The organism is Thauera sp. 28, from assembly GCF_000310145.2.
GTDB classification, from domain to species: domain Bacteria; phylum Pseudomonadota; class Gammaproteobacteria; order Burkholderiales; family Rhodocyclaceae; genus Thauera; species Thauera mechernichensis.
Window position 1 is genome coordinate 168,359 of the sequence record NZ_AMXA01000002.1, and the last position, 114,327, is coordinate 282,685.

Below are 114,327 nucleotides of genomic sequence, written 5' to 3' on the forward strand. Positions count from 1 at the left end.
TCGCCAGCCCCTACTTCGTACCTGACGAATCGGTGCTCAACGCGCTCAAGCTCGCCGCGCTGCGCGGGGTGGACGTTCGCATCCTCATCCCTGAGCGTCCGGATAACATCCTCACCTGGCTCGCGGCCTACGCTTTCGTCGGGCCGCTGCTTGAGGCCGGCGTGCACATCCATCGCTACCAGGCGGGCTTCCTGCATGGCAAGACCATGCTCATCGACGACGGCGCCGCGGCAGTGGGCACGGTCAACCTCGACAACCGCTCCTTCCGCCTCAACTTCGAGATCACCGCCTGGGTGCTGGACGAGGGCTTCGGCCGCGACGTGGCGGCCATGTTCGAGGCGGACTTCGCGCGCTCGCGCGAGATGACGCTGGCCGAGGTGCTCGACCAGCCGTGGTGGTTCCGCGCCGCCTCGCGCGCTGCCCATCTCACCGCACCGGTGCTGTGAGCATGCGCCGGATCTCGGGCACACAGGACCCACAAGACGTGCCGCAGCCCAACTTCGCCTGCAAGGCATCGAGATCGGCGCCGGCGCCGATGGCGGCGGCGATCTCGTTCTCGGACACGTTCAGGCAGTTGCACACGATCCGACCCCGTCCGGCTGCCGCCGTGGGCGGCACCGACAGCGGCGCCAGCAGCCAGCGCCGCAGCTCGGCGGTGGACTGCGCCTCCACCATCAGTTCTCGCAGCCAGGCGCCCGCCACCGTGTCTCCAGCCAGGCGCACGCCGACCAGGCATTCGTTGTCGATCCGCGCGCGCTTGCTGATGCCCCGCCGCCGATCCTCGAAGCTCAGCACGCAGTCGTCGTCCAACCCGAGCAGGGCATCGAGCTCGGCCAGCCAGGCCGGCGGGATCGGCTGGTCATGCGCGACCCGCATCACGACTGCAGCGGTATCGCGACCGGCAAGCGCGAGCGAGGCATAGGCGAAACGTTCGAGCCACGGCACCAGGGACTCGGCTTGCTCGATGGCTGCGCATTCGTCACGCTCGACACGCATCAGCAGCATCTGCCAGGGCAGCTCGGCGCGCTCGATGGCAATCGCGCTGTGCTTGAGCTCGGGTTGTCTGGAGAATGGGTCCACGTCGCCACCGACCAGTACGTTGATCCCGCCCGAGTCGAGTACGTTGCGCCCCCAGTGCATGGCCACGAAGGCCTGGCCGCGCCCGACCTCCTCCGACGCATGCGCACGCAGCACCAGCTCGCCGCGCCGGCTCGACACCCGCAGCAGCTCGCCACTGCGCACGCCATACGTCTGCAGGTCGGCGGGGTTGAGATCGATGCGGGCCTCGTCCACATGGCTGTACAGGCGTGCAACCTTGCCGGTGCGGCTCATGCCGTGCCACTGATCGCGCAGGCGGCCGGTGGTGAGGTGCAACGGATAGCAGGCATCGACCTGCTCCGCCGTGCTCGCCTGCACAGGCACCACGAAACGTGCGCGGCCGCTCGGGGTCGGGAAATGCCCGTCGGCATACAGACGCCCCCTGCCCGCCTCCCCTGCCGCGCGCATCGCGGCCGTGAGCGGCCATTGCTGCGGCCCCGCGCTGTCGAGCAGGGCATAGTCGAGGCCGGTGATGTCGAGATCACGTCCGGCGGTGCTCGCCACGTGCTCGGCAAAGATCGCTTCCACGCCGTCATAGGCGAACATGCGCCCGGCCTGCGGCTTGCCGATCAACGGTCCGAGTGCACGTGCGAAGTCGCACACGATGCGCCAGTCGGGCCGCGCCTCGGCGGGCGGCGGCAAGGCCCGCTTCACATGCGTGATGCGGCGCTCGGAATTGGTCACCGTGCCCTCCTTCTCGCCCCAGGTCGCCGCCGGCAGCATGAGATCGGCAAAGGCTGCGGTCTCGGTACTGCGAAACGCCTCCTGCAGCACGACGAAGTCGCAGCGCTGCAAGGCCTCTCGCACCCGCTCGAGTTCGGGCATCGACTGCGCCGGATTGGTGCACGCGATCCACAGCGCCTTGATGCGGCCTTCGCGCACGGCCTGGAACAGCTCCACCGCGGTCAGTCCCGGCGTGGCGGGCACGCTATCGACGCCCCACAGACGGGCGATTTCTTCGCGATGGGCCGGGTTGGCCAGGTCGCGATGGGCGGACAGCAGGTTGGCCAGCCCGCCCACCTCGCGCCCGCCCATCGCGTTGGGCTGGCCGGTGAGCGAGAACGGTCCGCAGCCCGGCTTGCCGATCTTGCCGGTGGCGAGCGATAGCGCGATCAGCGCCGCGCCGTTGTGGGTACCGTGGGTGGACTGGTTGAGGCCCTGGCACCACAGCGACAGCGCCGCCGGCGACTGCCCCCACCAGCGCGCAGCGGTGACGATGTCGGCCTCGGCGACGCCGCACACGCCGGCCGCCACAGCCGGCGTGATCGTGTCCACATGCGTGCGCAGCGCATCGAAGCCCTCGGTATGGGCGGCGATGAAAGCGGCGTCGACCAGGCCCTCGCGCAGCAGCACATGCAGCATCGCGTTGTACAGCCAGATGTCGGTGCCAGGCAGGATGGCCAGGTGCAGGTCGGCACTGGCGGCGGTGTCGGTGCGGCGCGGATCGACCACGATCAGCTTCATGTGCGGGCGCGCCTTCCTCGCATCCTCGATGCGACGGAAGGCGACCGGATGGGCATAGGCAGGATTGGCACCGGCGATCAGGATGCAGTCGGCGTGGTCGAAGTCCTCGTAGGCGCAAGGCGGCGCATCCGCACCCAGGGTCTGCTTGTAGGCAGCGACCGCACTCGACATGCACAGCCGCGAGTTGGTATCGACGTTGTTGCTGCCGATCAGGCCCTTCATCGCCTTGTTGAAGACATAGTAGTCCTCGGTCAGCAACTGGCCGGAGATGTAGAAGGCCACTGCGTCCGGGCCATGGGTGTTGATGACCTCGGCGAAACGGTTCGCCGCGGTGGCGATGGCCTCATCCCAGCCCACGCGCTGGCGTGGCTCGCCACGCGTGCGCCGCAGCTCCGGGTGCAGCAGCCGTGTCTGCGGCCGTGCAGTGAGGTGCAGGGTCGAACCCTTGGTGCACAGGCGGCCGAAGTTGGCCGGATGCGCGGGGTCCCCGCGCACGCCGGTGATGCGTTCGCCGTCGTGCTCGATCAGCACACCGCAGCCGACGCCACAATAGGGACAGGTCGCGCGGGTCTGCATCGGAGATGGGGATGGCGACGGGGCTGTGGTCTTCGCTGGCAGATCGGAAGTCATCATGGAGCCTTTGGTTCTAGTGGCGGCTGAGCAGGTACAGCAGCACGACGTTGAGTGCGAGCGATAGCGCGGCGACGATCTTCAGCGCCAGGCGCGGGTTGCGCTCGAGCAAGGGCACGCGGCGGCGGGTGGCAAGCGGACGGCTCGCACCGCGTTCGAGTGCGAGCAGGAACTCCTCGGCGGTCTCGAAGCGATCCTGCATCTCGCGCGCGCAGGCCTTCAGCAAGACGCTCTCGAGCCACTCGGGGGTGTCGGGGCGGTAACGCGTCGGCGGTACCGGGGCGGCAAAGCGCGGGTGCTGGAAAGGCTCCACCTCGCCATAGGGGTACTTTCGCGTCAGCAGCTCGTAGAGCGTGACACCGCAGGCGTAGAGATCGGAAGACTCGCTTGCCTGAGCGCCGGCAAACAGTTCGGGCGCCATGTAGGACGGAGTGCCCGGGTTGTTGATCTCGGCGAGGTCCTCGGCGTCGGTCGCGGCCACACCGAGGTCGAGCAGGCGCAACTCGCCACTGCGGTCGATATGGACATTGTCGGGCTTGATATCGCGGTGCACGATGCCGAGTCGGTGCAGCACCGCCACCCTGCGCAGCAAGGCACGGCCGATGCCGACCAGTTCATGCGCCTCATAGCGGTGCCCACGGGCAAGGCTGGCCTTCAGCGTTTCGCCCTCATGCCAGCTCATCAGGTAGTACAGGTGCGCACGCGCATGGTCGCACACGCGCGGAAAGCCCTTGCCCGGGACACGGCGGGCCAGCCACTCCTCGCGCACCAGCGCGCTCACCGCCTCGTCGTCGTCCGCCTCCGGGCGCAGCGTCTTCAGTACCAGGGCCTCACCGCTGCTCAAGCGCGTGACCCGGTAGAGCAGCGTCACGCGCGATTCGTGCAGCACCTCTTCCACACGCAGGCCGTCGATCGCCTGCCCTGGCTTGAGCCGCGGCGGCAAGGGCAGGCGGTGACTGTCGGCGAGGCGGTCGCGCAGGTTGTCGGCAGGCAGCGCGTCGACATTGGCCACCAGCGCAGTGGCGTTGTCGGTGGCACCGCGGCGCAGCGCACCCTGGGCAAGCGCATCGGCAGCCCGTTGGGCATCCGGCTGCGCCTGCAGTACGGCGGCGATGCCGGCATCGCCGAGCGTGGTCCATACGCCATCTGTCGCCAGCACGAAGCGGTCGCCGGCAGCCAGCTCGCCATCGTCGTGGTCGACCAGCAGGCGTGCCTCCAGACCGATCGCACGGCGCAGCACGTTGTCGAACTCGGGGTGCGCCCAGGTGTGGTCCTCGGTCAGGCGCAGCAGTTCGCCCGCCCGCCAGCGGTAGGCGCGCGAGTCGCCCACGTGGGCGACGTGATAGCGCCGACCGCGCAGCACCACGGCCGTCAGCGTGGTCGCCATGCCGGCATACTCGCGCGCCTTCGCCGACTGGCCGAGCAGCCAGCGATTGACCGCAGCGAGCACGGTATCGACCGACTTGTCGACGCTCCAGGTCTGCGGCGTCGAAAAGTAGTCGGCGAGCAGGCTACGCACCGTCTGCTCGGCGGCCTCGCGGCCGTGGGCATGACCGCCCACACCGTCGGCCACGGCCAGCAGCATGCCCTTGGCCTCGAGCTCCTCGCCTTCGGGCGTGGCAGCGCCGACGAAATCCTCGTTGCGCGGGCGCGGCCCCTGCGCGCTGGCGTGGCCCAGGCTGACCCGCAGGGCGGACGCAGCACGTGCCGGCGGCGACACGCTGCCCGCCACGGCGGGTTGTGTGATTGCATTGAGCGTACGCACGATGCCTCCGTTACGGATCTGGCGGACGGGCCGGGCTCAGATCTTTGCCGAGGTCAGGTGCGCTGCACCCCAGGTGGTGCGCCAGCGCGTCTTCACTGCGGTCAGGCCGATCAGTGCGAACACGGCAAGCGCGGCGAACACCAGGAAACCGATCTGGTAGCTGCCGGTGACCTGCTTCGAGTAGCCGAGGGATGACGCCAGGTAGAAACCGCCGACACCGCCCGCCATTCCGACCAGGCCGGTCATGACGCCGATCTCGCGCCGGAAGCGCTGCGGCACGAGCTGGAACACCGCACCGTTGCCCATGCCCAGCGCCAGCATCGCACACACGAACACCACCAGCGCCATCCATGCCTCGGGCAGGCCGAAGCTGACGATGGCAAGGAAGATCGCCGCAAACACGTACATCACGCTGAGCGACTTGACCCCGCCGATGCGGTCCGCCACGTTGCCGCCAATCGGTCGCACCAGCGAACCGGCAAACACGCAGCCGGCGGTGAAGAAGCCCGCCATCTTCGGGTCCAGCCCGTACTGGGTATTGAAGTAGATCACCAGCGAGGACGCGAGGCCGACGAAACCACCGAAAGTGACGGCATAGAAGAACATGAACCACCACGCATCCTTGTCCTTGAGCACCTTCAGGTACTCGGCGAAGGTCTTGGGCGGCGGCGCGTCCGGCGCGTCCTTGGCCATGAAGCAGAAGGCGACAAGCACGATCACCAGCGGGATCAGCGCGATGCCGAAGACGTTGTGCCAGCCGAAGGCCATCGCCAGGCCGGGGGCGAACAGCGCAGCAAAGGCGGTGCCGGAGTTGCCCGCCCCGGCGATGCCCATCGCCGTGCCCTGGTGCTCCGGCGGATACCAGCGCGAAGCCAGCGGCAGCGCGGCGGCAAACGATGCACCGGCGACGCCGAGGAACACGCCCAGCACCAGCACCTCGGCAAAGGAATGAACGCCTGCAACCCAGGCATAGGCAAGCGCGGCGATGACGATGATCTGGCCGATGATCGCCGCCTTCTTCGGCGACAGGCGATCAACCGCCACGCCCATGACGATGCGCAGCAGCGCCCCGGCCAGCACCGGCGTCGCCACCATCAGGCCCTTCTCGGAATGGGACAAGCCAAGGTCAGCCGAGATGCCCACCGCCAGCGGGCCAAGCAACACCCACACCATGAAGGCGAGGTCGAAGTACAGGAATGCGGCAATGAGGGTCGGCGTATGGCCGGCCTGCAGGAAGGACTTCTTATCCATTTCGGGCTCCAGAGTTCTTGATCACGCGCCGCTTTGGCGCAATAAACCCCAGCGCATGACTCCGTTGCCCGAAGGCCCGCCCTCGATGGCGGGCCAGACGCTGTTTCAAAAACACAAAGCAAGCATCGTGCCAAACATAAAACAGATGCTTTTCAATAGCTTGACGGTTTCATTGACCACGGCTTGCGCACGACTTCGGGGCATCGCCAAGCGTCATCGCGCACAACAACGGTGCATTCGCCGCGGTCCGGGCTACGCCATAGCAGCGGCAACAGGACGTCCGAACAGCAGATGATCGCGGAACGCACTGACGTCCTCACCATCCTTCATGAGCTGGAAGTGCCAGGCGCCATCCGCCGTATCGCCATACAGCACCGAACCGACAATACGGTCGTTGCGAAGCACGACTCGCTTGTAGACACCCCCCTGGCGATCGCGCAGCACGATCTCCTCGGTCCCTTCGCCGCCGCTGAAGTCGCCCGCGGAGAACACATCGATACCGGTCACCTTGAGCTTGGTGGAGGTCACCGAGCCGGTGTAACGGCCGACACCCACATTGGCGAGATGGCTGGCACACACCCGAGCCTGCTCGAACAGCGGCGCAACCAGGCCATAGGCCACGCCACGATGGGCGACACACTCGCCCACCGCGTAGATGCGCGGATCGGTGACGGTCTGCAAGGTGTCCGACACGTGGATACCGCGCACTGGACCGCTGCCGCAGTACAGGCCCGCAGCTTCGGCGAGCGCAACATTGGGGCGGATGCCGGCTGCGATCACGACCAGGTCGGCAGGGATCTCCGCCCCGTCGGCAAGGCGTAGCGCGCCGACACGCCCCCCCTCGCCGCCATCCTGGGCGGCAGGCAACAGCGCCTCGGTCTGGCATGCGAGCAGGAACTTCATGCCGCGGGCCTCGAGCTCGGCCTGGAGCATGTCGGCAGCGGCCTTGTCGAGTTGGCGCTCCATGATCCAGTCGCCCTTGTGCACGACGGTCACCGCCATGCCGCGCCGCATCAGGCCGTTGGCGGCCTCAAGGCCAAGCACGCCGGCACCGATCACCACCGCATGGCGGTAGCGGCCGGCCGCCGCGATCATCGCCTCGGTGTCGGCGATGTCGCGGTAGCCGAGCACCCCCGGCAGCGCGCTGCCCGGAATCGGCGGAATGAAGGGCGTCGAGCCGGTGGCCAGCAGCAGGCGGTCGTAGCGCGCCTCGGTGCCGTCCTCGGCGACCACCTTGCGCCCGACGCGGTCGATCTTCACCACCCGCTTGCCCGCATGCAGCGTCACGCCCCGGTCGCGGTACCAGTCGAGGTCGTTGAGCATGATCTCGGGCAGGTCCATCTCACCTGCAAGCACCGGTGACAACAGGATGCGGTTGTAATTGCCTTGCGGCTCGGCACCAAACACCGTGATGTCATAGAGCTCGGGGGCGAGCTTGAGCAACTCCTCGAGCGTGCGCACCCCGGCCATGCCGTTTCCCACCAGGACGAGCTTGATCTTCTCCATGGCCTTGCTCCGCTCAGGCCCGCAGGGCCGCCGCCTCGCGGGTGCTCGCCGCCCCGCGCGCACGGGCGTTGGCGATGGACTCGACCTTGCGCTGCTTCTCGTAGAGGAAGCTCAGCACCTCGTGGCGGTAGTGGGTGTAGCGTGGATCGTCGGCAAGCGCCAGGCGGTCGCGCGGGCGCGGCAGGTCGATGTCGAGCACCTGGCCGATGGTGGCCGAGGGGCCGTTGGTCATCATCACGATACGGTCGGACAGCAGCACCGCCTCGTCCACATCGTGGGTGATCATCATCACCGTGTTCTGCAGCTCGGACTGAATGCGCATGACTTCGTCCTGGAGGTGGGCGCGGGTAAGGGCATCGAGCGCGCCGAAAGGTTCGTCCAGCAGCAGCACCTTGGGCTCCATCGCCAGCGCACGGGCAATGCCCACGCGCTGCTTCATGCCGCCGGAGATCTCCGCTGGCAGGCGGTCGAGCGCGTGGCTCATGCTCACCATGTCGAGGTTGTGCAGGATCCAGTCGCGCTGCTCGGCCGCACTGCGCTTGCCCTTGAAGATCTTCTGCACCGCGATCTCGACGTTCTGATACACCGTCAGCCAGGGCAGCAGCGAGTGGTTCTGGAACACCAGGGCGCGGTCCGGCCCCGGCGAGTTGACCTCGCGGCCATCGACGATGACGCCGCCCGAGGTGGCGCGCAGCAGGCCGGCGACGATGTTGAGCACGGTCGATTTGCCGCAGCCGGAATGGCCGATCAGCGAAATGTACTCGCCGCGCTGGACGTCGAGATTGACGTCCCGGAGGACCGGGTTGGTGACGCCGCCACGGCTGAAGTCCATGTCGACGCGGGAGATGCTGAGATAGGGCTGGCTCATGATCATATGCTCCTTAAGCGGGACTGGTGCCACGGGTGACGCGCTTGCCGACCCAGGCGACCATGCGGTCGAGCAGGAAGCCGACGATGCCGACATAGACGAGGGCGAGGATGATGTCGCTGACCAGCGACGAGTTCCACGCATCCCAGATGAAGAAGCCGATGCCCACGCCGCCGATCAGCATCTCGGCAGCGATGATCGCCAGCCAGGACAGGCCGACCCCGATGCGCAGCCCGGAAAAGATGTATGGCGCGGCCGCCGGCAGCATGATCTTCCAGAAGTACTCGACGCCATTGAGGCGGATGACGCGGGCGACGTTGCGGTAGTCCTCGGGGATGTTCCTGATGCCCACCGAGGTGTTGATGATGATCGGCCAGATCGCGGTGATGAAGATCACGAAGATGGCCGACGGGTTGCTGTCCTGGAAACCGGCCAGCGAGATCGGCAGCCAGGCCAGCGGCGGCACCGTGCGCAGCACCTGGAACAGGGGATCGAGCCCGCGCAGCGCCCAGGTCGATTGCCCCACCAGCACGCCCAGGCTCACCCCGGCTACTACCGCGAGCAGGTAACCGTAGGCCACGCGCTCGAGGCTGGCGAGGATCTGCCAGGCCAGGCCGACGTCATTGCCGCCGTTGTCGAAGAAGGGCTGGGTGATGAGCTCCCAGGTCTCGCTGACCACCTGGCTGGGCGCGGGCAGCGCCGCGCCGGGGCGCGAGCACAGCAGCTCCCACACCGCGCACAGCAGGCCGATGACGACCAGCGGCGGCAGGACGTGGTTCATGAAGTGGCTGTAGGCCGCACCGGCGCGCACGCGCAGCATGGAGGGCGGCGCGCTGGCCGGCGCCGGGGCGGCGATGGAATGGGTGTTGTCCATGACGGGCTCCTGTGGATGTCAGGCCTGTGTCCAGGCCCGGTCGGTTCGGTCTCAGCTGCGCACGGTCTTGATGGCGAGGCTGTCGAGGTAGGCCATCGGGTTCTCGGGATCGAACACCTTGCCGTCGAAGAAGGTCTCCAGCCCGCGCGAGGTCGATGCCGGAATGTCGCTCGCCGCCACGCCCAGCTCCTGCGCGGCCTGGCGCCACAGGTCCTCGCGGTTCACCTTGCCCACCCAGGCCTTCATGTCGAAGTCGCGCGGCAGGTAGCCCCAGCGGATGTTCTCGGTGAGGAACCACAGGTCGTGGCTCTGGAAGGGGTAGGAGGCCTGGTCCTTCCAGTAGCGCATCTGCTGCGGGCTGTTCTCGACCACGCGGCCGGTGCCGTAATCGAAGTCACCGCGCATGCGATCGACGATGTCCTCGAAGGGGGCGTTGATCCAGCGCCGCTTGGCACAGATGCGCGCCACTTCCTCGCGGTTGGCCGGGTCTTCGCAGAACATCTGCGCCTCCATCACCGCCTTGATCAGTGCCTTGGTCGAGTTCGGATGTGCGTCGACATAATCGGCGCGCATGGCGAAGGCCTTCTCGGGGTGGTTGTGCCACAACTCGCCGGTGGTGTTGGCGGTGTAGCCGATGCCCTGGTTGATGAGCTGGCGGTTCCACGGCTCGCACACGCAGAAGGTGTCCATGCTGCCGACCTTCATGTTGGCCACCATCTGCGCCGGCGGCACGACGATGGTCGAGATGTCGCGCGTGGGGTCGATGCCGCCTGCGGCCAGCCAGTAGCGGATCCACATGTCGTGGGTGCCGCCGGGGAAGGTCATCGCCGCATTGACCGCCTTGCCGCTGGCGCGCTTGGCGGCAAGCGCGTCCTTGAACGCGGTGGTGTCGGTGCCGACCTTGAGATCCTTGTACTCGTTGCCCACCGAGATGCACTGCCCGGCCAGGTTCAGGCGGGCGAGGATGTACATCGGCACCTGCACGTTGTTGGCCGTCATCGCCCCGCTGCTGATCAGGTAGGGCATGGGGGTGAGGATGTGGGCGCCGTCGATGCCGTTGCGCTGCGAGCCCAGCACCAGGTTGTCGCGCGTGGTGCCCCAGGACGACTGCTTGAGCACCTCGACCTCGGTCATGCCGTGCTTGGCGAAGAAGCCCTTCTCGTCGGCGACGAAGAGCGGCGCGGCGTCGGTGAGCGCGATGAAGCCGAGCTTGGCCTTCTTTGTCTCGAGCGCGCCCCCCGCAGCCCGCGCCGTACCTGTCCACAGTCCGCCCATCATCGCTGCGCCGCCGAGCGCCATGGCACCGCGGATGAAGTGACGACGACTGACCGCTGCCTGCTTGATTGTCTTGCTGCCCATGATCGACTCCTGACTATGAACCACTGAAAGCAACAAGGCGCCCATCCCTGCCCAATTGGTATTGGCAATGGATGGACGCCTTTGTCCGGGATGCGACAGCCGCCGGGCTGCGCCTTGAGTCTCGAACCGCCTTTGGTTTCGCCTCGATCAAGCTATTGCAGGACTCGTGCCAGCTCTTGAATAAGGCCCCTATCTTTTTTAAATCATGGACTTGAAGCAATACTACTGGAGTGCCGAGTCATACATCCACGCACTGCTGCAGTGCAACAGATGGACATGGCGCACAGCCGCAGTGCGTTGCGCACCACGAGTACCCCTGCAGGCCGGACGCCTTACGCAACACGCAGGTTCAGCTGCGCGGCGGAAGCAGGTCGGACATCGCCAGCACGGCCTGGGCCACATCTACCAGGCGCCGCCCCTGGTTCATCGCGGTCCGGCGCAGCAGGCGATAGGCCTCATCCTCGGCCAGGCCCTGGTGCCGCATCAGCTCCCCCTTGGCGCGCTCGATGAGCTTGCGCTCGTCGAGCGCAGTACGCACCGCAGCCAGCTCGTCGTTCATCGCTTGCAGACGCTGCGCCTGCGCATGCAAGGCATCTACAATCGAACGCCGCAGGCGCGGCCCGAGGGCCTCCACCCCATCCTCCGTGGGCAGCACACCGCTCGGCGACACCGGCTCGGGCTGCGCTGCGAGTGCGCGCAACAGGCTTTGCGGATCGTCCGGATCGGCCTGCAAGGCGGCGATGCGCTGCAGGCAGGCGGCGCGCAAGCCCTGCGCAAGCGCCGCCTCGGTGTCACGAATCAGCTCCAGGCGCTGCGAGCAGCAGGCGAACCAGGCCTGTGCCTGCGCGGGATCGAGCACCGCGCCCTGGGCGGCAGCCAGCAACCTGCGCCGCATGCGTTCGAGTTCGCCCATCGGCATCGCGGCCTTGGCCTGGGCCCAGGTGCCGAGCAGTTCAGTCGGACAGAAGGCCTCGAAGCGCTCGAAGCAGGCCTCCTGGGCATCGATCAGGTGGAGCAGGTCCTGGCCGCCAGCGGCCGCCGTGCTCGCAGCCGCCGCACCAGCCGCGAACGCCGCGGCGCCGGCTGCACGCTCCTGACCAGCATGCTCCTTGCCTTGCATGAGGTTGAACAGCGCCACCAGCAAGCGTGACACTGCCGGATCGGCCGCGACATCGGCCGCCTCGAACACGAGCGCCAGCAAGGCTGCAACCATGCGGTTGAAACGCAGCGTGGCATCTGCGGCCTTGCAGCGCCGGGCAGCGACCTCCGCGCGCAGTTCGGCCAAGCCGTCGAGCGCATGCAGCGCCACCGCAATCCGCGTGAACAGCCTTGCACCACCGGGCACCGCCACGATGGGCGCATCCTGACCGCCCTCGACCTGAGCGAGCCAGCTGCGCAGTGCAGCCTCTGCTTGTGCGCTGAGGGCAACGCAGGCTTCGCGCTGGGAGACGAACACCTCGCCACCGGAAGCCAGGAACAGGTTGGAAGCACCACGCTCGCCCTGCAGCCGATGCACGAGTTCGCTCACGGCCTGGACGAGGTCGCAACTGCGGGCAAGGTGTTCGAGGTCGTGGATCTCGCACTGTCGGGCAGCGGCGAGGAAGGCAAGCGTCGAGTTCATGAGCGGTTCCAGCAAAGGGCTGTTGGCAGGCCAGAAGGCGGAGAGACTACAAGCAACAACCGTGCAATGCACGCGTCACGCCCGGCCATACCCGCACGCGACAGCCGCCGCCGACCTCAACCTTGCGCGCAAGCCCCCGTACAGGCGCCCTGCCGACGCCCCCGCCGCACACCCAGCCCGGCGATGCCCAGGCTCAGGGACAGCGCCCGTCGCGGCGCAGCGATCAGGGCGCGATGCACCTGCACCAGGTCGGCTCCCGCAGCCAGACGCGCAGCCGCCTCGCGCACCGAGCCGACACCCCCCACGCTGATCAGGGCCGTGCGCTCGCCCACTTCCGCAGCGACCCTGGCGATGCGAAGCGCCGCTGGCATCGAATCCCCTTCAGCCGACAGCAGAAGGCCATCCGCACCCGCGTCGATCATATGGTGTGCCCAGCGCACGCCCCCCGCAGCAGCCAGCCAGGGCGCAGGCAGCTTGGCCACGAGGGCGAGGCGGATGGGACGCGCCAGGCGGTCGCGTACCTTGGCCAGTGCGGCCAGCAACTCGATGCACTGGGCTGGGGTGGCGCCACTGCGCCCCGGGTTCAGCACGACATAGTCGGCCGTGGCATGGCAGGCTGCAAAAAGGGCTTGCAGCCGTTCCAGCGCGTGCCCTCCGCGCCTGGTGTCGCCCTTCCCTTCAAGACGCGGTACGAGCAGACTCAGACCATGCAGGCAGACACCCATCCGGCCGCCGCCCGCTGCCACATGCCGGCGCGCCGCAGCCACCCGCACACGGGGTGACGGACAGGCTGACGATGTCCGCAGGCTCCCCGTCTCGACGGCGCCCAGACCGAGTCGCGACGCATTCTCCAGCAGCACGCCATGGCGGTCGAAGCCGGCCGCGAGCAGCAGCGGCGAACCGAACCGCAACCCCATCACCTCGACCACGGACGCAGTCATGCCTCGGCCATGCACGACGCCGTCGGCGCGCGCAACCCACTCGGCCGGCTCAACCCCATGACGCGCCAGCCGCAGTAGCGACCAGCGTGTGCGCAAAGCGCGTGGACTCAGGGCGGGAAGCGTCATCCACGCGCTACTCAAGGTGCCTGGTGGCACCGGCCAGCCTCGCTGCAGGCGAAGCCGCTCAGCAGGCCTGCGAGCGCCGCCACCGCGTCGTCGGCGAGTCCGTTATAGAGGCTCAGGCGTACACCGCCGCGTTCGGGATGGCCTCCCAGGTCGTGCAAATCCGTCGCGTCCGCAGCCGCGAAGAAGCGCCGGGCGGTCTCCTCGTCGGGCAGCTGGAAGCAGGGATTGACCTGCGAGCGCCAGGCGCTGGGCGCGCTCCAGCGATAGAGACCGACATCCTCACCCGCGGCCATGGCCGCGGTCACCAAGGCATGGCGGTGCGCGAGCCGGACCGCCATGGCCGCCACGCCGCCGGCCGCCTCGATCCAGTGCAACATGCGGTGGGCAACGAAGACCGGCAGCACCGGCGGCGTACACAGGCGGGACTCCGCCTCGGCCTGGGCGCCGTAGTCCATGACCCGCGGCGTACCTGCTCGGGCATGTCCGAGCAGGGAGCGGCGGATGATCACCAGGGTGAGCCCCGGTGTGCCGATCGTCTTCTGCGTTCCTGCATAGCCGACGTCGAGCCGCTGCCAGTCGATCGCGCGGGTGAGCAGTTCGGACGTGAGATCGGCCACCAGCGGCGCCTGCGTAACCGGGAGCCGGGCGAACTGCAGCCCGTCGGCAGTCTCGTTGGGCGTGACATGGACGTAGGCGGGGCGGTAGCCAACCGCGTCCTCCAGAACGGACATGCCGACACGCGTCTGCGCAGCTGCAGTCTCAGGCACGCCACCGCACCCCCACGCCGCCGTCAGCGCCGCCAACGCGCACACATGCACCGGGCAGTGGCGCCGCGCCTCGGCAATGGCCCGCCGCGACCAGTGCCCACTGTCGATATAAACAGCCCGCGTTCCAGTGTCTGCGCCGTACAGGTTCATGGGCACCAGGGCAAACTGCGTGCTCGCACCGCCCGCCATGAACAGGACCACGAACTCGTCCGGGATCGCCAGCAGCCGGCGCAGGCATGCTTCGGTCTCGGCCTGCAGGTTGCGATAGGCCGATGTAGTGAAGGGCAGGCTCAGGATCGATCCCGGCCCCGGCCGGCAGGCCTCAGCCACCTCGTCCGCAACCACCGTGGGCAGCGGTCCCGCCGCCGCGGAAAAGCTGAACCCGGGCCGCGTACGCCAGGCCGCAAGGCCGGTGGGGACGCGCCCGGACGCTGATGTCGACAGCTGCGGGTCAGGAGAAGAGCGCGATCCCATGCGTTCCAGCCCCCATCAGAAAGACCACCGGGATCGACAGCATGGTGTTGACCCGTGCCGACAGGAAGGTGACGCGGGAGCAGCGCAAGCGCTCGTCCAGCGGCGCGGGGACGAAGCCGAGTACGCGCTTCTGGTGCGGCCACAAGACGAACCACAGGTTGCACACCATGATCACCCCCAGCCAGACGCCCAGCCCGAGCGGCGCCAGGCTGCCCTGCAGGCTGAGTGCATCGAGCAACCAGCCGCGCTCCCACAGGATCGCCAGGCCGGTTCCCAGCACCACCAGCGAGCCATGGCGGAAGGTGCCGTGCTCGCGCTGCATGAGCGCACGCTGGCGCGGGCTGTCCGGGTCGGACAGGTCGGCGGCGGTGAGCGGGACGTAGCGCGCGCGCGTGACCGCGGTGGCGTAGTTGTGTCCGACCCACACCAGTGCGCCAAGCACATGCAGCCAGCGCGCCACGGTCTCGAACAGGATCTCCATCGTCATCTCGCCTAGCCCGACACGCGCAGCAGCAGCGTCAGCACTGCAGTGAGCACGACGCCATACGCCACCGTCACCACCGAGGAGTCGAACGCACGCAGCAGCAGGTCAGACATCGGACGGCTCCACGACGGCAACGGCAAGGTCCGCGCGCCCGGCAGCCCCACAACCTCCGCCCGTGCCGCTGCCTTCGCCGAGCAGGCGCGAATTGCGATCGTTGCGCAGCACGAGCGGCTGGATCCTGCGCCCGGGTGCGTGCGCCTTGGCGATCGCCTCGGCAATCAGGTGGTGGTGCGGCGAGCGCGAACAGGCGGGGTCGGTGTTTGCTGCGTCGCCGGTGAGCAGGAAGGCCTGGCAGCGGCAGCCGCCGAAGTCCTTCTCCTTCTCGTCGCAGCTGCGGCAGGTCGGGCTCATCCACTCGTCGCCGCGAAATTTCTGGAAGGTCGGCGACTCGTTCCACAGCCACGCCAGGCTATTGTCGCGGATGCTGGGAAATTCCAGCCCCTCGATGACGCGCGCCTCCTGGCAGGGCATGGCAACACCGTCGGGTGCAATGGTGAGGTGGATCGAGCCCCAGCCGTTCATGCACGCCTTGGGGCGGCCCTCGTAATAGTCGGGGATGACGAAGTAGATCGTCATGCGGTCGCCAAGACGTTCGCGCGCGGCCTGGACCGCACGTTCGGCGGCCTGCAGCTGCTCGCGCGTCGGCAGCAGTTCGTCGCGATTGACCATCGCCCAGTTGTAGTACTGGATGTTGGCGAACTCGAGGTAATCGACGCCGATTTCCTCGGCCAGGCGCAGGATGTCCTCGACCTGGCCGATGTTCTGGCGGAACACCGGCACATTGAGCACCATCGGGAAGCCATGCGCCTTGATCATGTGCGCGACCTTCACCTTGAGGTCGTGCGCCCGCGCACCAACCAGGGTGTCGGTGAGTTCGCGCTCGCTCGACTGCAGCGAAAGCTGGATCTGGTTGAGGCCGGCGGCCTTGAGCGCGCTGAGGCGCGCCTCGCTCAGGCCGACACCCGAGGTGATCAGGTTGGTGTAGTAGCCCAGTGCGCGCGCATCGGCGACCAGTTCCTCGAGGTCGTCGCGCAGCAGGGGCTCGCCACCGGTAAAACCGAGCTGCAGCGCGCCCAGTTCGCGGCCTTCGCGCAGCACGCGCTTCCACTCGGCAGTGGACAGCTCGGCGGTCTCGTCGCGGGCGTAATCGACCGGATTGCTGCACCACGGACACTTCAGCGGACAGCGGTAGGTGAGCTCGAGCACCAGCCACAGGGGCTTGCCCTGCCCATCAAGCCTGACGACGGATCCATCCTTTGGCACGGAACACCTCCAGGAATGTGTAGACGCCCTCGGCCACGCGTTCCTCGTCGCCCGGGTAGCGCTGCTGCAACTCGGCGACGAGTTCGGCGACGGTGCGTTTGCCGTCGCAGCGCTCGATGATGTCGCCGGCGGTCTGGTTGAGCTTGACGATGCCTTCCGGGTAGAGCAGGACATGGGCGTCCTGAGTGGGCTCCCAGCGGAAGAGATACATCGGGTTGAGCGCGTAGCGCTCGCCCGCGGCAGGCGGGCTGACGGCTGAGTCGTTCATGCGGGCATCCGCTCCGGGCAAGCGCCGGCCGGCCGCCCGCAGGCAGGCCGGGCGGCCGGACTTTCAGCGTACGTAGACGTAGGCGGTGACTTCGAAGCCGAGACGGATGTCGCAATAAGCGGGGTCGGTCCACTGCATGATGTGTCTCCTCTTGAATGATGGTGGCTGAACCGGCTTGTTTGCCGGCTCAGGGGCCATCATCCCGGTGACAGCAGCCGGCGGGATCCGCAGGATCGCGACCCCGCCATCGACGCGATCACCAGCGCGAACTGGCGAATATCATGATTCTTCCGCCACTGGTGCCGGTTTTGATGCAGATCAACGCAGAACCGGCACGACCTGGTCAATCGCCTCGACCAAGCGCTCACCCGCGGCATCTGCCCTGCCCTGCCAGCCATCGAAATGCAGCAGTTCGGGCAAGGGCACGCGCCTGAGCCAACCGGCCGCCTCCAGTTCGGGGCGGGCATGGAAGTCGCGGACGTAGCCGATGCACAGGTAGGCGATGGGCACGATCTCGGGCGGAATGCCGAGTGCCTCACGCAGCGCCGGCGGGTGCAGGATGCTCACCCAGCCTACGCCGAGGTTCTCGGCCCGTGCCGCGAGCCACAGGTTCTGCACTGCACACACGGCGCTGTAGACGTCCATGGCGCCGATGTGGGTGCGGCCGATCACCACCGGGCCGTGACGGCTGCGATCGCAGGTGATGCAGATATTGACCGGCGACTCGAGGATGCCTTCGAGCTTGAGATTGCGGTAGGTGGCGCGCTTGCCCTCCTCGAACATCTGCTCGGCCTCGGCATGGGCGGCGAGGAAATCGGCATGGATCTTCTCGCGCACCGCGCGCGCGCGCACGACGATGAAATCCCACGGCTGCATGAAGCCGACCGAGGGCGCGTGATGGGCGGCCGTGAGCACGCGCGCCAGCACGTCATCCGGGATCGGGTCGGGGAGGAACTCGCCGCGTACGTCACGGCGGGTGTGGATGGCGCGATACACCGCGTCGCGCTCGGCGCTGCTGAACCGAGGGTTGGTCTGGAAACGGGTGTCCTGCGGCGGTGCGCAATGCACCTGGGTCTGGCTGCTCATGAAGTAGTCCCCTTGTCGACGAGCAGTGGGCAGCCGCCGACCAGACGGCTGCAGGAAACACTTCGAGGCCGGTCTTCCGGCTGCGGATCATCTCGTCCGGACGCCTTCCCGATCCTGACGACCAGTGGCTGGGCGAGCCTTGCCCGGACAATCCCCTTCACGGCGCTGGGCGCGCGGCGGATTGGCACCGCCTTCCCGATTCTCCCGCGCAAAGCGCGGGCACCTCGAAGTCGAGAGGGCCAGATTCTAGCCACATGCCCTCCATCTCGCGACACCTGTGCGCTGGCTCGTGCCGCGGTATTACACCTGCCCCCCTCCCCTTCCCCCCCTTCACTCCTCCCTTCCCCCCCTTCGCCGCCCGGCACGGTGCACCAGCTTGGTGACAAGCGCACCAACACAGTGCGCCCGGTGCATCTGCCATCGCGGCAGATCCAGTCAATCCGGGGCTTTCAAGGCGTTGAAGTGCATGGCACGGTCCGTGCTTATTGCAAACCAGCCCAGCACGCAAGGATGCGAACAGGGCTTGCCTCCGCCAACGCAGGTGGGGGCCGGCGGATACGAATACGTATGTCGCCGGCCATTTCCATCCGATGTCGAACCGCGTCCCGCGGAGGCCGTCATGCTTGAGCCGGGCTCACCCCGTGCCCAGGTATCGCCAGGTCCAACGCGGGGCCGAATGAGTGATACCAGCATGAAGATCGTTCTCGTTGGCCATGGCATGGTCGGCCACAAGTTCCTCGAGGAACTCCGGCAACTGCAGATCCCCGGTGCGGAAGTCACCGTACTGTGCGAGGAACCGCGGGTCGCCTACGACCGTGTGCACCTCTCCGAATTCTTCGCCGGCAAGACGGCGGAAGACCTCTCGCTGGTCGCCCCCGGCTTCTTCGCCGAGGCAGGCTTCACGCTTCGGCTGGGCAGCCGCGCGGCGGCGATCGACCGCCGCGCACGCACGGTGACGACGCAGGACGGCGTCACCCTGCCCTACGACAAGCTGGTGCTGGCCACGGGGTCCTATCCCTTCGTGCCGCCGGTCAAGGGCAGCGAGCGCGACCAGTGCTTCGTCTATCGCACCATCGAGGACCTCGAGGCGATGAAGGCGGCCGGCGCGATCTCGCGCAAGGGCGTCGTGGTGGGCGGCGGCCTGCTCGGCCTGGAGTGCGCCAAGGCGCTGCGCGACCTCGGCCTCGAGACCCACGTCGTCGAATTCGCGCCCCGCCTGATGGCGGTGCAGGTGGACGACGAAGGCGGCCGCATCCTGCGCAGCAAGATCGAGGCCCTGGGCGTGCAGGTACACACCGAGCGCAACACGGTCGAGATCACCGACGGCCGCAGCGCCCGCCACCGCATGGTGTTTGCCGACGGTACCCACCTGGAGACCGACATGATCGTGTTCTCCGCCGGCATCCGTCCGCGCGACGAGCTCGCGCGCCAGAACGCACTGGCCGTCGGCGCCCGTGGCGGCATCGCGATCGACGACCACTGCCGCACCAGCGATGCGGCCATCCTCGCCATCGGCGAGTGCGCGGCCTGGCGCGACCAGACCTTCGGCCTGGTGGCCCCGGGCTACGAGATGGCCCGCATCGCCGCCCGCCAGCTGGCAGGTGACGCCCAGGCCGCCTTCGGCGGTGCGGACATGAGCACCAAGCTCAAGCTGATGGGCGTGGATGTGGCCAGCATCGGCGACGCCCACGGCAGGACGCCGGGCTGCCGCAGCTTCCGTTACGCCGACGAATGCAAGCAGGTCTACAAGAAGATCGTCGTCAGCGCCGACGGCAAGCACCTGCTCGGCGCGGTGCTGGTCGGCAACGCCGACGAGTACGGCACCTTGCTGCAGATGGCACTCAACAGCATCGCGCTGCCGGCCGACCCCGAGTTTCTGATCCTGCCCGCCAGCGACGGCAAGGCCAAACCCGGTCTCGGCGCCGACGCCCTGCCCGACAGCGCGCAGATCTGCTCCTGCAACAACGTGAGCAAGGGCCAGATCTGCGCGGCGGTCGGCGAAGGCGCAACCACCATCGGCGAGATCAAGGCCTGCACCAAGGCCGGCGCCACCTGTGGCGGCTGCGTGCCGCTGGTCACCCAGGTCATGAAGGCCGAGATGGCCCGCCTCGGCCTGTCGGTGAACAACCACCTGTGCGAGCACTTCCCCTACTCGCGCCAGGAGCTCTACCACCTGATCCGCGTCGGCGAAATCAGGAGTTTCGAGGACCTGCTCGCGCGCCACGGCCAGGGCCTGGGCTGCGACATCTGCAAACCGACGGCGGCGTCGATCTTCGCCTCGTGCTGGAACGACTTCGTGCTCAAGGGCGAGCTTGCCAGCCTGCAGGACAGCAACGACTACTTCCTCGGCAACATCCAGAAGGACGGTACCTATTCGGTGGTGCCGCGCATGCCCGGTGGCGAGGTCACGCCGGAGGGGCTGATCGCAGTCGGCCAGGTGGCGAAGAAGTACGGCCTGTACACCAAGATCACCGGTGGCCAGCGGGTGGACCTGTTCGGCGCCCGCGTCGAGCAGTTGCCAGCGATCTGGGAAGAACTGATCGCCGCCGGCTTCGAGTCCGGCCATGCCTACGGCAAGTCGCTGCGCACGGTGAAAAGCTGCGTCGGCAGCACCTGGTGCCGCTACGGCGTGGATGACTCCGTGGGGCTGGCGATCGAACTGGAGAACCGCTACAAGGGGCTGCGCGCGCCGCACAAGATCAAGTTCGGCGTCTCGGGCTGCACGCGCGAATGCGCCGAGGCCCAGGGCAAGGACGTCGGCATCATCGCCACCGAGCGCGGCTGGAACCTCTACGTGTGCGGCAACGGCGGCATGAAGCCGCGCCATGCCGAGCTGATCGCCTCCGACCTCGACAAGGCCGCCCTGGTGCGCCTGATCGACCGCTTCCTGATGTTCTACGTGCGCACGGCCGACCGCCTGCAGCGCACCAGTACCTGGCGCGACAACCTGGAGGGTGGCCTCGACTACCTGAAGGCCGTACTGATCGACGACTCGCTGGGCATCGGCGACGAGCTCGAGCGCCAGATGCAGCACGTGGTCGACACCTACCAGTGCGAATGGAAGACGGCGATCACCGACCCGGCTGTGCGCAAGCGCTTCCGCACCTTCGTCAACGATCCGCGTGCCGATCAGCGCATCGTCTTCGTCGAGGAGCGCGGACAGATCCGCCCGGCGCGCGCCGAGGAACGCCCCGCAATCGAGAACGCCGAGGTGGAAGCATGAGCCCCGCGAGGACAGCCCCCATGAGCAGCGAAGAACTGAACTGGACCGCCGTGTGCAAGCTCGGCGACATCCTGCCCGGCACCGGCGTGTGCGCGCTCGTCGATGAGCGCCACGTCGCCGTTTTCCGCATCGGCGACGCCGGCGTCCATGCCATCGACAACATCGACCCACGCTCGGGCGCGAGCGTGCTGTCGCGCGGCCTGGTCGGCAACCTCGGCGAACACATCGTCGTCGCCTCGCCGCTGTACAAGAACCACTTCGACCTGCGCACCGGCGAATGCCTGGAGGCACCCGAGCACTCGGTGCGCGCGCACCACGTCAGGGTGTGCGGCGACGAGGTGTGGGTCGCGCTCGCCTGACGCGGCCTCAGCCGCGCTGGCGGCGAGCCTCGAACAGACAGATGCCGCTCGCCACCGAGACGTTCAGGCTCTCGACGCTGCCATGCATCGGGATGCGCGCAAGCTCGTCGCAGGTGTCGCGGGTGAGCCGGCGCAGGCCGTCGCCTTCGGCGCCGAGCACCCAGGCGACCGGCACCTTCTGGTCGATGTCGTAGAGCGTCTTGTCGGCCTCGCCGGCGGCACCGACCACCCACACGCCGGCCTCCTGCATCTCGCGCAGGGCACGCGCGAGGTTGGTGACGGTGATATAGGGAACGGTGTCGGCCGCACCGCTGGCGACCTTGACCGCGGTGGCGTTCAGCCCCACCGCGCGATCCTTGGGCGCCACCACCGCATGCGCCCCGGCAGCATCGGCCACGCGCAGGCAGGCGCCGAGGTTATGCGGGTCCTGCACACCGTCGAGCACCAGGATGAGCGCGTTCTCGTCCAGGCTGTCGAGCACGTCGGCGAGCTTGATGTCGCGCCGGGTGGCGTCCACCTTGGCCACCACGCCCTGGTGGCGGCGGGTGCCTACCAGGCCGTCGAGCTTGTCGCCCTCGGCCTGGCTGATGCGCACGCCGGCGGCCTCGGCCTGGACAAGGAACTTGCGCACACGCGCATCCTTGCGGTCGGCCGACAGATAGACCTCGAGCACCGCATCGGGCGCGTGGCGCAGCTTGGCGGAGACGGCATGGAAGCCGTAGATCAGCTTGGTGGGGGTGTTCTCAGGTGCTTTAGCCACGGTCGGTGCCCTTGGTGGTGGTCTTGCGGGCGGCACGTCGCGCCGGGGCCGCAGTCGGGGGCGCGGATTCTAACGCTTCGGCTGCAGGTGCGGCAGCGGGTTCGGCGACCGCCTTCTTCGCGCGCGTCTTGCGCGGCTTCGGTGCGACGGGCTCCGGGCTTGCAGGCGCGGCCACGGGGGCGGCGGCCGGCTCGGCGGCGGCCTTACTTGCCCGTGACTTGCGGGGCGCGGGCGCGACGACCGCCACCACAGTGACGGGCGCTTCGACAACCGGAGTGACGGCCGTCTTCTTCGCACGCGCGCTGCGGGGCTTGGGTTCGGCGGCCGGAGGCACGGCTGCGGCCTCGGGCACCTGCTCGGGCTCCGGGCGGGGAGCCACCTTCTTTGCGCGCGTGGTACGCGACTTTGGCGCAGCCGGATCGGTCACCGCCGGTTGCGCTTCGCCGACCTGCACGGGCGCGGCCTCGACAACTGGTTCGGTGGCGGGTTTCTTGGCACGCTTGCTGCGGACCTTGGGTTCGACGGTCTCCGCAGCCACGACCGACATCTCGATGGCAGGCGCAGACGCCGCCTCGCCCTTCTTCGCGCGCGGCTTGCGCACCCTCTTTCCTGCCTCGCCGCCGACCGCAACGGGCACGACATCGGCGGGCGTGACAGGCGTCTTCACCTCGACCGGCAGCGGGCCTTCGATGAGGCGGAAGTCGATCTTGTTGGTCGCCATGTCGACCCGCACGAGCTGCACCTTGACCCGGTCCGAGAGGCGGAACTGCTTGCCGGAGCGCTCACCCATCAGGGCGTGGCGCATCTCGTCGTAGTGGAAGTAGTCGCTGCCCAGGTCGGAGATGTGCAGCAGGCCCTCGATGAAGATGTCGTCGAGGGCGACGAAGAGGCCAAAGGGCACGACTGCCGACACACTGCCGGTGAACTCTTCGCCGACGCGATCCTGCATGAAGTAGCACTTGAGGAAGGCGACGACATCGCGGGTGGCATCGTCGGCGCGACGCTCGGTCATCGAGCAGTGCAGGCCGATCTGTTCCCAGTCTCCGGGGCGGTATTGCTCGCCCGCCAGCGCGGCCTTGATGCCGCGGTGGATCAGCAGGTCGGGATAACGCCGGATCGGCGAGGTGAAGTGGGTGTAGGACTCATAGGCGAGACCGAAGTGGCCGACGTTGTCGGGGCTGTACATCGCCTGCTTGAGCGAGCGCAGCATCACGGTCTGCAGCAACTGGGCGTCGGGACGGTCCTTGACCTGCTCGAGCAGCTTGGCGAAGTCGCTCGCGCGCGGCTCGTCGCCGCCGCCCAGGCCGAGGCCGAACTCCTTGAGGAACTCGCGCAGCTTGGCAAGCTTGTCCTCGGAGGGCGAGTCGTGCACCCGGTACAGCGCCGGGTGCTCGCGGCTGGCGAGGAAGTCGGACGCACACACGTTGGCAGCGAGCATGCACTCCTCGATCAGGCGGTGGGCATCGTTGCGCACCTCGGGCACGATCTGGGCGATCTTGCCGTTGTCGTCGAAGATCATCCGCGTCTCGGTGGTCTCGAAGTCGATCGCGCCGCGCTTGGCGCGCGCCTTGAGCAGCACACGGAAGAGCGTGTCGAGGTTCTCGAGATGGGGCAGCAGCGCGGCCAGCTCGGCGCGCACCGCCGGGTCCTTGTCGTACAGGGCGGCGGCGACCTTGTTGTAGGTCAGGCGCGCGTGCGACCAGATCACCGCGCGATAGAAGCGGTAGTTCTTGATTTCGCCAGTGGCCGAGATGTTCATGTCGGCCACCATGGCCAGGCGCTCGACCTGCGGGTTGAGCGAGCACAGGCCGTTGGAGAGCTTTTCCGGCAGCATCGGGATGACGCGACGCGGGAAGTACACCGAATTGCCGCGGTCGAAGGCATCCTTGTCGAGTGCGCTGGCGGCGTCGACGTAGTGCGAGACGTCGGCAATGGCGACGATCAGGCGATAGCCCTTGCCTTGGCGCTCGCAGTAAACCGCGTCGTCAAAGTCCTTGGCGGTCTCGCCGTCGATGGTGACCAGCGGCAGCTTGGTGAGGTCCTCGCGCCCGGCCCAGTCCTTCTTGCGCACCACATCAGGCAGCTTGCGCGTCTGCGCCTTGGCCTCGGACGAGAACTCGAAGGGCAGGTCGTGCTTGCGCAGCGCGATCTCGATCTCCATCCCCGGATCGGCGTAGTTGCCAAGGACCTCGACGATGCGGCCGATCGGCTGTGCGAACTTCGTGGGCTGCTCGACCAGTTCGACGGTGACGATCTGCCCGGCCTCGGGCTTCTTGCGCCCACCCGGCGCAACCAGGATGTCCTGGGCCAGGCGGCGGTTCTCGGGCACGACGATCATCACGCCGTGCTCGTTGATGACACGGCCCACCACGCGCTTGTTGGCACGCTCGAGCACCTCGACCAGCTTGCCCTCGGGCCGGCCACGACGATCCTGGCCGGCAATGCGTACGATGACGCGGTCGCCGTGCAGCAGCTCGCGCATTTCCTTGGGACCGAGGAAGATGTCCGGCTCACCGTCGTCACGACGCAGGAAGCCGAAGCCGTCGGGATGGCCCTCCACACGGCCGTTGATAAGGTCCACCTTGGCTGGCAGCAGGTAGGCGTCGCGGCGGTTGCGGATGATCTGGCCATCGCGCTCCATCGCACGCAGGCGACGGTCAAAGAAGTCGAGCTCGTGAGGCGCGACATCAAGTGCGGCGACGAGGTCGGCAAAGGACAGGGGCACGCCTCGCTCGGCCAGTACCTGCAGCACGTACTCACGGCTGGGCAGCGGATGCTCGTATTGCGCCAGCTCTCGGGCGTAGAAGGGGTCGGCCTGCCTGACCGCACTTGCGTGCACGGCGGCGGCCTTGCGTGCCGCACGGCTGCGCCCCGGCCCCTTGACGGGGCTGCCCGCCCCAGCGGGGTCGTGGCGGGGCGCTGCAGCCGGCTCCGTACCCCGCCGGGGCGCTTTCGTCGCCACCTTCGTCTTGCTTGATGCAGCACTGGCTCTGGACATCCCGCTCTGCGGAACAGCCTTGGCTGTCTTCTTCTTTTCGGTCTTTTTCGTTTTACGAGTCATTGACAATCTTCTTTTCATGCTTATAATGCGCGTCTTCTTGCCCAGATGGCGGAATTGGTAGACGCACTAGTTTCAGGTACTAGCGCCGCGAGGCGTGGAGGTTCGAGTCCTCTTCTGGGCACCAGTTTCACAGGAAAGCCGCTCTTCGGAGCGGCTTTTTTGTTTTTGCCGTCCGCGCAGCTCGCGATGACACGGCGCAACGAAAGACAGAGGACACGCCCGAGAGCCCAACGCTTGCCGCAAGGAGACTGCAGATGTTTTGCGTTTGCCTTGCCGCGAACTGTTTGCTATTATGCGCCTCCCTGCCCAGATGGCGGAATTGGTAGACGCACTAGTTTCAGGTACTAGCGCTGCGAGGCGTGGAGGTTCGAGTCCTCTTCTGGGCACCAGTTGCAGGGAAAAGCCGGCTGACAGCCGGCTTTTTTCGTTCACGGCGCCAGCACCGCCTGCCCGGAACATCGCGCCGTCGCGCACCAGAACAGTACGTGCAGCCAGGATGCCGGCAGGACGGCGCAGCGCGCCCCCCTGCCGGGTAGCGCAGAAATCAGGCGCCAAACGGATGACGGCGCAAGATGGTTTCGTCGCGCTCGGGGCCGGTCGAAATCACATCGATCGGGATCTCGCAGATCTCCTCGATGCGGTGCAGATAGGCACGCGCTTCCTGCGGCAGCGCATCCCAGCTCTGCGCACCGAAGGTCGTTCCGCTCCACCCCTTCATGGTCTCGTAGATGGGCTCGCAGCGCGTCACCTCTTCCGAGCCCATCGGCAGCAGGTCGATGCGCTTGCCGTCGAGCATGTAGCCGGTGCACAGCTTGAGTTCCTCGAGACCATCCAGGACGTCGAGCTTGGTGATGCACAAGCCAGTGACGCCATTGATGATGATCGAGCGCTTGAGTGCGGCAAGATCCAGCCAGCCACAACGGCGCTTGCGGCCCGTGACGGTACCGAACTCACGCCCCTTGGTCGACATCTGCTCGCCGGGCACGCCCTTGGTCTCGATGTCGAGCTCGGTCGGGAACGGGCCGCCGCCAACGCGGGTGCAGTAGGCCTTGGTGATGCCGAGCACGTAATGCAGGCGGCTGGGGCCCACACCCGAGCCGGCCGCAGCCTGGCCGGCCACGCAGTTGCTCGAGGTCACGAAGGGATAGGTGCCGTGGTCAATGTCGAGCAGCGTGCCTTGCGCGCCCTCGAACAGCAGCGAACCACCCGACTTGTTGATCGCGTAAAGCTCGGCCGACACATCGGCCACCATCGGCAGCAGCTCCTCGGCATCCGCCATGGCCTGGTCGTACACCGGCTGGAAGTCCACCGCCTCTGCACCCAGGTGCTGGGTGAGGACGAAGTTGTGGTATTCGAGGTTGGCCTTGAGCTTGGCCGCGAAACGCTCACGGTCGAACAGGTCGTACACCCGCAGCGCGCGGCGAGCGACCTTGTCCTCGTAGGTCGGGCCGATGCCCTTGCCGGTGGTGCCGATCTTGTCGTCGGCGGACTTGGCCGCCTCGCGCGCGCGATCGAGCGCGCTGTGGTAACCCAGGATCAGCGGGCAGCCCGGGCTGATGCGCAGGCGCTCGCGAACCTTGATACCACCCGCCTCGAGCGTGCGGATCTCGGACAGCAGATGATGCGCGTCGAGCACCACGCCATTGCCGATGAAACAGGCAACGCCTTCCCGTACGATGCCCGAGGGCACCAGATTGAGCTTGTACTCGTTCTGGCCGATCACCAGCGTGTGACCCGCATTGTGACCACCCTGGAAGCGGACCACGCCCTTGGCGTGATCGGTCAGCCAGTCAACGATCTTGCCCTTGCCTTCATCACCCCACTGGGTGCCGACGACGACGACGTTCTTTGCCATTTTCTTACTCTCCCTGTAACGGCACGACCGCCCAGCGATCGTCCCGCTTCACCAGTTGCCGGTCGCAGCCGGCCTCTTTCCATGTTCCTTCATGCCCAGGCAAGGCGCTCATGACGATCTCGCCACGCGCGCGCAAGTGCGCGATTGCCTCTGCCAGCCCGGCATCGCCTTCCAACGGCGCAAGCACACCGCCGGCCATCGCCGACGCGGCCGGCAGCCGCCACACCAGTTCGCGCAGGTCAAGACTGAAGCCGGTCGCTGGCCGCGCGCGACCAAAGGCCTCGCCCACGCGGTCGTAGCGCCCGCCGAGCGCGAGCGCCGCCGGCGAATCCGCACCGTATGCGGCAAAGACGACACCGCTGTGATAGTGATAGCCGCGCAGGTCGCCGAGATCGAAGCTGATCGGCAGGTCGGCAAGCGCGTCGGCCAGTTGCTGAAGTTCGCCGAGCAAGGCGCCGATACCCGCATCCTGCGGCAGGCGCGCACGCGCCTCGGCAAGCACCTCGGGGCCACCGTAAAGCGTTGGCAGGGCCAGCAGCGCCCCGCGCACCGGCTCGGCAACGTCGGCAAGCATGTTCTGCAGCTCGGGCACATCCTTGGCCTGCAGCAGATCGAAGAGCTCTTCCTCCCGCCCAGGCACCAGGCCCGCACGCGACGCCAGCGCGTGGAAGATGCCCACGTGACCGATGTCGATACGCGAGGCGGGCACCTCGGCCAGGCGCAGCACCTCCGCCAGCAGGCGCAGGATCTCGACATCGGCCTCGATCCCGGCGTGGCCGTAGAGTTCGGCACCGAGTTGCAGCGGCTCGCGCGTGGCGGTGAGCGTGGACGGCAGGGTGTGCAGCACGCTGCCGCAATAGCACAGGCGCGAAACGCCCTGGCGGTTGAGCAGATGCGCGTCGATGCGCGTTACCTGCGGCGTCATGTCGGCACGCACGCCCATCGTCCGCCCAGAGAGCTGGTCGACGAGCTTGAAGGTGCGCAGCTTGAGATCCTGCCCGGCCCCCGTGGTCAACGAATCCAGATACTCGAGCAGCGGCGGCATGACCAGCTGATAGCCGCGCACGCGGAAAGCGTCGAGCAGCCTGCGACGCAAGGTCTCGAGCTGGTGTGCGTCGGACGGCAGGGCGTCCTGGATGTGGTCGGGGAGTACCCAGCGCATGTGCGTGTCAGAGGAAGATGAATAGCAGGATCACCCCGACCAGCATGGAGGTCAGCCCGATGAAGCGGATCTGACCGTCGCCCATGCTGGCGAGACGCAAAAAAGTTTCGCGCCAGGCGGCTGGCGCGATGAACGGAAGGATGCCTTCGATGATGAGCATCAGCGCGAAGGCGATCAATAGCGAGCTACCCATGCGGGATCAGTTGCGCGAAGCGCCTCCCGAATCCTTCATGAAGCGGAAGAAGTCCGAACTCGGATCGACGACCATGACGTCTTCGCGACCGGCGAAACTGGCCCGATAGGCCTCCAGGCTGCGATAGAAGGAATAGAAGTCGGGGTTGCGCCCGAAGGCCTCGGCATAGATGGACGTTGCACGGGCATCACCCTCACCCATGATCTCCTGCGCGGAGCGATAGGCTTCGGCGACGATGACCTCGCGCTGGCGGTCGGCATCGGCGCGGATGCGCTCGGCCTCTGCCGCACCGAGGGAGCGCAGCTCGTTGGCGACGCGCTTGCGCTCGGCCTCCATTCGCCGATACACGGACTCGGAAACCTCGTTGGGCAGGTCGACCCGCTTCAGGCGCACGTCGACGATCTGCACGCCAATCGTGCGGGCGTCGCGGTCGGCTCGTTCGCGCATCTGTTCCATGATGCGGTCGCGTTCGCCGGAAACAACGTCATGCACCGTACGACGACCGAATTCCTCGCGCAGCCCGGCATTCACGGTCTGGTTCAGGCGCGTACGCGCCCGCGCTTCGTCACCCGCCACCGACTCGTAGTAGAGGCGCGGATCGACGATACGCCACTTGACGAAGTGGTCGACCAGCACGTTCTTCTTCTCGGACGTGATGAAGCGCTCCGGCTCCGGCGTATCCATGGTGAGGATGCGCTTGTCGAAGTAGCGCACGTTCTGGATGAAGGGCAGCTTGACGTTGAGGCCGGGCTCGGAGATGACCTCCTTGACCTCACCAAGCTGGAACACGATCGCATACTGGCGCTGGTCGACGGTAAACAGCGACATCGAGGCGATCATCACGGCGAGCAGCAGCACGCCGCCAATCAGGGACATCTTGTCACGCATCAACGCTCTCCCCGCTCACGAGTGAGTACGCCACCACGGGCGCGCGGATCCGTCGACGGCATCGGTGCGTTCGCACTGAGACCGGCCGCGGACTGGGAATCGGGCAGTGCCGCCGCAGGGTCACGACCACCGCTCTGCTGCATCAGCTTGTCGAGAGGCAGCAACATCAGGTTGCCATTGCCCTGGGCATCGATCATGACCTTCGAGGTGCTGGAAAACACCTGCTGCATGGTGTCGATATACAGGCGCTCGCGGGTCACGCCGGGCGCACGCTGGTACTCGGCCAGCACCTGACTGAAACGACTGGCTTCACCCTCGGCGTTGGCGACGACGCGGTCGCGGTAGGCATTCGCCTCCTCAACCAGTCGCGAGGCCGTACCACGGGCACGCGGCACGACGTCGTTGGCGTAGGCCTCACCCTCGTTCTTCTGCCGCTCACGGTCCTGACCGGCCTTGACCGCGTCGTCGAACGCGGCCTGCACCTGCTCCGGCGGCTGGGCGTTCTGCATGGTCACACGGCTGACCTGGATACCGGTCTGGTAGCGATCGAGGATGCGCTGCATCAGCTCGTGCGCCGTGGTGGCGATCTCCTCGCGCCCTTCGTACAGCACGAAGTCCATGCGGCTCTTGCCGACGATCTCGCGCATCGCGGTCTCGGCCGCCTGCGCGACAGCTTCATCCGGGAAGCGGTTGTTGAAGACGTAGTTCTCCGGTGCATTCAGCACCCACTGCACGGCAAACTGGATGTTGATGATGTTCTCATCGTCGGTGAGCATCAGCGACTCGCGCAGCACCTTGTTACGCTCGGAGCCACGGTAGCCCACCTCGACGGTACGCACCCCGGTCAGGTCGACGATCTCGTGCGTCTCGAATGGCGCCGGCAACCTCCAGCGCAAGCCGGGCTCGGTGGTCTCCACGTACTTGCCCAGGCGCAGCACGACGCCGCGCTGGTTCGCATCGACAGTGTAGAAACCGCTCGCCAGCCACACCAAGGCGACCAGCACGAGCAGCACGACCATGCCGCCGCCGAACTGCCGCGGCGACAAGCTCGGCATCTGCGGACCACTGCCGCCGCCGCTGCCACCACCATTGCCGTTGCCACGACTCGGGCGCTTGCCACCGAACATGCCCGTCAGGCGCTGATTGAAGTCGCGCCAGACCTCTTCGAGGTCGGGCGGTCCCTGATTGTTGCCGCGGTTGCGGTCACCGCGATTGTCGTCGTTGCGGTTGCCGTCATCGCGGCCGCGATCGCCGTCGCTTCCGCCCTGACCACCCCAGCGTGGGTCATTGAGTGACATGAGGATGCCTGTTATCACGATTGTTCTGACCGTTCGTCTGCCGCGCCGGTTGCCCGGCCGGCGTCGTCACCGAAGGTCTGCGAGGCTACTTCGGCGAGCGCATCGCGAAGCAGGTCGAGACCTTCCCCCGTTCGGGCGCTCAAAAAAATGCGCCTGAGTTTATCACAGTCGCCCCGCTCGACCGCCGCAGCGGCTCGGGTGAGGTCGATCTTGTTCCAGACCAGGATCTGCGGCACCTCGGCGGCACCGATCTCGGCCAGGACCTGGTTCACCGCCTCGATCTGGGCGTCGCGATCCTCGCTGGCCGAATCCACCACGTGAAGCAGCAGATCGGCCTGCGCAGTCTCTTCGAGCGTTGCCTGGAATGCCGCGACCAGCGCATGAGGCAGGTCGCGGATGAAGCCAACGGTGTCCGAGAGCACCACATTCGCTCCGCCTACGTAGAGACGTCGCGACGTGGTGTCCAGCGTGGCGAAGAGTTGGTCGGCCGCATAGGCCCCCGCCTTCGTCAGCGCATTGAACAGCGTCGACTTGCCCGCATTGGTGTAACCGACCAGAGAGACAGACAGAACGTCACGGCGTTCCCTGGCTCGTCGCCTGACCTTGCGTTGCTTCTCGATCAGCGCAAGACGCGTCTTGAGCATCTTGACGCGGTTGCCGAGCAGGCGACGGTCGGTCTCGAGCTGTTTCTCGCCCGGGCCTCGCAGGCCGATGCCGCCCTTCTGGCGCTCGAGGTGGGTCCAGCCGCGCACGAGCCGCGTCGCCAGGTGCTCGAGCTGAGCCAGTTCGACCTGGAGCTTGCCTTCATGGCTGCGTGCGCGTTGCGCGAAGATGTCGAGGATCAACGCCGTACGGTCGATGACCATGCACTGCAGTTCGCGCTCGAGATTGCGCTGCTGGGCGGGCGACAAGGCGTGATTGAACACCACGATGTCGCCTGCATTCGCACGCAGGGCCTCGGCGATCTCCTGCACCTTGCCGCTGCCGGCAAAGAGTTTGGGGTCGGGCGAGGCGCGCCTGCCCTGCACCACGCCCTCGACGCTGGCGCCCGCGCTACCGACCAGCAGCTTGAGCTCCGACAGGCGCTCTTCGATCGCACCCTGACCAAGGTCGAGCTGGACGAGTATGGCACGCTCGCCCGATGCCGGACGCTCAAACATGCATGCTCCCCGCGACCGTCATGCGCCGGCCGCAGCGCTTGGACACGGCTCTCAGTTGCTGCCCTCGTCCTGCTGGATGACCACGGGGCGGGCAGGCACGACGGTGGAGATGGCGTGCTTGTAGACCATCTGCGTCACAGTATTCTTGAGCAGAACGACGTACTGGTCGAAGGACTCGACCTGGCCCTGGAGCTTGATGCCATTGACGAGATAGATCGACACCGGAATGTGCTCGCGGCGCAGGGTATTGAGGAAGGGGTCTTGTAGAAGTTGCCCTTTGTTGCTCATCGTTGAACCTCTTTATATTGTGTTTATAAGAATGCGGGATTCTTGTTGCACTGCGGCATTGCAGTATGCAACGAAATCCGGGTGTGGAAAGCAGAAGTGCATCGAAAAAATGCTCAGGACCGCGTCGCGAACGGATTGTGCGTGGTGCGGAACTGGATGCGCAAGGGCGTGCCCTGAAGCTTGAACGCCTCCAGGAAGCAGCGTTCGAGGTAGCGCACGTAGGACGCCGGAATGTCATCGAGTGCATTGCCGTGAATGACGATCACCGGCGGGTTCATGCCCCCCTGATGCGCGTAGCGCATCTTTGGACGCGCCATGCCATGCCTTGGCGGGGCCTGGCGGGCGACGGCCTGCTGCAGGGTACGCGTCAGGCGCGGCGTCGCCAGGTTAGCGGTCGCCGCCGCATAGGCCGCATCGACCGATTTCAACAGGCCGTTGATGCCTTCGGCCTTGAGCGCCGAAATCTGGTGGAAACGCGCAAAGGACAGGAAGGCGAGCTTGCGTGCGATATCGGCCTTGAGGCGGTCGCGACGGTATTCATCGACCGCATCCCACTTGTTGATCGCCACCACCAGCGCGCGCCCGGCCTCGAGAGCGAAACCCGCGATGTGCGCATCCTGGTCGGAGATATCCTGCGCCGCATCGAGCACCAGCACGATGACGTTGGCCTCCTGGATGGCCTGCAGGGTCTTGATCACCGAGAACTTCTCGATCGCCTCGAACACCCTGCCCTTGCGCCGCAGGCCTGCGGTATCGATCAGGGTGTAGCGCCGGCCGGCGCGCTCGAAGGGGATCGCGATCGCGTCGCGCGTGGTGCCCGGCAGATCGAAGGCGATCACGCGCTCCTCACCGAGCAGCGTATTGACCAGGGTGGATTTGCCGACATTGGGGCGCCCGACGATGGCAACCTTGGGCCCTTCATCCTCGCGCGCCTCGATTTCCTCATCCACCGGGAAGGGGGCGAGCACGATGTCGACCAACTGCTTGACGCCGTCGCCATGAGCGGCGGATACCGGCAGCGGGTCACCCAGGCCGAGCGCGTGAAAATCGGCTGCGACCATGGCGCGATCGAGCCCCTCGGCCTTATTGACGACCAGGTGCACCGGGCGCCCGGCACGGCGCAGGCGCGCGGCGATGTTCTCGTCGTGCGGCGTGCGCCCGGCGCGGCCATCGACCAGGAACAGCAGCACGTCCGCTTCGGCAATCGCCTGCTCGGCCTGGCGCGCCATCTCGTGCATGATGCCGTCCTTGGCGACGGGATCGAAGCCGGCGGTATCGACCACAAGATAGTCGCGCTCGCCGACACGACCGATACCGTAATGGCGGTCGCGGGTCAGGCCGGGCTGGTCGGCGACCAGCGCATCGCGGGTGCGCGTCAGGCGGTTGAACAGGGTCGACTTGCCGACATTGGGGCGGCCGACCAGAACGATGGTGGGTTTCACTGAATCCTTGCCTCAGCGTACTTCGTACGCGGTAATGTCGCCGCCACTGCCCTGGACGACGAAGCCCCGGCCAAAGGCAACGGGATCGGCCTCGATCGGGCGGCTGCCGGCACGTTCGCGCGCGGCGAAGCGGCCGCTCTCGCGCTCGAGGGCATGGACGTAGCCCTCCAGGTCGCCCACGACCACATAGTCGCCGACGATGAGCGGACGCGACACCTTGCGGCGAGCGAGCGCGTCCTGTTTCCACACGCTTGCGCCACTGTAGGCATCGAGTGCATGCACGGCGTCGTTGTCGTCGGTGATCATGGCAAAGCGGGCGTCGCGGTCCATGCCCACGCTGCTGGAGAAATCGCGCGCCCACAGGGCGTTGCCATTGGTGCTGTCGAAGCAGGCCGCGCGCCCCTGGTAGCTCACCGCGCACACCTCGCGCCGCCCGACCACGGGCGTGCCGGCAACGTCGGCCACGCGTTCAAGCTCGGTGGCGCCACGCGGCATCGCAACGTTGAGCTCGGTGATCGCACCACCGTTGGCCGCATTGATGACGACCAGGCGGCCACCGGGGAAGCCGGCGAGCACCACCGCCCCTTCGAGCACCACACCGGAAAAGCTGCGCAGCGCCAGCGGCGGGTTGCTACGCTGGTACACCCACCTCCGGCTGCCATCGCGCGCGTCGAGCGCAATCAGGCGGTTGTCCGAAGCGCGCACGACAACGATCTCGAACCCCACTGCCGGCGGCGCGAGCACCTCGGCACCAACCGCCGCACGCCAGCGCTCGCTGCCGTTGGCAGCATCGAACGCGATCACCGTGCCGTCGGTCGCGACCACAACAACCTGGCGACCATCGGTACCGACACCCGCAGACAGGCGCTTGTCCGCCTGCACCCGCCACACCGCCGCGCCACCCTGGAAACGAGCGACATCGCCACGATGCGCTGCGGCATAGACGCTGTCGCTCCAGACCGCAGGCTGGAAACGGTAGATGCCTGCATCACCGATATCGGCACGCCACTGGCTGACGAGTTGCGCGCTCGGCTGGAGACTGACGAGCGGCGCGGGCTTTGCTGCCGAACTCGCAAAGGGATTGAGCGAAGAGCAGCCGGTGGCGAAGACCACTGCGGCGATGAGCGGAACAACACGCAGCGAAGACAGCTTCATCGATCAGACTCCAAGGGATTCAAGCTTGACACGCACGACCTCGCGCAGCGTGACGGCTTCGTCACCGTCGCCGGCAAGTGCGTCAATCGCGCCCTGATAGGCGGCACGGGCCTCGACCAGCTTGCCCTGCGCGGCCAGGATGTCACCGCGCAGGTCGTCGAAGCGGGCCTTGTAGGCCGCTGACGGTGCCGGCTGCAGGCGGGCAAGCGCGGCGTCCAGTTCCCCCTGTTGCAGCAGCACGGCCGCCAGTCGAAGGCGCGCGAGATCGCGCAGCGCAGGGTCCTTGCCCTTGTCCGCTGCCCACTCGAGAGGCGCGCGGGCATTGACCAGGTCGCCCGCTTCGAACTGCAGCGCGGCAGACAACAGGGCGCCCAGCTGCGCACTCACCGTCCCTGGATACTCGCCGATCAAGCGCCCCGCAGCCTCACGCGCCTTGTGCGCATCCTGCTGCTCGGCAGCCTGCTGCACGGCGTAGTAAAGCCCGCCGGCGGCAACTGCACTGCGGTTCTGGTACCACTGCCAGCCCTGCCAGCCGACCGAAGCCACCGCGGCAGCCACGGCAAGGGCGACGACCAGATTGCCGTACTGCGCCCACCACGCCTTGAGCTCGGAAATCTGCTCCTGCTCTTCGAGATCGTATACCGCCATCATTGACCCTCTTGTACTGATTCGTCGGAATACAGCAGCGCCGCCATCGCCTCGGGCAGGGCCTCGAGGCTGACACGCAATTGCACACCGCCACCGCGCAGCGGCTTGAGGCCAACCTCGCCTGCGGCAGCCTCCTCTTCGCCGATGACCACCGCGACCGGCGCTGCACTGGCATCGGCCTTCTTCATCTGCGACTTGAAGCTGCCGCCGCCACAATGCATGAGCGCCGCGAAGCCATGCTCGCGCAAGGATTCTGCCGCCCGCATCGCCAGGCGCTGCGCAGCCTCGCCGACACTGACGACATAGGCGTCGGGCGCAGCACGCTCGCTCTCGCCACCGCAGGCCTGCCATAGCAGCAACAGGCGCTCGATGCCGATGGCGAAGCCAGCCGCAGGCTGCGGCTTGGCACCGAGTTGCGCAAACAGACCATCATACCGTCCGCCGGCGCAGATCGTGCCCTGCGCGCCCAGCCGCGTGGTCACCCACTCGAAGACGGTGCGGTTGTAGTAGTCCAGCCCGCGCACCAGGCGATGGTTGATGCGGAACGGGATACCTGCATCCTTGAGGAAGACCTGAACAGCCTCGAAGTGCGCCTTGGATTCGTCGCCCAGGTAGTCGGCAAGCCTGGGCGCGCCCTCGACGATGGCCTGCAGCTCAGGGTTCTTGGTGTCGAGGATGCGCAGCGGATTGGTGTGCAGGCGGCGCTTGCCATCCTCGTCGAGCTTGTCCTGATGCTGCTCGAGATAGGCAATGAGTGCCGCGCGGTGCTGCGCGCGCTCTTCGGGAGCGCCGAGCGAATTGATCTCGAGCGCGACATCCTCCAGGCCGAGGTCGTCCCACAGGCGAGCGCACATCAGGATCAACTCGGCATCGGTGTCGGCACCGGCGAAACCCAGCGCTTCGACGCCGATCTGGTGGAACTGGCGGTAGCGCCCCTTCTGCGGACGCTCGTGACGGAACATCGGGCCGTAGTAATAGAGACGCTGCGGGCCGCCCGCGGCGATCAGGCTGTGCTGGATGGCCGCACGCACGCAGGACGCCGTACCCTCGGGGCGCAGTGTCAGGTGCTCGCCGTTCAGGGCGTCCTCGAAGGAGTACATCTCCTTTTCGACGATATCGGTGACCTCGCCGATCGCGCGCTTGAACAGCGGTGTCGGCTCGACCAGCGGCATGCGGATGGGCCGGTAGCCGTAGCTCTGCAGCCAGTCGCGCACGATGTTCTCGAAGTACTCCCAGGTTTCGGCGTCGTCGGGCAGGATGTCGTTCATCCCGCGCACGGCCTGCAAGGTCTGGCTCATGAATGCGTGGTCTTTGCGTTATTGCGTTGTTGCGCTTTTGCGCGCTCGTTATGGTTTGCGGCTGAGGCTGGCGGCCCGGCCGGGCGCCTTTCAGCCGCCCTTCCTGACGTATTTCGTGGCCACGTATTCGTCGACGATGGCCTTGAACTCGGCACCGATGTTGTCACCGCGCAGGGTCACCACCTTCTCGCCGTCGACATACACCGGTGCAGCCGGGGTTTCACCCGTGCCGGGCAGGGAAATGCCGATGTTGGCATGCTTGCTCTCGCCCGGACCATTCACCACGCAGCCCATCACCGCCAGCGTCATGTTCTCGACTCCGTCGTACTGCTCGCGCCAGACCGGCATCTGCGCACGCACGTAGTCCTGGATGCCCGAGGCGAGTTCCTGGAAGAACGTGCTGGTGGTACGTCCGCAACCGGGGCACGCGGTGACCATGGGAGTGAACGCGCGCAGCCCCATGGTCTGCAGGATCTCCTGCGCGACCACGACCTCCTGCGTGCGACTGCCGCCTGGCTCGGGAGTGAGCGAGATGCGGATGGTGTCGCCGATGCCCTCCTGCAGCAGCACCGCGAGCGCGGCCGTGGAGCCCACGATGCCCTTGCTGCCCATGCCGGCCTCGGTCAGGCCCAGGTGCAGGGCGTAGTCGCTGCGCCGCGCCAGTTCGCGATACACCGCGATCAGATCCTGCACGCTCGAAACCTTGGCCGACAGGATGATGCGCTCGCGCCCCAGGCCGTACTCCTCGGCCTTGGCAGCGGACTCCAGCGCGGAGACCACGAGCGCCTCGCGCATCACGGCTCCCGCGTCGCGCGGTTCGGCGCGACTGGCATTCTCATCCATGATGCGCGCGAGCACGGATTGGTCGAGACTGCCCCAGTTGACACCGATGCGTACCGGTTTGTCGTAGCGGCAGGCGAGCTCCACGATCGCAGCGAACTGAGGGTCACGCTTGCTGCCCGCGCCCACGTTGCCGGGGTTGATGCGGAACTTCGCGAGCGCCTCGGCGCAAGCCGGAAAATCGGTGAGGAGCTTGTGGCCGTTGTAATGGAAGTCGCCAACGAGCGGCACATCCATGTTCAGCGCCAGCAGGCGGTCGCGGATATGCGGCACGGCCTTCGCGGCGGCCTCGTTGTTGACCGTGATACGCACGATCTCCGATCCCGCGCGTGCGAGCTCGGCGACCTGCATCGCCGTGGCGAGCACATCAGCAGTATCGGTATTGGTCATCGACTGCACGACGACCGGTGCGTCGCCACCGACTCGGACCTTGCCGACAATGACCTGGCGCGTATTGTGGCGAGCCAGCGGGCAAGCGGGAATGGGCATCTGTTCTTGATTCATGACTGGGAAAGCACTCAACGCAAGGTCAGACGGGCAACCGAGCCACGGACATGCTTCGCGAGGTCGACCGGCTGACCATCGAACTCGAGATTGACGCTGCTGGCATTGCCAACGACCAAGACGAACGGGGGCGTACCCTGGACCGTACGCGAACTGCCCGCACGATTGGTGCCCGAATGCAGGATGCTGCCGGAAGCGTCACGCACCTCGACCCAGGAGTCCGCACCGAAGCGAAACACCAGTTGCCTGCCCGCGCCGTCAGCTGCGGCCTCGGGCGCGGCTGACGGCGCAGGCGCCGCCTCGGCCTGGACGCTGCCATCACCGCCCGCAGCGGCAGTGCCTGCCGTCGGTTCGCTGACGGCGGCAGGCGCCGCACTATCCTCCGAGCCACCATTCGCCTCGGCAGCCGCAGCCTCCTCGGCTGCCGGAGGCTCTACCGCAGGCGGACTGATTGGCTGCATCGGCGCCTGGACAAATGCAGGGACCGCCTCGCTGGTGTCGTCGCCAGCGGTGGTCGCCGGCTCGGTCTGGAACCAGTCGAAATACCAGCCCGCCAGAACGAGCGCGACCAGCACCACCACGACAGCGCCAAGCGGAAAGCTCGCACGCCGCGAACCGGATCCACTCGGCAGGTCGCCATCGGCGTTGCTAATGGGCGCAAGGTCGGGCGAGCCGGCAACCGAAGCGTGCTGCAAGCTGTCGAGCAGGGGCGCGGCATCCACGCCCACGTAGCGCGCGTAATTGCGGATGAAGCCGCGCACGAAGGCCATGCCGGGCAGCGCAGCGAAGTCGTCACGTTCGAGGGCTTCGATCTGCCGCGGGCGCAGCTTGAGGGCAAAGGCGACCTCGTGCACCGACTCACCCCGTGCTTCGCGCGCACGGCGCAGCCGCGTGCCCGCAGACGCTGCCGCCTCGGCTGCGGCATCGGGCCGAACGGATTGATCTGGCTGCTGGCTGCTCACTCGTACTGTCCTTGGATCATCAGTTGATACTCACTGGAATTGCCGAAGCGGCTGCCCAGTTGCGAGGCATAGCTCGCCTCGGCATCTCGATTGCCGAGCCGGCGCTCGGTGCGCAGACCGAGCCAGGCCGACGCGGCGGTCGGCCCCTGCTGCTGGTGCAGTCGGATCAGATGCGTACGCGCCTGCTCCAGCCGTCCGCCGCGATAGGCAATATCGGCGAGGTGGAAAAGCGCGAGGCCGTTCTGTGGGTCGACCTGCAGTGCACGCTGGAACTGCAGCTCGGCGCCGGCATCGTCCTTGCGCCGCAGCTCGCACAGGCCCGCGTTCGTCAGCGGCCGGCCAGGGTAGCGGTAATAAGGGTTGCGCGCAGCCATCGCGAGCCGCTCGAGCCCCTCGCTTTCCTTGCCCTGCAGACACAGGAACCAACCATAGCTATTGTTGAAATCCGGATCTCCCGGCGCTATGCGCAGGGCGCGCTCGAAGTTGTCCCGCGCCGCCGCCAGCTCATCGACCAGCATGTAGGCGAGGCCCAGCAGGTGGAAGGCCGGGGCATAGTTGGGGCTGTCCTGAAGTGCGATCCTGGCTTCGTCGAGCGCAACGTCGTAGCGCCCGACCTCGAAGTACGCCATGCCCAACTCGACATGGACATGAGCCCGCGCCTCCTCGGGTGTAGCCGGCGTAACATCCGACAGCGGCCGGCTCGCGGCCGCGGAATCGAACGCCGAGCCGCCAGGGACCGTCGCACACCCGGCCAGCAGCGCAGCCGCCACTGCTGCGGCAGTTAGCAGCGGACGATGTCTCATCTTCGTTCCTCCGTGATCTGCGTCAGACGCACCGTGCGCCGAGTTCTGTCCTGGACCTGGCCTGCGAGCTGGCCACAGGCCGCATCAACATCGTCGCCGCGCGTCTTGCGCGTGGTGGTGACAATGCCAGCGTCAATCAGGATACCGGCAAAACGGCGGATACGTTCCGCCGGCGAGCGCTCGAAGCCCGAGTTCGGGAATGGATTGAAGGGAATCAAATTGAACTTGCACGGTGTGTCACGCACGAGTGCAAGCAGCTCGCGCGCATGCGCATCGCTGTCATTGACGCCGTCGAGCATCACGTACTCGAAGGTCACGAAGTCGCGCGGCGCACGCTCGAGGTAGCGCTGACAGGCCGCCATCAGCTCGCGCAGCGGGTATTTCTGGTTGATCGGGACGAGACGGTCGCGCAATGCGTCGTTGGACGCGTGCAGCGACACCGCGAGCGCCACCGGGCACTCCTCGCGCAAGCGGTCCATGGCCGGCACGATGCCCGATGTCGACACCGTAACGCGGCGGCGCGACAAGCCGTAGGCGTGATCGTCGAGCATCAGGCGCAACGCGGTGACGACATTGTCGAAGTTGGCCAGCGGCTCGCCCATGCCCATCATCACCACATTGCTGATGATGCGACCATTGTCCTTGTCACCGGCTTCGAGTTCCTGCACGGACTCACTCGCATCGGCCCTGGCGGCGCCCAGCAGCTTGTTGGCCAGCCACAGCTGGCCAACGATTTCCGCCGCACTCAGGTTGCGGTTGAATCCCTGTTTGCCGGTTGAGCAGAACGCGCAATCGAGCGCGCAGCCCGCTTGCGACGACACGCACAGCGTGCCGCGGTTGGTCTCGGGGATGAACACGGTCTCGACCGCATTGGCGTTGCCAACGTCGAGCAGCCACTTGCGCGTACCGTCGGCCGAGATCGAATCGCGCACCGGTACCGGCGGGCGGATCGTGGCGATCTCCTTGAGCTTGGCGCGCAGGGACTTGGCGACGTCGGTCATCGCATCGAAGTCGTCGCAGCCCTCGCGATGCATCCAGCGCATCACCTGGCGGGCGCGAAAAGGCTTCTCGCCCAGCCCGGCGAACCAGGCGACGAGGCCATCGACATCGAAGTCAAGCAGATTGACCGGCTTGGAAGTGCTCATGCCTGAAACCACACCTTATGGCAGCAGCGGCCTCAAATCGCAGGCCGCCCGTAATGCAAACGGCCCGCACACGCCGCATGCGGTGCGGGACGCACCGCGAAGCGTGCGCGACGGGCCGTTGGTACGGACCGCTCAGCGCGAGTAAACGTTCATGCCCGGGAAGAAGAAAGCCACTTCCACGGCAGCCGTCTCGGGAGCGTCGGAGCCGTGCACGGCATTGGCGTCGATCGAATCGGCGAAATCTGCGCGGATGGTGCCCTTGTCGGCCTTCTTCGGGTCGGTGGCGCCCATCAGCTCACGGTTCTTGGCGATGGCGTTCTCACCCTCGAGGCACTGGATCATCACCGGGCCGGAGGTCATGAAGGACACCAGATCCTTGAAGAAGGGACGCTCCTTGTGCACGGCGTAGAACTGGCCGGCTTCCTGCTCGGACAGGTGCACCATCTTGGCGGCGATGATCTTGAGACCGGCCGCTTCGAAGCGGGCGTAGATCTGGCCGATCACGTTCTTGGCGACGGCGTCGGGCTTGATGATGGACAGGGTGCGTTCGATTGCCATGGATAACTCCGGGACTGTGCTTGGTTAAAGCGGAAAGTTTGGAAAAAGCGCAAGATTTTAGCAGGTTTCGTGTGACACCGATGCGTCCGGCGAGTGCCGCAGTGACAGCGGCTGCGCAGACAGCACCATCGACACCGCGGATCAGTGCCCCGAAGAATCGAAGCCCGTCTCACGATGAATCGCACGGATCAGCTCGCTGCCAATGCGCCCCTCCATCGTCCTGTGCACAGGGATCAACGCCCTCTTGAACGCCGCCTTCTCCTGTGCGCTCGGCTCGTAGATCTCGGTAGTGCCGGCGGCGCGTACAGCCTCGAGCGCCCTGTCGTTCTCTTCCTTGGCGATACGGTTGGCGTAAGCCGTCGATTCGGCCATGGCACGCTCCAACCGAACCCGGACATCGGCCGGCAGGCGGTCCCAGAAGCGCTTGTTGGCGATCACCGCATAGCCCAGATAGCCATGCTCGGTCAGGGTCACATGCTTCTGCACTTCGTGCATGTTCTGGGTGAAGAGATTCGAGTGCGGATTCTCCGTGCCATCCACCACGCCTGCACGCAAGGCCGGATAGACCTCCGAAAAAGCCATCGCCAACGGTAGTGCTCCGAGCGCACGCATCTGTTCGTCGAGCACCTTGGACGACTGGATCCGCATCGTCTTGCCACGCAGGTCCTCAGGGCGGCGGATCGGCGAGTTGGCGGAGAATGACTTGAAGCCGTTGTCCCAGAATGCCAGCCCCTTGATCCCCCGCGCCTCGAGCCGGGACAGCAGTTGCTGGCCCAGCGGCCCCTGAGTGACCTTGTTCAAGGCCTCATAGCCGTCAAAAATGTAAGGCAGGTCGAACACCTCGAATTCGCGCATTCCGAGCTGGCCGAACTTCGCCAGCGACGGCGCCAGCAGCTGGACCGCGCCAAGCTGAAGCGCCTCCATTTCCTCCTTGTCCTTGTACAGACTGCTGTTGGCATGGACCTCGACGATGACCGCTCCCTCGGTGTAGCGCTCGGCGAGCTCCTTGAACTTCTCAGCGGCCTTGCCCTTGGGCGTGTCCGCGGCCACGACGTGGCTGAAGCGGATGACGACAGGATCCGCAGCCGAAACTGCGGCCGACAATCCGAACGCAAGCACGCCAAGTAAAACTGCACGCAAACCCATCTCACCTCCTCCATTCGCACACCCGGACGCGTCGAGCAGTACAAGCAGGTCGTGCACCTGATCCGATCCGCGTGGACACTTCGTGCCGGACATCCACTTCTTGCACCGCCTTGCCGCCTGCTATTGTGGGAGCCTGACACCGCGCCGCCGCGCCTTTCCTGCTGCACCGCACCCAGCCCGATGACTCAAGCGCCCTCAACTCGACACGCCCCCAGCACCGAAACCGTCGCACGCAGGCGGTGGATGCAGCAGCTGCCCTACCTCACGCTGGGCCTGTTCGTGGTTGCGATCGCCGCGCTTGTCTGGCTCACCCGCGCCCACGACACCGACGAACAGCGCACCACGCTGATCAACGACGTGCTGTGGATGGAACAGAACCTGCGCTTCCATCTCGACCGCAACGAAATCCACCTGCAGCAGATCGGCCCCGAGCTGTTTGCCGGACAGACGCTGGGAGCACCCACCGAAGCCCGCCTGTCCAGCCTGCTGAACCAGGAGCGCGGCCTGGTGCAGATCATCTGGGTGCGCGCCGACGGACGTATCGCAGGCGCCCTGCCACCCACACCGCGGCCTCACGCTGGCGACGAGGGCTCCGCCGGGGTTCCCGGCGAGCCCAGCCTGAAGCTCGCGCGCGCACTCGGCCGACCGGTCTACGGCCCCACCTACCCCACCACGAACGGCGCCCACCATTTCGAGGTTCATGTACCGGTGTGGTCCAACGAAGCGCTGCTGGGCGTTGTCGTCGGAGTATATTCGCTCTCCGACCTGGTGGTGCGCGAACTGCCCTGGTGGTTCTCCGAACGCTATCGCGTCGCGGTGCTCGACGCCGACGACCGTGAGATCGCGGCCAAGTCGAAGGTCGCACCCGTGTCCGCATGGCTGGCCTACACCATGCCCTTCGACCCGCCCGGCCACGGCCTCACCCTGCAGATCACCGCCTACAAGTACGAAACGCGCTGGATCCCGCTGCTCCTCGGTGCCTCCCTGGTCCTGCTGGCCGGCATCATCATCTGGAGCGTGATCCAGTTGCGGCGCGAGCTGGCAAGGCGTCAGCAGGCCGAAGCCGCATTGCGTGCCGAATCGGCCTTCCGCAAGGCCATGGAGGACTCGCTGATCACCGGCATGCGCGCCCGCGACCTCGACGGCCGCCTCACCTACGTCAACTCCGCCTTCTGCCGCATGACCGGCTATGAGGCCGACGAACTGGTCGGCCTGAAACCCCCCATGCCCTATTGGGATCCGGAGCACCTCGAGGAGACCTTCGAGCTGCACCGCGAGATCATGTCCGGGGGGAGCTCACCACAGGGCACCGAGGTGCGCCTGCGACGCAAGAACGGGGACATCCTCGATGCGCTGGTACTCGAGGCCCCGCTCATCGACCCGCAGGGGCGCCATGCAGGCTGGATGGGCTCGGTGCTCGACATCACCGAGCAGAAGCGCACACTCGAGCATGCGCGCCAGCAGGAAGAGCGGCTGCAGCAGAGCTCGCGCCTGATCACCATGGGCGAAATGGCCTCGACCCTTGCCCACGAGCTCAACCAGCCGCTGGCGGCCATCGCCAGCTACAACTCGGGCTGCATCAACCGCCTCGAAAGCGGTCAACTGGACCGCGACGAACTGCGCGACATCCACGAACGCATCGCCCGCCAGGCACGCCGAGCCGGCGACATCATCCGCCGCGTGCATGATTTCGTGCGCCGCTCCGAACCCCGGCTCGAAGCGCTTGATCTCAACGCCGTGATCCGCGACGCGGTCGCCCTGATCGAGGCCGACGCGCGCAAACGCGGCACCCAGATTGCAAGCTCGCTTGCGCGCAAGCTCCCGCCGGTGGCCGCCGACGCGGTGATGATCGAACAGATCGTCATCAACCTCGTACGCAATGCCATGGACGCCATGCACGACACCCCCGCGGCACAGCGCCAGGCGCTGATCAGCACGGCCCTCAAGGACCGCCAGGTCATCATCTCGGTCGCCGATCGCGGCACCGGTATCGACGCAGCGACGGCGGCACGGCTGTTCGAGCCCTTCTTCACCACCAAGAACGCCGGCATGGGCATGGGGCTCAACATCTGCCGCTCGATCGCCGAACTGCATCACGGCCGCCTGACTTTCGAAGCACGCCCCGGGGGCGGTACCATCTTCACCCTGTCGCTTCCCGTGGAACCCGATCCAGCATGAGCACTGCCTGCACCCACATCATCGATGACGACGAGGCCATCCGGGACGCCCTGCAATGGCTGTTCAAGACACGGGGCGTCGCCTGCCGGACCTGGGCAAGCGGCGAGGACTTCCTCGAAGCGTGGAGTCCGCAGTGGCGCGGATGCATTGTGCTCGACATCCGCATGGCAGGAATGAGCGGCCTCGAGTGCTTCGACACCCTGCTTGCGCGCGGATGCGAACTGCCAGTGATCTTCATCACCGGCCATGGCGACGTGCCGATGGCGGTCGCTGCGCTCAAGAAGGGGGCGTTCCACTTCATCGAGAAGCCCTTCAACGACCACGACCTGGTCAGTCTCGTGGAGACGGCGCTCGCCGCTGACGCAGAACGCCAGCGCGCCGCAGCCAGCCGCGAGACCATCGAAGCACGACTTGCAACGCTGACCTGCCGCGAACGCGAGGTCATGGACCTGATTCTGGAGGGCAAGTACAACAAGGTCATCGCCGATGAGCTGTCGATCTCGATGCGCACCGTGGAAGCCCACCGCTCGCGCATTTTCGACAAGATGGACGTCCGCTCAGCCGTCGAACTGGCTCAGATACTCACGACCCTGCGCAGCTGAGCCAGCCCTGGCTCAGGCGCCGGCCCGCGCGCCCGGCTCCCAGCGCGGCATCACACCGGCCTCGTCAGGCGCACAGGCGTGACTGCAGGCGATGCCGATACCGGCCACCCACACCGGCGCGTCATCGGCCCATAGCACCGGCATGCGATCACGCAGCCAGGCCGGCACCCCCGCCTCCTGGCAGAGCTTGCGCAGCAGCTGGCGCGGACGCCCGGGTGCCAGCTGGAGCCGCACACCGGGCGCGCGCGCGGCCAGCATAAGTCGCTCCGCCTCCTGCAGGCGTACCCGGCTGAGGCCGACCCCAAGGCCACACTCGAATCGCACCAGGCCGCCCCCCCACGGCAGCGCGGCCTCTCCGCGCCACTCCCGCGCCTGCACAGAGACCTCCTCGACCCCCTCCAGCCACAGCACTCCGCGGTAAACGCAACACGCCCAGCCATTTCCCAAGGCCACGCGCAGCGGCCGTACGTCTGTCGCCGTCGCCAGCTGGCGCAGAGCCTCTTCCAGGCGCCCTCGCGATGGCGCCTGCGCGCCATACTCGCGCAGGCGCCATCGCAACAGGTTCGCCTGCCGTGGCACGCTCAGCCCAAGCACACTGCTCGCCCGCCAGACTCGCCCCCCACACATTTGAGCATCGAGCTCGGCCAGGTCGGCGAGCAGGCCTTCGGCCTCGGCAAAGTTGGCGCAGGCGCGCGCCAGCATCGGCACTGCGGACGGGAATGCTGCTTCCAGGCTCGGCAGCACGCGGTGGCGCAGCATATTGCGAGCGAAGCGGAGGTCGGCATTGCTCTCGTCCTCTACCCATGAGAGCGCCTCGCGCCGCGCCCACGCCAGGATGCCGGCTCGGCGCTGACCCAGCAGCGGCCGCAGACGCCCGGGACGCCCGGGCGCAGCCGCAACGGACACCGCCATCGCCGCAGCGCCCGCGACCCCCGCACCGCGCAGCAGCCGGAACAACAGGGTCTCGGCCTGATCATCCTGATGATGGCCGAACACCATCCAGTCGCACGGTACGCGATCGAGCGCGGCATGCCGTGCTGCGCGCGCCGCCGCCTCCGGACCGCCGCTGTGCGCAGGATCGACCGCGACCCTGAGGACTTGGAAGGGAACGCCGAGCCTCGCGCAATGCGCCTCACACGCATCGGCCCAGGCGCTCGCATTGGGGCTCAACCCATGGTGGACATGAGCGGCCTCGAGACTGAACCCCACCTCGGGCCGAAGACGATGCAGCAGCTCCAGCAGGACAACGGAATCGACACCACCGGACAACGCGCAGCATAGTCGCGCGCCCGCTCCGACCCCGGCACGGCGCAGGCACTGCGCGACGGCAGCAAGCATGGGCCCATTCACCTCGGGCGGAGCTTCATGGTGGCCAGCGCTCACCCTGCGCTGGAACGCGACGACACGGCGGCGCTCAGGCCGCCTTGTCCTTGAAACGACCGTAGCTCATGAGCTTGTCGTAGCGCTGGGCCACGAGCTCCGAGGGCGTGAGCGCCTCGAGTTCGCGCAGCGCATCGCCAAGCGCACGCTTGAGTGCGGTGGCCATCGCGCGCGGATCGCGGTGCGCGCCACCAACGGGCTCATTGACGACCCGGTCGACAAGGTTCAAGGCTTTGAGTCGCGCGGCGGTGATACCCATCGTCTCGGCTGCATCAGGCGCCCTGTCGGCACTCTTCCACAGGATGGAGGCGCAGCCCTCGGGAGAAATCACCGAATAGGTCGAATACTGCAGCATCAGTACCTGGTCGGCGACCGCGATCGCCAGCGCCCCACCCGAACCGCCCTCACCGATGATGGTGCTGATGATCGGCACGCGCAGTTCGGCCATCAGGTAGATGCTGTGGCCGATCGCCTCGGACTGGCCGCGCTCCTCGGCACCGATGCCGGGGTAGGCGCCCGGCGTATCGACGAAGGTAAACACCGGCAGGCCGAACTTCTCGGCCAGCTTCATCAGCCGCATCGCCTTGCGGTAGCCCTCGGGACGGGGCATACCGAAGTTGCGCGCGATCTTCTCCTTGGTGTCCCGCCCCTTCTGGTGGCCGATGACGACGCAGGACTGCCCGTTGAAACGCGCCAGGCCGCCGACGATCGCCTTGTCGTCGGCAAAGGCACGGTCACCGTGCAACTCCTTGAAATCGGTAAAGATCAGCTCGGCGTAGTCCAGCGTATAGGGGCGCTGGGGGTGACGCGCAACCTGGGAAATCTGCCACGGCGTGAGCTTGCCATAGAGATCCTTGGTCAGCGACTGGCTCTTGGCCTCGAGGCGCCCGATCTCTTCGGAGATGTCTACAGCCGGGTCATCCTGCACGAAGCGAAGCTGGTCGATCTTCGCTTCCAGTTCGGCGATTGCCGTTTCGAAATCCAGAAAGGTGGTTTTCATCCAGCCGTTCCCAGTCAAAAAAATGTCCGCCATTGTAACGCCGCCCGGACGGCGACGCGCACCGTCTTCGCTGCGCTGCCGCATTCAGGCCGCCGAACGCATCGGGGCGGCCCCGTGATGGCGGCCGCCCCGATGCCCTGCCCCGAGCGCCTGTCGGCGCCAGCGGGTCAGTCGCTGTTGGCGAAGCCCAGCAGGTGCAGCAGGCTGGTGAAGAGATTGAAGATGGAGACGAACAGCGTCACCGTGGCCATGATGTAGTTGGTCTCGCCACCATGGATGATGTTGCTGGTCTCATACAGGATCAGGCCCGACATCAGCAGCACGAAGGCCGCGGATACGGTCAGCGACAGCGCGGGGATCGAGAAGAACACCGCCCCAAGACCGGCCAGGAAGGCGACCAGGATGCCGACCATCAGGAAACCGCCCATGAAGGAGAAGTCCTTCTTGGTCGTCACCGCATACGCGGAAAGGCCCAGGAAGATCGCCGCCGTGCCCGCCATCGCCTGCATCACGATGCTGCTGCCGTTGGGCAGCGACAGGTAGGCCGAGATGATCGGACCGAGGGTGAAGCCCATGAAGCCGGTCAGGGCGAACACGAACACGATGCCGAGGCTGCTGTTACGGAACTTGCTCGTCAGGAAAAGCAGGCCGAAGTAACCGACCAGGGTCAGGATCAAGCCCGGGTGGGGCAAGCCCATCGCCATCGACAAGCCCGCGGTGAGCGCCGAGAAAGCCAGCGTCAACGACAGCAGCATGTAGGTGTTGCGGATGACCTTGTTGGTCGACAGGACCGACGCTTCGGAGCGCGTCATCGTCATGCGGTTTTCCATTTCGAGCATTCCTCCAGGGGAAGTTGTTGAATTGTTTTGAACGACGCCGATCAGGCAGGTACTGCGTCAAGTTGGGGCGCCACGCTGCGCACCGGCCGCTGACTGCGCCGGACACGCTGCGCGAGCACACGCGAAACACGGTCTGCAGCCTCGTCGACCGCCGCCCGCACCTCGATCTGGGTGATGGCGAACACCACGTCCGGCAGATTGCGCAGCCGCAGTTGTACCACGCATCGTTTGTCGGTGCCGCCTCGCGGCCCATTCACATCGGCCACTTTCACACGCGCCCACTGGATGTGGTCGCGGAAACGCCCGATGGCGAACTGCATCCGTCGCGTCACATAGTCACGCAGCCCGGGAGCAGCCTCGACATTGTCGCAGTGCAGATCGATACGCATATGCAGTCTCCTTCGTTCTTGTTGCGCGATTGCCGTCGGGCACCACGCCTCGACGGATACTAACGCTCAGACTCTTCGATAAAATCCTGGTTCAACTGAATCTTTATCTGGTTTTATCGAAGTATCTTCATCCTGTGCCTACGGGAGCCATCCATGCTCAACTACAAGCAACTACACCACTTCTGGACGGCTGCCCGTGCCGGTGGGATCGTCCGCGGCGCAGAACGTTCCGGGCTGGCGCCACAAACCGTATCCGGCCAGATCGCCGCACTTGAGACCGAACTCGGGGTCAATCTGTTCAAGCGACAGGGCCGCAAGCTGGCGCTGACCGAGACGGGACGCATGGTGCTCGACTATGCAGAGGAGATCTTTCGCCTCGGCAGCGAGCTCGAGGAAGCACTGCGCAGCCGCTCGGCCGGGCGCGCCATGCCCTTCAGGGTGGGCGTTGCCGACGTGGTGCCGAAGGCCATCGCCTGGTTGCTACTTGCGCCGTCGATGGATCTGGCCGAGCCGATGCGCATCGTGTGCCGGGAAGGCAAGTTCGACGCCCTCCTCGGCGAACTCGCCATCCACAAGCTCGACGTCGTCCTCGCCGACAGCCCGCTACCGCCAAGCATGGACGTACGCGGCTACAGCCACGCGCTCGGCACCTCGACCATCGGCCTGTACGCCACACCCACACTGGCAGACGCACTGCAAGGCAGCTTCCCGGCATGCCTCGACGGCGCCCCGCTCCTGCTCCCGGGCGCCGAGGCGAGCGTGCGCACGCCGCTGCTGCGCTGGCTGGAAACCGAACGGCTAAGGCCGCGCATCGTCGGCGAATTCGACGACAGCGCCCTGATGCGTGCATTCGCGGAAGCGGGCGCCGGACTGTTCCCGAGCGCATCGCTGGTCGGCGAGCAGTTGTGTCGGCAGGCGGGCATGGTGCATCTGGGAGACGCAAGGGGTGTGACCGAAACCTATTACGCGATCTCGGTCGAACGCAGGCTGACACACCCCGCCGTGCGCGCGATCAGCGAAGGAGCCGCGCGTCATCAGCTCGGCGGCTCCACCGCGGACTGATTTGATTTTCGCTCGCAGCCCGTACAGAATCGCGGGCTTGCCACGGCTTCCGGACGGCGTTGGCGATGGAACGGAATGAGGGAATCGTAAGAATGGCGCGCTTGTGGCCGGGTGGGCCGACAAGTGGCCGGCAGGGCATGGCCGCCGCGGATCGGGCGTCTTGAAACGCTGACGCCGATCGTCATGGTGCCGGGAGTGGGACTCGAACCCACACACCTTGCGGCGGCGGATTTTGAATCTGCCCCCGGCCCCTTTTGTGGCGCAGGATTAAGCCCAAAGAATCAATAAAATCAACGCACTTCTATACCCTTCATTACTTCATGCTACCAGTTTTTGCAGCACTAAGTGCTGCAAAATTGCTGCAGAAGTGCTGCAAAATCGGAACATCCCACAGCACCACGGGCCCAACTTCGGCCAGGAAGAAAAGTAAACCGGTCCTTATTACCTACACTCTGGGCAGTCATGTGACTGCTCACGCTGGAAAATGGACCGTGGAGCAACTTCTCACCCCTGAGACACTGGCAAATCTTTTGGGCATCGCAAAGCAGACCATCTACAACCGCCACTCGGTAGGCGGCGACCTCCCCCGGGTCACGAAGCTGGGCAAGCTTCTGCGCTTCAGACCCTCAGACGTTGAAGCCTGGCTGGAACAAAAACTGGAATCCGATCATCACCGGAGTCCCGCTGCCGCCTTGCCTGATCAGCCTCCACCAGCACCCAGGCGGCGTGGCCGCCCAACAAAGGCCGAACACGTCGCAGCACGGCGCGCCGCTCACTAACGATCATTGCGACTCGCGCCACCCCTGATGATGAAAGAGACTACGGGGTGGAGGATGGCGGGGAGAGGTCGCGCAATATTTTGGCGGCTCGACCCCGCAAGCTATTAACCCGGCAATCAAATAGCTAAATTACTGAGCGTAGCGAACGTACTCATGGCTGAAATACGACCGCACACGATCCGGCATCGCAGCGATGCGTTCCATGCACGTACGCGCCTTCTCGAGAAGTGCGGCGGCGGTCCTGGCAATCGGCCCGGAGCGTATCGACGTTTTCAGATCCCGGTTCAGATACTCGTCGGGGTTGAGTTCCGGCGCATACGGCGGCAGGTAAAACAGCTCGATCTTCTCGGTGTTTTCGGCAGCCCACTCGCGGACACGGTTGGCGCGGTGCACGCGCAAATTGTCGACGATCAGGAACACCTTACGCTGCGCATCCTGAATCAGGTCCTTCAAGAACACGATGAAGCGCTCGGCATCGATGGCGCCCTCGAAGAACGAGAAGCGCACCAAGCCCTGGTTGGTGATCGCCGAGATCATCGATGTCGATCCGTGGCGACCGGCCGGCAGTCGAAGCTCAGGCGTCAGCCCCGCCATCGAGTAGCCGCGCACCCAGTGCGAGTCCTGGCGAATGGCGGTCTCGTCACCCCAGTAGATCTCGGCATCCTCAGTCTTGGCGCGCGCAACGATCTTCGGATACTCGTCCTCAAGCCACGCCTTGAGCCGGGCCGGATCCTGCTCAAGCGCACGCTTGACCGGCCGCTGCGGCGTGAAACCCCACCGCCGAAGGTACTCACCGACGGTGCGAATGGGCATGTCGATGCCAAAGAGCTGCTTGATGGCGAGCATCACTGCGCGACGATTCCACAGCGCAAACTCAAGCTGAAGCTGGGCGGGATTCGAGCCGATGATCTTCAAGCGCAGCTGCTCCTCTTGAACCAGCGTCAGAGTTCGTCCCGAGCCATGGCGCCGACCACGTTGCCCGCCCTTGATGACGGCGTCGAGGTCGTCAGCCTGGGCGCGCCGCGCCCATTTCAAAACGGTACCGACATGAACCCCACACACTTCAGCGATGTGCGTCCATGTATAGCCTTGCTTGCGCAGTACAAATGCTTGGCGACGAATGTGTTCCAGGGCTTCGGGCGGAAGCTTGCGGGCATCGATCTTTTCCATGCCCGAATTATATCAAAACCTATTTGATTGCCGGGTTAATAACGTGACCCGCCGAACTGACTCGTACCCCGGATTGCTTCCACAGTGAGCGCACGTTAAACAGGCCGTCGGCGACTTGTCGCCTTCAGGCAGTTTCAGTTCCGGCTCCCGCCACCTTCCGTTGTTGAGTGTAATTCGACAGGAGGGCACATGGAACTGACAGCGCTTCACAAACGGGTCATTGGACTCGATGTGCATCAGGCGCAGATCACTGCCTGCGCGATCATCGAAGACGCTGACGGCACAGTGCGTATCGAGCAACGGCAATTCGGTGGGTTCAAGCGGGATCGACGCGCTTTGGCCGACTGGGCAGCGGCCCTGTCTCCCGACGAAGTGGTCATGGAGAGCACGGGCATTTACTGGAAAAGTCCGTACGCCGCGCTGGAGGTGGTGGGCATCCGCGCGCAGGTGGTCAATGCCCGGCATGTCAAGAACGTTCCGGGACGCAAGACCGACGTGGGCGATGCGCAGTGGCTGGCGACGCTGGCGCGCGCCGGACTGCTGCGCGGCTCGTTCGTGCCGCCGGCAAAACTTCGCGAACTGCGCCTGATCTCGCGGCAACGACAGAAGCTGGTCGGGCAACTTGCGTCCGAGAAGAACCGGCTGCACAAAGTGCTGACCGATGGCGGGGTTCGGCTCGGCGTCGTGGTCAGCGATTTGCATGGGCAATCGGCACGGGCCATGGTCAAAGCCATCATCGACGGGCAGTCGCCGCACGAGGTGCTCCAGCTCGCCAGTCGGCGACTCAAGGCCAGTCGCGAAGAAATCTTCGATGCCTTGCAGGGCGAACTGACCGACAGCCATCGCTTTGTGCTCGACGAACTGATGCGCCACATCGAGGAAATCGAAGCCCGTATCGCGCGTTTCGACGCCCGATTGCTCGACGCGCTAACCGATGAGCGAAACGCCTTGGCCTTGCTGCAAACCCTGCCCGGCGTCGATCTCATCGGCGCGGCGATGCTGCTGGTGGAAATCGGCACTGACATGGATGTCTTCGGCAGCGCCGACCGATTGGCATCCTGGGTCGGAATCTGTCCGGGCAACAACGAGTCGGCAGGCAAACGCAAATCAGGACGCGTACGCAAGGGCAATCCCTATGTCCGCCGACTCCTTTGCGAGTTCGCTCATGCGGCCAGCAGAACCCAATCCGTCTTCCAGTCGAAGTTCCAGTCCTTGATCGTGCGACGCGGCCATGAACGAGCCATCGTCGCGCTGGCCCACAAGCTACTGCGCACCATCTTCTTCATGCTCAACCGTGGCCAACACTACCGGGATCCGGCCACCGACTATGAAGCGCTTTCCGTTCAACGCAATGCCCCTCGCTGGATCAAGGCGCTGACCAAGTTCGGCTTCATCCCGCGACCCGCCTGATTCAGGCCGCCTTCGCTCCGATGACCTGCTGCGGTCAGGACTTCGCTCGTTCAGAAGCCGGGCTCTTTCACGTTAACCCGGCCCTTAAATACATTCACTACGCAGCATACGCAGCGGCCGGGTGCTTGAAGTAGGACCGGATGCGCTCGGGGAGTGAAGCGATACGTTGCATGATGGCGTGCGCCTTCTTCAAGAGCTGCGAATCATCGCGGCAGGGAGGCTCCAGGCGCAGCGCGGTCTTGAAGTCGTGATTCAGGTATTCGTCCGGATTGGACTCGGGCGCATAGGGCGGCAAGTAGAAGAGTTCGATGTGCTCGATACGCGGCTCGACCCAGGCCTGAACGAGCTTGGCGTGATGCACCCGCAAGTTGTCGACGATCAGGAACACCTTGCTCGTCGCATCGGCGATCAGTCGCTCGAGGAACTCGATAAAGCGTTCGGCGTTGATCGTACCCTCGACGATCTGGAAGGCGATCTCGCCCCGATTGGTGATGGCTGAGATCATCGACAGCTTGGCCCAGCGGGCCGACGCCTCGAGCACGGGCGTGCGCCCGGCCGGCGCAAAGCCTCGAATCCAGTTGGTGTCTTCCTTGACCGCCGTTTCGTCAGCCCAGTAGATGACAGCGCCCTCGGCCTTGGCGCGCGCGGCAATGGCCGGGTAGCGCTCGCGCAGCCAAGTCTGGACCAGATCGTTGCGCTGCTCCATGGCCTTCTTGACCGGACGCTGGGCGGTGTAGCCCCAGCGCTTCAGATACTTGCCCAGGAGGCGATCGGACAACTGCAGTCCGAATTGCTGCTCCACCAAGGCCTGGATCGCCCGCCGGGTCCACAGGGCGAAAGGCAAGCTCAACTGCTCGGGCGCCGCGCCCACGATGCGCTGGCGCACCCAAACCTCCTGCGCCATCGTCAGCTTCCGGCACGCCCCAAAGGGTCGGCCTCGGGTCTTTTCGAGCAACGCCCCGGCACCGTCCGTGCGCGCTTTCCTCAGCCACGCCTGCACCGTACGCACATGGACGCCGGCGATCTTCGCCAACTCCACGCCGCTCATTCCAGACTGCTTATTCAGGCGCAGCACCATCTTGCGCAGCGTCTCGCGCCCTTCCGAACCCAGCTTGCGTGCATCGATCTTTTCCATGCGCACATTATATAAAAAACAGCTTATTTAAGGGCCGGGTTAATAAGGCCTGGGAATCCCCCTCCGGTTCATCCCCACGGGCGTGGGGAACACCTCAATCCGCCGAGCCCGCAGCAAACAAGCGACGGTTCATCCCCACGGACGTGGGGAACACACCGACGAAGCCGCGCGCCTCATCGCGCTGGGCGGTTCATCCCCACGGGCGTGGGGAACACGAGCGAGCCGGATGCCAGCGCGTCCGCGATGACGGTTCATCCCCACGGGCGTGGGGAACACCATCGCAGAAACAGCCTAGTGAGGCGTGAAAACGGTTCATCCCCACGGGCGTGGGGAACACGCGAGTCTTTAAGTAGCCCATCGACAAAAATCCGGTTCATCCCCACGGGCGTGGGGAACACCGGCATGACCGACAAGGAAGTGCGCCAGTTCAGCGGTTCATCCCCACGGGCGTGGGGAACACACAGTTAAGCTGCTGGGCAGTGCCTCTGGGACCGGTTCATCCCCACGGGCGTGGGGAACACGCGGCCTCTACTCCCATCACTGGGTACGCTGCCGGTTCATCCCCACGGGCGTGGGGAACACGTCAGGCGCACCGTGTCCAGCAGTTCGGCCTTCGGTTCATCCCCACGGGCGTGGGGAACACTAATGCGGCTTAGACCGCCACGACTCGTCCGCCGGTTCATCCCCACGGGCGTGGGGAACACTGATCGAATACAGACAAGCCGCCTTCGGGTGGCGGTTCATCCCCACGGGCGTGGGGAACACGCCTCTTCCTTCTTCCCGCTGCTCTCGCCCTTCGGTTCATCCCCACGGGCGTGGGGAACACAAGGTGTGACGAAACGTCACGGCTTCCGTTTTCGGTTCATCCCCACGGGCGTGGGGAACACGTCGGCCCAGTCTTCCAGCAGGGCCACGAGAGCGGTTCATCCCCACGGGCGTGGGGAACACGGTCTTGCGACCGATGCGGTTGTACTCGACGCCGGTTCATCCCCACGGGCGTGGGGAACACGAAGTCAGCGTGGCCTGAAGCGCTCTATCGTCCGGTTCATCCCCACGGGCGTGGGGAACACACGGTGAGCAGCGCTCTGTTTCGTTGCTCTCCCGGTTCATCCCCACGGGCGTGGGGAACACACGCTGCCCGAAGACCTCGCGTTCCTAGCCCGCATTTCTCACAGATAGGAGGCGCATCGCGGCCGGAAATATGAGAAAGTTGTTTTGCGAGAACGACTTAACCATACTCCGGAGGAATCCGCGATGCCGACACAGTGTACCGGACGAAGCCAAGGTGCGGAGCGTATTGAGGGCCGCCAGGTGGCGGTTGATTTCGACGGAGGGCAGATCAGCTCGGATGCGGGCGCGCTGTTGCTGCGCGAGGTCGATCGCACGTTGCGACTGACCGAGCGGGTGGCGGCCTGCTTCGAGGATGGGCGTGATCCGGAGCTGATCGAACACACCGTGCACACGCTGGTGATGCAACGGATCGTGGGGATCGCGCTCGGCTACGAGGACCTGAACGACCACGACCAGTTGCGCCGTGACCCGGTGCTGGCCACGCTGGCGGGCAAGCTCAGCGCTCGGCGCAAGGGCTGCGAGCCGCTGGCGGGCAAGTCGACCTTGAACCGGCTCGAACATGCCCCCGACACCAAGGACGGTTCGCGCTATCACAAGATCGCTCACGATCCGGCGGCCTTCGAGTCACTGTTTGTCGAGTGCTTCATCGAGGCACATGCGCAGGCGCCTGAAGAGATCATCCTCGATCTGGACGCCACCGACGACCCGCTGCACGGCCAGCAGGAAGGGCGCTTCTTCCATGGCTACTACGGCGGTTACTGCTACTTGCCGCTGTACATCTTCTGCGGCCGACATCTGCTCGCCGCCAAGCTGCGCCGGGCCAACACGGATGCCTCGGCGGGCAGCATCGATGAACTCGAACGCATCATCACCCAGATCCGCCGCCACTGGCCCGAGGTGCGCATCGTGCTGCGCGCCGACTCGGGCTTTGCGCGCGATGCCTTGATGAGCTGGTGCGAAGCAGAGCACATCGACTTCGTGTTCGGGCTGGCCAAAAATGATCGGCTCAAGGCGCAGATCGACACCGAGATGAGCGAGGCGCAGGCCGAATGCACCCAGACCGGCAAGCCCGCGCGGCGGTTTCGCGACTTCACCTACCGCACCCTCGACAGCTGGTCGCGTGTCCGACGGGTCGTCGGCAAGGCCGAACAGTTACCGGGCAAGGCCAATCCGCGCTTCATCGTCACCAGCCTGGACGCCCAGCGCTGGCCGGCACGCGAACTGTATGAGGCGCTGTACTGCGCCCGCGGCGAAATGGAGAACCGGATCAAGGAGTGCCAGCTTCATCTGTTCGCCGATCGCACCTCGACGGCGACGATGCGGGCCAACCAGCTGCGGCTGTGGTTCGCCTCCTTCGCCTACGTCATGCTCGAAGCGCTGCGCCGCATCGGGCTGGCTGGCACCGAACTGGCCGACGCCACCTGCGAGAGCCTGCGCCTGAAACTGCTCAAGATCGGCGCACGGGTCAAGATCAGCGTGCGCCGCATCCACATCAGCATGGCCAGCAGTCATCCATTCCAGACCGCATGGCGCCTGGCCCAGGCCAGACTCGCCCCCGGCTGATCCGCCACGCTACCGTGGCCCTGCTGATCCGATCGCGCTCCCGTTCGCGCGAGGCGGTCTCATGCCCGAACAGCGCCGCTTGCCCCCTCAACGCACCTGACCGCTCGCAGAACCTCACCCGCCTGCCCTCGATTGGCCGCTCGCGGGCCTGAACCCTCGCGGTCACGGCGACGCGTGAAGCAAAAAGCCGCACCACCGGGGGCCGAACCGTGAGGGTGTGAGAAATGCGGGCTAGAACGCGGTTCATCCCCACGGGCGTGGGGAACACGACAGCAAGCGCCCCAACCCCAACCTCATCACCGGTTCATCCCCACGGGCGTGGGGAACACTTGGGCTTACGCCCGCGCTTGGGCGCTTCGTCCGGTTCATCCCCACGGGCGTGGGGAACACGCAGATCATGCGGACCCGCACAGGGCTACCGGCGGTTCATCCCCACGGGCGTGGGGAACACGATGGAACTAGAACACGCCGCACTGGCGACCGCGGTTCATCCCCACGGGCGTGGGGAACACGCGATGCAGCAGAACCTGGGCCTCTACGGCGCCGGTTCATCCCCACGGGCGTGGGGAACACACGTGAAGATGCGCCGCCGCCGCCTCCAGGCGCGGTTCATCCCCACGGGCGTGGGGAACACCACAGAGTCATTGATCGTGATAAGCGCTGATACGGTTCATCCCCACGGGCGTGGGGAACACACAAAGTCGCGCGCTTTGAATCCGCCCTGCAGCGGTTCATCCCCACGGGCGTGGGGAACACGGGCCATAGAAGGCGTCCACGATTTCCACAGCCGGTTCATCCCCACGGGCGTGGGGAACACGCCGTCGCCAGCGCATCGGCGAGGTCGTTGAGCGGTTCATCCCCACGGGCGTGGGGAACACTCGCGACAGCCCGCCTGCATCACGCAGGTATGCGGTTCATCCCCACGGGCGTGGGGAACACGTGCAAAGCACGTCGCAGTCGTAGTGCTCGGCCGGTTCATCCCCACGGGCGTGGGGAACACACTTCCTTCATCTCCATGAATTTTAATGGAAATATTTGAAGCGTGAATTTTACCGGCTCGTTTTATTGCCATTGGCATGTTTTCGAGTTTTTAAAGATCGTTCTTCTGTGCGTCTGGATGGAAACTTACAAGCCGCACGCCGTCCCAGTCGGCGGGCAGCCGACGGTTGGGGCCGAGGGTCTGGAACTCAAAACCAGCTTCGTTGTTCGTGTGCCACATCATCACCGCATTACCATCTTCAATTCCAGCTTCCACCTGGTTCCAGATGTGCTCCCGCACCTTGCGCGAATATGTGCCCACATACACTCCGGCGCGCACCTCCAACAGCCAGAGGGCCAGCCGGCCCCGTAGCCGGGGCGGTGCATTCTCAAGCACGATGACCAGCATCACCCAGACTCTTCGGATTGGTGATGGCGGGGGCGACGGACTCTTCCGGCGCCTCGGGGCGGGGAATTTCGCCGGCGGCAAGGATCTCTTCGATGTCCGGGATGATGCGTTCCAGCAGTTTGGTTTTGCGGAAGATATCGCGGCAGGCAAGGCGCACAGCCTGTTCCGGCTTGGGCGGGTTGCTGGCAGCCACCTGGAAGGCGGTGGGCACCACAGTATCGAATTTGTATATGTCGGCCACGTCGTACACAAAAGAGAGTGGCTTGCCGGTGTGGATGAAGCCTACCGCAGGGGCGTATCCCGCAGCCAGCACCGCAGCCTCAGTCACGCCATACAGCGCCGCTGTGGCGGACGACAGACAGCGGTTGGGCAGGTCAGACACGTCCCAGTCCTCAGGGTTGTAGGCGCGGCCGGTCCACTTCACGCCAAACTTATGCGCCAACAGCTGGTAGGTCCGCTTGACCCGCGCGCCCTCGATGCCACGCAGCTGCTCCAAGCTGCGCCTGGCTGGCGGCTCCTCACCGAAGCGCAGCGCATACATCTTGCGCACCACCTTCAACCGCAGGGCGTCGTCTAGCGCCAGGCGGGCCTGGTAGAGAAGGCGGTCGGCACGCGCGCCGCCGGGCTGGCCGGATGAGTAAAGCCGCACACCGGCCTCTCCCACCCACACAAGCAGCGTCCCCACCCGCGCTGCCAACGCAGCCGCCATGTGGGACACCCTAGTACCTGGCTCCAGCATGATGCAGGCGACCCCACCCACCGGGATGTGGGTAAGCACCGGCCGCACCCGGAAACCCTGTTGATCCACCACCACGAAGGCCCCATCCACCACGTCGATCTCACCCTTCTCGACGAAGACGATGGACATGCGCTCCTTGATGGGGATGGGTTTGAGGGGTGGGAGCATGGTCAGCCATGCGCTGGCGCGATCGACAGCATCCCCAGACCCAGTGCCTTGGCGTGGCCGATGCCGTTCACCAAGGCCTGTCCCAGTTGCGCGGGCTCCTCCACCCGCAGCAGGCCATCGAACTGCACCACCTGCAGCGTGATGCGCTGGCCGGTACGCCCCTGCCGATGGCTGACACGCTCGCTGCGGCCAATGCGAACATTTAGCGGGGTGAAGCCGTGCTGGCGCCCCTGGCGGGCAAGCCAAGCGAGTTGCTCTTCTTCACGCAGAAGACCATAGCGCTTGCCGTCGCGAGTCACGGTGGGATTACAGCTGAGCCGGAACACATGGCTGCGGCCGGCCTGCAGCAGTTGCTCCACAGGTACCGCTTTGTCGGGATGCAGGGCGCGGACGTAGCCAGGCAGTTCCTGCAGGTGCTGCCAGCGACCGGGCGTGGCGGACTGCAGCAGTACGGTGGCGCCATCTTCCGGCACTCGCTCACCATTATTTTCCAGCCGCCACAGGAAACGTGCCGGCGGGCTATCCGGGCTCTCGGCATAGACCCGGCTCAGGGTGCGGTGCATCTCATAGGGATTGGCGAGATCGCGCCGTGCCTGCGGGTGGGCGGGGTCAAGCACCAGTTTGGACAGGAACATCCAGCACCTCCGAAACGACGAAACGGGGGCCGAAGCGGCGCTCGGCAAAGGATGACAGGGGCTGATCCATCTTCATCAGGCCGGAGCGGTCGGCGGATTCGAGAGACAGAATCCACGGGGCACGCGGCGCGCCCGGGCGGGGTAACGCGATGGCAGGCCACTGGACAAGTGTCTCGCGCAGGTCGGCATCCACCACCGCATCGGGCATCCAGATGGGCTCCGAGGGCACATAGGACTTGCGTCCCAGGGCAAGCGGCCACACCGGATCGGCGAGGGCGCCATGGATGCGTTCGAGCAAGGCGCGGTCCTCGCCGCACAGGCCGACCAGGAAGGCAGCATCGGCGAGGTAGTGGCGGGTGGTGACGGCGGTGTCGTGGATCTTCGAACCGTCCGCGGAAATCACCCTCTGGGCAGTCTGATAATCGCGCTTCGGCACGCCCGGCCGGTCGTGGCGTACGCCCATGCGCAGCCGGCACAGGGGTTCCAGGTCGCGCCAGTTCTCCCGATCGATGCCAAGGGCGGCCGCCACCAGCCCGAGCACGCCGGACTTGCTGGGCTCCTTGCCGGTGTCCCGCTCGTCGAAGCGGCTGGTGATACCCCAGGACTGCATCGGCCCCATCAGGCGCAGCAGTACGGTCGCCACGGTTCAGCCCCGCTGCACTTCGGTCATCACGGCATCGAGCAGCGCGGCGAGTGAAGCCACCGGCGCCGCCACGTCGCCGATCTCCGCACCGGTCAGATCCAGCACGAAGGCTGCCGCTTCACCACCATAGGCCGCCTGCAGCCCCCTGGCCTTGCCCAGTAGCGCGTTGGCGGAACTGCGGGTCAGGCTGTCCCGGGCGCGGATGGCGGTCTCGAAAGCATTGGCCAGATTGCGCGGTGCCGTATTGCGGCGCACCGTGACCAATACGAATTCCGGCGGGTTGTGGGCGGCAAAGGTGTTCTGCTTGCCAGTGGGCTCGGCCACCACGAAGCCTTCGAGAAAGGCACGCAGGCCCTTGGCGGCCAGTTCGGTGTCGTCCTGCAGGTTCTGGCCCAGCTTCTCCCAGTCCACCACGGCGTAGCGGTAGAAGCAGGCGGAATTGAATTCCACCGTTCCCATCATGTCCGCCCCGGCAGTGTCCTCGGGCTTCAGGTCGTCCACGGCCGTGTAGAAGTCGAATTCCCGCTCCACTGCGTGAGTGGACAGGGCATGGGCGATCTGGCAGGCGGCGTTCTGGTTCTTTTCGGGCATGTCGGCCAGCATGCGGCCGAATAGCGCCACATCCAGCGCCTTGCCGCCGTTAAACACCTTGTCCAGCGCCTTGCGGATTTCCGGGTCGATGCCCTGGGCCGCCTGCTTCTTGGCCTTGCCGGCTTTCTTACCTTCGGCAGCAGGCGCTTCAGGCGCAACCAAGGCGTCCCACTTTTCGTGCACCACGTCAGCGATACCTAAAACTTCCCGCTGGCCGAGGAACAGCAGGTATTCGGTCTTGCCGTCGTCCTTGACCACCAACTCCATGGCGCCTAGCGCCAGGGTCGCTTTCTCTTTCGCCGCCTCGGGGTCACGGCCCTTCTGCACCAAAATCTCAGTGAGTGCGTCAAGTAGGCGCTTGCTGCGCTTTGCCAGATCTTCGTTACTCAGCAGCCCCTGTGCCACCTGCTGGCCAAAGAATTGCCGGACTGCCCGCTTGGAACACTGGCTGGAAATACGCGCCCGACGCGTGCCGCCGAACAGGGCGTCCTTGGGGGCGCCGGTGTCGTCGCGGTTCAGGTTGGAAGGGGCAAAGTTCTGCAGCACATGGATTTCGACGATGGTTTTCATGCGGACTCCTCTTCGGTTTTGGATTCTTCAGGCAGATCGGTGTCTTTGTGCAGCGTGCGATAGAACTGCCGCGCCCACTGGTTCTGAATGCGCTTGTCGGGGGAGTGCCAGCGCAGCAGGTCGACGAGCAGGGAATCGAAGTCGATGGCCTGATCCTTCAACAGGGCGACCGTCTGGCGCAGCCGGTAGGGCAGTTCATCGGCGTCCGCATCGAGCAGGGTGATGAAACGGCGTTCCGTGCTGGCAGACCCGCTCGCCAGTTGGTGCTGTGCGATGGCTTTGGCCATGGGCAGGGGAACGCCGGTACGCCCGGCTTTCCAGTGGGTTGCCCACAAGGCGGCCACCAGGTAATGCACCTGCCGGCGCCAGTGGCTGTCCTCGTCCTTGAGGAACGGCTCGACATAGGGATAGACAGCAGGAAACGCGCCGGGATCGAAGGCCAGGCTGCGGCGCAGCATGGCCCGCACGCGGCTATCGCGGTTGTTCAGGTCTTCCAGCCAGTCCAGGTAGGTACTCATGCGGACTCCTCTTGAGGTTCGAGTTTTGAAATTTCGTCATTGAGCCCAGCGAGATGGCGCAGGACCGGTGCTTCGGCCTGGACCAGCGCACGGATCGCCCAGGCGTCACCAGCAGCCACGCCCGACGCATGGGCGCACCATGCGGTGTGCATGGAGGAGCGCACATGCCGGAGCCACGACAGGCGGATGTCGTCGGGGTCGCATTCCTCGGTGTACTCGGCCAGAATCTGGTGAAAACGGGGCTCCAGGCTGGACCAGTAGCTGTCGGTGACGGGCATCTGGCGCAGGAAGTTGCTTACGTCCTTGCCGGCCGGCTCCCGCTCACCACGGCTCAGCAGGTTCCGGGCGAAGGACTTGCAGGCCAGCCACAGCGCCGTTTGCGCCTGTTCAGCCTCGGCAAGCAGGGCCCGAATTTCTGTTCGTACCGTGCGATCACCGGCGAGCGCGGGCGGCAGACTGAAACGCTCCATGCGCCAGTATTCGATCTTGGCTTTGTCGTTGGACTGCCCTGCCACCATGACCGAGGCGGGAAAGCGTTGCGGCACCGCGCGACCGAGATCAATGGCATGTTCGATGACCTGTGGAGCGCAGCTGGTCGCATCGGGCAGCAGGGAATCAAAATCCCGCCAGAACCCCCGTTCGCGAAAGATCACCGGCAACCGACCTTTCTTCTCGTCGACCCGGTAGCCCAGCATCGGATCGCTCTGCTGCCCGGCCTGCGGCCCCACGCCGGATGCAAACGCCAGCCGGGCAACCATGCCCTCCGCGTCGGTCTGCAGGCGGATGGCGCGGATGCGCCAGGTGTAGCGGTCGGCAAAGCCGCTGACCACACGCTCGCAACCGCCTTTCAGGGCCTCCAGCGTTTCCGGTTCACGCTCCCATAACGGGAGGTCGCCGGCCAGCACCAGCCGGTTCTGCGGTACCAGTGCGTAGGACAAGGTATCGAAGAGATTGCGCCCCAGCGGCAAGGCCATCACCGCAGTCGCCGAAGGCGCGGTGCCGGTGTGGGACAACTCGCTCTTGCCGCAGCTCACCGAGAAGGTCTGGGTCGCCAGCAGCCAGCGGATGGCCTGGGCCGGAGCGATGGCGCCTGCCCGATTGACGTCCACATGGTCGAACAGGACCTTTGCGTTGTCAGCATTATGTTCGGCGGCCAACACGGTCCACGCCCGCCAGACTCGCGGTTCGAAGCTAGGAATCTGCGCAAAGGGAGAACGTGTGTCGAACAGCCAGAAGCGCTCGCGCCACGTCTCCAGATACGCCTCGACTTTCCCTTCCGGCCAGGCCTGCTTGAACCAGGTCTTGGCTTGCTGCCCATCCGTCGGCCCCTCCAGCGCCCGGTACAACACCGCCAGCAGGAAGCGGTGCAAGGCCGCGACCACCAGCGGTGAAGCGTCCTGGATCTCGGCGATGTGTTCCGCTTGCAGCAGGGTGTCGCGGAGACCCAGTTCGCCGTGGCGGCCGTCGAGCCAGCGCACCGGTATCCAGGGCTCATCAATCAGATTGAAACGTGACGTCACCGCCTGTGCGGCGTCATCCATGCGGTTGGCCATTGCGCCTCCGGTTTCAGGTTTCGTTGCCATAGGTTAGCCCCAGCGCGGGATCGAGACGAACGGACCGGTCGCCCAGCCAGCGGCCTTCTTCATCCAGACACAAGGGAAAGTGATTGCGCAGCAGCGGAATCTGCTGCCAGGACTCGGGAATGCCCAGCGCCTTGAGTTGCTTCACCACCCCCTTGCGCCCGACCCGCAGGGTGCGCCGGGACCACGCCCTGGCCTGCTCGAAGCTCGGTGCGATCCCGGCGTCGAAACCGTCGGCAGGCCCGAGGGGAATCACGGTCAGGGACTCGTCGCCCAGGCGGGTCTGGGCAACAAGGGTAGGATGCACGTAGGGATCATCTTCGTCGTACAGATCATCATGTTTATCGGCCCACGAAGCATCGTCGGGCAAGCCGATGATGGCGCCGTGGGCCTGCTGGGTCTTGGCGATACCGTCGCCGTCGGACGCCATCAATGCCTTGTCCAGCCGCGCCTGCAATGTATCCGGGATGGGAACGGATTCCTCGTACACGGCCTGCACCAGCGTGTCGATATGATCGGGCAGGATGATCTGACGGTGTTCCGGCTGGCGCAGCAGACACCAGGTGCGCAGCAGGACGGATTCGGCATAGACCGCGCCCCACCACAGGGGCTGGCCAAAGTCGTCCGGCACGTCCCCGGCCAGTCCGGCGACCAGTAGCATCGGGGCCGCGACGGGGCGACAGGGCCGGGAGTGCCGCCATAGCCGGCCCGCCCGCTGCAACAGCAGGTCGATGGGGGCCAGGTCGGTGGCCATGAGGTCGAAATCCAGATCGAGGCTCTGCTCCGCCACCTGGGTGGCGATCAGGATCTTGCGCCCCGTGCGGAACTCACCCTTCTCGCCGCCCGCCTTGCCGAAGATGTCGAGCACCCGCTGTTCGCGCAACTGCCGCTGGCTGGCCGGGAAGCGGGCGTGGAACAGGTAGATCTCGGTGCCGTCGTCCAGCAGTTTGCCGATCTGCTCGCCCTCCCGCAGCAGGGGGCGACCTTCAGGAAACAGGCCATAGAGCGCCTGCGCCCGCTGCACCGTGTTGACCAGCGCGAGGCCCATGCCCCCTTCGATCAGGCGCCGTTGCAGCTCCGCCCGCATATCCTCCAGCGCCGAACCGATGGGCTGGATATCGATGGTCACGCGCCGCATGGGATCGGCCTCGAAATGGGTTTGCCGGACGCTCCCCGTGGCGAACGTAGTCAGCCGAGGGTACGTGGCTTCCGTGGCGGGCAGATCGCCGCCCACGACTCGGGCCAACTCGCGCCGGATGGCTGGCGGCAGGGTGGCAGAGAGCAGTAGCACCGACGAACCCAGCGCATGCAGCCAGCGCACCAGATGGATCAGCAAAGTACCGGTATAGGCGTCGTAGGCGTGGATTTCGTCGAACACCACCACCCGGTTGGCGAGTCCCCACAGGCGGACAAAGTGATGACGCACCGGCAGCACCGGCAGCAGGGCCTGATCCACCGTACCCACGCCATATTCGGAAAGCAGCGCCCGCTTCTTATGGGTGAACCACTCGGCTGCCTTGACCTGGGCGGCGCGGGGATCGGCATCGCCATCGTCATGAACCGAGGCCAGACGCAGTTGCTGAAAATCGTCGTTGAGCAGCGTGCCGCCATGCAGCAGTTGCAGATCCAGCATGCGGCCGGCGTCCCGTGCGTGCAGGAAGGCCAGGGTGCGCGCAAACATGGCGTTGCCGGTGGCCTGGGTGGGTAGCGCGATGTAAAGGCCCCGATGTTCGAAACGGCGTTGCAGTTCCAGATGGGCAAACCAGGCGGCTTCGGTTTTGCCCTCGCCCATGGGGGCTTCGATCAGCAGGATGGCCGGTTCGTCAAGGCCCGCCAGCACGGCGGCCACGGCCCCCTGCAGGGGGCGTGGCGAGAAGCCGAACACTTCGTGAAAGCTAAGCGGGCTGGTCAGCAGAGGCGTGCGGGGCTGCCAGCCCAGCACGTCCAAAGCCCGATCTGCGCAGGCACGACGCGCTTCAAACCACACTGCTGGATCATCGGCGTCGGCCTCAGTGCCAAAGGCGAACCATTCGGTATTGGAGCCGATCCAGTCAGCAAAGCTGGTGAGACCGGCCAGCAGCATGAACTCCGGGCCTGAAAGGCCGGCCTTCTCCGGTAGGGCTGTTGGCTGGAAGACCTCGAACAGCGTATCGAGCAAGGCATGGCGGGCGTCAGCCCATTCGTCCCGCCCGATGGCACTGCGATCCCCTTCAAGTGCTTCAAGCGTCTTTGGCGAAGCCCGGCTACCGTGGTGACAGCCCACCGCGTCAGCGACCAGCCGAGCGAGTTCATCGGGCCAGCCACGCTCTACAAGCCACGCCGCTAGCGCGATCTGGCTGACGAAGGCGTGGTTGATTCTCATATTCGGACTGCGGCCCGGATTCAGTCCTGACAGGTTTTGCCACTTGCACTGAAACCCTGGGCAGGCCTTGCCGAGATCGTGGGCAGCAATAACCAATAACAGCCAAGGACGAGCAAGATCCCATGACAGACCGAGCATGTCGGCGAGTTGGCTACGAGTGGCTGCAGGTTCGCGCTCAACGAGGGCTGATGAAGTTGCTGCAACATCCAGCATGTGCAGCAGAAGTGGGTGCCAATTGCTTTCAGAATCCGTCTTGGCCCACATGCGCCGAGGGATCGTCAAAGCCGAGGGGGAGCGTTGTGCTGCTTGCAGGTACGGCACACTTGCGACCATGGCGATGTCACAAAATAATGACTCTAGATTCTTCCATGCCAGTATGTTATATGCAAGAAGCAAACTCTGCAGGCGCAGGCCACAGGCGCGGGGAGCAATCGGCGGTCGTCGGGTGCGGGCCACCCCGCCTATAATCCTGCCCGGTCGCCAAGGTGCGCATGTCCACATGCGCCACGTGCCATGGGACGGTGCTGAGTATGGAAGCGGTGGCAGCCATAGATTTCGAGACCACGGGGTTGTCACCCGCGCAGGGCGATCGCGCCACGGAGATCGCAGCGGTCATCGTGGAGGACGGTCGTGTGGTCGACCGCTATCAGAGCCTGATGAACGCGAGCGTGCGTATTACCGCCTACATCGAGGCGCTGACCGGGATCACGAACCCCATGGTCCGCAGCGCACTGAATGAGTCCCCATCCAGTACCATCTGCGTCTTGAACACCCCTTTGCAGCCTGATCTTCCCCGCCTGCCGGCGCATTGCTTGCGCCATGTCGGGCGTGATCTCTCCGAAGTCGATTGATCCGTCTGGCGCGGTGATGAAGGCCTCGGGTTCTGCTGCACGACCAGCACGGCTGAACCTCGGACTGTCTTTCGGCCTCTTTGTCGTCAGCCCTTGCCGGTTGGCATCACGTTCAAGCTGCTCTTGCGCGGATTCAACGGCGCGCACTTCCTTCTTGTGCGCCATCTCTGCTTTCAACGGCTTCTGGCCGAGCGCTGTCTGCCATGAGTGGGCCGGCAGAGAGGTCGTTTAGGGGCATGGTGCGGCTTGATTGGACGAAATGAACCCTTTTGTCCAAAGCCGGGAGGCCAACCTCAGCAACGGCAAGGGGTGTAGCTTCGCTACCTGAAGCTGACTTTGGACAGAACGATCAGTCCGCTTCAAAACCACTCGAACCGGCACGCCCGCCACTCGGCCCCGTCCACCAGCCCCTCGCGGTACAAGCGCTGGCCAGTTGCGGAAAAACGGGATGAATCCCGAGTCCAGCCCGCGCATGAAGATCACTAGGCCCCCCAGCCCAGCGTATTTGTTCGGTGCGGCGTCAAGGGTTCGCGCCTGCGGCGCCCGGCTGCGCCGGCCCTTGCCGCTTCAAAGCTTAGTGGCCGTATCCATAGCTATTCAGGCTATAAGGCATCTTTCCGTTCGATCGAAGAGAAGGTCAGGCATGAAAAGCTCATGGCAAGTTGCTACAGCAGCAGAGGCGTTTGCGGCAGCCCAGTTTGCGCGCTGCGGGTGGGATATCTCCGTTCAATACTGAGCCAATCAGCCTGAGTATGACCTTGTCGCCGTCGACGGCGACAAAGTCATGAAGATCTCGGTGAAGGGAAGCAAGGACGGTGGCTGGGGACTAACGCAGTCTTTCATCCGCAATGCTGACTATCACGGAGCCGTAGACTCCTGGCTAGCGAAGCACACCAGCAAAACGGTGTTCTGCTTGATCCAATTCAAGGGGGTCGCTGCAACTGAGCTGCCTCGCATGTACTTGGCCACGCCGGCGTAGATCGGCGCTTGGTTGAAGGCTGCAGCAGCTGGCCGCGGCGACACGATTCTTTATGAGCGCCACGTTTGGTCCGACCGCGCGCGCTGCGGGCACGGTGGACGAGATCCCGAGTTCATGGCTTTTTACCGAAGAACGGTTGAGTCAGATCGCTGCTCAGATCGCCATAGGGTAGGTGCTCTAGGCAGGTCAGCAGGAGTGCCTTTGGTGTCCGACTTAAACGATTGTTTTACCTGGACGCCAAACCGGACACCGTCCGCCCCTTACCCCCGACGCGATCCCGACCGCACCAGGCACACCATCGGACCCGACCCGGCTGTATAGATACAGCGCGACCACTCTTCTTTCTCGACGTAGGGCTGCCGCGCCTTGGCGTCGAGTTCGCGAATCGTGACGGAAACCTGCGGGCGTGGCTTGGCAGCCAGGATCAACAGCGCTGCCACAACAACACCGAGCCCCATTCCAATCAGCATGATCGTTGTACTCATTAGACCCTCCTCCCTTTCGTACAGTACCGACCGAACACCTAAACGCCCCCGACACTCGTCGAAACTCTAAATACCTCAAAAGCATATCGCTTGTCGGCGCCGATTTACTGTATAAAAATACACTAAAAAGAGGCCGCCAACATGCACACATCGACACCGACCGTCGCCCTCGTCGACTGCAACAACTTCTACGCCTCGTGCGAAAAGCTCTTCGCGCCGAAGCTGGCCAGCCGGCCGGTCGTAGTGCTCTCCAACAACGACGGCTGCGTGGTCGCGCGCTCGGCCGAGGCGAAGGCACTCGGCATCGCGATGGGCGTGCCCTGGTTCAAGATCGCCGAACAGGCGCTGCAGCATGGCGTCGTCGCGTTGTCCTCGAACTACGCGCTGTATGCCGACATGAGCAATCGGGTCGTCGACGTCCTGAGCGGCTTCACCCCCGAGCTCGAGGTCTACAGCATCGACGAATCCTTCCTGAACCTGAGCGGCTTCGCGCACCTGGACTTGGCCGCCTACGGTCAGCAGATCCGCCAACGTGTTGCGCGCTGGGTGGGCCTGCCGGTGTGCGTCGGCATCGCCCCGACCAAAACGCTCGCCAAGCTCGCCAACCACTTCGCCAAAAAACGCCCGATCTTCGACGGCGTGTGCCACCTGGACCGCCTGGACGAAACCACCCGAAAACAACTCTTCAGCGAGACTGCGGTGAACGAAGTGTGGGGCGTCGGCGGTCGCATCACCGCCAGGCTCGCCGAGCTGGGCATCGAAACGGTCGAAGTGCTGCGCACGGCAGACCCGGAGTGGATTCGGCAGCATTTCAGCGTCGTCCTGGAGCGCACCGTGCGCGAGCTCAACGGCACCGCCTGCCTGGCGCTCGAAACCATCGCACCGCCCAAAAAGCAGATCATGGCCAGCCGCTCGTTCGGCAGCGCCGTGTTCCACCTGATCGAGCTGCGCGAGGCGATCGCCCACCACATCAGCCGTGCAGCGGAAAAGCTCCGTGCCCAGGGCGCCGAGGCCGGCGCGGTCACGGTGATGATCCGCACCAACCCCTTCAAGCCCACCGACCCGCAGTATCAGCGCAGCGTCACCGTACCGCTCGCCCACCCTACCGCGGACACACTTGAACTGGTGGAGACCGCTGCCGCCGTGCTCAAGCGCATCTATCGCCCGGGCCTGGCGTATCACAAAGCCGGCGTGATGCTCTCCGAGCTACAGCCTGCCGGCGCGCGCCAGTGCGACCTGTTCGACCACCCCACGCAAGACGCCCGCCGGCACGCCACCATGCAGGCGATGGATGCGATCAACCAGAAATGGGGCCGCGGCACCCTGCGAGCCGCCGCCGCCGGCCGCGCCCAGGGCTGGCAAATGCGGCGCGAGCGCCTGAGCCCAGCCTACACCACGTCGTGGGCTGAACTGCCAATCGCGCTGGCACGGTGAGCGCAATGACCGGACAACCGCTCTCTTCTGCCCTGCTCGCCCAGCCTGATTTGCCCTGGGCTGCGCTCGACCCGCCACCGGTGCTGATTCCGCTGGGCATGACCCCGGTGTCGGCCGGCTTCCCCTCGCCTGCCGAGGACTACGCCGACCGGCGGCTCGACATCAACGATTACCTGGTGCGCAACCCCGTATCGACCTTCTTCTTCACGGTGCGCGGTAATTCAATGCAGGACGCCGACATCGACGACGGCGACATCCTGGTGGTCGACCGCAGCATCGAGCCAGCGCATGGTCACATCGTGGTCGCTTTCGTAAATGGGGAGCGCCTGGTCAAGCGCCTGCACCGCCAGCGCAACACGGTCGCGCTGCTGGCGGCGAACCCTGCCTATCCCCCGCTCGAGCTGCGCGACGGCAATGCGCTGGAGATTTGGGGCGTCGTCGTCGGCAAGTTCAAACGCATCCCCGCTTGAGCCCTGCGGCCGGATGCGGACCGGCGGGATGGTCGTTCTGATCTACAGCCTGGTGGCGTTCATTCAGGGGCTGGACTCGGGATTCATCCCGTTTTTCCGCAACTGGCCAGCGCTTGTACCGCGAGGGGCTGGTGGACGGGCCGAGTGGTTTTGAAGCGGACTGATCGTTCTGTTCAAAGTCAGCTTCAGCTAGCGAAGCTACACCCCTTGCCGTTGCTGAGGTTAAAAGGCTTCATTTCGTCCAATCAAGCCGCGCCATGCCCCTAAACGACCTCTCTGCCGGCCCACTCATGGCAGACAGCACTCGGCCATCACCAGCCGTTGGAGATCCAGCCAGGATTTCCCTCGCTGGATGGTCGTAGATGACCGGTTTACGGCAACCAACCTGAACCCTGTCTTGGCTCGACCCGGCCATCAGCTGCCCGTCCTCCTCTCCACAATCCTGCCATCCTGATGGCCGCTGGGCCTCGAAACCTGTCATTGCCTCAAGCACGTCGCTCCGCTGTCCTCATCCCTTCTGATGGACTTGTCGTGCGTCGCCGATGTCGCGCCGGGCGTGAGCGACGATGACAAGCCCCGACCACAGCGCGAGCCCGGACATCACCAGTGCAACGACAAGGTCCGGCAATGCGCTTCCGGTACCGAAGACGCCTGCCGCCGCCAGGATCACCGCGAGATTGCCGATCGCATCGTTGCGGCTGCACAGCCACACCGAACGCATGTTCGCGTCGCCCGCGCGAAATCGATACAACATCATCGCCACCCCTGCGTTGGCGAGCAGTGCGAGGATGCCGACCACGCCCATCGTAATCGGCTCAGGCGTCACGCCGTGCTGGAAGGCCCACAGGGCGCGTGCCATTACAACGGCGCCGAAAAGCACCATCGCCACGCCCTTGAGCAAGGCCGCGCGTGCCCGCCATATCAATCCCCACGACAGCACCGTCAGCGACAGCGCATAGTTGGCGGCATCTCCTGCGAAATCGAGGGCGTCGGCCCATAGGGCGACCGAACCGACTGCAAGGCCGGCGACGAATTCGACCAAGAACATCGCCGCATTCACGATCAATGCAATCCACAGTGCTTGGCGGAAGCGCGGGCTCGCTGCGCTGGCATCGCAGGTGGAGTGGGAACAACAGCCGGCCATGGTTTTCTCCTTTACGTGGGCGAGGGGTGCATCACACACCCTGTAGCCACTACAGGGTCAAGCGGTTAAGCTGTTGGGCGGTTGCAATGAGGAGATGCAGGCGATGAAGATCGGTGAATTGGCCAAGGCCGCGCACGTCGAGGTCGAAACCATCCGCTACTACGAACGGATCGGTCTGCTCCCGGCGCCTTCCCGCAGCCCCAATGGATATCGGGCCTACGCGGGTGGGCACCTTGAGCGCCTCGCGTTCATCCGCCACTGCCGGGCACTGGACATTGCCTTGGTCGACGTCGCGCAACTGCTGCGCTTCGTGGACGACCCCACAACCGACTGTGCTGAGGTCGACGCGTTGATCGACTCCCAACTCACCCGTGTCCGCGCGCGTCTCGACACCCTGCAAATGCTCGAGCGCCAACTCGTCGCCCTGCGCAGCCAGTGCGGTGCCCCCGATCGTGCGGCGCAATGCGGCATCCTGCATGAGCTTGAGGCGCCGACGCGGGGGGATGTCTGTGTGTGCCACGATGAGCATGCGCAATGATCTGCGGTTCGGTGGCGGAGTGACCACAATGTGGGGTGCCAGCGCTCCGGTACGTTCATGGTCGCGATATGCGCCGTCAGCCAACGGGCTGGGGTTAAAATCGTCGCCCATGCACCGTTGGCTTGCCATTTTCTTCCTGCTGCTCGTTCCGCTTCAGTTCGCGTCGGCGGGCCTGGAGGCGTACTGCTTGGAATCGGCCGGTTTCGCGACCAGCCACGGCGACCACCATCCACATACCTGTCAGGTGGATGAAGGCGATGAAGGGATGAAAGGGCAGCTTCACGCCGACTGCGGTTTCTGCCAGATCCTTGCGAGCGCTGCACTGCTCGATGCGGGTCGTCTGCCATTGACAGGACTGGGCCATGTCCTCGTCGACGCCGGGCGGGACTTCAACGCGTCTGCGCTGGTCACCGAGCCTGAACGCCCCAAGTGGCGCCTCGCTGCCTGAGCGGCAGCCCACCCCTGTCTTCCCCTCTTCTTCGAGTGCGCGCCGCACGGTAGCGGCGGTGTGCTCCATTGCGGACGTCCGGGCACTGCCTATGGCGTCCGCCCCTCCCGAAGCCTGGGAACCAACCCTCGAGATCGACTCGATGCACGACAAACGAACCCAATGGTGGTGGCTGATGGCCGCCTGGGCCGTGGCTCTGGTATCCACGCTGGGCGCGCTCTTCATCGGTGAAGTGATGGGCATGACGCCCTGCGTGCTGTGCTGGTACCAGCGGATCGCCATGTTCCCGCTCGCCCTCATTCTGGGCATGGCCGTGTTCGCCGAGGACCGGCGCGGTGCGGTGTATGCGCTGCCATTCGCGCTCGCTGGTCTCGCGCTGGCCGCCTATCACAGCGCGCTGATCGCCGGCTGGGTGCCACAGTGGTGGGTGCCGTGCGGCACCGGCCCCTCGTGCAGCCAGCAGGCCCTGGTCATCCTTGGCGACACCCAGATTCCCTGGCTATCGCTGGCGGCCTTCCTCGCCATCGCCGCCGCCCTGACGATTTATCTGATAAGGACCCGTAAATGAACACACGAAAACTGCTCGCTCTCGCCGTGTTGCTGATCCTCGGCGTGGCGTTCTACTTCGGCATGGATGCCTACCGTGATCGCACGCAGGCCGAGCAGGACACGCGCGTCGCGGTGGAAAGAGGCCGCCTCGTGCGGATGCACACCCCGATCATCGGGCCGCAGAACGCGCCGGTCACCATCGTCGAGTTCTTCGATCCCGCCTGCGAGACCTGCCGCGCCTTCTATCCGATCGTCAAGCAGATCATGGCCCAGCATCCGGACAAGGTCCGGCTTGCGCTGCGCTATGCACCCTTCCATCAGGGCTCGGACCAGGTGGTGAAACTGATCGAGGCTGCGCGCAAGCAGGGACTCTATACCCCGGTGCTCGAGGCGCTGCTGGCCGCACAGCCCGAGTGGGCCGACCACGCGGCGCCCAACATCGGCATCGCCTTCGAAGCAGCCGCCCGGGCCGGCCTGGACATGGAACGCGCCCGGCAGGACATGGAGACGCCCGAGATCCAGGCCGTGCTCGCGCAGGACATCGAGGATCTGACCGCGTTGCAGGTCAGCAAGACACCAACCTTCTTCGTCAATGGACGCAGCCTGCCGAGCTTCGGCCCCGAGCAGTTGGCACGCCTGGTAGCGGAGGAAGTGGGGAAAGTACAGCCGTGATCGGTTTGTTCAAGCTCGCCGGCCTGTTCGCCTTGACGGCCGTGGCCGAGATCGTCGGCTGCTATCTGCCCTGGCTCGTGTTGAAGCAGAGCCGTAGTGCATGGTTGCTCGTGCCCGCAGCGCTGTCGCTCGCCGCCTTCGCCTGGCTGCTGACACTGCATCCGACTGCAGCCGGGCGAACCTATGCCGCTTACGGCGGCATGTACATCGCGGTCGCGTTGGTGTGGCTTCGCGTCGTGGATGGCGTTGCGCTGACCCGCTGGGATGTCGCGGGCGCCGGCGTCGCGCTGGTCGGCATGGCCATCATTGCGCTGCAACCGGCCACCTCTCCCTGAAAGTATCATTGTTGCTTCTGCCCGAGGTTGCCGAAACGGGCTCTGAGGCCGGCAAGACGCAGTCATTTGAGAAAGCGCTCTATCCGAAGGAGGCCTGCTTGAAACGGCCCTCGATAGACGGGCGCCTGGTCAATCGATAGAATGCCGCTCGTTCATTGGGGAGTAGCCTCTCTTCAACCCGAAGAGGCTTGCGTCAACATACTTGGTCACTCGACCATGGCGTAAGCGGTTTCTGCTTGGCAAGACCTTTGATCACACCACCTTCCGACTGGCCGGAGAGGTGGCGTGGTCATTTGTCGAATTCCGGCCGAGGAAACCAGTATGGAAGCTTTTCTGATCTCCACCGGCATCGTTGCGCTCGCCGAAATCGGTGACAAAACCCAGCTCCTCGCGTTCATTCTCGCAGCTAAATTCCGTAAGCCGGTGCCGATTGTTTTCGGCATCTTTGTCGCCACTCTGGCCAATCACGGCTTCGCAGGCGCAGTGGGGACATGGATCACAACGCTCATGGGACCGGAGACGCTTCGCTGGATGCTCGGCATTTCATTTATCGCAATGGCCGGCTGGACTCTGATACCGGACAAATTCGACGAAGATGAAGCGAAGCTGGTTCGCCTTGGCGTCTTCACCACTACGCTGATTGCATTCTTCCTCGCCGAAATGGGTGACAAGACGCAGATCGCCACTGTAGCGCTGGCAGCTCAGTATCAGAATCTGATTGCGGTCGTTGCCGGTACAACCCTGGGCATGATGGTGGCGAATGTGCCAGCCGTCATCATGGGTGACAAAATCGCCGACAAGATGCCGGTCAAGCTTGTGCACCGTATTGCCGCCGCCATCTTCGCCTTCCTCGGCGTCGCCACTCTTTTGGGGGCAGGGGCAGGCTTGGGTTTCTAAATCAACTGGGAAGCCTTTGCGCCAATTAAACGTATCTCGCCCAGAACGCACATGAAGCCTACGCACAAGGCGGCTGGCGGGAGTCCCATGGGCATCTGGGTGCTTGGCTTCGTGAGCATCCTGATGGACATCTCTTCGGAGAAGATCTAGGAGTCCGCTCACGAAACGGAGAAAATCGCACGCTAAGCGTGCGCTGAGGCTGACACCAATCGGTATGGCGCACGAATCGATCCGGCCGGTTCTTGGCCCCAACGCCACGATCAACGGTGTTATCTGTCGTTGCTGAACTGCGCTTCGCATTCGACCGGTGCGCAGCCGCAGGAGTGCGATGGTGCGCAGAAACGCGTTTGGCGGGATTGCGCGGCGATGCCCTCGCTATCGGAGAGCCAAAATCCTGCGTGCGCCGTTGAGCACAACTGCGCCGATGATCCCGCCGATGACAAGGTCGGGAACGGCGGAGCCGGTCCATGCGACCAAGGCACCCGCGACGATCACTCCGAGGTTGGCCAGCACGTCGTTGGCGGAGAAGATGTAGCTTGCAGTCATGTGCGCGCCGCGATCACGATGCCGCGAAATGAGCACAAGGCACGTGACGTTTGCGACAAGCGCAACAACTCCGACTCCCATCATCAAAGCCGAGACGGGCTCGCTGCCGAAGACGAACCTGCGTCCGACCTCGAACAGAGCCCCCAGCGCAAGCACCAGCTGCAGCCACCCTGCGATGTGGGCCGCCTTCACCTTCAGGTGAGCCGCACGCCCCACGGCATAGAGCGCCAGGCTGTAGACGGCCGCGTCGGCGAACATGTCGAGTGAGTCAGCCAGCAGACCGGCCGACTGCGCCAACAGGCCCAACACGACCTCGATCACGAACATGGCAGCATTGATGCCGAGCAACATCCGCAGCACTTTCAATTCAGCGACGTCGCCGGCGTCGGGCAACGGCACAGCGTCATCGTGCACGGCCTCGCTGCTCTGCAGGGCTGCCCCGAGGCCGAGCCGCGTCAGGCGCGCCAGGACTTCGTCCGCCGAAGCCCGATGCAGCACCGTGACCTGACGTTGCTTCAGATCGAACGACAATGACAACTCCGGCATGTCCTGGAGCGCCATGCGAACGAGGTTTTCTTCCGATGGACAATCCATCTTCGGCACGTTAAAGCTGCTGCGCTGCATGGGTCTGCTCTCACTCAACACAGTCGCTTGAAGCGATGCGTCGAAACTACGCGCCACTCGCGCGCCAAGCGAGCGCCCCGATGTGCTCGACATGGCGCTTCGAGGGCTGTTTGCCGGCAGAAAACACCGCTCACCTCCTCTGCATGTACTGCTGGTGCCGCATCATGTGATCCATCATCATCTGCTGCATCGGCATGTATTGATCAATCATGTACTGGCGCTGCTGCTGTTGTTCCGGGGTGAGTTTTGAGTAGTAGTCCCCCATATGTCCCCATCCCATCATCGGTCCGCCCCTCATCATTCCGGACCCCATCCCCGGGCCGCCCATGCAGCAGCCCATGCCGCCGCCCGGCCCCCACATGCCGTGCATCAGTTGCATGTTGTTCTGCATCGTGGTCCAGTGGTCCTGGAGTAGTTCTTGCCGCGCTTGGGGATCCTGAGTCTGGTTGATCTTGTCCATCTGCTCTTGCATCTTCTTCATGTTCTCCTGCGCCTGCGCCATCCGCTTGTCGAACTCCTGCACGTTGGGCGGCTCGAGGTTCGCTTCGGCACCAGGCGCCTGCTGGGCGAGGGCGGGCATGGACGAAAGTACAACGGCGGACAACGCGGCTGCCAAGATCGTGTTCTTCATCTCGCTTCTCCTATGTCACAAGTGGAGGCCATGACGGTCTTGTTACGACGGACCGATGACCACTGGGGATTGCGCCCGGGGACGGGCAGCGGGGGGGAAACGGCGCGCATCGGCGATTGATGTGCATCTGGCCCCCGTCGCTAAGTCAGAAGTCTGGATGCCCACCCGGCAACGGCCGTCTTCGCGCAAGCAGATGCGCTCGCGGAATCGTGCAAGATCACCCGAGAAGACATCATCTTCATCGGGTACCGAGCGAATCAGATCGGACAGGGGCCCCATCGTCGGCGAGCCGGTTACCAGCCGATGGTAGAGCCAGCGGCCATCCTTGACGGTGGTCAGAAGGCCAGCCTGACGCAGCGTTTTCAGGTGGCGAGAGAGCTTGTATTGCAGCTCTTGGAGGCTGTCCACCAATTCGCACAGACAGATCTCTTCGCCAGTATCTACGAGCAGACGCATGATGCGAATGCGGGTCCGGTCGGCCAAGGCCTGGAAGACTTCTTCGAGTTTGACGGTGATGAGATGCATAGTTGCATCATAGTGCAAGCGTGCAGAACCGCTGAGCCTTCTGCGCCGCGAACAACATCTGCGGGGCAGGCCGCTGGTTAGCTCACAACAGTGCTTTCATCTTGCTACCGCCGAGCGCCTGAGGTGACCGCCTGCGCGCCGTTGCCGCAGGCGGTCGGGCGGAGTCACTTCAGTGTGAAGCGTGCCGTGGTGGAAGGCTTGCCCGGAAGGGTGACAACCGCGACCAGTTTGGTGCCGGCGCCGACCTTGAAGCTACCCTTGGCTTCGAGTCGATCACCTGCAGGCTTGAGTTCGACATCTTGCTTGTTTGCGCCAGACAGCAGCGTGAGCTTGGCACTGCCGTTTGCCACATCAACAGGCTTGCCGTGATCGCGAAGATGCAACTGGATCACCTCGGGCTTGGCAACGAGTTCGAGATCGAGATCCTTGACCTCGACCACCACGCCTCCATGCATCGATTCATGCTCGTGAGCATGGTCATGCTTGTCGGCTGCAAAGGCGGGGCCCACAGACACGAGAGCAGCGAGGGCGACGACTTTTGAGAACTTCATGGGTTTTCCTTTCTGGTTTGCATGAGGCGGGTTAAGCAGCGTCAGAATGCTTCGGCGTTTCGATCGTCGAGCAGACTCTCTGCATCGCGGCGGCCGAAGAGCCAGAACATTGCAGGGGTAAGGAAGGTATCCAGCAGGGTCGAACTGATGAGGCCCGAGAAGATCACCACGGCCACCGGATGCAGAATCTCGGTACCCGGGCGCTCGGCCTCGAACAGCAGCGGTGCAAGCGCAAACGCGGTTACCAGTGCGGTCATCAGCACCGGCGACAGGCGCTCGATCGAGCCCCGCAGGATCATCGTGTGGTCGAAGCTCTCGCCCTCGATACGCATCAGGTTGAGGTAATGACTCACCTTGAGGATGCCGTTTCGCACCGAAATACCTGCAAGCGTGATGAAGCCGACGAGTGCAGCCACCGACAACGGCTGACCGGAGATCCACAGTCCAATCACCGCCCCGACCAGTGCGAGCGGAATGTTCGCCATGATGAGCGCCGAGAGTCGAACCGACTTGTAGCGGCTGTAGAGCACGACGAACATCAGCACGAGTGAGACGATCGAAAGCAACCCGACCAAACGGGATGCCTCTTCCTGAGCTTGGAACTGCCCGCCGAGGGTGATGAAGTAGCCCTCGGGCAACTTAAGGTCGGCCACGACGGCGCGGATGTCCTCGACGACCTCCGATAGCGGACGCTGCTGCGCATTGGCCGAGAGCACGATGCGGCGCTTACCGTCGTCTCGGCTCACTTGGTTCGGACCGTCACCATCCTCGATCGACGCCAGCTTCGACAAGGGCACATGTCCGGTCGGCGTTTCGATCAGGATCTGAGCCAGCCCGTCGACCGAGCGCGCCGTTTCCGGTAGGCGAACGACCAATGCGAACCGTCGACCACCCTCGACGATCTGGGTGACCTTCTCGCCCTCGACGAGGTTTTGCAGCGCGGCCAGAATCTGCGGTGCCGGCACCCCGTAACGGGCAGCGGCCGCATAGTCGATCCGCACCTTGATCTGCGGCGCGAGCACTTGCTTCTCGATCTCCAGGTCGGCGAGCCCCGGAATGGCGGCAAGCCGCGTTCGCAATACGTCAGCCTGACTGCGCAGGGTGTCGAGATCCTCGCCGAAGATCTTGATCGCAATCTGCGAGCGCACGCCCGACAGCATGTGGTCGATGCGATGTGAGATCGGTTGCCCGATCGCGATCGCAGCTGGCAGATTGACCAGTCGCGACCGGATGTCTGCGGTGATCTCACCCATCGAGCGGCTCAGCTCACCGGCGGGTTTCAGCCCCACATCGAGCTCGCTGACGTGGACACCTTCCGCATGCTCATCAAGCTCGGCCCGCCCGCTTCGGCGCCCGACGTGCGTCACTTCGGGAACCTGTTTCACGAGCACTTCCGCTTGCTGCGCGAGCACGGTCGACTCCGCCAGGGTAACGCCCGGGTTGAGCCGCATGCCGATCAGCAAGGTGCCTTCGTTGAACGGCGGCAGAAAGGTCGTGGGGAAGAACGGTACCGCAGCGGCAGCAATTGCCACCGCAACCGCACCCGCTGTGACGGCCGCCCTGGGGTGCTCGAGCACCCCCTGCAACGCCCCGCGATAACGTGCCTTGAGCCAGGCGAGCAAGCGCGTGTCACCGTGATCGAGGGACTTCATCCGGGGAAGCAGGTAAAAGGACAGCACCGGCGTCACGGTCACCGAGACGACCAACGAGGCGAGCGTGGAGACGATGAACGCCACGCCGAGCGGCACGAACAGCCGCCCCTCCATGCCAGGCAGCGCGAACAGCGGCAAGAACACCAGCACGATGATGATGGTCGCGTAAAGGATGGCCGAGCGCACTTCCATCGTTGCGCGCGCCACGAGTTCGATCGGGTGAAGCCGATGGTCGTGATGCTTTGCGCGGTCCTCCTTCAATCGGCGCAGCACGTTCTCTACGCCCACAACCGCATCGTCGACCAAGCCGCCAATCGCAATCGCGAGACCACCAAGGGTCATCGTGTTGATCGACTGCCCGAAATACTTGAAGACCAACGCCGTCATGAAGATGGACACCGGAATCGCGGTGAGCGCGATGATCGTCGGGCGCAGGGTGCCGAGAAAAAAGAAGAGGATTGCTGCAACGAACACCGATGCGCCAATCAGCTTACCCTTGAGCGTGCTGATCGATGCCTCGATGAAAGTCGCCTGCCGGAAGGTCACCTCCGGCGCATCCATCCCGGCCGGGAGCGATATCTTCATCTCCTCGAGCGCGGTTTCGATCGAGCGAGTCAGGTGAATGGTGTCCGCCGTAGGCTGCTTCTGAATGCCGAGGATGACGGCCGGCTTGCCCTCGAAGCCGGCATCCCCCCGTTTGGGCGCCGCTGCAAAGGTCACGGATGCGATCTGACGCAGCAGGATCGGCTGGCCATCTCGCGCAGTGATCGCGAGGTTCTTCAGATCCTCCAGGCTCGAGGTCCGACCCAGATGGCGGATGAGATATTCGCGCCCGTTCAGTTCGAGAAAGCCCCCCGAGGTGTTCGACGAGAAGCCTCGAATCGCCCCTTCCAACTGCTCCAACGAAACACCGAGCTCAGCCATACGGCGGGTGTCGGGCTGAACCTGGAACTGCCGCACCTCCCCGCCAATCGGGATGACTTGCGCGATGCCGGGGATCGCCATCAGGCGCGGACGAAGAACCCAGTCCGCATACTCTCGGACCTGCATCGGCGAGATCTTTGCCGTGTCGATCGGGATCGCGATCTGCATGATCTCGCCCATGACCGAGCTGATCGGCCCCATGCGCGGAATCACGTCTTCAGGCAACCCTTCCTCCATGGCTGAGAGGCGTTCCGACACCATCTGCCGGGCGCGGAAAATCTCGGTACTCCAGTCGAAGGTCACGTAGATGAAGGACAGCCCCGAGCTCGAGGTAGAGCGCACTGACTCCACGCCGGGCAAACCATTCATGGTGGTCTCGAGCGGAAAGGTGATGAGTTGCTCGACCTCCTCCGCCGCCATGCCGCCGGCTTCGGTCATGATCGTGACCGTCGGCTTGTTGAGATCCGGAAATACGTCCACGGGTGTTCGCGAAAGCGTGAACGCACCGTAGGCCATCAGTACCAGGCTGGCGATAATCACCAGCAGCCGGTTACCAAGGCTGTTGTCGAGTAGCCACTTGAACATCGGATAGACTCCCGGTCAGCGGATCTGGTTGATCAGCGTGGCGGCACGGGAGGCGACCCGCTCGCCGGCTTCGAGGCCGGACGTCACCGCAATGTTCACGCCGTCCAGCGGCGCGATCGTGACGGTCCGGGACTCGAAACGTTCGGGCGCCGTCTTTACCCAGACGATGGTTTGGTTTGCCGAATTCTTCAGCACCGATGCTGCGGGAACGCTTACACCCTGCTGCGTGCTGCGCGACTGGACGAAGACCTCGACCGGCTGCCCCACGGCAAGAAAGGCCAGCGCTTCCCCTTCGGCTGCAAAGGTGAGCGGCAAGGCCTGCTCGCGCAGGCTGCGGGCGGCGCCGATGAAGGTGAGCGGGATCCGCTGGTCGCCGACCGCAAGACTTGCAGAGGCGACATCCGCCGCTATTTCTGGATCATAGGAGAGCGCCTCGACACGCAGCCGCTTCGGGTCGACGATCTCGAACACGAGCTCGCGCGCATCGACCACTTGGCCTGACACGGCGTTAGTCGATGCGATCACACCGCTGACGGGTGCGGTCAGGACATCACGGGCATTGAGGCCACCACCGATCGCTTTCGATCTGGCCCTCAGGCTGGCAAGCTCGCTTTCGGCCGCCTCGATCTCCTTGCGCGGTACCGTGTCGGCGAGTTCCTTCAGACGCGCAAGGCGCTTTTCCACAAGGGCCCTGGCCGCGTGCAGCTCGGCCAATTGCGCCATCTGGTTAGACCGCTCGATCTGGTCCGTCGAAGGACTAACGTAAGCCAGCACGTCCCCCTTCTTCACGGCCTGACCGACGCTTGGCAACCCCTGCGGGCCCGCCTCCAGGCGCCCAGCCACCATGGCCTGCACCTTTCCGCCGGCATTCGGGTCCATGACCACCTTGCCGGCCAGCGCGGTGGTACGCGGCAATTCGCCGGCTTCCGTAACCAACGTGCGAACACCGATCTGGCGTTGTGCCGGCTTTGGCAGAAAGACACTGCCATCGGCTTGCCGTTGTGGCCCATTGCCTCCTGCCACAACTGGACCTTCATCGCCATGATCATGGCCTTCGCCAGCAAAGGCATTCCACGAGGCACTGGCCGATACCAGCGCCAGCGCAGCAAACAGTACGCTCAGCTTCACGCGGCACCTCCAGTCGAGCGATTACGCGAATTCCCCTTGCGAAGCACAACCCAGCCGATGAGGCCTAGCACAAGCCCCCCCGCGCCTGCCCCAATTGCGTAGGGTTTCATGTCCAATTCGGCAACCTCTTCGTGCGCCTCGGCGGCGGTCTCATGCAAGTCGAGCTCACCAGCGAGCAAATCGGCGTCCTGACCGGCAATCACCGTTGCCGTGACAGAGACGACACCCGGCTTGAGCGTCTCCTCGAGCGTGGCCTCGAACTCACCGTCGGCATGGGGCGTGAGCGCAACGGCCTTCCCATCGAGTTCCAGATCGACCTTTGCGTCCTTGACCGGACTGTTGTCAGCGAAGTGGTCAAGATAGACGGTGACGTTCTTGCCATTCACTACGCCGACCAGCTCGAAGAGTTCCGAGACGGCGGTAAATCGCGGCAATGCCGGGCCCGCTGTGGTCGCGGGCGCTTCTCCATGGTCGTGTCCGTCACCGGCCAGCGTTTGCGGGGCAAGCCCGGCAAGCACGGCAGCGAGGCTCCATGCCGCGAGGGTATGAGTGGATTTCATTTTGGGGATCCTGTTATTCATTCGGGAAGCAGGCCCAACGCTTGGCGCTGGGCCGAGATGGCGGCTGCCAGATCAATACAATACGCGCGCGCGCGCGCTCGCGTTCGGCCTCGGCCGCCTCGAATTCGATGCGCAGACGGGTCGGCAGATCGGCCTCACCGAGGCGGAACGCCTTCTCGAAGAAGCCGCGTGACGCCTGTGCGAGGTCGGAGCGCCGTTCAGCAGCGGCGACCTGCTGCCGTCTCAATTCGACGCGCTGGTGCGCCATCTCTGTTTCGGCCAGCAGACGTTCGAGTTCGATCTGGAGTTGCGCCTCGGCCTCGATGGCCTCTGCATTGGCGCTTGCAACGCGGGACCGGCTGCGCGAACCGGAACCAAGCGGAATGCGCAAGCCCAGCGTGACTGTCTGTTCCCAGGATTCACCCGATGCGCCGCGTTCGCGGGTGGTCGTGACACTCAACTCCGGATTCGCGCGGCCCTGAACGCTGGCAAGGGTCATCGTGCGCCGCGCAACGTCGACCCGATCACGCAGCTCGGCCACTGCAGGGTGCGCCGTCTCAAGAATCTGTGTCGGTGTCGCAGCGGACGGGACGGGCTCCGGCGCAGACACCCCGCCGGATGAGCGTTCTGGCCCGATTCCAGTGAGCGTGCGCAACTGCTGTGCAGCATCTGCAAGGGCGCTTTCTGCCTCGGCGACGGCGGCTTCAGCTGTAGCTTGCACACCGTCGGCCTGATGCTGATCTGCGCGCGCCAGATCACCCGCCTTGATGCGCTTGGCCACGTCGGCGGCCAGTTCGCGGGCGTTCTCGAGACCCGCCCTCGCCAGCGTCACATCTACGCGCGCGCGTTGCCAATCCCAATATGCTGTGCGTACCGCTGCAGCGGTGCGCAACTGCGCGCCGCGAGCCCGGCTCGCCGTGGCAGCTATTTCGGCAGTGGCGAGGGCTGCAGTGCTCGAACGTTCGCCCGACAGCCAGATCGGAACCGCGATGCCGACCTCGTACTCACGGCTCCCGCGATTGCTGTCCAACTGATCGGTTTTTCCGGCTACCTCTAGGGCGGGCGGTTCGACAAACCAACTGTCGGCACTGTCGCGGCGCGCTTGCGCCGCTTCCTGTTGAGTCGTGAGCGACAGCGCTTCAGGCTGGCGTGCCCATGCTGCCTCGAAAGCGTGCTTGAGGGATAGGGCGGTACTTGGAGCCGGGGGGGCGGGCTGCTGCGCCCAGGCACCATTGACGGCAAGGCCGAGCATTAGCCCAGGCAGCCATTTGAGACGAAGTTGCTGAAACATCCAATTCTCCGTTGATGTAAAGACACGGGGAATCGGCAGAGGGCGATCGGACCGATCGCAATGGACGCGTGACGCTACCGCTCAAAGCGGTAGGAACATCAAGAGGGAATGAAGGCGACCGCCCTGCCGATCAGGCTGGGCGGGCCCATTTAGGGCGTTCGGGCTCTGCGGGATGCTCCGCAAGTGAGCACCCAGGTGTGACGCCGATGGGGAGGGATGCCTGATGCTGTGTGAATAGCGCGCTGGACTCACTCGTTACTGCTGAAGAGCCCACCACCTGGCACGATGCGCAGTCTGTGTGTGCGCCCTTCGTCAAGCCCCCTTTTTCCTTGCCTTTTGCATCTTCGGTGTGACGATGCGCGTGATGACCAAAATGATTGGCTGCGGCACCGGATTCGTGCGCGCAGTAATCGCCCACCGCCGCCCAACTCAGTTGGGCAGGCAGCAGGATCAAGAGGAAAATCGCAAGCCAACGACGCATGGCGCGGATTCTATCAATAAGGATTTGCTATCGTCGACAGCGACGGTACCAATGGGCAGACCAAACGGCGCTTTACGAGAACCTGCTGGGCGAAACGCCTGGACGGCCCGACGTCTCGCGCCGATAGGTGGCTTCAGGAGCCTCTGTACAGTTCATTCATGTACGCGCGCTCTGTCGGGGTCATGTCGACCAGCTCCTTGAGGACTTCTGCACGGGTCTTGCCGGGTCCGGAAGCACGCGAGGGCACCGCGAGGCCACGCTGCAGGTAGAAATAGCTGCCATCGGCCTTTGCCTGTTCGAGCTCGCGCAACACCTCGGCGCGGGTTTTCGTGCTCGTGGAGTGATCCGGATGGAACGTGAACCCCTGCTCGCCGGGAGCGGGATGCCACAGCGAGCTGGCTTGCGCAGCCGCAGGAACGACAAGGACGGCAGCAAGAAGCGAAAAAAGGGCAGTGGTGCGGGTTTTCGACATGACAAGACTCCTTCGTTCAACGTGAGAGGTGGCGTTCGGCATAAGCCGCTTGGCGTCGCCTTGCACCGAACACGTCGCGGACTTTAAGGGTCCATCCTCGTCGAATCGCGAACTGCCAGATTACGATTTCGTAATGTGATGGTTTCGGCATCTCCGCGATAATCGCTGCATGAAGATTCTGGTTGTGGAAGACGAGCCCAAGCTCGCCGAATACCTACGCAGGGCGCTCACCGAAAGCAATTACATCGTGGATGTCGCGCACAGCGGCACGGATGGCCGCTATCTCGCGACCGAAGGGCATTACGACCTCGTCCTCCTCGACGTCATGCTTCCGGGGCTGGATGGCTATGCCGTCTTGCAAGAACTGCGTCGGGGCAAACACGTACCCGTCCTGATGCTGACCGCGCGGGACGAGGTCGAGGATCGGGTCAGAGGCCTGCAGGCGGGTGCCGACGATTACCTGGTGAAGCCGTTTGCACTGTCCGAGTTGCTCGCTCGCGTGCAGGCCTTGTTGCGGCGCGGTGCCTTGCGCTCGGATAGCCAGGATTCAACGGTGCTCCGTTTGGCGGACCTCGAACTCGACCTGGTTCGGCGCAAGGCGTCACGATCCGGGCAGCGCCTCGACCTGACCGCCAAGGAGTTCACGTTGCTGACGTTGCTGCTGCGCCGGCAAGGGCAGGTCCTTTCCCGTACCGCGCTCGCAGCGCAGGTGTGGGACATGAATTTCGACAGCAATACGAACGTGGTCGAAGTTGCGGTGCGCCGGTTGCGCGGCAAGATCGACGACGCTTTCGAGAAGAAGTTGTTGCATACCGTGCGCGGCATGGGATACGTCCTTGAGGACCGGAAGCCCTGAGAATGCGCAATCCGCGTTCGCTTAGCCGCTGGTTATCGTGGTGGCTCGCCGTGCTGGCCTCGCTGGGGCTCGGCTTGGTCTGCTCGATCGTTTACGTGGGCGCGAGTCTAAATCTCTCCAACAAGCAGACGGACGAACTGCGGCACAAGCGGGACATAGTGCGCCATCTCGTCGGCGAGATTGCAACGCGGGACGCGTTGCCGAGCCTGCGTCACAAGCTCGACGACTTCTTTGTGGGCCATGCCAACCTCGAGTTACGGCTGATCCAGGGATCTGACGCTCTTCTGTACGCAACTCCGGCGCGTTCAAGCCCCGGCGCAATCCTGCGGCGGGATGAGTTCGAAATCTCCGTGCCATGGTCGCCCACAACCATGCTGCGCGCCGAATTGATGCTCGACAGCAGCGCCGACGCGCTGCTTTTGGAGCAGTTGGCCTGGACGCTACTCGCGAGCGCCCTTGGTGGAGCGGCGGCCATCTCAGTGGGCGGCGCATGGCTCGTTCGTAGAGCGCTCTTGCCTGTTCGCGACCTGGCTCGACAAGCAGCGGCCCTAAGCCCGGAAAGCGTTGGACAGCCGCTTGACGGCTCCGCCCAGGCACAGGAGCTTCAGCCGTTGGTCACACAATTCAACGCGCTCCTGGTTCGATTGAACCGCGCATATCAACAACTGGAAGGGTTCAACGCCGATGTCGCTCACGAGCTGCGCACACCGCTGGCGACCTTGATTGGTGAGACCGAGCTAGCTCTGAGTCGTCAGCGCGATGTCGCCGAACTGCGCGATGTGCTCGGATCGAACCTCGAGGATCTTCAACTTTTAGCGGGGCTGGTCAATGACATGTTGTTCTTGTCCCGGGCCGATCGCGGGGAGCGCGCCCGTCGCCACCGTGTGGATAGCCTGGCCGAACTGGTGTCCGAGGTCATCGAATTCCACGAAGCGTCAATGCAGGAGGCCGGCGTGACTGCGCGCTTACGCGGTGACGGCATGGGCACAGTCGATGCTGGGTTGGTTAGGCGTGCGCTCTCGAACCTGCTCGCCAATGCGACCCGTTTTGCAGAGCGCGGATCGGTGATCGAGGTCGATATCAAGCAGGACGCAGATGGCCGCATTTGCCTGTCTGTCAGCAACACGGGCCCTGTCATCCCCCCGGAGCATTTGCCTCGTCTATTCGACCGCTTTTATCGGGTTGATGGGGCCCGCGAACATCGCGACCATAACCACGGGCTCGGCTTGGCGATCGTAGCTGCGATCGCGCGAATGCATGGCGGCGCCACCTTTGTGCGGTCAGCTGCCGGAACGACGAGCGTTGGCCTTGCCATGTGCGGGTGCAGCCAAATGGAGGTAGCACCTCATGACAGATAAGGCGCATTGCTGAAAGGGCTGAACTTTGCCTCTTTGCGGCACTGACTATCGAGAGTGCTGGGGTCACATGGATACGTGGCCAGGTAGAGTGCGCTCGACACCACGAACTTGCACCAGATCGCCTTCGTGCGCGGCGCCGATGGCTGACGTGTTCTAAGTGTCTGTCAGCACCCACCTCGGAGACTCCGCAATGACCGACGATGCCGACGCACAAGGGTGCCGAGGATCTGATAGGCGTCCTGCGCAGCTACCTCAAGTGAGCCTTGCCGTGCCCACCGAGAACCCGTCCACCTGGACCCATGATCACGTCTTCGATGGCGGCAATGCGCTTGCCAAAAGCAGTACCTCGGTGGTGATGTGGATCACTGCCGTTGCGATGGTTGTCGAGATCACCGCAGGCTGGTGGTTCAACTCAATGGCGCTGCTGGCCGACGGCTGGCATATGAGCCCGCATACCTTCGCGATCGGCGTGTCTGCCGCGCTGGCCTATGCCGCTGCGCGAACGATCCGCGCTTCGCTTTCGGCACCTGGAAAATCGAGATCCTCGGAGGCTTCGCCAGCGCCATCTTCCTGCTCGGCGTGGCAGTGATGATGGTCATCGGTTCGATCGAACGCATCGTGTCGCCGCAACCCATCCAGTACAAGGAGGCCATCGCGGTCGCCATCCTGGGCTTGGCCGTCACCGTCGTTTGTGCGCTGATCCCGGGCAAGGCTCACCATCACGGCCACTCACACGGACACGGTCACGATCATCACGGCCTCAAGCTCAAATCCGCCTACCTTCACGTGATCGCCGACGCGGCCACCTCGGTGCTGGCCATCGCGGTGGTGACGCATGACCGCGCACGCACCCCCGACGCTGTGAGGAGCCGCTTGGCGGTGCACGAGGAGATCGTCCACTCAACGATCGAGATCTATCACCACGCCGGGCTTCGGGAAAGCCCTGCCGGAGGAGCCGCGTGAGGACATTGCTACTTTACTTCGTCACAGCGATGGCCGAGATCGTCGGCTGCTATCTGCCCTGGCTGTGGCTCAAGAAGGGGGGCTCGGTTTGGCTACTTCTGCCTGCGGCGGTGAGCCTGGCGGCCTTCGCGTGGTTACTCACGCTGCATGAGGCGGCCTCCGGCCGCGTCTATGCCGCATACGGCGGGATGTACATCAGCGTCGCCATCCTATGGCTGTGGACGGTGGACGGAATCCGCCCCTCCGCCTGGGACGTCGCCGGTGTAGTGGTGACGCTGGCGGGCATGAGCATCATCGCGTTTCAGCCCAAGTAGGGTGTTTGCAACCGCATGCCATGAGCTTCAATCCGCCTCGCGGGTCAGCCACTTCTTAACCTTACCCCTCCACTGCCAGCAGGTGGCAGGAGATGCAGGCGGCCTACAATTCGGGCAGCGCAGCGCAGCGCCAGCGGCAAACCAGTCGCCAAAAGGTGATAGTCCCCGGGCGCCCGCACTACCCGGACCTACATCATCGACATTCAAATTGTGCTACCGCCGTGCCAGCTAGCTATTCGTAAGCGTTGCGTAGCAGGCGGCGGCTTGATGCTGTTACTTGTCATTGGTCGTTCGGTTGAATGAACGGCAGCACGGGGTCGGGCCCGGCCCGTCGGCGACGGACCGAGTTGCCATTCAACCTAAGCTGGCGCTGATTGGCAGATATCGACCCAGGCGGAACGTGCGTTCCGGCCACAGTTGGCCATAGAACGTTGACTGGGGGTCATCATCTCAGCGGCCGTTGTGCTACGAGATCTGTCGGATGCCCCGCGCTGACAACTTATCCATGGCTGCCGTTTGGCTCCGCGTTGTGACTAGGCTCGATCGCCTCATACAACGCGGCTGCAGCCTGTCGAGCAGCCATGTCCTGTTCGTAATCGATCGGCTCCAGTTCCACGCCGCCCCGACCGCCGACGTAGGCTGGCCCGCCGACATCGTCATCATAGGGTGAGCCATCCTCGTTGATGGCTTCATATTCGTCCTCGGACAGGTCGGTACCGAGCAGTTCGGCAAGATAGAACCACGTCCAGCACTGCTGCAGGTTCAACCGATCGTAACCCTCGATCAGTTCGCGCATGGCTTCAGTGTCACCCTGTTTTGCGGCTTCCGTCCGCCACCGCCAAGCATCCTTGCCCCGGCCGAGATGTTCGGCGACATCAGCGGCATGGGCTGCATCGATACCCGAGTAATAGATGGGCGGTCGCTCGAAGAAGGTCGAATCGCCAAAACGCTCAGCCATTTCGAGCAAGGCTACCTCATGGCCGAGGACGCCGGCTGCGCGGAGATGGTGCTTATACTTGTCTGCACCGCTAAGCCTTGCGGCATATTGGTCTGCCCATTCCTTTTCGACACCGACGAGCACGCGGCCGTTACGTTCTTCGTTGTACCAATAGTCACTGCCGGCACTAGGTTCATCGTAGGGATCGTCAGGTAAGGCGTGGATGAGCGCCAAAGCGTAATGGGCGTTGGCGTTGCCTTTTTCGGCGGCAGTGGCCAGTCCATCGAGCAGGACCGGTGAAGCGATGGATTCGCCGTCGAACCACAGAGCAAACGTGTCGTCGTCGCCCACAGAGTCTTCACCGAACTCGTCGTCATGCACATAAGAGTTGCTGCCGGTTTCGTGCTGCAGACGGGCGACGAGGTTCGTAATACGGATGACTCCGATGTCCCGGTCCGAGAGATAGTCCGGAAGAACCTGCGCGATCTGGAGAGCACTTTCCGGAGGATAGTCGAGTTCCAGGCAGCGGCGCCCAACGGACTCGCCATGCTTGGCCGAGCGTCGGCTGGTGATACTTCTGTGCGTGAATACGTGGTCTGCGCACAAGGACGCGTAGGATTTGAAACCGAAAGCAGCGGCCAGTAGCTCGTAGATGTGGCTGCGCCTGAAGGTTGTGCCGGTTTGGGCTTGGAGGAGCTGCTGCGCGTCGAATGCGAGTTGCTTGATCGTCATGATGAACCTTTCCTCAAACCTCATCGATTCGGGTCAGGTGCACGCGTTTAAGTCCCCGACGACGAGGCTCAAAAGAGAAGGTCAATCTAGATATGACGGTCGTTGCTGCGTTGCCTGTTTTTACTCGCGTGCAAGTAGGGTGGGCACCTCCGCGCATTCTAGATGTCGTGCCGGGAGTCGGTCTACCCTTTGTTGCGACGCACTTCACTCGGATGAAGCACGGATAATAGAAGCGCCGCTATATGGCTGCTGTGCCCATGAACCTGCCGCCGGATTATCCGAACGGCGAATGAAAACAACGGCTCGGAAGTTCGAGTTCGCAGGATTCAGAGGCTGCCGTTCGCCGTCGCCTGACGGACGAACGGCACGTGTGCGGCACCTTGCGGCCTGACTTCATGCGTCAGGCGTCCGCTGCTGAGGCCCATCGGAAGCCATGCATTCAAGCCTGGGGTCCAAGACGACTACCGAGAACCCCGCCGGACCGGGGAACCTGTCGATCCATTGCACCTCTGCTCAGGGCCTCGAAGCAAGGACGTCTGGCCGTGGCGATAAGGGGTTTGAGTCCAGGCTCCTTTGCCATGAGTAGCTGGCCCCGGTCCAACAGCTTGCACCCAGGCCCTGCTGGTCCTGGGTGCAAGATCGGCAGGTGCTTGACAAAGCACAAACCCATTCGCCGCGCATGCCTCGGGTCGCCTCGGCATCTCAAGTCATCTGATCAGTCCCGGCGGCCAAACGCGTCGTTCTTGATGGCCTGCTTGTCCCCAGTCGCTGGGGAAAGGGATGTGGGAGATCCTGTGGATAAGCGATGGCAGCCCAGGCGGGAAGTATGTTTTACAGGCTTGCCTATTCTTGCGGCAGTGACCTTGTAAATGGGGCAGAGGGCTGGAAGAAGGCCGGTTTGGCCGGAAGGCTTGGCCCTCCTGTGCGACAATCCGCCACCGAACTCCCCTCGCCTGTTGATTGAATCGTCATGACCACCCGCCAAGCCCCCGAAATCTTCCAGATCCCGCTCGACGACCTCGACCCAGCGGGCCTGCCGCCGCGTGGCACGCCCGAGTTCGAGCAGGCGGTGATCGGACGCTATGCGCTCGACTACGCGGCGCGTGGCTGGCAGGCCGTGGTGGCGGTCGATGACGCGTTCGTGCGCGTGGTCGCGGTCCCCGAGCGTGGGGTCGAGCCGAAGGCCTACGTGCTGGGGCTGCTGCAAAACGGCTTCCTGGAGGATGCGCTGCCGGTGCTCGAGGCGCTCGACGGCATGCTCGACGACGCCGAGATCGCCTACAGCCACGGGCTGTGCCTGTCCGAGCTGGGTCGGCCGGCGGACGCGGTGGCGCCGCTGCAGCGGGCGGTCGAACTCGACCCCACGCACGCGAACGCGTTCATCGCGCTCGGGGTAGCGTTCGCGCGCACCGGGCGCGCCGATGAGGCGGCCAACGCGCTGCGCGACGCGGTCAAGCTCGAGCCCGAGAACGCCTTCGCCAAGCGCAACCTGGCGGCGGTGCTGATGCGGTCCGGCCGGGCGGCCGAGGCGCTGCCGTTCTTCCGCCAGGCGGCGAGCCTGGCGCCGGCCGATCCGGGGGCGCAGCTCGGGCTCGCGCAGTGCCTGGAGGCGCTCGGGCCGTCGCACGTGAAGGAGGCGGCCGAGCAGTACAAGGCGGTGGTCAAGCGCTTCCCCGAGCACCAGGCGGGCGAGATGGCCGAGGAGGCGCTCACGCGCATCGGTCACGAGGAGATGCGTGCGGCGGTCGACGGCGGGCTGCGCATGGACGCGGTGATGTACATGCAGGCGGCGCTGGACCGCTTCGCCACGCTCGACCAGGCGAAGGTCGGGCAGATTGTGATGGAGATCGCGTTGATCGGCCGCAATGGGCTCGAGATCAACAAGCCGGCGGTGCGCTACACGCTCGAGAACCTCGAGGGCGAGTTCTCCGGGCTGGCGCTGCTGGCGTACATGCACGTGGGTTTCCGGATGTTCGACCCGAAGGGCGACGCCGGGACCGGGCTCGATCGCGAATACGAGGCGGCGGTGAAGATGCGCCGCGAGCGCTGAACCCGGCGAGGACCCCGACATGAGCCAGCTCCCCGAACGCTACCAGGCGGCGATCGCGCCGCTGATCGGCAAGGCGCGTGAACTCCTCGAGCAGGGCGAGGAGCTCGTGCCGATGGCCTTCGTCGGCAACTTCACCACCGGGGCCACGATCCCCACGGCGCTCGTCATGCGCTCGCCGGGCGACAAGGACGCAGCGGCGCGCGCGGTGAAGCTGCTCGCCGAGCAGCTCGACGCCGACTTCGTGTTCGTGCTGATGGAGGCCTACAGCCTGCGTGCCGACAAGGTCGCCCGCTACGAGGAGATCCTCGACGAGTACGGCTCGCTGGCCGACTGCCCGGCGAGCTGGCGGATCGACGTGGTGAGCCTGTCGCTCGAGACCCGTCACGGCGTGTGGGTCGCCCAGGTGCCGATCAGGCCCAAGGGCATCAGCAAGAAGAAGCGCACGGTCGGGGCGCCGGAGTTCCGGCACTACACCGAGGTGCAGGGGCGGTTCACGGATCTGCTGCCGGTGAAGGAAGGCGAGGGCGCGCCTTCCGGCACCCTGCACTGAGGCAGTCGGGGAGGGGGCGCGCATGTGCGGTCGTTACGCCCTCTACGGTCCGGTCTCGCGCCTGCGCGAGGCCTTCGACGCGGTGCCCGAAGGCTTCGACTTCGAGCCGCGCTGGAACGCGGCGCCGATGCAGTGGCTGCCGGTGGTGCGCCAGCGGTCGAACGGCGAACGGGTGATTCACCGCCTGCGCTGGGGCCTCGTGCCCTCGTGGGCCAAGGATGAGGCGATCGCCACCAGGTTGATCAACGCGCGCGGCGAGTCGGTCGCCGAGAAGCCCTCGTTCCGGGCGGCGTTCCGCCGCCGGCGCTGCATCGTGCCGGCGAACGGCTTCTACGAGTGGCAGCAACTCAGTGACCAGGAGGGCGGCGGCAAGCAGCCATTCTACATCCACCCGGTCGGGGGCGAGTTCTTCGCGCTCGCCGGGCTGTGGGAGCGCTGGACGCGACCGGCCGACGGCGAGGCGCTCGACACGTTCACCATCGTCACCACCGAGGCCAACGCGGCGATGCGACCGCTGCACGACCGCATGCCGGTGATCCTGGCGCCGGGGGATTACTGGGCGTGGTTGAACGGGGTGACTGCGGCCGACGAGGTGCAGGCGCTGGTGAGGCCGTGTCCCGAGGCGGCGCTCGCGGTGTATCCCGTGGGGAAGGCGGTGGGAAACGTGAGGAGTGAGGGGGCGGGGCTGATCGAGCCGTCCTCAGCCCGGGCCTGAGGGCGCCCGTTGGATCTGGCTTGCCGGGGTTTTCGCGCCGACCTTCTTGTAATCGAAAAGATGAGCTGGAAACCGGGTCTGAGTTCAGTTCGAGGAATCCTTCGTCAGGTTCTCTATCAAGTAGATGCTCAGGTCTTCGCCTCTGTCTAGGGCGTCCCGAAAGAACTTGGGTGCGACCCCACGGCCGCTCCATTTGACCTGGCCGTCAGGCGACACGAACTTAATCGGTGGTCGTGCCCGTTCCCGCTCTTCAAGTGAAGGGCACCGGAAGCCGCAATCTTCCAGTGTCAGGTCAAAGGTCTTCACAAGGGTGAGGACTTGCTTGATGGCCTCAGCCTTAAGTTCTTGCTTCCGGCTCTGGATCTTCGCTTCAAGCTCTCTACGCTGCCGCTCGATCTCTTGGCGCTCTTTTTCGAACTGTCTAAGTTCATCATCGGGAAGCATGTGTGGAGATCGCATCAATAAAGGTTTCACGAGCATACCAGAGAACGTGACTCAGGTGGTCAATTGTTTTCAAAGCATGGCGCCGGTGAGGAGTGGGCGGTTTAAAGACTGCAAGAAAGCAAATTAAACCATCATCAAAAAAAAGATTTCAAAACATGCATTGACAACAAATAAAGCAATATGGTAAGCTTTGAAAAAATTACATTCTATCAACCCCTGTCGCAAGAAGTGCTTCTTTTTGAAAGCAACGCGGCTCCTCGGATGCAAGCAGCACACCGAAGAGTTAACAGCTCCGTGAAGGCTTAATGGATCGATAGCCTACGCAGTCGAGAGACAGATCGACTGCATCGAAGCTGGGGGAACTAAATGTGGGTACAACCCCGCCTTTGTACGCTGGATGCGGATGAAGGCTGCTGCGGAGATCCGTCAACGTTGCTGACGAAAAATGTCAGCTTGGACGGAGTTGCTCCATGCTTCTTAAAGCCATCAACAATGGAAAGCATTTTCAAAGAGAGTGGCAGTTATTTTTCTTTCATGATCGAAACATAGCGCTAAAAAATAATTTTCTATTTCAGAAGGCGGGTATCGAGGTTTTCTCGGCTCGCTTGTATCGTGCTTGCGGTCTTGAGCAGAGCAGGGAGAGCCGATGTGAATAATGCCCTCCCCTCATCCGGAAGTAAGTTTTTGAGTCAGAAGGATCTTAAAGATCTAACGGGCCTGCAGCGGCCATCCGCTATGTTGCGTTGGCTAGATAACCAGAAGATTCGGTATCTCTTAGCTGCTGATGGCTGGCCGCGCGTTCTTCATGTCACCGTAATCGAACGTTTAGGTTTTAAGTCAGATTATTCTTTCGTTGACTCGAATGAACCAAAAGTGAGATTGCGCCATGGCTAGAGAGTTGCCTAGATGGATGCACTTCAAGCATGGTCGCTACTATCTTGTCAAGAATAATAAATGGCGTCCGCTTTCGCGTGATCGTCACGACGCACTTGTCGAGTACGCGAGACTGACTACTGCTTCAGACGATGGTGCGTTGCAGGAGTTGGTTCTGAGGGCTTTGGCTTACATGAAGCCCTCAATTAAGCCGTCGACGTACAAGAATTATGTGACGTGTAGCAGGAGAGTAATTGAAGCATTTGCAGATTTTTCGCCAAAACAGATTCGACCCGGTCACGTAGCGCAATTTTTAGATGACTACAGGGATACGCCTTCGATGGGAAATCTCTTGCTCTCATTTCTCCACGGAGTCTTTGTGCAGGCAGTTCGCTGGGAGATCATTCCGTTTGATCCTTCCAGGGATATCAAAAAATTTAAAACGAAAGGCCGAGATCGGCTGATTAGTGATCATGAGTGGAAGGCTATCAAGGCTAATGCGTCCCCCACACTTTCATGTCTGATGGACATGGCCTACCTCACTGGGCAACGGATCAGCGATGTAATGGAGATGAAGTATAGCCAGATATCCGTCATGGGAATTTATGTCAAGCAAGGAAAGACAGATGCGCGCCAGCTTATCCTAATGACTCCTGAGCTTGAGGCTGTCATCAGAGAAACGAAGATGATTCATAATTCGCCGAAAGCAAAGACCCTGTTCCACAAGCCTGACGGGTCTCCGCTTTCCTATAATACGATGTATGGGCATTGGAGAAGGGCTTGTGCTGGCGCGGGCGTGGAGGCAGTTGGAAAAAATGGAGCGCACTTCCACGATATTCGGGCTAACGCAGCAACTGAAGCCGATGAGGCCGGCATCGACTCGAGGGCTTTGCTTGGACACACTACAGAAAGCAGTCATCAACGCTATTTGCGCAGTAAGAAAGTAAATAGAGCTGTCCCTTTGCCGGTCAGGAAGGGCTGATCCTTAGTTTTTCGCGTGATGGGAGGAGTTGTGGTTGAGGATTCGAAGGTCGGTAGATTGTAAGTGTCCAAGCAAACCGACTTTTTCGTCTTCGCCGTCATGCGCGATGCTATGTTGGGCCTGGTCTTTTGGGAAGGCCATGTCGTCGATTGATCCCACGAGCGGGCGGTCGACTCTCTGTTTCACTCCCTTCCTGAAGATTCCCTGCAGCGACCGCGACGTGGGGGCTGCGGCAGTGACTGTCTCCTGCTCCACGAGAGTCGGCGGCGCTTGGCGCGCGATCGATGCTGGTTTCCGGGGCTCGATACTTCACTCCGAGTTTTGGCCCTTTCGGAAAGCGCCTTCAGCACCGGCGCGGGTTTCAAGGCCATGATCGCAAAATTGCTCTCGTGGCACTTTTGAGCTGTTGGTCACAAACGCCGAGGGCCTCGCCGCGCAGAGCGTGACTCAGCGCTACAAGTCGCTTGCCAACATCGAGCGCGGCGTCAAGGTGCTCAAGTCCGAGATCGAGATCGGCCCGGTGTATCACGGCCTACCCGAGCGGATCCGCGCGCATGCGTCGATCTGTTTCCTGGCGCTCCGGGGTTCGACACTTAACCCCGATTTTCGCCCCTTTTCGGAAAGTGCCTTCAGCACCGGCGCGGGTTTCAAGGCCATGATCGCAAAAGCGCTGTGGTGGCACGTTTGTAACAGTAACCCTCAAACTTGACGGCACTTTGTAGGTCGCTAAAGTGGCGGCATGCACGTCAAGCTCACCACCTCTGGAGGCCGCCGCTACGTCCAACTCGTCGAGTCCTATCGCGACGAGGCGGGACGAGTGAAGAAGCGCACCGTCGCCACGCTCGGGCGCGCCGAGCAGGTCGATGGGTCGCTCGACGCAGTGATCAACGGCCTGCTGAAGATCACCGGTCGCGCGCCGATGGGCGCCAAGCCGCCGGCGCCCACGGTGTCGTTCGAGTCCGCGCGCGCGCTCGGTAACGTGTGGGCGCTGACCGAGCTGTGGAAATCGCTCGGTTTCTCCGGGTTGCGCCGGGTGTTCCGCCGCACGCGCCGTACCACGGACGTGGAAGCGCTGATCCGGCTGATGGTGCTCAACCGCCTGTGCGACCCCGAATCCAAACTCGGCGTGCTGCGCTGGGTACAGACGGTGGCGCTGCCCGACTTCGGGCCGAAGGCGGTCACGCACCAGCAATTGCTGCGCAGCCTTGATGCCCTGATGGACCACCAGGATGAGGTCGATGCGGTGATCGCCGGGCTGCTGCGCCCACTGATCGACCAGGATCTGTCGGTGGTGTTCTACGACCTCACCACGATCCGTAGCGAAGGACTCAGCCAACAGGCTGGCGACGTGCGCCAGTACGGCATGGCCAAGGAAGGACTGATCGCCCGCCAGTTCATGCTCGGCGTGGTGCAGACCGCCGAGGGGCCGCCGATCTACCACGAGGTGTTCGACGGCAACACGGCCGAGACCCGGACCCTGTTGCCCACGCTCACCAAGGTGCTCGATCGCTTCCCGTCGGTGCAGCGCCTGGTGCTGGTCGCTGACCGGGGGCTGCTCAGCTTGGACAATCTGGAGGCGCTGAAAGCCGTACGCCTGGCCAGCGGCAAGCCGCTCGAATTCATCGTCGCCGTGCCGGGCCGGCGCTACAACGAGTTCATCGAGCTGCTCGAACCCTTCCACGAACAGCAGTGCGCCACCGCTACCCAGGAAGTGATCTCGGAGCGGTCCTGGAACGAGCTGCGGCTGGTGGTCGCGCACGACCCGGTGACGGCCACCACGAAGACCGAACAACGCAACGAACGCATCGACGCGCTGATCCGCCAGGCAGACCAATGGAGCGGCAAGCTCACCGAACAAGACGAAGGCGTGAAGCACCGGGGGCGCAAACTCTCGGATAGCGGCGCCAAGGCGCGCTTCTACCATGCGGTCAGCGAAGCGCACCTGTCGCGCATCATCAAGGTGGATCTGGGCGAGGAGCTCTTCAGCTACCACATCGACGACAAGGCGAAGCGCCTTGCCGAAATGATGGACGGCAAGCTGCTGCTGGTGACCAATGCCGAGGGGCTCGCCGCGCAGAACGTGATTCAGCGCTACAAGTCGCTCGCCGATATCGAGCGCGGCTTCAAAGTGCTCAAGTCCGAGATCGAGATCGGTCCGGTATATCACCGCCTGCCCGAGCGGATTCGAGCGCATGCGTCGATCTGCTTCATGGCGTTGATCCTGCATCGAGTGATGCGTAGCCGCCTCAAGGCGGCCGACGCGGGCTACACGCCCGAGCGCGCGCTCGAGCAACTACAGCGTATCCAGCATCACCGGGTGCGCCTGAACGGCGGTGAGCCGGTGGCCGGGGTGTCGACGCTCAGCACGGAGCAGAGTGAGGTGCTTCATGCATTAGGAATCGAAAAACCAGCGGCGCCGGAGCAGCTGGCGCTGTTGTAGTGGCATTTTTGAAAGTGCGCTCTAGCAAAAACAAGCACTTGCGGGCGTAACTGTCGAACTCGGGGGCGCTGATCCTGCGTCGGGTCATGCGTAGCCGACCCAATGCCGCCGACGCGGGATACACGCCCGAGCGGACACTCGAGCAACTACAGCGCATCCAGCATCACCGGGTTCGCCTGAGCGGCGGCGAGCCGGTCGGGGTGTCGATGTTCATCACGTAGCAGAGCGAGGTGCTTCATGCATCAGGAGTCGAGAAGCCAGCTGCGCCGGAGCAGTTGGCGCTGTTGTAGTGGCACGTTTTTGAAAGTGCGTTCTCGAAAAAATACGCATTTGCGAGTGAAACTGTCGAACTCGTGGGGCCTTGATGAACTTGCCACGCTCGGGTAGTGCACCTGCACCTGGGCCAGCGCCGCCAAGGCCCGTGAGTAGATACGATCGGTACCTCATGGCGCGGGCGAAGTCGCGTGCTTGACGCGGATTGACCACGGCGACACGCGAACCCCGCTTGCCTGCAGGGCTCAGGCTAGATCCGGTTCGAGGCCACTGTTAGCCTCCGTCACGATCAGTTCGACCGTATGCCCGGCCACGGCCGTGATCATCGTCTTGTGGCTGGCGTCGTCGTTGGAAAACGTCCGCGCGGCCGTCGTCACACCCAAGGCAGCATCGAAACTCAGCTTGGCGATGTCGATGCCCAGAACGATCGATTCGTGCATGTTCCTACCCTCCCATCCTTGCAAAAGCGATGTTCAGTCCAGCAACTGCTCGGGCTCCGGAGGAGGCGCGTCATATGCTCACACACGGGCTTCCAAGTCCCGAGGGGTGACAGGCTGCGCCACCATCTCGCGCTGTTGATTAATGGATGATGGCCTGTCGGCCGCCGGGCTGCTTTCCGTGGAAAGGTCTGACGGCTTTCCCACGGCGCGACCCTTCGCCCACAAGCTCCAAAGGGCACCGATCGTTTCTATAAAGATCAATCCGGAAGATACAAGGGGGAAGGTGCCGGGCCGGACGGTGAGAGCGCACCGAATGAAGGGGCGTAGAGGAACCTCGAAGTGACCCGGAAGCCAGATTCTTAGACGCGTCTAAGAAGATAGGCTAAAAAGCCGCAAAACACGTTGGTAAAAGTTAACGCTACATGAACTTCGACCAGATCGAGGAATTCCGCTCGGTCGCGGATACGGTGGAAGTCTGAGGCGGTAGCTAGCTGGAAGCCTGGGACGGCCGGGAGGCCGTCTCGCGCGAAAACCCCTCGTCAGAGTGTCTGGCGGGGGGTTTTGCTTTATGCGGGCGTGAATGCGCATGAAGTTCCACATCTGCCGAGGCGCTCGACAATTCGAACGCCTATGTCGAGCAGCACGGCTTGCCGCTCGCGCAGTTTCGGAACTTCTGATGGCACGCTTCGATGTCTACCGGAACAGCGCGGGCGAGGGCTTTCTGCTCGACGTTCAAGCCGACCTGCTGAGCCACCTGAATACCCGGGTCGTCGTGCCGCTGCTGCTGCCCGGTTGCCACATCCGCCTGCAGCGCCAGACGCTCGAGCGGGCGGAGGGTTCAAAGCCGATGAGCATCCACTGGCGGCTGGGTGTGCCTTTGCCCGGGCGGCTGTTCAGGGACTTCAGCATCTTGAGAGGGGCGTGAGCGGCAGGGGTGGGCGGTCTGAGTGGGAAGATTTGCGCTTGGCGCCGCGCCTGCAAGCGCTCGCAGGTGGAGGATAATCGGCGCATGAAAACACGCCGCCTCCCCTCCCGCATCGTCTGCCTCACCACCGAAACCGTCGAAGTCCTCTACGCCCTGGGCGAGGAAGCCCGTATTGCGGGCATCACGGGTTACACCGTGATCCCGCCGCGCGCGCGCAAGGAGAAGCCCAAGGTGTTTGCCTTCTCCAGCGGCGACCTGGAGAAGATCCTCGCGGTCAATCCCGACCTGGTGCTGGGTTTTTCCGACATGCAGGCCGACGTGGCGCGCGACCTGATCAAGGCGGGCGTGGCGGTGCATGTGTTCAACCAGCGCAGCGTGGACGGCATCCTGGCGATGATCGAGACGCTGGGCCGCCTGACCGGGGCGGAGGATCGTGCGCTGGCCCTGGTCGAGGAGCTCGAGGCGACGATGGCGGCGGTGCGTGCGCAGGCTGCTGCGCTGCCGCGGCGACCGCGGGTCTATTTCGAGGAGTGGGACGAGCCGCCGATCAGTGCGGTGGGCTGGGTGTCGGAGCTGATCGGGATCGCTGGCGGCGAGGATGTCTTCGCCGAGCGCGCATGCCATCCGGGCGCGGCCCAGCGCATCCTGGCCGATCCCCTGGAGGCGGCCAGGCGGGCGCCGGACATCGTGGTCGGCTCGTGGTGTGGCAAGCGATTCCGCCCCGAGCGCGTGGCAGCGCGCGCCGGCTGGGAGGACGTACCGGCAGTGCGCGATGGCGAATTGCACGAGGTGAAATCGGCGTTGATTCTGGCGCCCGGACCGGTGGCGATCCGCGAAGGCTTGCCGGCGCTGGCCGAGCTGATTGCGCGCTGGGCAGTGCGCCAACACGCCTGAGGCGGCAACGGCGGCGGCGCTGTACAGCCGGCCCGCTGGCAGTGCGGGATTCGTGGCCTGCCTTGCCTTGCCGGGCCGCGCTGCGCCGGATACGCTCACGTCATTGAACACGTTTCGAGAGGCAATCTGCCCACCATGAGCCCTTCCACTCGTAGCGAAGCCCAGCAGCGCGTTGACGATATCCATGCCTTTCGTGTGGAACTCGCCCGCCTCGAAGGCGAGGGCGTGCTCCAACTCGAGCGCGCACAGCGGCAGGCGCTGACGCGCCACCACGACAGCGTGCTGGACGACTTTGCGGTGCGCTTCGACATCGACCGCGACACCCAGGCGCGCCAGCTCTCCCTGGGCATGCGTGTGGCCTCATTCCTCGGCGCACTGGCCTTGGCGGCGAGTGTGTTCTTTCTGTTCTACCAGTTCTGGGGCTTCTTCACCGAGACCGCCCAGGTTGTGACCCTGATCGGCGCCAGCCTGGCCAGCCTGGGGCTCACGGCATGGATCCAGGGCCGCGATGCTTCGGGCTACTTCACCAAGCTTGCGGCCATGGTGGCGTTTGCCTGCTTCGTGCTCAACCTCTACATGCTGGGGCAGATCTTCAACGTCACACCGTCGGATACGGTGCTGCTGCCCTGGGCCACGTTCGCCTTCCTGCTTGCCTACCGTTATGACTTGCGTCTGCTGCTGGCTGCGGGCATTTGCTGCGTCATCGCCTGGGTGTCGGCGAGGGTGGGGGCCTTTGGTGGCGTGTACTGGCTGTCGGCCGGTGAGTGGCCTGAGCATTACTTCCCGGTCGGTGCTCTGCTACTCGCAGTGCCGATGCTGATTTCGCATCGGCGCTTTGCCGGCTTCGAGGCCATCTATCGTGTGTTCGGCTTGCTTTGCTTGCTGGTGCCGATGCTGATCCTGGGGCACTGGGGGCGGGGCAGTCACCTGGACATCGACCCCTGGCTCATCGAGGGCGGCTATCAGGTGGCGGGCTTTGTGGTCAGTGCGCTGGCGATCTGGATGGGCGCACGGCGCTCGTGGAACGACATGGTCAACACCGGCATCGTGTTCTTCGTGATCCTTCTCTATACCAAGTTCTTCGACTGGTGGTGGGCCATCATGCCGAAATGGTTGTTCTTCCTCGTGCTCGCGCTGTCGGCGATCCTGGTCCTGGTCGTGCTACGGCGTCTGCGTGGGCGCGGGGTGCCGGCATGAACACGCGTACGCTTACCCTGGCCTTGGGGGCCGCAATAATCGTGGTGGCCAATGCTGTCGCTTTGGGCGGGGTCGCCTGGAACCGTAGCGGCGAACCCGAGAGCCGCCTGGCGCTGTCGCAGCGCGAACTGGCGAAGACGGCTGAATGGCGGGCTCACCATGAGGACAGCGGCCTCGCACTGTCGTTGAAATGGCGCATACCGCGCGCCGGGCAGGAAGCTTACGAGAAGAACGGCTACTGGAGCTATGGCGGCAGCCCGTCCTGGCTGGACGAGCGCCGCCTTGCCGAGCTGGGTTTCGACGTTGAGCGTGCGAAGGCGCAAGGGGCAGGGCAGCAGCCTTACCTGCGCAAGTCAGAGCGTGAGGTGCTGGTCGTGCTCGAGCTGGCCGGAGCGGCCTGGGAGCAGGCGCTGGAGGGGGCTCGCCGCAACCTCGCCGACAAGCAGGCTGCGCTGGCGGCGGAGCCCGATGCAGAGCAGGCCATCCGTGCGGAGAAGCAGGCGCGCGACTGGCTGGAGCGTGAAGAACGCCACAATAGCCGCCTCTTTGCCATTGATGCCGGCACTGATCTTGCAGGCCTGCGCGCGCAGTACCCCGACCGAAGCCGCTACATGATCCTGACTGCCCACCTGCGCCTGCATCGCAGTGCGAACGGCGACGAAGTCGTGCTGGGGGGATACCTGAACACCCGCGCCGGACACCGCATCAATGTGCCGCATGCCTTGCGCGGTGCTTTTGCCGCTGCGCGGGTGGCGGAGGTGTACGAGGTGTATGAGGCGAGCGGAGCGGCGCCGTTTGGCGTGGTGCTTGCGGTGGGGCGGCGGCTTGAGCCGTGGATCGAGTCTGTCGTGCAGCGTTGAACGGGCACCGGTGCGCGGCGCCGTAATTGCCTTTGAAGGCTCGCGGCTTGCGCCGCTCCTACGGCCAACCCAGCGCGCGTCTCCCCCGTAGGAGCGGCGCCAGCCGCGAGCTTTTCCGAGCCAGACCCAGGCGGCATCGCATTCAACCCCTCGCGGCTGGCGCCGCTCCTGCAGCGCTCCAACCGCTGCCGATCGCTCCCTGTAACTGCGAGCTTCTGGGCGTCCCCGCTTTGACCGTCAAGCCTTGCGGTGAAGCGAGGCGGGTGGGGAAGCGAAGAGGGTGATCGAGAACTAGAATGAAAGCGAAGGGTCCAGTATCCGAAGCGTAGAAGGAGACCGCAATGAGCCCGATTTCCGCCCCCCAGGCGAGCGGCATGCAGCAGTATGGCGCCAACGTCCAGCAGGGCGCTGGCGCGGCGCGGGCGCAGCCCTTGCCGACCCGGGCCGAGGCCCGTGAGCAGCTCAACGTGCAGATTCTGCAGTCGTCGATGGAGGTCTCGATCCGCTCCGGTGATGAATCACTCGCCCTGTTGCTGAGGTCGGCAATCGAAGGTATTAATGCGGCGCTCGCGCCGACGCTCGGCCCTGATGCGTTGCAGAACGCAATGACCCAGGACAACTCGGCTGAGGCAACGGCCGAACGTATCGTGTCGATGTCGACAGGCTTTTTCGAGGCTTATGCGTCGGGCCGGCCGGGCGAGGATGCCGAGACGGTGTTGCGCGATTTCATCGACGTGATCCGCGGGGGCTTCGAGCAGGGCTACAACGAGGCGCGTGACATACTGAGCGGGCTGGGGGTGTTCAATGGCCAGGTCGAAGCCGACGTGATGAAGACGCGTGAACTGGTGCTGCAGGGGTACGACCGCTTCATCCTCGACCGCCTGCCGACGGCCGACCAGCAGGCCTGAGCCTTGCGTTGGCCGTCAGCCTTGCTGCGGTGCCGAGGCCTTGAACCAGGCCTCGAGAAACTCCACGCACACGCGCAGCTTGGCCGAGTGTGACAGCCGCGAGGGGTAGACGGCATACACGTCGGCTTCTTGCGCATAGTCGGGCAGGACGCGAACCAGTTCGCCGCTGGCGAGGCTCGGGCCAACGTCCCAGATCGAGCGCAGGATGATGCCGTGGCCATCGACTGCCCAGCGTCGCACCACCTCGCCATTGTTTGCAGACAACGGGCCGCCGACGCGGACCGTTTCCAGCCCCTGCGGGCCGCGCAGGCTCCAGCGCCCGAAATCCTGGTCGCGCTCACGGATCACGATGCAGTCGTGCGCAGCCAGCGCTTGCAGGCTGCTCGGGGCGCCGCGGCGTTCGAGGTAGGCGGGAGTGGCGCACAGGACGCGAGCGTTACCGGCGATGCGGCGCGAGATCAGGTTGGCTTCCTGCACCGTACCGATGCGAACGTCGAGTTGGAAGCCTTCGCCCACCAGGTCGACCGGGCGGTCGAGCAGTTCGAGCTGGATCTCCAACGCGGCATAGCGCTTGGCGAGTGCGGACAGCGCGGGGGCGAGGCAATTGCGGCCGAACCCGGAGCTGCAGCACAGCCGCAGCAATCCGGCCGGCTCGGCGCGGTGGCTGCTGATTGCCTCGGTCATCTGGTCGACATTGTCGAGTATGCGCTGGGCCCACTGGTGGACGATGTCGCCCTGCTCGGTGATGCGCAGGCTGCGTGTGCTGCGATGTACAAGGCGGGTTTGCAGGTTCTGCTCCAGCAGTGCGATCCGCTTGCTGATCAAGGCCTTGGAGACGCCGAGTTCGCGTGCCACGGCGCTGAAACTGCGCTGGCGCACGAGTTCGCAGAAGAGACGGAGGTCTTCGAGTTGGGGTCTATTGTTCACTATTCATGTACATCGAGTTCACGCTTTCCTGGATTGTAGCTTTTTGGGTGAACGCTAAGCTTGGCGCTCGTGGCATGAGGATGCCAAAAAAGTCGTTTGGGCCAAGTGGAGGGAGCGGGAATGAAGACACACAGGATTGCGGTCATTGCAGGAGACGGAATTGGCAACGAGGTGATGCCGGAAGGCCTGCGCGTGGTGGAGGCGGCCGCGCGCAAGTTCGGCATCGGCTTGGCGTTCACCACCTTCGACTGGGCGCATTGCGGCTACTACGAGAGGCACGGGCAGATGATGCCGGCGGACTGGTTCGAGCAGCTCCGAGGTTTCGATGCGATCTACTTCGGCGCGGTGGGCTGGCCTGACAAGGTGCCCGATCACATTTCGCTGTGGGGCTCGCTGCTCAAGTTCCGGCGTGATTTCGACCAGTACGTGAACCTGCGCCCGGTGCGCCTGATGCCGGGTGTCCCCTGCCCACTGGCAAACCGGAAGGTCGGTGACATCGACTTTTACGTGGTGCGTGAGAATACCGAGGGCGAGTACTCGGCGATCGGGGGGCGCATGTTTGAGGGCACCGAGCGCGAAACGGTGATCCAGGAGTCGATCTTTACGCGCAAGGGTGTCGACCGGGTGCTGAAGTACGCGTTCGAGCTGGCGCAGCAGCGGCCGAAGAAGCATCTGACCTCGGCGACCAAGTCGAACGGGATGGCGATCAGCATGCCGTACTGGGACGAGCGTGTTGAGAACATGGCTGCCGCCTACCCCGATGTGCGCTGGGATAAGTACCACATCGACATCCTGACCGCGCGCTTCGTGCTCAGCCCGGAGCGCTTCGACGTGGTGGTGGCCTCAAACCTGTTCGGCGACATCCTGTCCGACCTGGGCCCGGCGTGCGCGGGGACGATCGCGATTGCGCCCTCGGCCAATCTCAACCCCGAGCGCAGCTTCCCGTCCCTGTTCGAGCCGGTTCATGGTTCGGCGCCAGACATTTACGGACGCAACATCGCCAATCCGGTGGGCATGATCTGGTCCGGGGCGATGATGCTCGACTTCCTGGGCAACGGGGATGCGGCCCATACCGCTGCACACGATGCCATCCTGCGTGCAATCGAGACCACGCTTGCCGAGGGGCCGCGCACGCCCGACATGGGTGGTACGGCCAGCACCAGCGACATCGGCAGGGCAATCGCCGCGGCGCTGTAAACGCAGCTGCCCGCCTGGGTGGCGGGCAGCGGGCGACGCTTGGCGGGGCCCCAGGGGTGTTACTTGTCTTCGCCGTTCTGGCCGCGGACGATGAGCACGCTGATGCCGACCTTGCGCACGAGGTTCTCCGCCACGCTGCCGAGCAGCAGTCGGCGTACGCCGCGGCGGCCATGGGAGCCGACCACCAGCAGGTCCGCACCCGAGCTCTTGACCGCTTCGGCGATCAGGTCGTCGGTGTGTTCGCCATGGCCGCGCAGCATGTGGATGCGCGCGTTTACACCTGCAGCCTGTGCCTGCTCGAGCGCGCGCTTCAGTACGCCCTTGCCGCCAGACTCGAGCGCGTCCTTGAGTTGATTGGCGTTGGAGGTGGTGACCCCGCCGCTGTGGAAGACATGGACGAGGTGCTCGTCGATGGCGTGGGCGATCTCGAGCAGCGCGCCGTGCACCTTGGCGACGCCGATGGCTTCGTCGAGTGCCTTCTGCGAGGTGCGGCTCTCGTCGATGGCGATGAATACGTGTTTGTACATGCGTGACTCCTGTCGTGAGGGCGGGCGGCCCGCGTACTGTGCAGCCGCCCGCAGGGGGTCAGTCCAGGCCCTTGGCCGTGTTTGCCGGGTTGACGAACTTGCGCTGGAAGGCGAATACCACGCCTGCAGCAGCCAGGCCGATGAGGTCGGAGGCGAGGCCGCCTGCGATCATCGCCAACGCTGCCAGGATAAGCACAACACGCAGCGCCAGGTTGACCAGGCCGAAGAACCAGCCCTGGATGCCCGAGGCGAGCAGGTAGATGCCGAAGGCCGCGGTGACGAAGGCGTGCAGGTTCTCGTACCAGGCGCCTTGCATGAGCAGCGGCGCGGCATAGAAGAACATGAACGGAACCACGAAGGCGGCAAGGCCGAACTTGAAGCTCTCGACACTGGTCTTCATCGGGTCCGACTGCGCAATGGCGGCACCGGCGTAGGCTGCGAGCGCGACCGGCGGCGTGATGGCCGACATGACTGCGTAGTAGAAGATGAAGAAGTGCGCCGTCAGTGGTTCGATGCCGAGCTGGATCAGGCCCGGGGCGATGACACTGGCGGCCACCGCGTAGGCAGCCGTTGTCGGCATGCCCATGCCCAGGATGATCGACACGCACATCGCGAAGAACAGCGCCACCAGCTGACTCTGGCCGGCGAGCTCGAGCAGCATCGACGAGAAGCGGGTGCCGATGCCGGTGAGCGCAATGACGCCGACGATGACACCCGCTGCGGCGCACACGGCGACGAGCTGCAGCGACATGCGGGCGGCGATCTCGAAGGCGTAGAGGATCTCCTTCACGCCCATGCGGAAGGGCGTGAACCAGCTCACCACCGCGGCGGCGGCCATGGCCAGCGTGCCGGCGCGGATCACCGAGTAGCCCATGAAGAGGGCGCCGATCAGGGTGAAGATGGGAATGAACAGGAAGGCCTGGCGGGCGAGCTTGCCGAACTCGGGCAGGTCTTCGCGCGGCAGGCCGCGCATGCCCTTCTTCAGCGCTTCCTTGTCGACCATGAAATAGATCGACAGGAAATACAGAGCGGCCGGGATGATGGCGGCGATCACGATGTCCGAGTACGCGATACCTGTGATCTCGGCCATGATGAAGGCGCCGGCGCCCATGATCGGCGGCAGGATCTGGCCGCCGGAGGAGGCGGCTGCCTCGACCGAGGCCGCCGTCTGCGGTGTGTAGCCGACGCGCTTCATCAGCGGGATGGTGAGCGAACCGGTGGACACGACGTTGCCGGCCGAGGTGCCGTTGATGGTGCCCATCAGTGCCGACGAGAACACCGCGACCTTGGCCGGCCCGCCGCGCGCACCGCCTGCGGCAGCGAAGGCGAAGTTCACGAAGTACTCGCCCACGCGGCTGGCCTGCAGAAAGGCTGCGAAGGTGATGAACAGAATGATGTAGGTGGACGAGATCGCCGTGGTCGGGCCCAGGATGCCGTTGTCGGTGTAGATGAAGGCGAAGAAGCGCGCCGGGGCATAGCCCTTGTGCTCGAGCACGCCGGGGAGCCAGGGGCCGACGAAGCCGTAGAGGATGAATACGGAGACGATCGCGACCAGGGCGAGGCCGGCGAGGCGGCGGGTCATCTCCAGAATGAGCAGAATGCCGGCGATCGAGGCAAACATGTCATTGAAGTGGGGGAAGACCTGGGCGCGGATACGCAGGAACTCGGCGTGCGAGATGATGTAGGCGCCGACCGTGATTGCGGCGACGGCCATCAGCACGTCGGGCAGGGCGACGCGGTCGCGGGCGTGGGTGGGTGAAACCCATGAGGCGATCAGCGCAAGCGTGGTGCCGCCGACCAGGGGGTAGCCGAAGGTCCACAGCATCGCATCCTTGGGGGCACCGGTCTTGACCAGTTCGCCGGAGGTGATGGCGAGCATGATCTGGCCCAGGGCGATCAGGATCATCACCGCGGCAGGCAGCAGCAACGCCCACTCGAGCGGACTGAGCGCCTTTTTGCCGGCAGGTTCGGCCGGGAACGCACGCCCCGAAAAATAGATGAAGCCGAGCGCCAGGCCAGCGGCGACGTGGGTCAGGCGGAACACCCAGGTCTCCAGCGGGTAGAAGTTCATCACCCCGATGTGGAACGCGGTGTACAGGATGCAGAGGGCGGCGAAGACCCATGCAAGCTTGCCGGTGAATACGCGCTGGTTGGCGACGACGACTTCGGCGTCGACGCCCGCTGCGATGTTGTCCTTGTCGCGAATCTCGAAGTCGCTGGCTGGACCGGCCGTGTTCGCCGATTGCGGCGCTTGGCTGTTCATTGGGAGTCCTCCCGGTGCTGTTCTCGTTGGGATAGGGTCAAAAAAAGGGCCAGAGTCGCGGCATCGCGTTGCTCTGGCCCTTTGTCAGCGCAGGCTTCAGTCCTTGAGCTTGGCCGGGAGCGTGATGCCCTTCTCTTCGTAATAGCGCACGGCACCCGGGTGGTAGGGCAGGAAGCCGTTCTTGTCGACGTTCTCGAGCAGGGTCTCGGAGGCCGCGCTATGGATCTGCATCATGCGCGGATTGTTCTCCATCACCAGCTTGGTGATCTCGTAGGCGAGGCTGGCGGGCATGTCCTTGTGCGCCGTGGCGAAGTTCCACATGGCCACGGTGTTCTGGTCATAGTCGTGCCCGGAGTAGGTGCCGGCCTTGATCGTCAGCGCGGAAACCTCGGGGTGCTTGTCGAGGATCTTCGGCAGTTCGGTGTCATTGAAGCCGAACATCACCACCTTGGCTTCGGCTGCGAGCTGGCTGAAGGCCGAGATCGGGATACCCGCGGCGAAGCAGAAGGCGTCGAGCAGGCCGTCCTGCAGCTGGCTGGCAGCATCGGATGCGCCCGAGTTGGACTGGCGCGGCTTGACATCGAGGGTCGCCATGAAGCGCGGCCAGTAGGTGCCCGGGGTGCCGCCCGCGGGGCCGACGCTGACGCGCTTGCCGTTGAGGTCGCTCACCGCCTTGATGCCGGAACTGGCCATGGTGATGCACTGGAAGGGCGTCTGGTACATCGGGAACAAGGCGCGGACATCGGTGTGCGGCAGGCCGGGTGCGAGTTCGCTCTTGCCGTTCCAGGCGTCGTACATCGGGCCCATGGTGACCAGGCCGATGCCGTGCTCCTTCATCTGCACCAGGGTGGCGTTCTGCACCGGGCCGCCGGTCACTTCGCCGCTGGCGGTGATGCCGAACGTCTCGCCGATGTAGGCGGCGAGGCCGTTGCCATACACGAAGTAGGTACCGCCCTGGCTCGCCGTGCCCACCGTGAGGGCGCGCGGCCAACCGGTACGGTCCTGGGCGATGGCTGCGCCTGCGCTGACGAGCGTGGCGCCGGCAACGACGGCTGCGATGGTTTTGACGAATCCTTTCATACCTGTCTCCTGGTCAAGTGGAATGGCCTTGCCGCACGAAGTGTTCGGTCGGCAGGTCAGACATCGCCCGGGCGGGCGAGCGCTGGTCGTGCGCCTCGCTTTGCTGCAAGGTCGCGGTCAGCTTGATGACAGGTTAGGCGCTCGGTCCGCCGCCGCCTATTGTGGATATCGCGTAAGGGATGCGCGCAGGCCCCACGCCTTCGCAATCTGCGCGTAGGAGTCGAGTCGGGCCTGGTGGTCGAAGATCTGCCCGGCGAGAATCAGTTCGTTGGCGCCGGTGCGTTCGACCAGGCGTGCGAGCGTATCGCGTACGCTGGCGGGGGAGCCGACTGCGGTGCACGCCAGGGACTGGTCGGCAAAGGCAAGTTCGGCGGTCGACCACTCGCGTTCGTTGAAGGCGTCCGGGGGCGGCAAGGGGCCGCGCAGGCCGCGCGCCATGGCGGCGAAGCGCAGCCGCAGCGAACGTAGCAGATGCTGCGCCTGCTCGTCGGTGTCGGCGGCGATGGCATTGGCAGCGACGATGACGTAGGGCGCTGCCAGCGCCTCCGAGGGCTGGAAGCGGTTGCGATAGAGCTCGACTGCTTCCATGAGCATGCGCGGGGCAAAGTGCGACGCGAAGCCGAAAGGCAGGCCGAAGTGGGCGGCGAGCTCTGCGCTGTAGAGGCTGGAGCCGAGCAGCCAGATCGGGACGTCGAGGCCAACCCCCGGTACGGCCATCACGGCTTGACCCGGGCGTGGTGGCTGGAAATAGCTGCGTAACTCGAGCACGTCCTGCGGGAAGCTGTTGTCGCTGTCCATGAGGTTGCGGCGCAGCGCGTGCGCGGTGATCTGGTCGGTGCCGGGCGCACGCCCGAGGCCGAGGTCGATGCGGCCGGGGAACAGGGACTCGAGCGTGCCGAACTGCTCTGCGATGACGAGCGGCGCATGGTTCGGCAGCATGATGCCACCGGCGCCGACGCGGATGCGGGTGGTCGCTGCGGCGACGTGACCGATGACCACCGCAGTTGCGGCGCTCGCGACGCCAGTCATGTTGTGGTGTTCGGCCAGCCAGTAGCGGGTGTAGCCGCAGCTGTCGGCGAGCTGCGCCAGTTCGCGGGTGTTGCGCAGCGCATCGGTCGCGCTGCTGCCGAGCGGGATGGGGGCGAGGTCCAGGATCGACAGCGGAACCGGTGGGGCGCTCGGGTACATGGCGGCTTGCTAGAATCGCGGCCTTCCATTACGCCACAGGCCCGACATGATTACCAGTAAGCCCGATATCGTGATCCTGACTGAAGACCGCTACGCGGTGATTGACGATACGGATTGGTATCAGGGCCAGATCGCGCGTGAGGAAGCCCTGCTCGAGGCTGCCCTGCGCAGGCAGGGTCTGGGCGTGGTGCGGCGCTCGTGGTCGGATCCCGGTATGGACTGGTCGGCGTGTCGGGCGGCGGTGTTCCGCTCGACCTGGGACTATTTCGACCGCTTCGACGCCTTCATGCCCTGGCTGGAGCAGGTGTCGGCCCGGACCCGCTTGATCAACGATGCCGAACTGATCCGCTGGAACGTCGACAAGCGCTACCTGGGCGATCTTGCAGGCCGTGGGATCGATATCGTGCCGACCCGATTCGTGATGCGTGGCGAGGACCTCAGCCTCGCCGAGGTGATGGCGGAGCAGGGTTGGGAGCAAGCCGTGTTCAAGCCGGTGGTGTCGGGCGCGGCACGGCTCACCCATCGTGTCGATCGTAGCGAGGCCGGTGCTCATGAGGGCCTCTTCGCGCGCTGCGTCGCCAACGAGGCGATGATGGTGCAGCGCTTCGAGGACGGCATCCTCGCCGATGGCGAAGTCTCGGTGGTGGTCATCGGCGGCGGCGTCACCCATGCAGTGCGCAAGACTGCACGCGCGGGCGATTTCCGCGTGCAGGACGATCATGGTGGGAGCGTGCATGCACATGAGCCAAGTGCGAGCGAGCGTGCCTTTGCGGAGGCCGTGGTCGCCGCCTGTCCTCAGTTGCCGGCCTACGCACGTGTCGATTTCGTACGCAGCATCGATGGCGGGTTCCGGTTGATGGAAGTCGAGCTGGTTGAGCCGGAGCTGTTCTTCCGCTTCCACCCGCCCGCAGCCGAGCGCCTGGCGGCGCTGATCGGTGAAATTCTGATTTGAATCAAGAAGATTGCTGCGGTGCACTAACACGAATCCCGGTAACGAATGCGTGCTTAGCGGTTAGAATGCGCGCCTTTCAAGCTTCCAGAGGTTTCACCATGATCCGCCGCACGCTGATGTTCGCCGCCCTGGCGCTCGCCACCCAGGCCGCGGTTGCCAAGGACTGGGACACCATCCGCTTCGCCACCGAGGGTGCTTACCCCCCGTTCAACACGGTCGACACCGCGGGCGCGGTACAGGGCTTCGATGTCGACATCGCCAACGCCTTGTGCGAGGAGCTGAAGGCCAGGTGCACCTGGGTCAAGCAGGAGTGGGACGGCATGATCCCGGCGCTGCTCAGCCGCAAGTTCGACGCTATCTCCGCTTCGATGTCGATCACCGAGGAGCGCAAGAAGCGGGTCGACTTCACCGACAAGTACTACGCCACCCCGCTTGGGCTGGTGGCGCGCAAGGACAGTGGGCTGCTGCCGACTCTGGAGTCGCTCAAGGGCAAGCGCATCGGTGTGCAGCGTGGCACGGTGGCGGACAACTTTGCCTCGCGCTTCTGGGCCAGCCAAGGCGTCACCGTGGTGCGCTACGCGCGTCAGGAAGAGGCCTATCTCGATCTCGCTGCGGGCCGCATCGATGCCAGCTGGGTCGATGCACTGATGGCCGACGGAGGCTTCCTTCGGCAGCCTGCGGGGGCGGACTATGCCTTCGGCGGCGGCCTGTACCACGGCAGCAATGAGGCCGAGAAGGGGGTCATCGGCGAGGGTGTCGGTATTGCGCTGCGCAAGCAGGATGCGGCGCTCAAGGACAAGCTCAACCAGGCCCTGGCGGCGATCCGCGCCAACGGCAAGTATGACGAGATCCGCAAGAAGTACTTCGAGTACGACATCTACGGCGATTGACCCAGATCCACGGCGACTGTGCGGGCGCTTGCCCGCCGCCCCGCCAGCGGCCGTCTCGGGCCGGGGCTGACAGTCTGACATGGGTGGTCGCAGGGCCACCTTCACTTTCTGGCCGCAGGGCGGCGTCCGTGAGGGCGCTGCGGCGGCACAACCGATGCTTCACGGATACCTTCCTTCCCTGCTGGACGGCGCTTGGGTGACGCTGCGCGTGGCAGTGTTCTCGCTGCTGCTGGCGCTCGCGCTGGGCCTGCTCGGTGCCTCTTCACGGCTGTCGCCGCATGCGCTGCTGCGGCTGCCGGCGACCGTCTATACCACTGTCGTGCGCGGCATTCCCGACCTGGTGATGATGCTGTTGATCTTCTACGGCGGCCAGGTGGCGATCAACGCGATGACCGACGCGCTCGGCCTGGGCTATGTCGACATCAACCCCTTCGTGGCCGGCGTGGTGACGCTGGGCTTCATCTTCGGTGCCTACTTCACCGAGACCTTCCGTGGCGCCTTCATGGCGGTGCCTGCCGGCCAGCTCGAGGCCGGGCGCGCCTACGGCATGAGCCGCTGGCAGATCTTCTACCGCATCCTGTTCCCGCAGATGCTTCGCCATGCGCTGCCGGGGCTGGGCAACAACTGGCAGGTGATGCAGAAGAGCACGGCGCTGGTGTCGATCATCGGCCTGTCCGACATCACCTGGCTGGCCGACCAGGCTGGGCGCACCACCCATGAGCCCTTCCTGTTCTACATGGTGGTGTGCCTGTTCTACCTTGCGATGACGGCGCTCTCCGGGCTGTTGTTCGGCTGGCTTGAGCGGCGCTATTCGGTCGGTGTGCGGAGGGCTGCCGCATGATCGAATGGAGCCTGTTCGTCGACAGCTGGCCCTCGTACGCGGCAGGGCTGTGGGTGACGCTGCAGCTGACCGTGCTGTCGCTGGGCGCAGGCCTGGTGCTGGCGATCCCGCTGGCGGTGGGGCGGGTGTCGCCGCGGCGATGGGTGGCCCTGCCGGTGTGGGCCTACACTTACTTCTTCCGTGGCACGCCGATGCTGGTGCAGCTGCTGCTGATGTACTACGGCATGGGCCAGTTCGAGTGGGTGCAGGCGCAGTGGGCGGACGGTAGCCACTTCTGGCTCATCTTCCGCGAACCCTACGGCTGCGCGCTGGTGACCTTTGCGCTCAACACCGCGGCCTACACCACCGAGATCCTCGCCGGCGCGCTGCGTGCGACGCCGCACGGGGAGATCGAGGCGGCGCGCGCCTGCGGCATGTCGCGCCCGACCATGCTGCGCCGCATCCTGCTGCCGGGGGCCCTGCGGCGCGCGTTGCCGGCCTACAGCAACGAGGTGATCTTCATGCTGCACGGCACGGCGATCGCCTCCACGGTGACGCTGGTCGACCTGACCGGTG

General features: G+C 64.7%; 102 protein-coding genes, 2 tRNA genes, 6 pseudogenes, 2 CRISPR repeat arrays and 2 riboswitches (2 of these 114 only partly in view). Of the genes and pseudogenes, 43 read left to right on the forward strand and 67 right to left on the reverse strand.

The annotated features are described in order from the left end of the window. On the forward strand, positions 1-446 hold the end of the coding sequence (gene cls / locus C662_RS02785) for a cardiolipin synthase (protein ID WP_002924711.1). It extends 988 nt beyond the left edge of the window; 446 of the gene's 1,434 nt are visible here — the last part of the coding sequence; its start codon lies off the left edge, out of view; its stop codon occupies positions 444-446. Here the strand turns inward: cls and C662_RS02790 are convergent. The 15 genes and pseudogenes from C662_RS02790 to bluB form a co-directional block, all read right to left on the reverse strand. Further along, complete coding sequence (locus tag C662_RS02790; protein ID WP_083485723.1) at positions 427-3,138, reverse strand: nitrate reductase; 2,712 nt, start codon at positions 3,136-3,138, stop codon at positions 427-429. The genes cls and C662_RS02790 overlap by 20 nt on opposite strands. 70 nt (positions 3,139-3,208) lie before the next feature. Then, a complete protein-coding gene (locus C662_RS02795; protein ID WP_002924715.1) occupies positions 3,209-4,957 on the reverse strand; it encodes a bifunctional protein-serine/threonine kinase/phosphatase in 1,749 nt (582 codons plus the stop codon). 36 nt (positions 4,958-4,993) lie between these two features. Next, complete coding sequence (locus C662_RS02800; RefSeq protein ID WP_002924722.1) at positions 4,994-6,208, reverse strand: nitrate/nitrite transporter; 1,215 nt, start codon at positions 6,206-6,208, stop codon at positions 4,994-4,996. Positions 6,209-6,484: 276 nt separating this feature from the next. Further along, a pseudogene (locus C662_RS02805) lies at positions 6,485-7,714 on the reverse strand (NAD(P)/FAD-dependent oxidoreductase); the annotation flags it as partial. A 13-nt stretch (positions 7,715-7,727) separates the two neighbouring features. Continuing rightward, entirely contained in the window at positions 7,728-8,588 is an 861-nt protein-coding gene (locus tag C662_RS02810; protein WP_002924724.1) for an ABC transporter ATP-binding protein, read from the reverse strand. A 7-nt stretch (positions 8,589-8,595) separates the two neighbouring features. Further along, the gene (gene ntrB, locus C662_RS02815) at positions 8,596-9,456 is read right to left on the reverse strand and encodes a nitrate ABC transporter permease (RefSeq protein ID WP_002924725.1); all 861 of its coding nucleotides are present in this window, start codon (positions 9,454-9,456) and stop codon (positions 8,596-8,598) included. Between the two features lie 51 nt (positions 9,457-9,507). After that, positions 9,508-10,815 carry a CmpA/NrtA family ABC transporter substrate-binding protein gene (locus C662_RS02820; protein WP_002924726.1) on the reverse strand — a complete coding sequence of 436 codons (1,308 nt, stop codon included), beginning with the start codon at positions 10,813-10,815 and terminating at the stop codon, positions 9,508-9,510. Between the two features lie 349 nt (positions 10,816-11,164). Then, positions 11,165-12,436 (reverse strand): nitrate regulatory protein, encoded by a 1,272-nt coding sequence (locus C662_RS02825; RefSeq protein ID WP_002924727.1) that lies wholly within the window; start codon positions 12,434-12,436, stop codon positions 11,165-11,167. Between the two features lie 116 nt (positions 12,437-12,552). After that, positions 12,553-13,503, reverse strand: coding sequence for a dihydroorotate dehydrogenase (locus C662_RS02830; RefSeq protein WP_002924729.1), 951 nt, complete (start codon positions 13,501-13,503; stop codon positions 12,553-12,555). 11 nt (positions 13,504-13,514) lie between these two features. Beyond that, entirely contained in the window at positions 13,515-14,744 is a 1,230-nt protein-coding gene (serC, locus tag C662_RS02835) for a 3-phosphoserine/phosphohydroxythreonine transaminase (protein WP_083485724.1), read from the reverse strand. Next, the gene (locus C662_RS02840) at positions 14,722-15,231 is read right to left on the reverse strand and encodes a hypothetical protein (RefSeq protein ID WP_232433200.1); all 510 of its coding nucleotides are present in this window, start codon (positions 15,229-15,231) and stop codon (positions 14,722-14,724) included. The genes serC and C662_RS02840 overlap by 23 nt, the downstream gene beginning before the upstream one ends. A 102-nt stretch (positions 15,232-15,333) precedes the next feature. Continuing rightward, positions 15,334-16,551 (reverse strand): pyrroloquinoline quinone biosynthesis protein PqqE, encoded by a 1,218-nt coding sequence (gene pqqE / locus C662_RS02845; RefSeq protein WP_002924736.1) that lies wholly within the window; start codon positions 16,549-16,551, stop codon positions 15,334-15,336. Next, positions 16,520-16,819: a pyrroloquinoline quinone biosynthesis peptide chaperone PqqD gene (pqqD, locus tag C662_RS02850; protein ID WP_002924738.1), complete on the reverse strand. Its 300-nt coding sequence runs from the start codon at positions 16,817-16,819 to the stop codon at positions 16,520-16,522. Before pqqD ends, pqqE begins: the two co-directional genes overlap by 32 nt. 63 nt (positions 16,820-16,882) lie before the next feature. Continuing rightward, on the reverse strand, positions 16,883-17,020 hold the full coding sequence (gene pqqA / locus C662_RS20725) for a pyrroloquinoline quinone precursor peptide PqqA (protein WP_198291826.1): 138 nt from the start codon (positions 17,018-17,020) through the stop codon (positions 16,883-16,885). 117 nt (positions 17,021-17,137) lie between these two features. Further along, positions 17,138-17,905, reverse strand: a complete 768-nt coding sequence (gene bluB / locus C662_RS02855) for a 5,6-dimethylbenzimidazole synthase (protein WP_002924742.1) — start codon at positions 17,903-17,905, stop codon at positions 17,138-17,140. 49 nt (positions 17,906-17,954) lie between these two features. After that, positions 17,955-18,147: riboswitch (cobalamin riboswitch) on the reverse strand. A 449-nt stretch (positions 18,148-18,596) separates the two neighbouring features. Between bluB and nirB the strand changes: the two genes are divergently transcribed. Further along, positions 18,597-21,128 (forward strand): nitrite reductase large subunit NirB, encoded by a 2,532-nt coding sequence (gene nirB, locus C662_RS02860; RefSeq protein ID WP_037984032.1) that lies wholly within the window; start codon positions 18,597-18,599, stop codon positions 21,126-21,128. A 20-nt stretch (positions 21,129-21,148) separates the two neighbouring features. Beyond that, complete coding sequence (gene nirD, locus C662_RS02865) at positions 21,149-21,487, forward strand: nitrite reductase small subunit NirD (protein WP_002924747.1); 339 nt, start codon at positions 21,149-21,151, stop codon at positions 21,485-21,487. A gap of 7 nt (positions 21,488-21,494) precedes the next feature. On the opposite strand, the gene rlmB is transcribed toward nirD, so the two are convergent. Together rlmB and rnr are read right to left on the reverse strand one after the other, a co-directional pair. Beyond that, on the reverse strand, positions 21,495-22,247 hold the full coding sequence (gene rlmB, locus C662_RS02870) for a 23S rRNA (guanosine(2251)-2'-O)-methyltransferase RlmB (RefSeq protein ID WP_002924750.1): 753 nt from the start codon (positions 22,245-22,247) through the stop codon (positions 21,495-21,497). Continuing rightward, the gene (gene rnr, locus C662_RS02875; protein ID WP_002924752.1) at positions 22,240-25,086 is read right to left on the reverse strand and encodes a ribonuclease R; all 2,847 of its coding nucleotides are present in this window, start codon (positions 25,084-25,086) and stop codon (positions 22,240-22,242) included. The genes rlmB and rnr overlap by 8 nt, the downstream gene beginning before the upstream one ends. A gap of 261 nt (positions 25,087-25,347) precedes the next feature. Between rnr and C662_RS02880 the strand changes: the two genes are divergently transcribed. Next, positions 25,348-25,432 (forward strand) — tRNA-Leu (locus tag C662_RS02880). 180 nt (positions 25,433-25,612) lie between these two features. Next, positions 25,613-25,697: transfer RNA gene (locus tag C662_RS02885), tRNA-Leu, on the forward strand. A 155-nt stretch (positions 25,698-25,852) separates the two neighbouring features. On the opposite strand, the gene C662_RS02890 is transcribed toward C662_RS02885, so the two are convergent. The 17 genes from C662_RS02890 to C662_RS02970 all read right to left on the reverse strand — a co-directional run bounded on the left by C662_RS02890 (position 25,853) and on the right by C662_RS02970 (position 42,653). After that, positions 25,853-27,163: an adenylosuccinate synthase gene (locus C662_RS02890; protein WP_002924754.1), complete on the reverse strand. Its 1,311-nt coding sequence runs from the start codon at positions 27,161-27,163 to the stop codon at positions 25,853-25,855. A 4-nt stretch (positions 27,164-27,167) separates the two neighbouring features. Further along, positions 27,168-28,325, reverse strand: coding sequence for an ATP phosphoribosyltransferase regulatory subunit (locus C662_RS02895; protein WP_002924764.1), 1,158 nt, complete (start codon positions 28,323-28,325; stop codon positions 27,168-27,170). A 7-nt stretch (positions 28,326-28,332) separates the two neighbouring features. Further along, on the reverse strand, positions 28,333-28,518 hold the full coding sequence (locus C662_RS02900; protein WP_002924765.1) for a DUF2065 domain-containing protein: 186 nt from the start codon (positions 28,516-28,518) through the stop codon (positions 28,333-28,335). A gap of 6 nt (positions 28,519-28,524) precedes the next feature. Next, entirely contained in the window at positions 28,525-29,406 is an 882-nt protein-coding gene (gene hflC / locus C662_RS02905) for a protease modulator HflC (RefSeq protein ID WP_002924766.1), read from the reverse strand. After that, positions 29,406-30,704, reverse strand: a complete 1,299-nt coding sequence (gene hflK / locus C662_RS02910) for an FtsH protease activity modulator HflK (RefSeq protein WP_002924767.1) — start codon at positions 30,702-30,704, stop codon at positions 29,406-29,408. Before hflK ends, hflC begins: the two co-directional genes overlap by 1 nt. Before the next feature lie 14 nt (positions 30,705-30,718). Beyond that, the gene (gene hflX, locus C662_RS02915; RefSeq protein WP_002924768.1) at positions 30,719-31,864 is read right to left on the reverse strand and encodes a ribosome rescue GTPase HflX; all 1,146 of its coding nucleotides are present in this window, start codon (positions 31,862-31,864) and stop codon (positions 30,719-30,721) included. A gap of 51 nt (positions 31,865-31,915) precedes the next feature. Then, positions 31,916-32,152, reverse strand: coding sequence for an RNA chaperone Hfq (gene hfq, locus C662_RS02920; protein WP_002924769.1), 237 nt, complete (start codon positions 32,150-32,152; stop codon positions 31,916-31,918). A 113-nt stretch (positions 32,153-32,265) separates the two neighbouring features. Continuing rightward, positions 32,266-33,594: a ribosome biogenesis GTPase Der gene (gene der / locus C662_RS02925; protein ID WP_002924771.1), complete on the reverse strand. Its 1,329-nt coding sequence runs from the start codon at positions 33,592-33,594 to the stop codon at positions 32,266-32,268. Between the two features lie 12 nt (positions 33,595-33,606). Next, a complete protein-coding gene (bamB, locus tag C662_RS02930) occupies positions 33,607-34,749 on the reverse strand; it encodes an outer membrane protein assembly factor BamB (protein ID WP_002924773.1) in 1,143 nt (380 codons plus the stop codon). A 3-nt stretch (positions 34,750-34,752) separates the two neighbouring features. Continuing rightward, positions 34,753-35,397, reverse strand: a complete 645-nt coding sequence (locus C662_RS02935; RefSeq protein WP_002924774.1) for a tetratricopeptide repeat protein — start codon at positions 35,395-35,397, stop codon at positions 34,753-34,755. Further along, a complete protein-coding gene (gene hisS, locus C662_RS02940) occupies positions 35,397-36,695 on the reverse strand; it encodes a histidine--tRNA ligase (protein WP_002924775.1) in 1,299 nt (432 codons plus the stop codon). The genes C662_RS02935 and hisS overlap by 1 nt, the downstream gene beginning before the upstream one ends. A gap of 90 nt (positions 36,696-36,785) precedes the next feature. After that, positions 36,786-38,039 carry a flavodoxin-dependent (E)-4-hydroxy-3-methylbut-2-enyl-diphosphate synthase gene (gene ispG, locus C662_RS02945; RefSeq protein WP_002924776.1) on the reverse strand — a complete coding sequence of 418 codons (1,254 nt, stop codon included), beginning with the start codon at positions 38,037-38,039 and terminating at the stop codon, positions 36,786-36,788. A 14-nt stretch (positions 38,040-38,053) separates the two neighbouring features. Then, positions 38,054-39,001, reverse strand: a complete 948-nt coding sequence (locus C662_RS02950; protein WP_002924777.1) for a helix-turn-helix domain-containing protein — start codon at positions 38,999-39,001, stop codon at positions 38,054-38,056. Then, the gene (gene pilW / locus C662_RS02955; protein ID WP_083485725.1) at positions 38,998-39,804 is read right to left on the reverse strand and encodes a type IV pilus biogenesis/stability protein PilW; all 807 of its coding nucleotides are present in this window, start codon (positions 39,802-39,804) and stop codon (positions 38,998-39,000) included. Before pilW ends, C662_RS02950 begins: the two co-directional genes overlap by 4 nt. Further along, entirely contained in the window at positions 39,801-40,949 is a 1,149-nt protein-coding gene (gene rlmN / locus C662_RS02960; RefSeq protein WP_002924779.1) for a 23S rRNA (adenine(2503)-C(2))-methyltransferase RlmN, read from the reverse strand. Before rlmN ends, pilW begins: the two co-directional genes overlap by 4 nt. A 132-nt stretch (positions 40,950-41,081) precedes the next feature. Further along, the gene (gene ndk, locus C662_RS02965; RefSeq protein ID WP_002924781.1) at positions 41,082-41,507 is read right to left on the reverse strand and encodes a nucleoside-diphosphate kinase; all 426 of its coding nucleotides are present in this window, start codon (positions 41,505-41,507) and stop codon (positions 41,082-41,084) included. A gap of 141 nt (positions 41,508-41,648) precedes the next feature. Next, positions 41,649-42,653 (reverse strand): TRAP transporter substrate-binding protein, encoded by a 1,005-nt coding sequence (locus C662_RS02970; protein ID WP_002924783.1) that lies wholly within the window; start codon positions 42,651-42,653, stop codon positions 41,649-41,651. A gap of 243 nt (positions 42,654-42,896) precedes the next feature. Between C662_RS02970 and C662_RS02975 the strand changes: the two genes are divergently transcribed. After that, entirely contained in the window at positions 42,897-44,831 is a 1,935-nt protein-coding gene (locus tag C662_RS02975) for a sensor histidine kinase (protein WP_002924785.1), read from the forward strand. After that, positions 44,828-45,433 (forward strand): response regulator transcription factor, encoded by a 606-nt coding sequence (locus C662_RS02980; RefSeq protein ID WP_002924787.1) that lies wholly within the window; start codon positions 44,828-44,830, stop codon positions 45,431-45,433. The genes C662_RS02975 and C662_RS02980 overlap by 4 nt, the downstream gene beginning before the upstream one ends. Before the next feature lie 12 nt (positions 45,434-45,445). Here C662_RS02980 and tilS read toward each other — a convergent pair whose 3' ends face one another. The 4 genes from tilS to C662_RS03000 all read right to left on the reverse strand — a co-directional run bounded on the left by tilS (position 45,446) and on the right by C662_RS03000 (position 49,041). Continuing rightward, a complete protein-coding gene (gene tilS, locus C662_RS02985) occupies positions 45,446-46,771 on the reverse strand; it encodes a tRNA lysidine(34) synthetase TilS (protein ID WP_037984037.1) in 1,326 nt (441 codons plus the stop codon). 76 nt (positions 46,772-46,847) lie between these two features. Next, complete coding sequence (locus tag C662_RS02990; protein WP_002924793.1) at positions 46,848-47,813, reverse strand: acetyl-CoA carboxylase carboxyltransferase subunit alpha; 966 nt, start codon at positions 47,811-47,813, stop codon at positions 46,848-46,850. A 167-nt stretch (positions 47,814-47,980) separates the two neighbouring features. Continuing rightward, positions 47,981-48,643 carry a Bax inhibitor-1/YccA family protein gene (locus C662_RS02995; protein WP_002924795.1) on the reverse strand — a complete coding sequence of 221 codons (663 nt, stop codon included), beginning with the start codon at positions 48,641-48,643 and terminating at the stop codon, positions 47,981-47,983. A 50-nt stretch (positions 48,644-48,693) separates the two neighbouring features. Next, positions 48,694-49,041, reverse strand: coding sequence for an HPF/RaiA family ribosome-associated protein (locus tag C662_RS03000; protein ID WP_002924797.1), 348 nt, complete (start codon positions 49,039-49,041; stop codon positions 48,694-48,696). A 153-nt stretch (positions 49,042-49,194) separates the two neighbouring features. Between C662_RS03000 and nhaR the strand changes: the two genes are divergently transcribed. Together nhaR and C662_RS20730 are read left to right on the forward strand one after the other, a co-directional pair. Further along, a complete protein-coding gene (nhaR, locus tag C662_RS03005; RefSeq protein ID WP_002924799.1) occupies positions 49,195-50,103 on the forward strand; it encodes a transcriptional activator NhaR in 909 nt (302 codons plus the stop codon). Positions 50,104-50,423: 320 nt separating this feature from the next. Next, positions 50,424-50,882, forward strand: a complete 459-nt coding sequence (locus tag C662_RS20730; protein WP_157354445.1) for a helix-turn-helix domain-containing protein — start codon at positions 50,424-50,426, stop codon at positions 50,880-50,882. 129 nt (positions 50,883-51,011) lie between these two features. Here C662_RS20730 and C662_RS03010 read toward each other — a convergent pair whose 3' ends face one another. Further along, positions 51,012-52,052: an IS630 family transposase gene (locus tag C662_RS03010; RefSeq protein ID WP_002924806.1), complete on the reverse strand. Its 1,041-nt coding sequence runs from the start codon at positions 52,050-52,052 to the stop codon at positions 51,012-51,014. 189 nt (positions 52,053-52,241) lie between these two features. On the opposite strand from C662_RS03010, the gene C662_RS03015 reads away from it, so the two are divergent. After that, the gene (locus tag C662_RS03015) at positions 52,242-53,462 is read left to right on the forward strand and encodes an IS110 family transposase (protein WP_002924808.1); all 1,221 of its coding nucleotides are present in this window, start codon (positions 52,242-52,244) and stop codon (positions 53,460-53,462) included. Positions 53,463-53,559: 97 nt separating this feature from the next. Here the strand turns inward: C662_RS03015 and C662_RS03020 are convergent, their stop codons facing one another. Next, entirely contained in the window at positions 53,560-54,597 is a 1,038-nt protein-coding gene (locus C662_RS03020; RefSeq protein WP_002924810.1) for an IS630 family transposase, read from the reverse strand. Positions 54,598-54,661: 64 nt separating this feature from the next. Then, positions 54,662-55,728: a CRISPR direct-repeat array (repeat unit 29 nt; unit sequence CGGTTCATCCCCACGGGCGTGGGGAACAC). A gap of 123 nt (positions 55,729-55,851) precedes the next feature. On the opposite strand from C662_RS03020, the gene C662_RS03025 reads away from it, so the two are divergent. Further along, positions 55,852-57,231 carry an IS1380 family transposase gene (locus tag C662_RS03025; RefSeq protein ID WP_002924814.1) on the forward strand — a complete coding sequence of 460 codons (1,380 nt, stop codon included), beginning with the start codon at positions 55,852-55,854 and terminating at the stop codon, positions 57,229-57,231. 239 nt (positions 57,232-57,470) lie between these two features. Then, positions 57,471-58,231: a CRISPR direct-repeat array (repeat unit 29 nt; unit sequence CGGTTCATCCCCACGGGCGTGGGGAACAC). Between the two features lie 90 nt (positions 58,232-58,321). On the opposite strand, the gene cas2e is transcribed toward C662_RS03025, so the two are convergent. The 8 genes from cas2e to C662_RS03065 are packed head-to-tail and all read right to left on the reverse strand — an operon-like array spanning position 58,322 to position 66,688. Continuing rightward, positions 58,322-58,618 (reverse strand): type I-E CRISPR-associated endoribonuclease Cas2e, encoded by a 297-nt coding sequence (gene cas2e / locus C662_RS03030; protein WP_002924816.1) that lies wholly within the window; start codon positions 58,616-58,618, stop codon positions 58,322-58,324. Then, complete coding sequence (cas1e, locus tag C662_RS03035; RefSeq protein WP_002924818.1) at positions 58,599-59,525, reverse strand: type I-E CRISPR-associated endonuclease Cas1e; 927 nt, start codon at positions 59,523-59,525, stop codon at positions 58,599-58,601. Before cas1e ends, cas2e begins: the two co-directional genes overlap by 20 nt. Positions 59,526-59,527: 2 nt before the next feature. Continuing rightward, a complete protein-coding gene (gene cas6e / locus C662_RS03040) occupies positions 59,528-60,160 on the reverse strand; it encodes a type I-E CRISPR-associated protein Cas6/Cse3/CasE (protein ID WP_002924820.1) in 633 nt (210 codons plus the stop codon). Then, positions 60,135-60,803 (reverse strand): type I-E CRISPR-associated protein Cas5/CasD, encoded by a 669-nt coding sequence (gene cas5e, locus C662_RS03045; protein WP_002924822.1) that lies wholly within the window; start codon positions 60,801-60,803, stop codon positions 60,135-60,137. The genes cas6e and cas5e overlap by 26 nt, the downstream gene beginning before the upstream one ends. Before the next feature lie 3 nt (positions 60,804-60,806). Beyond that, positions 60,807-61,964: a type I-E CRISPR-associated protein Cas7/Cse4/CasC gene (gene cas7e / locus C662_RS03050; RefSeq protein ID WP_002924823.1), complete on the reverse strand. Its 1,158-nt coding sequence runs from the start codon at positions 61,962-61,964 to the stop codon at positions 60,807-60,809. Then, on the reverse strand, positions 61,961-62,482 hold the full coding sequence (casB, locus tag C662_RS03055; RefSeq protein ID WP_002924825.1) for a type I-E CRISPR-associated protein Cse2/CasB: 522 nt from the start codon (positions 62,480-62,482) through the stop codon (positions 61,961-61,963). The genes cas7e and casB overlap by 4 nt, the downstream gene beginning before the upstream one ends. After that, positions 62,479-64,035 (reverse strand): type I-E CRISPR-associated protein Cse1/CasA, encoded by a 1,557-nt coding sequence (gene casA / locus C662_RS03060; protein ID WP_002924828.1) that lies wholly within the window; start codon positions 64,033-64,035, stop codon positions 62,479-62,481. Before casA ends, casB begins: the two co-directional genes overlap by 4 nt. Before the next feature lie 13 nt (positions 64,036-64,048). Then, complete coding sequence (locus C662_RS03065) at positions 64,049-66,688, reverse strand: CRISPR-associated helicase/endonuclease Cas3 (protein ID WP_037984039.1); 2,640 nt, start codon at positions 66,686-66,688, stop codon at positions 64,049-64,051. A gap of 266 nt (positions 66,689-66,954) precedes the next feature. Here C662_RS03065 and C662_RS03070 point away from each other — a divergent pair. After that, a pseudogene (locus C662_RS03070) lies at positions 66,955-67,155 on the forward strand (3'-5' exonuclease); the annotation flags it as partial. 1,359 nt (positions 67,156-68,514) lie between these two features. On the opposite strand, the gene C662_RS03080 reads toward C662_RS03070, so the two are convergent. Beyond that, complete coding sequence (locus C662_RS03080) at positions 68,515-68,739, reverse strand: hypothetical protein (protein ID WP_002924837.1); 225 nt, start codon at positions 68,737-68,739, stop codon at positions 68,515-68,517. A 141-nt stretch (positions 68,740-68,880) separates the two neighbouring features. Between C662_RS03080 and C662_RS03085 the strand changes: the two genes are divergently transcribed. Continuing rightward, positions 68,881-70,173 (forward strand): Y-family DNA polymerase, encoded by a 1,293-nt coding sequence (locus C662_RS03085; protein WP_002924838.1) that lies wholly within the window; start codon positions 68,881-68,883, stop codon positions 70,171-70,173. Between the two features lie 5 nt (positions 70,174-70,178). After that, positions 70,179-70,643 carry a LexA family protein gene (locus tag C662_RS03090; protein ID WP_002924840.1) on the forward strand — a complete coding sequence of 155 codons (465 nt, stop codon included), beginning with the start codon at positions 70,179-70,181 and terminating at the stop codon, positions 70,641-70,643. A 508-nt stretch (positions 70,644-71,151) separates the two neighbouring features. On the opposite strand, the gene C662_RS03095 is transcribed toward C662_RS03090, so the two are convergent. After that, on the reverse strand, positions 71,152-71,787 hold the full coding sequence (locus tag C662_RS03095) for a cation transporter (RefSeq protein ID WP_002924842.1): 636 nt from the start codon (positions 71,785-71,787) through the stop codon (positions 71,152-71,154). A gap of 103 nt (positions 71,788-71,890) precedes the next feature. On the opposite strand from C662_RS03095, the gene cadR reads away from it, so the two are divergent. The 6 genes from cadR to C662_RS03125 all read left to right on the forward strand — a co-directional run bounded on the left by cadR (position 71,891) and on the right by C662_RS03125 (position 75,226). After that, the gene (gene cadR / locus C662_RS03100; protein ID WP_002924844.1) at positions 71,891-72,325 is read left to right on the forward strand and encodes a Cd(II)/Pb(II)-responsive transcriptional regulator; all 435 of its coding nucleotides are present in this window, start codon (positions 71,891-71,893) and stop codon (positions 72,323-72,325) included. Beyond that, on the forward strand, positions 72,309-72,773 hold the full coding sequence (locus tag C662_RS03105) for a hypothetical protein (RefSeq protein ID WP_232433201.1): 465 nt from the start codon (positions 72,309-72,311) through the stop codon (positions 72,771-72,773). The genes cadR and C662_RS03105 overlap by 17 nt, the downstream gene beginning before the upstream one ends. 142 nt (positions 72,774-72,915) lie before the next feature. Beyond that, positions 72,916-73,341 carry a disulfide bond formation protein B gene (locus tag C662_RS03110; RefSeq protein WP_174377416.1) on the forward strand — a complete coding sequence of 142 codons (426 nt, stop codon included), beginning with the start codon at positions 72,916-72,918 and terminating at the stop codon, positions 73,339-73,341. Beyond that, on the forward strand, positions 73,338-73,994 hold the full coding sequence (locus C662_RS03115; RefSeq protein ID WP_002924848.1) for a DsbA family protein: 657 nt from the start codon (positions 73,338-73,340) through the stop codon (positions 73,992-73,994). The genes C662_RS03110 and C662_RS03115 overlap by 4 nt, the downstream gene beginning before the upstream one ends. Continuing rightward, positions 73,991-74,329: a YnfA family protein gene (locus C662_RS03120; protein WP_002924849.1), complete on the forward strand. Its 339-nt coding sequence runs from the start codon at positions 73,991-73,993 to the stop codon at positions 74,327-74,329. Before C662_RS03115 ends, C662_RS03120 begins: the two co-directional genes overlap by 4 nt. Before the next feature lie 144 nt (positions 74,330-74,473). Beyond that, a riboswitch (yybP-ykoY riboswitch) is annotated at positions 74,474-74,647 on the forward strand. Positions 74,648-74,650: 3 nt separating this feature from the next. Beyond that, positions 74,651-75,226 carry a TMEM165/GDT1 family protein gene (locus C662_RS03125; RefSeq protein WP_002924850.1) on the forward strand — a complete coding sequence of 192 codons (576 nt, stop codon included), beginning with the start codon at positions 74,651-74,653 and terminating at the stop codon, positions 75,224-75,226. A 375-nt stretch (positions 75,227-75,601) separates the two neighbouring features. On the opposite strand, the gene C662_RS03130 is transcribed toward C662_RS03125, so the two are convergent. The 9 genes from C662_RS03130 to C662_RS03170 all read right to left on the reverse strand — a co-directional run bounded on the left by C662_RS03130 (position 75,602) and on the right by C662_RS03170 (position 85,196). After that, positions 75,602-76,396, reverse strand: a complete 795-nt coding sequence (locus tag C662_RS03130; protein ID WP_002924851.1) for a cation transporter — start codon at positions 76,394-76,396, stop codon at positions 75,602-75,604. Positions 76,397-76,526: 130 nt separating this feature from the next. Next, complete coding sequence (locus C662_RS03135) at positions 76,527-77,027, reverse strand: hypothetical protein (protein ID WP_002924852.1); 501 nt, start codon at positions 77,025-77,027, stop codon at positions 76,527-76,529. A 42-nt stretch (positions 77,028-77,069) separates the two neighbouring features. Further along, positions 77,070-77,552, reverse strand: coding sequence for an ArsR/SmtB family transcription factor (locus C662_RS03140; protein WP_002924854.1), 483 nt, complete (start codon positions 77,550-77,552; stop codon positions 77,070-77,072). A gap of 164 nt (positions 77,553-77,716) precedes the next feature. Continuing rightward, positions 77,717-78,103: a hypothetical protein gene (locus tag C662_RS03145; RefSeq protein WP_002924856.1), complete on the reverse strand. Its 387-nt coding sequence runs from the start codon at positions 78,101-78,103 to the stop codon at positions 77,717-77,719. Positions 78,104-78,144: 41 nt separating this feature from the next. Beyond that, entirely contained in the window at positions 78,145-81,264 is a 3,120-nt protein-coding gene (locus C662_RS03150; RefSeq protein WP_002924858.1) for an efflux RND transporter permease subunit, read from the reverse strand. A gap of 15 nt (positions 81,265-81,279) precedes the next feature. Next, on the reverse strand, positions 81,280-82,392 hold the full coding sequence (locus C662_RS03155; protein WP_002924861.1) for an efflux RND transporter periplasmic adaptor subunit: 1,113 nt from the start codon (positions 82,390-82,392) through the stop codon (positions 81,280-81,282). After that, the gene (locus C662_RS03160) at positions 82,389-82,952 is read right to left on the reverse strand and encodes a hypothetical protein (protein ID WP_002924863.1); all 564 of its coding nucleotides are present in this window, start codon (positions 82,950-82,952) and stop codon (positions 82,389-82,391) included. The genes C662_RS03155 and C662_RS03160 overlap by 4 nt, the downstream gene beginning before the upstream one ends. A 13-nt stretch (positions 82,953-82,965) precedes the next feature. Next, the gene (locus C662_RS03165; protein ID WP_232433202.1) at positions 82,966-84,204 is read right to left on the reverse strand and encodes a TolC family protein; all 1,239 of its coding nucleotides are present in this window, start codon (positions 84,202-84,204) and stop codon (positions 82,966-82,968) included. Between the two features lie 653 nt (positions 84,205-84,857). After that, positions 84,858-85,196, reverse strand: coding sequence for a DUF4148 domain-containing protein (locus tag C662_RS03170; RefSeq protein ID WP_002924873.1), 339 nt, complete (start codon positions 85,194-85,196; stop codon positions 84,858-84,860). 169 nt (positions 85,197-85,365) lie between these two features. Between C662_RS03170 and C662_RS03175 the strand changes: the two genes are divergently transcribed. The 4 genes and pseudogenes from C662_RS03175 to C662_RS03190 all read left to right on the forward strand — a co-directional run bounded on the left by C662_RS03175 (position 85,366) and on the right by C662_RS03190 (position 88,687). Beyond that, positions 85,366-86,052: a heavy metal response regulator transcription factor gene (locus C662_RS03175; protein WP_002924878.1), complete on the forward strand. Its 687-nt coding sequence runs from the start codon at positions 85,366-85,368 to the stop codon at positions 86,050-86,052. 2 nt (positions 86,053-86,054) lie between these two features. After that, positions 86,055-87,410, forward strand: a complete 1,356-nt coding sequence (locus tag C662_RS03180) for a heavy metal sensor histidine kinase (RefSeq protein WP_002924879.1) — start codon at positions 86,055-86,057, stop codon at positions 87,408-87,410. A 376-nt stretch (positions 87,411-87,786) separates the two neighbouring features. Further along, positions 87,787-88,373: pseudogene (locus C662_RS20630) on the forward strand (cation diffusion facilitator family transporter). 29 nt (positions 88,374-88,402) lie between these two features. Further along, positions 88,403-88,687: a YnfA family protein gene (locus C662_RS03190; protein ID WP_222948386.1), complete on the forward strand. Its 285-nt coding sequence runs from the start codon at positions 88,403-88,405 to the stop codon at positions 88,685-88,687. A 499-nt stretch (positions 88,688-89,186) separates the two neighbouring features. Here C662_RS03190 and C662_RS03195 read toward each other — a convergent pair whose 3' ends face one another. Continuing rightward, a complete protein-coding gene (locus C662_RS03195; protein ID WP_002924883.1) occupies positions 89,187-90,356 on the reverse strand; it encodes a hypothetical protein in 1,170 nt (389 codons plus the stop codon). A gap of 970 nt (positions 90,357-91,326) precedes the next feature. Here C662_RS03195 and C662_RS03200 point away from each other — a divergent pair. The 3 genes from C662_RS03200 to C662_RS03210 are packed head-to-tail and all read left to right on the forward strand — an operon-like array spanning position 91,327 to position 93,671. Then, positions 91,327-92,406, forward strand: a complete 1,080-nt coding sequence (locus tag C662_RS03200) for a tetratricopeptide repeat protein (RefSeq protein ID WP_002924884.1) — start codon at positions 91,327-91,329, stop codon at positions 92,404-92,406. Between the two features lie 19 nt (positions 92,407-92,425). Continuing rightward, on the forward strand, positions 92,426-92,956 hold the full coding sequence (locus C662_RS03205) for a hypothetical protein (RefSeq protein WP_002924888.1): 531 nt from the start codon (positions 92,426-92,428) through the stop codon (positions 92,954-92,956). 22 nt (positions 92,957-92,978) lie between these two features. Further along, positions 92,979-93,671 (forward strand): SOS response-associated peptidase, encoded by a 693-nt coding sequence (locus tag C662_RS03210; RefSeq protein ID WP_002924890.1) that lies wholly within the window; start codon positions 92,979-92,981, stop codon positions 93,669-93,671. 84 nt (positions 93,672-93,755) lie between these two features. On the opposite strand, the gene C662_RS03215 is transcribed toward C662_RS03210, so the two are convergent. After that, complete coding sequence (locus C662_RS03215) at positions 93,756-94,115, reverse strand: H-NS histone family protein (RefSeq protein ID WP_002924892.1); 360 nt, start codon at positions 94,113-94,115, stop codon at positions 93,756-93,758. 648 nt (positions 94,116-94,763) lie between these two features. On the opposite strand from C662_RS03215, the gene C662_RS20735 reads away from it, so the two are divergent. The 5 genes and pseudogenes from C662_RS20735 to C662_RS20240 all read left to right on the forward strand — a co-directional run. Next, positions 94,764-95,009: a DUF4224 domain-containing protein gene (locus tag C662_RS20735; protein ID WP_002924894.1), complete on the forward strand. Its 246-nt coding sequence runs from the start codon at positions 94,764-94,766 to the stop codon at positions 95,007-95,009. Next, positions 95,002-95,970, forward strand: coding sequence for a tyrosine-type recombinase/integrase (locus C662_RS19920; protein WP_083485729.1), 969 nt, complete (start codon positions 95,002-95,004; stop codon positions 95,968-95,970). The genes C662_RS20735 and C662_RS19920 overlap by 8 nt, the downstream gene beginning before the upstream one ends. A 403-nt stretch (positions 95,971-96,373) precedes the next feature. Next, positions 96,374-96,550 (forward strand): annotated as a pseudogene (locus tag C662_RS20235) (IS1634 family transposase); the annotation flags it as partial. Positions 96,551-96,709: 159 nt separating this feature from the next. Then, positions 96,710-98,410: an IS1634 family transposase gene (locus C662_RS03225; protein WP_002924898.1), complete on the forward strand. Its 1,701-nt coding sequence runs from the start codon at positions 96,710-96,712 to the stop codon at positions 98,408-98,410. 65 nt (positions 98,411-98,475) lie between these two features. Beyond that, positions 98,476-98,700, forward strand: a pseudogene (locus tag C662_RS20240) (IS1634 family transposase); the annotation flags it as partial. 228 nt (positions 98,701-98,928) lie between these two features. On the opposite strand, the gene C662_RS19745 reads toward C662_RS20240, so the two are convergent. Continuing rightward, positions 98,929-99,123 (reverse strand): hypothetical protein, encoded by a 195-nt coding sequence (locus C662_RS19745; RefSeq protein ID WP_002924899.1) that lies wholly within the window; start codon positions 99,121-99,123, stop codon positions 98,929-98,931. 608 nt (positions 99,124-99,731) lie between these two features. Here C662_RS19745 and C662_RS20740 point away from each other — a divergent pair. From C662_RS20740 to C662_RS03255, 6 genes and pseudogenes are all read left to right on the forward strand, one after another. Then, positions 99,732-99,800 (forward strand): annotated as a pseudogene (locus C662_RS20740) (type II toxin-antitoxin system CcdA family antitoxin); the annotation flags it as partial. After that, positions 99,800-100,048 (forward strand): CcdB family protein, encoded by a 249-nt coding sequence (locus C662_RS03235; RefSeq protein ID WP_002924900.1) that lies wholly within the window; start codon positions 99,800-99,802, stop codon positions 100,046-100,048. The pseudogene C662_RS20740 and the gene C662_RS03235, both read left to right, overlap by 1 nt. An 84-nt stretch (positions 100,049-100,132) precedes the next feature. After that, complete coding sequence (locus C662_RS03240) at positions 100,133-100,942, forward strand: ABC transporter substrate-binding protein (protein WP_002924902.1); 810 nt, start codon at positions 100,133-100,135, stop codon at positions 100,940-100,942. A 135-nt stretch (positions 100,943-101,077) separates the two neighbouring features. Beyond that, positions 101,078-102,139 carry a DUF2157 domain-containing protein gene (locus tag C662_RS03245; protein WP_002924905.1) on the forward strand — a complete coding sequence of 354 codons (1,062 nt, stop codon included), beginning with the start codon at positions 101,078-101,080 and terminating at the stop codon, positions 102,137-102,139. Continuing rightward, positions 102,136-102,999 (forward strand): DUF4824 family protein, encoded by an 864-nt coding sequence (locus C662_RS03250; RefSeq protein WP_002924906.1) that lies wholly within the window; start codon positions 102,136-102,138, stop codon positions 102,997-102,999. Before C662_RS03245 ends, C662_RS03250 begins: the two co-directional genes overlap by 4 nt. A gap of 341 nt (positions 103,000-103,340) precedes the next feature. Further along, positions 103,341-103,907, forward strand: a complete 567-nt coding sequence (locus C662_RS03255) for a DUF5610 domain-containing protein (protein ID WP_002924907.1) — start codon at positions 103,341-103,343, stop codon at positions 103,905-103,907. Positions 103,908-103,922: 15 nt separating this feature from the next. Here C662_RS03255 and C662_RS03260 read toward each other — a convergent pair whose 3' ends face one another. Continuing rightward, positions 103,923-104,834 (reverse strand): LysR family transcriptional regulator, encoded by a 912-nt coding sequence (locus C662_RS03260; protein ID WP_002924909.1) that lies wholly within the window; start codon positions 104,832-104,834, stop codon positions 103,923-103,925. 120 nt (positions 104,835-104,954) lie between these two features. Here C662_RS03260 and C662_RS03265 point away from each other — a divergent pair, with 120 nt between their 5' ends. Next, complete coding sequence (locus tag C662_RS03265; RefSeq protein WP_002924911.1) at positions 104,955-106,031, forward strand: tartrate dehydrogenase; 1,077 nt, start codon at positions 104,955-104,957, stop codon at positions 106,029-106,031. 59 nt (positions 106,032-106,090) lie between these two features. Here the strand turns inward: C662_RS03265 and C662_RS03270 are convergent, their stop codons facing one another. The 4 genes from C662_RS03270 to C662_RS03285 form a co-directional block, all read right to left on the reverse strand. Beyond that, positions 106,091-106,558 carry a universal stress protein gene (locus C662_RS03270; protein ID WP_002924913.1) on the reverse strand — a complete coding sequence of 156 codons (468 nt, stop codon included), beginning with the start codon at positions 106,556-106,558 and terminating at the stop codon, positions 106,091-106,093. Positions 106,559-106,616: 58 nt separating this feature from the next. After that, positions 106,617-108,821: a TRAP transporter permease gene (locus tag C662_RS03275; protein ID WP_002924916.1), complete on the reverse strand. Its 2,205-nt coding sequence runs from the start codon at positions 108,819-108,821 to the stop codon at positions 106,617-106,619. 96 nt (positions 108,822-108,917) lie between these two features. Continuing rightward, positions 108,918-109,901 (reverse strand): TAXI family TRAP transporter solute-binding subunit, encoded by a 984-nt coding sequence (locus C662_RS03280; RefSeq protein ID WP_002924917.1) that lies wholly within the window; start codon positions 109,899-109,901, stop codon positions 108,918-108,920. A 156-nt stretch (positions 109,902-110,057) separates the two neighbouring features. Continuing rightward, entirely contained in the window at positions 110,058-111,089 is a 1,032-nt protein-coding gene (locus C662_RS03285) for an LLM class flavin-dependent oxidoreductase (protein WP_002924919.1), read from the reverse strand. 46 nt (positions 111,090-111,135) lie between these two features. Between C662_RS03285 and C662_RS03290 the strand changes: the two genes are divergently transcribed. From C662_RS03290 to C662_RS03305, 4 genes are all read left to right on the forward strand, one after another. Further along, positions 111,136-112,041, forward strand: a complete 906-nt coding sequence (locus tag C662_RS03290; RefSeq protein WP_002924920.1) for an ATP-grasp domain-containing protein — start codon at positions 111,136-111,138, stop codon at positions 112,039-112,041. Positions 112,042-112,139: 98 nt separating this feature from the next. Then, positions 112,140-112,931, forward strand: coding sequence for an ABC transporter substrate-binding protein (locus C662_RS03295; RefSeq protein WP_002924921.1), 792 nt, complete (start codon positions 112,140-112,142; stop codon positions 112,929-112,931). Between the two features lie 154 nt (positions 112,932-113,085). Then, positions 113,086-113,772, forward strand: a complete 687-nt coding sequence (locus C662_RS03300; protein ID WP_002924923.1) for an ABC transporter permease — start codon at positions 113,086-113,088, stop codon at positions 113,770-113,772. Next, on the forward strand, positions 113,769-114,327 hold the 5' portion of the coding sequence (locus C662_RS03305; RefSeq protein WP_002924927.1) for an ABC transporter permease. 167 nt of this gene lie beyond the right edge of the window; only the first 559 of its 726 coding nucleotides appear in the window; its start codon is at positions 113,769-113,771; its stop codon lies off the right edge, out of view. Before C662_RS03300 ends, C662_RS03305 begins: the two co-directional genes overlap by 4 nt.

Coding starts and splice junctions, on each gene's coding strand:
- C662_RS02790 (WP_083485723.1), bottom strand. CDS start 3,138: ATGCAGACCCGCGCGACCTGTCCCTATTGTGGCGTCGGCTGCGGTGTG.
- C662_RS02800 (WP_002924722.1), bottom strand. CDS start 6,208: ATGGATAAGAAGTCCTTCCTGCAGGCCGGCCATACGCCGACCCTCATT.
- C662_RS02810 (WP_002924724.1), bottom strand. CDS start 8,588: ATGATCATGAGCCAGCCCTATCTCAGCATCTCCCGCGTCGACATGGAC.
- ntrB (WP_002924725.1), bottom strand. CDS start 9,456: ATGGACAACACCCATTCCATCGCCGCCCCGGCGCCGGCCAGCGCGCCG.
- C662_RS02820 (WP_002924726.1), bottom strand. CDS start 10,815: ATGGGCAGCAAGACAATCAAGCAGGCAGCGGTCAGTCGTCGTCACTTC.
- C662_RS02825 (WP_002924727.1), bottom strand. CDS start 12,436: ATGAACTCGACGCTTGCCTTCCTCGCCGCTGCCCGACAGTGCGAGATC.
- C662_RS02830 (WP_002924729.1), bottom strand. CDS start 13,503: ATGACGCTTCCCGCCCTGAGTCCACGCGCTTTGCGCACACGCTGGTCG.
- serC (WP_083485724.1), bottom strand. CDS start 14,744: ATGGGATCGCGCTCTTCTCCTGACCCGCAGCTGTCGACATCAGCGTCC.
- C662_RS02840 (WP_232433200.1), bottom strand. CDS start 15,231: ATGACGATGGAGATCCTGTTCGAGACCGTGGCGCGCTGGCTGCATGTG.
- pqqD (WP_002924738.1), bottom strand. CDS start 16,819: ATGAACGACTCAGCCGTCAGCCCGCCTGCCGCGGGCGAGCGCTACGCG.
- pqqA (WP_198291826.1), bottom strand. CDS start 17,020: ATGATGGCCCCTGAGCCGGCAAACAAGCCGGTTCAGCCACCATCATTC.
- bluB (WP_002924742.1), bottom strand. CDS start 17,905: ATGAGCAGCCAGACCCAGGTGCATTGCGCACCGCCGCAGGACACCCGT.
- nirB (WP_037984032.1), top strand. CDS start 18,597: ATGAAGATCGTTCTCGTTGGCCATGGCATGGTCGGCCACAAGTTCCTC.
- nirD (WP_002924747.1), top strand. CDS start 21,149: ATGAGCAGCGAAGAACTGAACTGGACCGCCGTGTGCAAGCTCGGCGAC.
- C662_RS02890 (WP_002924754.1), bottom strand. CDS start 27,163: ATGGCAAAGAACGTCGTCGTCGTCGGCACCCAGTGGGGTGATGAAGGC.
- C662_RS02895 (WP_002924764.1), bottom strand. CDS start 28,325: ATGCGCTGGGTACTCCCCGACCACATCCAGGACGCCCTGCCGTCCGAC.
- C662_RS02900 (WP_002924765.1), bottom strand. CDS start 28,518: ATGGGTAGCTCGCTATTGATCGCCTTCGCGCTGATGCTCATCATCGAA.
- hflC (WP_002924766.1), bottom strand. CDS start 29,406: ATGCGTGACAAGATGTCCCTGATTGGCGGCGTGCTGCTGCTCGCCGTG.
- hflK (WP_002924767.1), bottom strand. CDS start 30,704: ATGTCACTCAATGACCCACGCTGGGGTGGTCAGGGCGGAAGCGACGGC.
- hflX (WP_002924768.1), bottom strand. CDS start 31,864: ATGTTTGAGCGTCCGGCATCGGGCGAGCGTGCCATACTCGTCCAGCTC.
- hfq (WP_002924769.1), bottom strand. CDS start 32,152: ATGAGCAACAAAGGGCAACTTCTACAAGACCCCTTCCTCAATACCCTG.
- bamB (WP_002924773.1), bottom strand. CDS start 34,749: ATGAAGCTGTCTTCGCTGCGTGTTGTTCCGCTCATCGCCGCAGTGGTC.
- C662_RS02935 (WP_002924774.1), bottom strand. CDS start 35,397: ATGGCGGTATACGATCTCGAAGAGCAGGAGCAGATTTCCGAGCTCAAG.
- hisS (WP_002924775.1), bottom strand. CDS start 36,695: ATGAGCCAGACCTTGCAGGCCGTGCGCGGGATGAACGACATCCTGCCC.
- ispG (WP_002924776.1), bottom strand. CDS start 38,039: ATGAATCAAGAACAGATGCCCATTCCCGCTTGCCCGCTGGCTCGCCAC.
- pilW (WP_083485725.1), bottom strand. CDS start 39,804: ATGAGACATCGTCCGCTGCTAACTGCCGCAGCAGTGGCGGCTGCGCTG.
- rlmN (WP_002924779.1), bottom strand. CDS start 40,949: ATGAGCACTTCCAAGCCGGTCAATCTGCTTGACTTCGATGTCGATGGC.
- ndk (WP_002924781.1), bottom strand. CDS start 41,507: ATGGCAATCGAACGCACCCTGTCCATCATCAAGCCCGACGCCGTCGCC.
- C662_RS02970 (WP_002924783.1), bottom strand. CDS start 42,653: ATGGGTTTGCGTGCAGTTTTACTTGGCGTGCTTGCGTTCGGATTGTCG.
- C662_RS02975 (WP_002924785.1), top strand. CDS start 42,897: ATGCAGCAGCTGCCCTACCTCACGCTGGGCCTGTTCGTGGTTGCGATC.
- C662_RS02980 (WP_002924787.1), top strand. CDS start 44,828: ATGAGCACTGCCTGCACCCACATCATCGATGACGACGAGGCCATCCGG.
- tilS (WP_037984037.1), bottom strand. CDS start 46,771: ATGCTTGCTGCCGTCGCGCAGTGCCTGCGCCGTGCCGGGGTCGGAGCG.
- C662_RS02990 (WP_002924793.1), bottom strand. CDS start 47,813: ATGAAAACCACCTTTCTGGATTTCGAAACGGCAATCGCCGAACTGGAA.
- C662_RS02995 (WP_002924795.1), bottom strand. CDS start 48,643: ATGGAAAACCGCATGACGATGACGCGCTCCGAAGCGTCGGTCCTGTCG.
- C662_RS03000 (WP_002924797.1), bottom strand. CDS start 49,041: ATGCGTATCGATCTGCACTGCGACAATGTCGAGGCTGCTCCCGGGCTG.
- nhaR (WP_002924799.1), top strand. CDS start 49,195: ATGCTCAACTACAAGCAACTACACCACTTCTGGACGGCTGCCCGTGCC.
- C662_RS20730 (WP_157354445.1), top strand. CDS start 50,424: ATGCTACCAGTTTTTGCAGCACTAAGTGCTGCAAAATTGCTGCAGAAG.
- C662_RS03010 (WP_002924806.1), bottom strand. CDS start 52,052: ATGGAAAAGATCGATGCCCGCAAGCTTCCGCCCGAAGCCCTGGAACAC.
- C662_RS03015 (WP_002924808.1), top strand. CDS start 52,242: ATGGAACTGACAGCGCTTCACAAACGGGTCATTGGACTCGATGTGCAT.
- C662_RS03020 (WP_002924810.1), bottom strand. CDS start 54,597: ATGGAAAAGATCGATGCACGCAAGCTGGGTTCGGAAGGGCGCGAGACG.
- C662_RS03025 (WP_002924814.1), top strand. CDS start 55,852: ATGCCGACACAGTGTACCGGACGAAGCCAAGGTGCGGAGCGTATTGAG.
- cas2e (WP_002924816.1), bottom strand. CDS start 58,618: ATGCTGGTCATCGTGCTTGAGAATGCACCGCCCCGGCTACGGGGCCGG.
- cas1e (WP_002924818.1), bottom strand. CDS start 59,525: ATGCTCCCACCCCTCAAACCCATCCCCATCAAGGAGCGCATGTCCATC.
- cas6e (WP_002924820.1), bottom strand. CDS start 60,160: ATGTTCCTGTCCAAACTGGTGCTTGACCCCGCCCACCCGCAGGCACGG.
- cas7e (WP_002924823.1), bottom strand. CDS start 61,964: ATGAAAACCATCGTCGAAATCCATGTGCTGCAGAACTTTGCCCCTTCC.
- casB (WP_002924825.1), bottom strand. CDS start 62,482: ATGAGTACCTACCTGGACTGGCTGGAAGACCTGAACAACCGCGATAGC.
- casA (WP_002924828.1), bottom strand. CDS start 64,035: ATGGCCAACCGCATGGATGACGCCGCACAGGCGGTGACGTCACGTTTC.
- C662_RS03065 (WP_037984039.1), bottom strand. CDS start 66,688: ATGTGGGCCAAGACGGATTCTGAAAGCAATTGGCACCCACTTCTGCTG.
- C662_RS03080 (WP_002924837.1), bottom strand. CDS start 68,739: ATGAGTACAACGATCATGCTGATTGGAATGGGGCTCGGTGTTGTTGTG.
- C662_RS03085 (WP_002924838.1), top strand. CDS start 68,881: ATGCACACATCGACACCGACCGTCGCCCTCGTCGACTGCAACAACTTC.
- C662_RS03090 (WP_002924840.1), top strand. CDS start 70,179: ATGACCGGACAACCGCTCTCTTCTGCCCTGCTCGCCCAGCCTGATTTG.
- C662_RS03095 (WP_002924842.1), bottom strand. CDS start 71,787: ATGGCCGGCTGTTGTTCCCACTCCACCTGCGATGCCAGCGCAGCGAGC.
- cadR (WP_002924844.1), top strand. CDS start 71,891: ATGAAGATCGGTGAATTGGCCAAGGCCGCGCACGTCGAGGTCGAAACC.
- C662_RS03105 (WP_232433201.1), top strand. CDS start 72,309: ATGAGCATGCGCAATGATCTGCGGTTCGGTGGCGGAGTGACCACAATG.
- C662_RS03110 (WP_174377416.1), top strand. CDS start 72,916: ATGCACGACAAACGAACCCAATGGTGGTGGCTGATGGCCGCCTGGGCC.
- C662_RS03115 (WP_002924848.1), top strand. CDS start 73,338: ATGAACACACGAAAACTGCTCGCTCTCGCCGTGTTGCTGATCCTCGGC.
- C662_RS03125 (WP_002924850.1), top strand. CDS start 74,651: ATGGAAGCTTTTCTGATCTCCACCGGCATCGTTGCGCTCGCCGAAATC.
- C662_RS03130 (WP_002924851.1), bottom strand. CDS start 76,396: ATGCAGCGCAGCAGCTTTAACGTGCCGAAGATGGATTGTCCATCGGAA.
- C662_RS03135 (WP_002924852.1), bottom strand. CDS start 77,027: ATGAAGAACACGATCTTGGCAGCCGCGTTGTCCGCCGTTGTACTTTCG.
- C662_RS03140 (WP_002924854.1), bottom strand. CDS start 77,552: ATGCATCTCATCACCGTCAAACTCGAAGAAGTCTTCCAGGCCTTGGCC.
- C662_RS03145 (WP_002924856.1), bottom strand. CDS start 78,103: ATGAAGTTCTCAAAAGTCGTCGCCCTCGCTGCTCTCGTGTCTGTGGGC.
- C662_RS03150 (WP_002924858.1), bottom strand. CDS start 81,264: ATGTTCAAGTGGCTACTCGACAACAGCCTTGGTAACCGGCTGCTGGTG.
- C662_RS03160 (WP_002924863.1), bottom strand. CDS start 82,952: ATGAAATCCACTCATACCCTCGCGGCATGGAGCCTCGCTGCCGTGCTT.
- C662_RS03165 (WP_232433202.1), bottom strand. CDS start 84,204: ATGCTCGGCCTTGCCGTCAATGGTGCCTGGGCGCAGCAGCCCGCCCCC.
- C662_RS03170 (WP_002924873.1), bottom strand. CDS start 85,196: ATGTCGAAAACCCGCACCACTGCCCTTTTTTCGCTTCTTGCTGCCGTC.
- C662_RS03175 (WP_002924878.1), top strand. CDS start 85,366: ATGAAGATTCTGGTTGTGGAAGACGAGCCCAAGCTCGCCGAATACCTA.
- C662_RS03180 (WP_002924879.1), top strand. CDS start 86,055: ATGCGCAATCCGCGTTCGCTTAGCCGCTGGTTATCGTGGTGGCTCGCC.
- C662_RS03190 (WP_222948386.1), top strand. CDS start 88,403: ATGGCCGAGATCGTCGGCTGCTATCTGCCCTGGCTGTGGCTCAAGAAG.
- C662_RS03195 (WP_002924883.1), bottom strand. CDS start 90,356: ATGACGATCAAGCAACTCGCATTCGACGCGCAGCAGCTCCTCCAAGCC.
- C662_RS03200 (WP_002924884.1), top strand. CDS start 91,327: ATGACCACCCGCCAAGCCCCCGAAATCTTCCAGATCCCGCTCGACGAC.
- C662_RS03205 (WP_002924888.1), top strand. CDS start 92,426: ATGAGCCAGCTCCCCGAACGCTACCAGGCGGCGATCGCGCCGCTGATC.
- C662_RS03210 (WP_002924890.1), top strand. CDS start 92,979: ATGTGCGGTCGTTACGCCCTCTACGGTCCGGTCTCGCGCCTGCGCGAG.
- C662_RS03215 (WP_002924892.1), bottom strand. CDS start 94,115: ATGCTTCCCGATGATGAACTTAGACAGTTCGAAAAAGAGCGCCAAGAG.
- C662_RS19920 (WP_083485729.1), top strand. CDS start 95,002: ATGGCTAGAGAGTTGCCTAGATGGATGCACTTCAAGCATGGTCGCTAC.
- C662_RS03225 (WP_002924898.1), top strand. CDS start 96,710: ATGCACGTCAAGCTCACCACCTCTGGAGGCCGCCGCTACGTCCAACTC.
- C662_RS19745 (WP_002924899.1), bottom strand. CDS start 99,123: ATGCACGAATCGATCGTTCTGGGCATCGACATCGCCAAGCTGAGTTTC.
- C662_RS03235 (WP_002924900.1), top strand. CDS start 99,800: ATGGCACGCTTCGATGTCTACCGGAACAGCGCGGGCGAGGGCTTTCTG.
- C662_RS03240 (WP_002924902.1), top strand. CDS start 100,133: ATGAAAACACGCCGCCTCCCCTCCCGCATCGTCTGCCTCACCACCGAA.
- C662_RS03245 (WP_002924905.1), top strand. CDS start 101,078: ATGAGCCCTTCCACTCGTAGCGAAGCCCAGCAGCGCGTTGACGATATC.
- C662_RS03250 (WP_002924906.1), top strand. CDS start 102,136: ATGAACACGCGTACGCTTACCCTGGCCTTGGGGGCCGCAATAATCGTG.
- C662_RS03255 (WP_002924907.1), top strand. CDS start 103,341: ATGAGCCCGATTTCCGCCCCCCAGGCGAGCGGCATGCAGCAGTATGGC.
- C662_RS03265 (WP_002924911.1), top strand. CDS start 104,955: ATGAAGACACACAGGATTGCGGTCATTGCAGGAGACGGAATTGGCAAC.
- C662_RS03270 (WP_002924913.1), bottom strand. CDS start 106,558: ATGTACAAACACGTATTCATCGCCATCGACGAGAGCCGCACCTCGCAG.
- C662_RS03275 (WP_002924916.1), bottom strand. CDS start 108,821: ATGAACAGCCAAGCGCCGCAATCGGCGAACACGGCCGGTCCAGCCAGC.
- C662_RS03280 (WP_002924917.1), bottom strand. CDS start 109,901: ATGAAAGGATTCGTCAAAACCATCGCAGCCGTCGTTGCCGGCGCCACG.
- C662_RS03285 (WP_002924919.1), bottom strand. CDS start 111,089: ATGTACCCGAGCGCCCCACCGGTTCCGCTGTCGATCCTGGACCTCGCC.
- C662_RS03290 (WP_002924920.1), top strand. CDS start 111,136: ATGATTACCAGTAAGCCCGATATCGTGATCCTGACTGAAGACCGCTAC.
- C662_RS03295 (WP_002924921.1), top strand. CDS start 112,140: ATGATCCGCCGCACGCTGATGTTCGCCGCCCTGGCGCTCGCCACCCAG.
- C662_RS03300 (WP_002924923.1), top strand. CDS start 113,086: ATGCTTCACGGATACCTTCCTTCCCTGCTGGACGGCGCTTGGGTGACG.